At 72.7% G+C, this 115343-nt stretch carries 110 protein-coding genes and 1 pseudogene (2 of these 111 cut by a window edge); 47 read left to right on the top strand and 64 right to left on the bottom strand.

Annotated features, from left to right (window positions below; all coding sequences use genetic code 11):
• Positions 1–248, top strand: the 3' portion of a protein-coding gene (locus EV383_RS03265; protein WP_130288541.1) for a hypothetical protein. It extends 19 nt beyond the left edge of the window; only the last 248 of its 267 coding nucleotides appear in the window; the start codon falls outside the window, past its left edge; it ends in the stop codon at positions 246–248.
• A 39-nt stretch (positions 249–287) separates the two neighbouring features.
• Here the strand turns inward: EV383_RS03265 and murJ are convergent.
• A pseudogene (gene murJ, locus EV383_RS03260) lies at positions 288–1880 on the bottom strand (murein biosynthesis integral membrane protein MurJ).
• Complete coding sequence (locus EV383_RS03250) at positions 1861–3390, bottom strand: Mur ligase family protein (protein ID WP_207223418.1); 1530 nt, start codon at positions 3388–3390, stop codon at positions 1861–1863. Before EV383_RS03250 ends, murJ begins: the two are co-directional and overlap by 20 nt.
• Positions 3391–3625: 235 nt before the next feature.
• On the opposite strand from EV383_RS03250, the gene EV383_RS03245 reads away from it, so the two are divergent.
• Together EV383_RS03245 and EV383_RS03240 are read left to right on the top strand one after the other, a co-directional pair.
• Positions 3626–4690: an NAD-dependent epimerase/dehydratase family protein gene (locus EV383_RS03245; RefSeq protein ID WP_130288538.1), complete on the top strand. Its 1065-nt coding sequence runs from the start codon at positions 3626–3628 to the stop codon at positions 4688–4690.
• Positions 4691–4737: 47 nt separating this feature from the next.
• Entirely contained in the window at positions 4738–5088 is a 351-nt protein-coding gene (locus EV383_RS03240; protein ID WP_130288537.1) for a Rieske (2Fe-2S) protein, read from the top strand.
• Positions 5089–5321: 233 nt separating this feature from the next.
• Here the strand turns inward: EV383_RS03240 and EV383_RS03235 are convergent, their stop codons facing one another.
• Both EV383_RS03235 and EV383_RS03230 read right to left on the bottom strand, forming a co-directional pair.
• Positions 5322–6092, bottom strand: coding sequence for an alpha/beta fold hydrolase (locus tag EV383_RS03235; protein ID WP_207223417.1), 771 nt, complete (start codon positions 6090–6092; stop codon positions 5322–5324).
• Between the two features lie 69 nt (positions 6093–6161).
• On the bottom strand, positions 6162–6545 hold the full coding sequence (locus EV383_RS03230; RefSeq protein ID WP_130288536.1) for a hypothetical protein: 384 nt from the start codon (positions 6543–6545) through the stop codon (positions 6162–6164).
• 241 nt (positions 6546–6786) lie between these two features.
• Here EV383_RS03230 and EV383_RS03225 point away from each other — a divergent pair, with 241 nt between their 5' ends.
• Positions 6787–6987 (top strand): hypothetical protein, encoded by a 201-nt coding sequence (locus EV383_RS03225; protein ID WP_130288535.1) that lies wholly within the window; start codon positions 6787–6789, stop codon positions 6985–6987.
• 85 nt (positions 6988–7072) lie between these two features.
• Here EV383_RS03225 and EV383_RS03220 read toward each other — a convergent pair whose 3' ends face one another.
• From EV383_RS03220 to EV383_RS03210, 3 genes are all read right to left on the bottom strand, one after another.
• Entirely contained in the window at positions 7073–8080 is a 1008-nt protein-coding gene (locus EV383_RS03220; RefSeq protein ID WP_130288534.1) for a hypothetical protein, read from the bottom strand.
• 185 nt (positions 8081–8265) lie between these two features.
• A complete protein-coding gene (locus EV383_RS03215; RefSeq protein WP_130288533.1) occupies positions 8266–9411 on the bottom strand; it encodes a glycoside hydrolase family 16 protein in 1146 nt (381 codons plus the stop codon).
• 242 nt (positions 9412–9653) lie between these two features.
• Positions 9654–12920, bottom strand: coding sequence for an acetyl-CoA carboxylase family protein (locus EV383_RS03210; RefSeq protein WP_130288532.1), 3267 nt, complete (start codon positions 12918–12920; stop codon positions 9654–9656).
• Positions 12921–13117: 197 nt separating this feature from the next.
• On the opposite strand from EV383_RS03210, the gene EV383_RS03205 reads away from it, so the two are divergent.
• Entirely contained in the window at positions 13118–13813 is a 696-nt protein-coding gene (locus tag EV383_RS03205) for a 2OG-Fe(II) oxygenase (RefSeq protein ID WP_130288531.1), read from the top strand.
• Positions 13814–13821: 8 nt separating this feature from the next.
• On the opposite strand, the gene EV383_RS03200 is transcribed toward EV383_RS03205, so the two are convergent.
• From EV383_RS03200 to EV383_RS03185, 4 genes are all read right to left on the bottom strand, one after another.
• Positions 13822–14802 (bottom strand): phytanoyl-CoA dioxygenase family protein, encoded by a 981-nt coding sequence (locus tag EV383_RS03200; protein WP_130288530.1) that lies wholly within the window; start codon positions 14800–14802, stop codon positions 13822–13824.
• A gap of 2 nt (positions 14803–14804) precedes the next feature.
• Complete coding sequence (locus EV383_RS03195) at positions 14805–15671, bottom strand: class I SAM-dependent methyltransferase (RefSeq protein WP_130288529.1); 867 nt, start codon at positions 15669–15671, stop codon at positions 14805–14807.
• Between the two features lie 158 nt (positions 15672–15829).
• Positions 15830–16267 (bottom strand): VOC family protein, encoded by a 438-nt coding sequence (locus tag EV383_RS03190; RefSeq protein ID WP_130288528.1) that lies wholly within the window; start codon positions 16265–16267, stop codon positions 15830–15832.
• A gap of 142 nt (positions 16268–16409) precedes the next feature.
• Positions 16410–16883: a GNAT family N-acetyltransferase gene (locus tag EV383_RS03185; RefSeq protein ID WP_242622869.1), complete on the bottom strand. Its 474-nt coding sequence runs from the start codon at positions 16881–16883 to the stop codon at positions 16410–16412.
• Between the two features lie 66 nt (positions 16884–16949).
• Here EV383_RS03185 and EV383_RS03180 point away from each other — a divergent pair, with 66 nt between their 5' ends.
• The 4 genes from EV383_RS03180 to EV383_RS03165 all read left to right on the top strand — a co-directional run bounded on the left by EV383_RS03180 (position 16950) and on the right by EV383_RS03165 (position 20791).
• Complete coding sequence (locus tag EV383_RS03180) at positions 16950–17987, top strand: NAD(P)-dependent alcohol dehydrogenase (RefSeq protein ID WP_242622868.1); 1038 nt, start codon at positions 16950–16952, stop codon at positions 17985–17987.
• An 88-nt stretch (positions 17988–18075) separates the two neighbouring features.
• On the top strand, positions 18076–18639 hold the full coding sequence (locus tag EV383_RS03175; RefSeq protein ID WP_130288526.1) for a nucleoside/nucleotide kinase family protein: 564 nt from the start codon (positions 18076–18078) through the stop codon (positions 18637–18639).
• A gap of 467 nt (positions 18640–19106) precedes the next feature.
• A complete protein-coding gene (locus EV383_RS03170) occupies positions 19107–20096 on the top strand; it encodes a permease (protein WP_130288525.1) in 990 nt (329 codons plus the stop codon).
• Positions 20093–20791, top strand: a complete 699-nt coding sequence (locus tag EV383_RS03165; protein ID WP_130288524.1) for a TIGR03943 family putative permease subunit — start codon at positions 20093–20095, stop codon at positions 20789–20791. Before EV383_RS03170 ends, EV383_RS03165 begins: the two co-directional genes overlap by 4 nt.
• A gap of 60 nt (positions 20792–20851) precedes the next feature.
• On the opposite strand, the gene EV383_RS03160 is transcribed toward EV383_RS03165, so the two are convergent.
• The 3 genes from EV383_RS03160 to EV383_RS03150 are packed head-to-tail and all read right to left on the bottom strand — an operon-like array spanning position 20852 to position 22862.
• Positions 20852–21556, bottom strand: coding sequence for a hypothetical protein (locus EV383_RS03160; protein ID WP_130288523.1), 705 nt, complete (start codon positions 21554–21556; stop codon positions 20852–20854).
• Positions 21553–22503, bottom strand: a complete 951-nt coding sequence (locus EV383_RS03155) for an ATP-binding cassette domain-containing protein (protein WP_130288522.1) — start codon at positions 22501–22503, stop codon at positions 21553–21555. The genes EV383_RS03160 and EV383_RS03155 overlap by 4 nt, the downstream gene beginning before the upstream one ends.
• Entirely contained in the window at positions 22500–22862 is a 363-nt protein-coding gene (locus EV383_RS03150; protein ID WP_130288521.1) for a GntR family transcriptional regulator, read from the bottom strand. Before EV383_RS03150 ends, EV383_RS03155 begins: the two co-directional genes overlap by 4 nt.
• 133 nt (positions 22863–22995) lie before the next feature.
• Here EV383_RS03150 and EV383_RS03145 point away from each other — a divergent pair, with 133 nt between their 5' ends.
• Genes EV383_RS03145 through EV383_RS03125 form a run of 5 tightly spaced genes read left to right on the top strand, consistent with a single transcriptional unit; the run spans position 22996 to position 26206 of the window.
• A complete protein-coding gene (locus tag EV383_RS03145; protein ID WP_130288520.1) occupies positions 22996–23349 on the top strand; it encodes an ArsR/SmtB family transcription factor in 354 nt (117 codons plus the stop codon).
• Positions 23346–23957, top strand: a complete 612-nt coding sequence (locus EV383_RS03140) for an SRPBCC family protein (RefSeq protein WP_130288519.1) — start codon at positions 23346–23348, stop codon at positions 23955–23957. Before EV383_RS03145 ends, EV383_RS03140 begins: the two co-directional genes overlap by 4 nt.
• Positions 23954–24445 (top strand): SRPBCC family protein, encoded by a 492-nt coding sequence (locus EV383_RS03135; protein WP_242622867.1) that lies wholly within the window; start codon positions 23954–23956, stop codon positions 24443–24445. The genes EV383_RS03140 and EV383_RS03135 overlap by 4 nt, the downstream gene beginning before the upstream one ends.
• Before the next feature lie 49 nt (positions 24446–24494).
• Positions 24495–25496, top strand: a complete 1002-nt coding sequence (locus EV383_RS03130; protein ID WP_130288518.1) for a DMT family transporter — start codon at positions 24495–24497, stop codon at positions 25494–25496.
• Positions 25493–26206 (top strand): ArsR/SmtB family transcription factor, encoded by a 714-nt coding sequence (locus EV383_RS03125; protein WP_130288517.1) that lies wholly within the window; start codon positions 25493–25495, stop codon positions 26204–26206. The genes EV383_RS03130 and EV383_RS03125 overlap by 4 nt, the downstream gene beginning before the upstream one ends.
• A gap of 89 nt (positions 26207–26295) precedes the next feature.
• Here the strand turns inward: EV383_RS03125 and EV383_RS03120 are convergent, their stop codons facing one another.
• The 4 genes from EV383_RS03120 to EV383_RS03105 form a co-directional block, all read right to left on the bottom strand.
• On the bottom strand, positions 26296–27591 hold the full coding sequence (locus EV383_RS03120; protein WP_130288516.1) for an HNH endonuclease: 1296 nt from the start codon (positions 27589–27591) through the stop codon (positions 26296–26298).
• Positions 27592–27669: 78 nt separating this feature from the next.
• Entirely contained in the window at positions 27670–28149 is a 480-nt protein-coding gene (locus EV383_RS03115; protein ID WP_130288515.1) for an ankyrin repeat domain-containing protein, read from the bottom strand.
• Between the two features lie 416 nt (positions 28150–28565).
• Positions 28566–30242, bottom strand: coding sequence for a cytochrome bc1 complex cytochrome b subunit (qcrB, locus tag EV383_RS03110; RefSeq protein ID WP_130288514.1), 1677 nt, complete (start codon positions 30240–30242; stop codon positions 28566–28568).
• Positions 30243–30363: 121 nt separating this feature from the next.
• Positions 30364–31026 carry a hypothetical protein gene (locus tag EV383_RS03105; protein ID WP_130288513.1) on the bottom strand — a complete coding sequence of 221 codons (663 nt, stop codon included), beginning with the start codon at positions 31024–31026 and terminating at the stop codon, positions 30364–30366.
• Between the two features lie 120 nt (positions 31027–31146).
• On the opposite strand from EV383_RS03105, the gene EV383_RS03100 reads away from it, so the two are divergent.
• On the top strand, positions 31147–31842 hold the full coding sequence (locus EV383_RS03100) for a TetR/AcrR family transcriptional regulator (RefSeq protein ID WP_130288512.1): 696 nt from the start codon (positions 31147–31149) through the stop codon (positions 31840–31842).
• A gap of 6 nt (positions 31843–31848) precedes the next feature.
• Here EV383_RS03100 and EV383_RS03095 read toward each other — a convergent pair whose 3' ends face one another.
• From EV383_RS03095 to EV383_RS03065, 7 genes are all read right to left on the bottom strand, one after another.
• Entirely contained in the window at positions 31849–32592 is a 744-nt protein-coding gene (locus tag EV383_RS03095; protein WP_130288511.1) for a hypothetical protein, read from the bottom strand.
• A complete protein-coding gene (locus EV383_RS03090) occupies positions 32589–33404 on the bottom strand; it encodes an ATP-binding cassette domain-containing protein (protein ID WP_130288510.1) in 816 nt (271 codons plus the stop codon). Before EV383_RS03090 ends, EV383_RS03095 begins: the two co-directional genes overlap by 4 nt.
• A gap of 136 nt (positions 33405–33540) precedes the next feature.
• Positions 33541–34161, bottom strand: coding sequence for a DedA family protein (locus EV383_RS03085; protein WP_242622866.1), 621 nt, complete (start codon positions 34159–34161; stop codon positions 33541–33543).
• Positions 34162–34313: 152 nt separating this feature from the next.
• Entirely contained in the window at positions 34314–34607 is a 294-nt protein-coding gene (locus EV383_RS03080) for a Dabb family protein (RefSeq protein ID WP_130288509.1), read from the bottom strand.
• 142 nt (positions 34608–34749) lie between these two features.
• The gene (locus tag EV383_RS03075) at positions 34750–36924 is read right to left on the bottom strand and encodes a 3-hydroxyacyl-CoA dehydrogenase NAD-binding domain-containing protein (protein ID WP_130288508.1); all 2175 of its coding nucleotides are present in this window, start codon (positions 36922–36924) and stop codon (positions 34750–34752) included.
• A 26-nt stretch (positions 36925–36950) separates the two neighbouring features.
• The gene (locus tag EV383_RS03070; protein WP_130288507.1) at positions 36951–38174 is read right to left on the bottom strand and encodes an acetyl-CoA C-acetyltransferase; all 1224 of its coding nucleotides are present in this window, start codon (positions 38172–38174) and stop codon (positions 36951–36953) included.
• 173 nt (positions 38175–38347) lie between these two features.
• Entirely contained in the window at positions 38348–39154 is an 807-nt protein-coding gene (locus EV383_RS03065; protein ID WP_130288506.1) for an alpha/beta fold hydrolase, read from the bottom strand.
• Between the two features lie 62 nt (positions 39155–39216).
• Between EV383_RS03065 and EV383_RS03060 the strand changes: the two genes are divergently transcribed.
• Genes EV383_RS03060 through EV383_RS03050 form a run of 3 tightly spaced genes read left to right on the top strand, consistent with a single transcriptional unit; the run spans position 39217 to position 40869 of the window.
• The gene (locus EV383_RS03060) at positions 39217–39630 is read left to right on the top strand and encodes a cupin domain-containing protein (protein ID WP_130288505.1); all 414 of its coding nucleotides are present in this window, start codon (positions 39217–39219) and stop codon (positions 39628–39630) included.
• A 15-nt stretch (positions 39631–39645) separates the two neighbouring features.
• Positions 39646–40392: a MerR family transcriptional regulator gene (locus tag EV383_RS03055; RefSeq protein ID WP_130288504.1), complete on the top strand. Its 747-nt coding sequence runs from the start codon at positions 39646–39648 to the stop codon at positions 40390–40392.
• A 24-nt stretch (positions 40393–40416) separates the two neighbouring features.
• Positions 40417–40869, top strand: coding sequence for an acyl-CoA thioesterase (locus tag EV383_RS03050; RefSeq protein WP_130288503.1), 453 nt, complete (start codon positions 40417–40419; stop codon positions 40867–40869).
• Here the strand turns inward: EV383_RS03050 and EV383_RS03045 are convergent.
• Positions 40859–42022, bottom strand: coding sequence for a fumarylacetoacetate hydrolase family protein (locus tag EV383_RS03045; RefSeq protein ID WP_130288502.1), 1164 nt, complete (start codon positions 42020–42022; stop codon positions 40859–40861). The two genes, EV383_RS03050 and EV383_RS03045, sit on opposite strands and share 11 nt — an antisense overlap.
• 22 nt (positions 42023–42044) lie before the next feature.
• Entirely contained in the window at positions 42045–42458 is a 414-nt protein-coding gene (locus EV383_RS03040) for a DUF3224 domain-containing protein (RefSeq protein WP_165438216.1), read from the bottom strand.
• 238 nt (positions 42459–42696) lie between these two features.
• Between EV383_RS03040 and EV383_RS03035 the strand changes: the two genes are divergently transcribed.
• From EV383_RS03035 to EV383_RS03020, 4 genes are all read left to right on the top strand, one after another.
• Complete coding sequence (locus EV383_RS03035) at positions 42697–43785, top strand: S-(hydroxymethyl)mycothiol dehydrogenase (protein WP_130288500.1); 1089 nt, start codon at positions 42697–42699, stop codon at positions 43783–43785.
• On the top strand, positions 43785–44414 hold the full coding sequence (locus EV383_RS03030; RefSeq protein WP_130288499.1) for an MBL fold metallo-hydrolase: 630 nt from the start codon (positions 43785–43787) through the stop codon (positions 44412–44414). Before EV383_RS03035 ends, EV383_RS03030 begins: the two co-directional genes overlap by 1 nt.
• Before the next feature lie 114 nt (positions 44415–44528).
• The gene (locus EV383_RS03025; protein ID WP_242622865.1) at positions 44529–44828 is read left to right on the top strand and encodes a type II toxin-antitoxin system Phd/YefM family antitoxin; all 300 of its coding nucleotides are present in this window, start codon (positions 44529–44531) and stop codon (positions 44826–44828) included.
• The gene (locus tag EV383_RS03020) at positions 44825–45220 is read left to right on the top strand and encodes a type II toxin-antitoxin system VapC family toxin (protein ID WP_165438215.1); all 396 of its coding nucleotides are present in this window, start codon (positions 44825–44827) and stop codon (positions 45218–45220) included. Before EV383_RS03025 ends, EV383_RS03020 begins: the two co-directional genes overlap by 4 nt.
• Here EV383_RS03020 and EV383_RS03015 read toward each other — a convergent pair.
• The 8 genes from EV383_RS03015 to EV383_RS02980 form a co-directional block, all read right to left on the bottom strand.
• Positions 45203–46336 (bottom strand): MFS transporter, encoded by a 1134-nt coding sequence (locus EV383_RS03015; protein ID WP_130288496.1) that lies wholly within the window; start codon positions 46334–46336, stop codon positions 45203–45205. The two genes, EV383_RS03020 and EV383_RS03015, sit on opposite strands and share 18 nt — an antisense overlap.
• 47 nt (positions 46337–46383) lie before the next feature.
• Positions 46384–47394, bottom strand: coding sequence for an iron-siderophore ABC transporter substrate-binding protein (locus EV383_RS03010; protein ID WP_165438214.1), 1011 nt, complete (start codon positions 47392–47394; stop codon positions 46384–46386).
• A 49-nt stretch (positions 47395–47443) separates the two neighbouring features.
• Positions 47444–48598: an amidohydrolase family protein gene (locus EV383_RS03005; RefSeq protein WP_165438213.1), complete on the bottom strand. Its 1155-nt coding sequence runs from the start codon at positions 48596–48598 to the stop codon at positions 47444–47446.
• 91 nt (positions 48599–48689) lie between these two features.
• Positions 48690–50375 (bottom strand): chaperonin GroEL, encoded by a 1686-nt coding sequence (gene groL / locus EV383_RS03000; protein ID WP_130288493.1) that lies wholly within the window; start codon positions 50373–50375, stop codon positions 48690–48692.
• Positions 50376–50555: 180 nt separating this feature from the next.
• Positions 50556–50930: a propane 2-monooxygenase effector subunit MimD gene (gene mimD / locus EV383_RS02995; protein WP_130288492.1), complete on the bottom strand. Its 375-nt coding sequence runs from the start codon at positions 50928–50930 to the stop codon at positions 50556–50558.
• On the bottom strand, positions 50927–52111 hold the full coding sequence (locus EV383_RS02990; RefSeq protein WP_130288491.1) for an aromatic/alkene monooxygenase hydroxylase subunit beta: 1185 nt from the start codon (positions 52109–52111) through the stop codon (positions 50927–50929). The genes mimD and EV383_RS02990 overlap by 4 nt, the downstream gene beginning before the upstream one ends.
• Positions 52108–53166, bottom strand: a complete 1059-nt coding sequence (locus EV383_RS02985) for an FAD-binding oxidoreductase (protein WP_130288490.1) — start codon at positions 53164–53166, stop codon at positions 52108–52110. The genes EV383_RS02990 and EV383_RS02985 overlap by 4 nt, the downstream gene beginning before the upstream one ends.
• A 208-nt stretch (positions 53167–53374) precedes the next feature.
• Entirely contained in the window at positions 53375–55015 is a 1641-nt protein-coding gene (locus tag EV383_RS02980; RefSeq protein ID WP_165438560.1) for a ferritin family protein, read from the bottom strand.
• Positions 55016–55453: 438 nt separating this feature from the next.
• Between EV383_RS02980 and EV383_RS02975 the strand changes: the two genes are divergently transcribed.
• A complete protein-coding gene (locus EV383_RS02975) occupies positions 55454–57337 on the top strand; it encodes a sigma-54-dependent Fis family transcriptional regulator (RefSeq protein WP_242622864.1) in 1884 nt (627 codons plus the stop codon).
• Between the two features lie 143 nt (positions 57338–57480).
• Entirely contained in the window at positions 57481–58407 is a 927-nt protein-coding gene (locus tag EV383_RS02970; RefSeq protein WP_242622863.1) for a gamma-glutamylcyclotransferase family protein, read from the top strand.
• A gap of 68 nt (positions 58408–58475) precedes the next feature.
• On the opposite strand, the gene EV383_RS02965 is transcribed toward EV383_RS02970, so the two are convergent.
• Entirely contained in the window at positions 58476–59777 is a 1302-nt protein-coding gene (locus EV383_RS02965; RefSeq protein WP_242622862.1) for an MFS transporter, read from the bottom strand.
• Between the two features lie 255 nt (positions 59778–60032).
• Between EV383_RS02965 and EV383_RS02960 the strand changes: the two genes are divergently transcribed.
• Both EV383_RS02960 and EV383_RS02955 read left to right on the top strand, forming a co-directional pair.
• Positions 60033–60980 carry an ABC transporter ATP-binding protein gene (locus EV383_RS02960; RefSeq protein WP_130288486.1) on the top strand — a complete coding sequence of 316 codons (948 nt, stop codon included), beginning with the start codon at positions 60033–60035 and terminating at the stop codon, positions 60978–60980.
• Entirely contained in the window at positions 60977–62167 is a 1191-nt protein-coding gene (locus EV383_RS02955; protein ID WP_130288485.1) for an ABC transporter permease, read from the top strand. The genes EV383_RS02960 and EV383_RS02955 overlap by 4 nt, the downstream gene beginning before the upstream one ends.
• A gap of 3 nt (positions 62168–62170) precedes the next feature.
• Here EV383_RS02955 and EV383_RS02950 read toward each other — a convergent pair whose 3' ends face one another.
• The 5 genes from EV383_RS02950 to pdxH form a co-directional block, all read right to left on the bottom strand.
• Positions 62171–63562, bottom strand: a complete 1392-nt coding sequence (locus EV383_RS02950) for a cryptochrome/photolyase family protein (protein WP_130288484.1) — start codon at positions 63560–63562, stop codon at positions 62171–62173.
• Positions 63563–63712: 150 nt separating this feature from the next.
• On the bottom strand, positions 63713–65017 hold the full coding sequence (locus tag EV383_RS02945; protein WP_130288483.1) for a citrate synthase: 1305 nt from the start codon (positions 65015–65017) through the stop codon (positions 63713–63715).
• Positions 65018–65106: 89 nt separating this feature from the next.
• Positions 65107–67134 (bottom strand): beta-galactosidase, encoded by a 2028-nt coding sequence (locus EV383_RS02940; protein WP_130288482.1) that lies wholly within the window; start codon positions 67132–67134, stop codon positions 65107–65109.
• Positions 67131–68405 carry an MFS transporter gene (locus tag EV383_RS02935; RefSeq protein WP_242623400.1) on the bottom strand — a complete coding sequence of 425 codons (1275 nt, stop codon included), beginning with the start codon at positions 68403–68405 and terminating at the stop codon, positions 67131–67133. Before EV383_RS02935 ends, EV383_RS02940 begins: the two co-directional genes overlap by 4 nt.
• Positions 68406–68553: 148 nt before the next feature.
• On the bottom strand, positions 68554–69216 hold the full coding sequence (gene pdxH, locus EV383_RS02930; RefSeq protein ID WP_130288481.1) for a pyridoxamine 5'-phosphate oxidase: 663 nt from the start codon (positions 69214–69216) through the stop codon (positions 68554–68556).
• Between the two features lie 276 nt (positions 69217–69492).
• Between pdxH and EV383_RS02925 the strand changes: the two genes are divergently transcribed.
• Positions 69493–70641, top strand: coding sequence for a citrate synthase 2 (locus tag EV383_RS02925; RefSeq protein ID WP_130288480.1), 1149 nt, complete (start codon positions 69493–69495; stop codon positions 70639–70641).
• A gap of 58 nt (positions 70642–70699) precedes the next feature.
• Here EV383_RS02925 and EV383_RS02920 read toward each other — a convergent pair whose 3' ends face one another.
• From EV383_RS02920 to EV383_RS02905, 4 genes are all read right to left on the bottom strand, one after another.
• On the bottom strand, positions 70700–71680 hold the full coding sequence (locus EV383_RS02920) for an SMP-30/gluconolactonase/LRE family protein (RefSeq protein WP_165438212.1): 981 nt from the start codon (positions 71678–71680) through the stop codon (positions 70700–70702).
• 58 nt (positions 71681–71738) lie between these two features.
• Entirely contained in the window at positions 71739–72710 is a 972-nt protein-coding gene (locus EV383_RS02915; RefSeq protein ID WP_130288478.1) for a DUF7847 domain-containing protein, read from the bottom strand.
• A gap of 374 nt (positions 72711–73084) precedes the next feature.
• Positions 73085–73645: a cupredoxin domain-containing protein gene (locus EV383_RS02910; protein WP_130288477.1), complete on the bottom strand. Its 561-nt coding sequence runs from the start codon at positions 73643–73645 to the stop codon at positions 73085–73087.
• Between the two features lie 98 nt (positions 73646–73743).
• Positions 73744–75042: an MFS transporter gene (locus tag EV383_RS02905; RefSeq protein WP_242622861.1), complete on the bottom strand. Its 1299-nt coding sequence runs from the start codon at positions 75040–75042 to the stop codon at positions 73744–73746.
• Positions 75043–75113: 71 nt separating this feature from the next.
• Between EV383_RS02905 and EV383_RS02900 the strand changes: the two genes are divergently transcribed.
• From EV383_RS02900 to sepH, 3 genes are all read left to right on the top strand, one after another.
• Positions 75114–76100, top strand: a complete 987-nt coding sequence (locus tag EV383_RS02900; protein WP_130288476.1) for a GlxA family transcriptional regulator — start codon at positions 75114–75116, stop codon at positions 76098–76100.
• 41 nt (positions 76101–76141) lie between these two features.
• Entirely contained in the window at positions 76142–77299 is a 1158-nt protein-coding gene (gene serC, locus EV383_RS02895) for a phosphoserine transaminase (protein ID WP_130288475.1), read from the top strand.
• Between the two features lie 283 nt (positions 77300–77582).
• Positions 77583–79028 carry a septation protein SepH gene (sepH, locus tag EV383_RS31565; protein WP_207223415.1) on the top strand — a complete coding sequence of 482 codons (1446 nt, stop codon included), beginning with the start codon at positions 77583–77585 and terminating at the stop codon, positions 79026–79028.
• A gap of 566 nt (positions 79029–79594) precedes the next feature.
• On the opposite strand, the gene EV383_RS02885 is transcribed toward sepH, so the two are convergent.
• Positions 79595–80404, bottom strand: coding sequence for a TrmH family RNA methyltransferase (locus tag EV383_RS02885; RefSeq protein WP_130288474.1), 810 nt, complete (start codon positions 80402–80404; stop codon positions 79595–79597).
• Positions 80405–80557: 153 nt separating this feature from the next.
• On the opposite strand from EV383_RS02885, the gene EV383_RS02880 reads away from it, so the two are divergent.
• The 7 genes from EV383_RS02880 (at position 80558) to EV383_RS02850 (ending at position 88429) form a co-directional block, all read left to right on the top strand.
• The gene (locus EV383_RS02880; RefSeq protein ID WP_130288473.1) at positions 80558–82045 is read left to right on the top strand and encodes a glutamate-cysteine ligase family protein; all 1488 of its coding nucleotides are present in this window, start codon (positions 80558–80560) and stop codon (positions 82043–82045) included.
• A 425-nt stretch (positions 82046–82470) separates the two neighbouring features.
• Positions 82471–83505: a hypothetical protein gene (locus EV383_RS02875; RefSeq protein WP_130288472.1), complete on the top strand. Its 1035-nt coding sequence runs from the start codon at positions 82471–82473 to the stop codon at positions 83503–83505.
• A complete protein-coding gene (locus EV383_RS02870) occupies positions 83502–84098 on the top strand; it encodes a hypothetical protein (protein ID WP_130288471.1) in 597 nt (198 codons plus the stop codon). Before EV383_RS02875 ends, EV383_RS02870 begins: the two co-directional genes overlap by 4 nt.
• Before the next feature lie 3 nt (positions 84099–84101).
• Positions 84102–85385 carry a VldE C-terminal domain-containing protein gene (locus tag EV383_RS02865; RefSeq protein ID WP_130288470.1) on the top strand — a complete coding sequence of 428 codons (1284 nt, stop codon included), beginning with the start codon at positions 84102–84104 and terminating at the stop codon, positions 85383–85385.
• A gap of 4 nt (positions 85386–85389) precedes the next feature.
• The gene (locus EV383_RS02860; protein WP_130288469.1) at positions 85390–85983 is read left to right on the top strand and encodes a hypothetical protein; all 594 of its coding nucleotides are present in this window, start codon (positions 85390–85392) and stop codon (positions 85981–85983) included.
• 18 nt (positions 85984–86001) lie between these two features.
• Positions 86002–87426, top strand: coding sequence for a glycoside hydrolase family 16 protein (locus EV383_RS32555; protein ID WP_207223414.1), 1425 nt, complete (start codon positions 86002–86004; stop codon positions 87424–87426).
• A gap of 154 nt (positions 87427–87580) precedes the next feature.
• Positions 87581–88429, top strand: coding sequence for a glycoside hydrolase family 16 protein (locus tag EV383_RS02850; protein WP_130288468.1), 849 nt, complete (start codon positions 87581–87583; stop codon positions 88427–88429).
• 178 nt (positions 88430–88607) lie between these two features.
• Here the strand turns inward: EV383_RS02850 and EV383_RS02845 are convergent, their stop codons facing one another.
• Complete coding sequence (locus EV383_RS02845; protein WP_130288467.1) at positions 88608–90041, bottom strand: NCS2 family permease; 1434 nt, start codon at positions 90039–90041, stop codon at positions 88608–88610.
• 41 nt (positions 90042–90082) lie between these two features.
• On the opposite strand from EV383_RS02845, the gene EV383_RS02840 reads away from it, so the two are divergent.
• Positions 90083–90349: a DUF2530 domain-containing protein gene (locus tag EV383_RS02840; RefSeq protein WP_130288466.1), complete on the top strand. Its 267-nt coding sequence runs from the start codon at positions 90083–90085 to the stop codon at positions 90347–90349.
• 1 nt (position 90350) lies between these two features.
• Here the strand turns inward: EV383_RS02840 and EV383_RS02835 are convergent, their stop codons facing one another.
• Positions 90351–91952, bottom strand: a complete 1602-nt coding sequence (locus tag EV383_RS02835; protein ID WP_130288465.1) for an alkaline phosphatase D family protein — start codon at positions 91950–91952, stop codon at positions 90351–90353.
• 151 nt (positions 91953–92103) lie between these two features.
• On the opposite strand from EV383_RS02835, the gene EV383_RS02830 reads away from it, so the two are divergent.
• Positions 92104–92850, top strand: coding sequence for an SDR family NAD(P)-dependent oxidoreductase (locus EV383_RS02830; RefSeq protein WP_130288464.1), 747 nt, complete (start codon positions 92104–92106; stop codon positions 92848–92850).
• Here the strand turns inward: EV383_RS02830 and EV383_RS02825 are convergent.
• From EV383_RS02825 to EV383_RS02815, 3 genes are all read right to left on the bottom strand, one after another.
• On the bottom strand, positions 92847–93077 hold the full coding sequence (locus tag EV383_RS02825; RefSeq protein ID WP_130288463.1) for a hypothetical protein: 231 nt from the start codon (positions 93075–93077) through the stop codon (positions 92847–92849). The two genes, EV383_RS02830 and EV383_RS02825, sit on opposite strands and share 4 nt — an antisense overlap.
• A 123-nt stretch (positions 93078–93200) precedes the next feature.
• Complete coding sequence (locus EV383_RS02820) at positions 93201–94361, bottom strand: L,D-transpeptidase (RefSeq protein ID WP_130288462.1); 1161 nt, start codon at positions 94359–94361, stop codon at positions 93201–93203.
• A 171-nt stretch (positions 94362–94532) separates the two neighbouring features.
• Entirely contained in the window at positions 94533–95579 is a 1047-nt protein-coding gene (locus tag EV383_RS02815) for a UDP-N-acetylmuramate dehydrogenase (RefSeq protein ID WP_130288461.1), read from the bottom strand.
• Between the two features lie 23 nt (positions 95580–95602).
• On the opposite strand from EV383_RS02815, the gene EV383_RS02810 reads away from it, so the two are divergent.
• The 3 genes from EV383_RS02810 to EV383_RS02800 all read left to right on the top strand — a co-directional run bounded on the left by EV383_RS02810 (position 95603) and on the right by EV383_RS02800 (position 98063).
• Positions 95603–96103 (top strand): DUF2505 domain-containing protein, encoded by a 501-nt coding sequence (locus tag EV383_RS02810; protein WP_130288460.1) that lies wholly within the window; start codon positions 95603–95605, stop codon positions 96101–96103.
• A 3-nt stretch (positions 96104–96106) separates the two neighbouring features.
• Positions 96107–96997, top strand: a complete 891-nt coding sequence (gene purU, locus EV383_RS02805) for a formyltetrahydrofolate deformylase (protein WP_130288459.1) — start codon at positions 96107–96109, stop codon at positions 96995–96997.
• A 172-nt stretch (positions 96998–97169) separates the two neighbouring features.
• Positions 97170–98063 carry an endonuclease domain-containing protein gene (locus EV383_RS02800; protein ID WP_130288458.1) on the top strand — a complete coding sequence of 298 codons (894 nt, stop codon included), beginning with the start codon at positions 97170–97172 and terminating at the stop codon, positions 98061–98063.
• A 126-nt stretch (positions 98064–98189) separates the two neighbouring features.
• Here EV383_RS02800 and lon read toward each other — a convergent pair whose 3' ends face one another.
• The 7 genes from lon to EV383_RS02770 all read right to left on the bottom strand — a co-directional run bounded on the left by lon (position 98190) and on the right by EV383_RS02770 (position 105205).
• A complete protein-coding gene (gene lon, locus EV383_RS02795) occupies positions 98190–100559 on the bottom strand; it encodes an endopeptidase La (RefSeq protein ID WP_207223413.1) in 2370 nt (789 codons plus the stop codon).
• A gap of 86 nt (positions 100560–100645) precedes the next feature.
• Positions 100646–101194 (bottom strand): YbaK/EbsC family protein, encoded by a 549-nt coding sequence (locus EV383_RS02790; protein WP_130288457.1) that lies wholly within the window; start codon positions 101192–101194, stop codon positions 100646–100648.
• A 13-nt stretch (positions 101195–101207) separates the two neighbouring features.
• Positions 101208–101510, bottom strand: a complete 303-nt coding sequence (locus EV383_RS02785; protein ID WP_423213680.1) for a DUF2516 family protein — start codon at positions 101508–101510, stop codon at positions 101208–101210.
• Between the two features lie 165 nt (positions 101511–101675).
• Positions 101676–102422, bottom strand: coding sequence for a hypothetical protein (locus tag EV383_RS30995; protein ID WP_165438210.1), 747 nt, complete (start codon positions 102420–102422; stop codon positions 101676–101678).
• 43 nt (positions 102423–102465) lie between these two features.
• On the bottom strand, positions 102466–102948 hold the full coding sequence (locus EV383_RS02780; RefSeq protein WP_130288455.1) for a helix-turn-helix domain-containing protein: 483 nt from the start codon (positions 102946–102948) through the stop codon (positions 102466–102468).
• A gap of 135 nt (positions 102949–103083) precedes the next feature.
• Positions 103084–104430: a DUF445 domain-containing protein gene (locus EV383_RS02775; protein ID WP_130288454.1), complete on the bottom strand. Its 1347-nt coding sequence runs from the start codon at positions 104428–104430 to the stop codon at positions 103084–103086.
• A 253-nt stretch (positions 104431–104683) separates the two neighbouring features.
• Positions 104684–105205, bottom strand: coding sequence for a bifunctional DNA primase/polymerase (locus EV383_RS02770; protein WP_130288453.1), 522 nt, complete (start codon positions 105203–105205; stop codon positions 104684–104686).
• A 340-nt stretch (positions 105206–105545) separates the two neighbouring features.
• On the opposite strand from EV383_RS02770, the gene EV383_RS02765 reads away from it, so the two are divergent.
• On the top strand, positions 105546–106337 hold the full coding sequence (locus EV383_RS02765) for a tryptophan-rich sensory protein (RefSeq protein ID WP_130288452.1): 792 nt from the start codon (positions 105546–105548) through the stop codon (positions 106335–106337).
• Positions 106338–106442: 105 nt separating this feature from the next.
• Here the strand turns inward: EV383_RS02765 and EV383_RS02760 are convergent, their stop codons facing one another.
• Positions 106443–106646: a cold-shock protein gene (locus EV383_RS02760; protein WP_130288451.1), complete on the bottom strand. Its 204-nt coding sequence runs from the start codon at positions 106644–106646 to the stop codon at positions 106443–106445.
• Positions 106647–107565: 919 nt separating this feature from the next.
• Between EV383_RS02760 and EV383_RS31925 the strand changes: the two genes are divergently transcribed.
• A complete protein-coding gene (locus EV383_RS31925; protein WP_130288450.1) occupies positions 107566–108483 on the top strand; it encodes a hypothetical protein in 918 nt (305 codons plus the stop codon).
• Between the two features lie 100 nt (positions 108484–108583).
• Here EV383_RS31925 and mftR read toward each other — a convergent pair whose 3' ends face one another.
• Complete coding sequence (mftR, locus tag EV383_RS02750; protein ID WP_130288449.1) at positions 108584–109207, bottom strand: mycofactocin system transcriptional regulator; 624 nt, start codon at positions 109205–109207, stop codon at positions 108584–108586.
• Positions 109208–109368: 161 nt separating this feature from the next.
• Between mftR and EV383_RS02745 the strand changes: the two genes are divergently transcribed.
• Both EV383_RS02745 and EV383_RS02740 read left to right on the top strand, forming a co-directional pair.
• The gene (locus EV383_RS02745; RefSeq protein ID WP_130288448.1) at positions 109369–110202 is read left to right on the top strand and encodes a mycofactocin-coupled SDR family oxidoreductase; all 834 of its coding nucleotides are present in this window, start codon (positions 109369–109371) and stop codon (positions 110200–110202) included.
• Positions 110203–110353: 151 nt separating this feature from the next.
• Positions 110354–111394, top strand: coding sequence for a sigma-70 family RNA polymerase sigma factor (locus EV383_RS02740; protein ID WP_130288447.1), 1041 nt, complete (start codon positions 110354–110356; stop codon positions 111392–111394).
• Positions 111395–111435: 41 nt separating this feature from the next.
• Here EV383_RS02740 and EV383_RS02735 read toward each other — a convergent pair whose 3' ends face one another.
• Positions 111436–112170, bottom strand: a complete 735-nt coding sequence (locus EV383_RS02735) for an SAM-dependent methyltransferase (protein WP_242622859.1) — start codon at positions 112168–112170, stop codon at positions 111436–111438.
• A gap of 234 nt (positions 112171–112404) precedes the next feature.
• On the opposite strand from EV383_RS02735, the gene EV383_RS02730 reads away from it, so the two are divergent.
• Positions 112405–113004 (top strand): ATP-dependent Clp protease proteolytic subunit, encoded by a 600-nt coding sequence (locus EV383_RS02730; RefSeq protein WP_130288445.1) that lies wholly within the window; start codon positions 112405–112407, stop codon positions 113002–113004.
• A 16-nt stretch (positions 113005–113020) separates the two neighbouring features.
• On the opposite strand, the gene EV383_RS02725 is transcribed toward EV383_RS02730, so the two are convergent.
• The 3 genes in view from EV383_RS02725 to EV383_RS02715 are tightly spaced (at most 14 nt apart) and all read right to left on the bottom strand, a layout consistent with a single transcriptional unit that may run on beyond the window.
• Entirely contained in the window at positions 113021–114388 is a 1368-nt protein-coding gene (locus tag EV383_RS02725; protein ID WP_130288444.1) for a BPG-independent phosphoglycerate mutase family protein, read from the bottom strand.
• Complete coding sequence (locus tag EV383_RS02720; RefSeq protein ID WP_242622858.1) at positions 114385–114906, bottom strand: cytidyltransferase; 522 nt, start codon at positions 114904–114906, stop codon at positions 114385–114387. Before EV383_RS02720 ends, EV383_RS02725 begins: the two co-directional genes overlap by 4 nt.
• A 14-nt stretch (positions 114907–114920) precedes the next feature.
• Positions 114921–115343: the 3' portion of an acyl-CoA dehydrogenase family protein gene (locus EV383_RS02715; protein ID WP_242622857.1), read on the bottom strand. Its footprint extends 813 nt past the window's final position; the window shows 423 of its 1236 coding nt (coding positions 814–1236); the start codon falls outside the window, past its right edge; the stop codon is at positions 114921–114923.

The raw sequence follows: 115343 nt of genomic DNA, 5'->3' as shown, positions 1-115343 counted from the left end.
CGATCGCCGTCCGGCAGGTCTCGCAGCTGCACGCGCACTGGCGCGACAACGGCGACGGCGTCCCGGGCACGTTCGCGCTCTCGATCCTCCTCGACGACGGTGCGCTGGAGGTCGTGGGCATCGCCCACCCGCGCGACATCCAGGCCCTGATCCCGCTGCTCGCCGTCGTCGGCGGGTCGGCGTTCCTCGACCTCGAGCGCGGGGTCGTCACGATCAGCGGGGTCTCGTTGCCGGTCCGCCGGCTCTGACCCCGTACGACGGGCCCGGTCCCCACACGACCGGGCCCGTCAGCGGAACCGGGTGAGCACGTCGTCCAGCTCGTGGACGCGCAGCAGCCGCATCCCGAGCACTGCCAGCACCAGGGCCAGGGCCGACCCCGCGAGCAGGTCCAGCCACGCCTGACCCAGGGGCGGGATCCCGAGCAGCCGGTCGGCGCCGGTCATGGCGAGCAGCGCCAGCACCGCCCCGGCGACCGACGCGACGCCGGTCCGCCACGACGTCCGGACCACCCGGACGGTGTCGAGCCGGCCGAGCCGGACGCTCAGCCACACCGCGCCGACGACGGCCCCGACGACGAACCCGGCGGCGTTCACCGCGGCGAGCCCGAGCACGACCCGCTCAGGCGGCAGGACCGCCGGGACGGCCAGCAGCAACGGCACCTTGACCACCGTCATCACGACCATGACGAACGTCGGGGTGCGGGCGTCGGCCAGGGCGTAGAACACCCGCAGCTGCAGCATCACCACGGCCAGCGGCAGCAGCCCGAACGCCGACACCGCGAGCGTCTGGCCGAGCAGCGCGGCTCCGTCTCCCCCGGACCGGCCGACCGAGAACAGGGCCGTGCCCAGTGCGGGTCCGAACACCGTCAGCACGGCGCTGATCGGGAGCAGGGCGACCGCGGACAGGCGGCTGCCGAGCGAGAGGTCGGCGACGACCCGGTCGGTCCGGCCGTCCGCCGCGGCGGCACTCATCCGCGGCATCAGCACGGTGAGCAGCGAGACCCCGAGGATGCCGTAGGGGACCTGGATGAGCAGCCAGGCGTTGGCGTAGATCGCGATCGCGGCGTCGTCGGCGGCCGAGGCGACCCGGTTGGTGACCGCGAGCGCGACCTGGCTGATCAGCACGTACCCCACGACCCACGCGGCCAGCCCGCCGAACGCCGTGAGCCGCCGGTCCCAGCCCCACCGCCAGCACCAACGGAACCCGGTGCGGCGCAGGGCCGGGACGATCGCGGCGGCCTGCACGACGATGCCCAGCGTCGTCCCGATCCCCAGCACCAGCAGCTGGGCGGTGCTGATCCCGGACGGCGGCGCGGGAAGGAGCCAGTACACGCCCAGCGCGGCGAGGACGACGACGTTGTTGAGCACCGGCGCCCACGCCGCCGGACCGAACACACCGCGGGCGTTGAGCATCGCCCCGAACACCGCGCCCATCCCGTAGAAGAAGATCTCGGGCAGCAGCAGGTAGGCGAACGCGACGGCGAGACGGGCGCCGGCCGGGTCGTCGGAGGTCAGCTAGAGCCCGACGAGCCACGGCGCGGCGGCCGTCGCGAGCACCGTCGCCACCCCGAGCCCGACCGCGGCGACGGACAGCAGACGGTGGGCGAAGGCCTCGCCGTCGTCGCCGTCCTCGCGTGCGGCGCGGACCAGGACCGGCACCACCACCGACGTCAGGACCCCGCCGAGCAGGAGCTGGTAGATGCTGGTGGGCAGGGTGTTCGCCACCGTGTAGGAGCTGTTGACCAGGCCGAGCCCGATCGTCGCGACGATCGCGAGCGTCCGGACGAATCCGGTCGCGCGGCTGACCAGGGTCGCGACCGCGACCGACCCTCCGGCCCGGAGCAGGGTGGAGTCGGCCGGGTCAGCCGCACGCGGGCACATCGCCGGCGTCCTCCCGGTCCAGCACCGCGGCGCGCAGGGCGACGCGGTCGTCGAACCACCGGACGTCGCCGCCGGTGACCAGCGTCTGGTCGGCGCCGCGTCCGACCACGACCACGACGTCACCGGGCCCGGTCTCGGCCACCGCGACGGCGATCGCCTCGGCCCGGTCGGCGCACTCGACCACCTGCGCGCCGCGGACCGCGCGGGCGCCGTCGGCCACCGCGCGTCGCAGCATCGCCGGGTCGTCGCCGTGGGGGCTCTCGTCGGTGACCACGACGACGTCGGCGCGCTCGGCCACACACCGGCCCAGCGCCGCCCGCTTTCCAGGATCGCGCTGCCCGGTCGCCCCCATCACCACGACCAGGCGGCCCGCGGTGAGCGAGCGGAGGAACGGCAGCAGGCGCCGGTGCCCGCCGGTGTTGTGCGCGAAGTCGACGAGCGCCAGGTACGGCTGCCCGGCATCGACCCGCTCCAGGCGCCCCGGCAGGGCGGGGAACGTCCCGATCCCGGCCAGGACGTCGTCGACGTCGAGGCCGGTCGAGACGAGCGCGGCGACCGCGGCCAGGGCGTTGGACGCCTGGTGCGGGCCGAGCAGGGCGAGCGAGACCTCGCGGTCGACGCCGGGCCCGGTCAGCCGGAACGCGGTGCCGGTGACGGTCGCGCGGACGTCGCGGGCCCGCCAGTCGGCCGCCCCGCCCTCCCCGGACACCGTGACCACGGGACACCGGGTGGTCCGCGCGAGACGCCGCCCGAACGCGTCGTCGACGCCGACGACCGCGAGCTCGCAGCGCTCCGGGGTGAACAGCGCGGCCTTGGCCGCGTAGTAGCCGTCGAGGTCGCCGTGCAGGTCGAGGTGGTCGGGGCTGAGGTTGGTGAACACCGCGGTGCGGAACCGGACGCCGGTGACGCGGTCCAGGGCGATCCCGTGGCTGGAGACCTCCAGCGCGACGTCGGTGGCCCCCGCGGCCCGGCACCCCGCGAGGAAGGCCTGCAGGTCCGGGGCCTCGGCCGTGGTGCGCTCGGCGGGGCGTCCCAGGTCCGGGGCCCGGACCTCGAGCGTGCTGGCCAGCCCGGTGCGCCGTCCGGCCGCGGCGAGACCGGCCGCGATCAGGTGGGTCGTGCTGGTCTTGCCGTTCGTGCCGGTCACCCCGTGCACGGCCAGGGCCCGTGACGGGTGCCCGTGCAGCCAGGCCGCAAGCGGGCCCAGCACCCGTCGCGGGTCGGGGACAACGATGCAGGGCAGCTCGGGCGAGGCGCGGTCGCTGAGCATGACCCCCGCCCCCGCCCCCGCCCGCGCGGCCGCACCGGCGTAGGCAGCGCCGTGGCAGTGCCCGCCCGGTAGCCCGGCGAACAGGTCGCCGGGGCGGACCGCTCCGCTGTCGAGCGTCACCCCGCCGACGACACCCGCCATGGCACCGGCACGGCCCGCCGCCCCGGCGACCAGCCGCACCGACGGCTCGAGGTCGCGGAGGAAGGCGAGCACCTCGGGCACGGCCCGGGGATGCGGCACGGCATGACCTCGATTCCGGACGGCGGCCAGGACAGTTCTGGGCCGGCGTCGGGTTCCGGGACGCCCGCTCCGACCACCGACGGGGACCGTCGACGGGCGGTGAGGCTGCACAGCGTGACCGCCGCCGAGGAACCGCGCAAATCGCGCGCGTCTCCCGACCGGGTTTCCGCGCGCCCGCGCCGGGCATGCTGCCGCCGTCGGAGTCCCCCGGCATCGAGCCCGGAGGAGACCCACCGTGCGGATCGTCATCACCGGAGCCAGCGGCAACGTCGGCACCGCCCTGCTGCGGCGGCTGAGCGGACACGGGCACGAGCTGCTCGGGGTGTGCCGCCGCCCGCCGGGTGACGCCGGGCCCTACGCCGGCGTCGGCTGGACCTCGCTCGACCTCGCGGGACGGGGCGTCCTCGACGCGTTGCGCCCGGTCGTGCGAGGCGCGGACGCCGTCGTGCACCTGGCCTGGGGGTTCCAGCCCTCGCGCGACGTGAACTACCTCGACCGGCTCGGCGTCGGCGGCACCCGTGCGGTGATCGAGGCCGTGCAGGCCGAGGGCGTCCCGCACCTGGTGCACATGTCCTCGGTCGGCGCGTACTCCCCCGGCGGACAGGAGCGGGTCGCCGAGGCGTGGCCCACCGAGGGCATCGACTCGCTGCCCTACAGCCGCGAGAAGGTCGCCGCCGAACGCCTGCTCGACGACCACGAGCGCCGCCGGCCCGACGGCACCGCGGTCGCGCGGATGCGTCCCGGGCTGATCGTGCAGCGCGACGCCGGGAGCGCGCTGCTGCGCTACGGGGTCCCGGCGCTGCTGCCGTCCGCGCTGCTGCGCCACGTCCCCGTGCTGCCGCTGGACGAGGACCTCGTCGTGCCGATCGTGCACACCGACGACGTCGCCGACGCGTTCGCCCGCGTCCTCGACCAGCGCGCGACCGGTGCGTTCAACCTGGCCGCCGACCCGCCCGTCACCCGGGACCTGATCGCCGAGGTCCTCGGCGCCCGCCCGGTGCACGTGCCGAAGGCGGCCCTGCGGGCCGCCGCCGACCTGGCGTGGCGTGCCGGGCTCCAGCCGCTCGACCCGGGCTGGATCGACCTGGCGTTCGCGATCCCGCTGATGGACTGCACCCGCGCCCGCACCGAGCTGGGCTGGGCGCCCACGGTGGACGCCCGCGCCGCGCTCACCCAGGTCGTCGAGGGCATGGCCGACGGCGCGTCCACCTCCAGCCCCGCGCTGCGGCCGCGCACCGTTTTCGCCGAGGTCTCGGCGCTGCTGCGCCGCGGCAACATCGCCACCCGGACCCTGCCCTGACCGTCCTGCCCTTCTCGACACCGCCACCACCACGAACCGAGGACGAGATGACCGAGTCGCTCTCCGAGAACCCCACCACCCCCGCCGACGTCCGCCGTCTCGGCGGCTGGGCGGTCGGCCGCAGCGAGGGTGAGGACTTCGCCGTCGGCCGGCGCTGCCGTCACCAGCTCGCCGATCTCAGCGACGGCCACGTCGACGCCGACGGCTGCCTGGTCTGCCCGTGGCACGGTGCCCGCTACGACGTCACCGACGGCGTGATGGTCGAGGGCCCGCGGGGCCTGTTCGGCTACCACGGCCACATCCCCGGTTACGACATGCTGGTCCGCGCCTACGCCCGGTTCCTGCCGCTGGCCGTCGGGCGGGTCCTGCGCCGTGGCGGCCGGATCACCGTCGAGTAGGAGCTCCGGCACGGCGTCAGACGACGCCGACCGCCCCGGTCGCGACGGCGAACGCGATCCACGCGAGCGAGGCCAGGGCGACCCTGGTCGGTCCGGAACGACGTCGCCGCGCGGGATGCGCTCTACGTCGTTCTCGCGCGCCGGATCGGGGCGACGCTGCTGACCACCGATCTCACGCCGGCCCGAGCAGTCCCCGACCGTCGCACTCGTACCCGATCGGGACGTGTGACCGGTCAACCGGCCCCGCCTCGGGCGAGGAACGGCTCCACCACCGTCATCAGGTCCGGGCGGCGCACGACCTCCATGTGCGTACACCCCGGCAGGACGGCCAGGCGGGCGTCCGGGAGGAGGGCGTGGATCTCCGCCGCGTGCTCGATCCGGACGAAGTCGGTGTCGCCGATGACGAGCAGGACCGGGCCGGTGATCGAGCGCAGCTCGTCGTCGGACCACCCCCGGAAGTCCGAGACCAGCGGCTGGGCCTTCTCCAGGAACGGGAAGAAGCCCTCCGGGTCGGGGGCCACGGCGGCGTAGGCGGCCTGCATCTGCTCGAAGTCGTCGGCGGTGGGCAGGCGCGGTGAGTCCTGGGCCGGGTCCTGGATCTCGGGGTGGTAGCCGTCGGGGCGGAAGTGCACGGCCGCCAGCACCAGACGTCCGACCCGCTCCGGGTACCGCACCGCGACCTCCGTCGCGACGAGCCCGCCGAGGCTGAAACCGAACACGTCGGCGCGCTCGATGCCGAGGTGGTCCAGGAGCGCGACCACGTCGGAGGCCAGCAGGTCGAGCTGCAGCGGCCGGTCGATGTCGGCGGTGTGGCCGTGGCCCTGCAACTCCACCCCGATCACCTGCCGGCGCTCGGCGAGGGCGGGCAGGATCGCCGCGAACGAGAGGTCGAACGTGAGGACCCCGCCGTGCAGCAGGACCAGCGGCCGCCCGGTCCCGTGCACCTCGTAGTACATCTGCAGGCCGTTGACGGCGGCGTACGCGCCCTGGGTCGTGGCGGTCACTGTGGTCTCCTCGTCGCTCGGGTGGTGCACGGTGGACCGGCGGGCCGCGCACAACTCATCGGTCACCCGTCACTTCGAGCGCTTCGTCGTCGTCGACCGGGACGTCGTGGTCTTCTTCGCCGACGTCGTCGCGGGGGCCTTCGAGCTGCTCGTCGCCGGTCGCGGGGCCACGGTCGTCCGGGCACCCGGCTTCGGCGTCCGGTGAGCCTTCGCCGAGGAGATGTGCCCGCCGTCGTCGGCGTCGAGGTCCGAGCCGTAGACCCACAGCGGGCCCGACGCCGCGGCCGGCGCGCCCGCCGGCGGGCAGGACTCGTCGGGGACGCGGACGTAGTCGTCGCCGTCGGACTCGACGACGGCGCAGACCACCTCCTCCGACGCGTCGCCGCAGGCCGCGAGCGGGGCCATCAGGGCGAACGCGGCGAGCGGGGCGACGATCAGGGTGCGGGTACGCATGGTGGGTGCTCCTCGGGGTCGGGTCGCCCCGGTTCCCGGCCACCGTGGCCGGACCCGATCTGACGACGACGCCGATCGTGGAACCACCCACATGCAGCCGACTTGCACCGCCGCTTGCGACGCCCGATCTCGGGCGACCGGCTCGGCGGGGGACCAGCGGGCCCGCGGCGCGGGTGACTCGTTCGGGGTGTGTCGTTGTCGGTCCGGGACATGGATGCCCGCCGGTGGGGTAACCACGCCCATGAGCCAGGGAGACAAGACCGCAGCGAACCCGACCGAGACCACCGAGTCCTCCGAGACCGGCGCGGCCGACCCGGAGAGCGGGCGCGTGCCCACCGCTCAGAGCAACACCGCCGTGGACGTCAGCCCGGACACCGACGGTGTCCACATGTCCGAGGAGGTCGTCGACACCGAGCACGACGACGACCGCTCCGAGGGCTGATCCGGTTCGGGCACCTCCCCGACGACGAAGCCCCGCCGTCGGCACCCGGCACGGGCGTCGACAGCGGGGCTTCGTCCGTGGAGTGTCAGCTGGTGCCGCACTCGCCCTTCGGCTGGTCCTCGTGCGGGTGCTCGCCCTTCGGCCCGTCGTGCTTCGGCGCGTCGCCCTCGGGGTGATCACCCTCGGCGGGTCCACCCTTGCCGTGGTCACCCTTCGCGTGGTCACCCTTCGGGTGCTCGTCGTGGCCCCACTCTCCGGGGTGCTCGCCCTCGGGCGGCTCGCAGTTCGGCGGCTCGCCCGGCGTCGGCGGTGTGACGGGTGCCGTCCGCTCGAAGTTGTAGGTGGTCGTCCCGACCTGCAGCAGATCCACGGCGGAGATCAGGCCGCCGTTACCGCTCCCCTGATTGATCCCGGCGGAGAGCGCGGTGATGCCGGGGTTGGCCGCGATGATCTCGGCCAGCGTCTTCAGCCCGTTGTTGTCGCACCGCGTCTGGTTGGCCTCGAAGCCACCGATCTGGCGGGTGCTGCAGAACAGACCGGCGCCGGTGTCGTACCTGTTCCAGGTTCCCGCCGTCTGGTTCGCATTCGCGCCGGTCTGATAGACGGGCTCGAAGGTCAGGGTCGAGAAATCGCCCGTCTCGAGAGTCGCACCGTTCTTGTCCACCGGGATCTGGAACGACGGGAACTGCACGGGATTGCCCGTCGACGAGACGTCACGCTTGGCGTAGTAGCTGCTGGACGTGAACTTCGCCAGAGGACCGGCCTGCTCCGTCGTGAAGAACGTGATCTTGTCGTCACCGGTCGGAGTGGTCAGCCTCAGAGCGTCCGTGCCGCCGAGCGGAGGCGCCCCCAGCGCGTCGGTGAACTCCCGCGCACCGCCGATGCGATCGTCCGTCCCGGCGAAACCGTGCAGGTCGGTCGGGGTGACGTAGGTCTGCCCGGGCACCGGGAGGGGCAACGACGGGATCGGCACCGGCAGGGACGGAACGGCAGGTGCGGCGGAGGCGGCGGACCAGCCCCCGACGCCCAGGACCAGGACCGCGGCGCCGACGGCGGCCACACGTCCCGCCCGTGATCTCGTCGCCGTGCTCATCCTGTCGTGTACACCCATCCGATTCCCTCCACATGATCACAACGCCGGACAATCGCGCTCTGTGATCGATGCAACGAGCACCCGCACGGTCGAGTTACTCGAAAAAGGAGATCGACTACGACAAGTTCGGGAAAAGACGGGAATGCAACCCGATCGAGTGATGATCGACATTCACGAACCGCAGGTCAGCGCAACGGGTAGGTCCGCACCCAGTCGACCTCGTACCTCGCCGGCTGCATGTTGCCGCCGAAGAAGTTGTCCAGCTGGATCGTCAGGTGCCCGCTCGGCATGTCCTGGATCGCGCGGCGTCCGCCCTGGGCGCCACCGGAGTAGCTGAACCACTGCTTGCCGTCGATGAAGCCACGCACATGGTCCGGGGTCCACTCGAACGCGACGTTGTGCCACTCGGTCAGCGGGGCGCCGCAGTTCTTCTCCTTCGCGAAGATCTGCTGCGTCGGGCCGGGGCTGTGCGGGTAGTGGATGAAGCTCTCGGCGCAGGGCTCTCCGGGTGCACCGTTCTCCAGGAAGTCGTACTCGCCGTCCTGCGGCCACCGGTCCGACTCCGGCCAGATGATCAGCAGCGGGTGGTACTGGCGGCCGTTGTTCCTCCCCGTGGCCTCGGAGCGGACGCGAGCCTCCCAGCGGCCGTACTTCTGGTTCGTCCGGCTCGCGATCCAGCCGGTGTCGCCGTTCGCGGCGCCGGTCTGCACCAGCTTCGAACCGTCCACACGGGACTTGCTGGCGCAGCGCCCGCCGTTGCCGGCGTGCCCGGCCCAGCACTCACCGGCCTGGCTCCACCTGGCCGGGTCGGGAGCGCCGGTGTAGTTGAACTCGTCGCTTCCCGCGCCGGGCGCACCCCACCCGAAGCGCTTCGCCGCCTCGGTCTGCGTCGCGGGCGGCTTCGGCGGGACCGGAGGCTTCGGGGCCGGCGGGGTCGGCGGCTTCGGATCGGCGGGCTGGTCGGGTGCCGGTTCGGCGGCGGGTTCGCCGGCGGCGGGCTCGGTGGCGGCGGGCTCGGGCGTGACCGGCTTCGGAGTGCTCGACTTCGGGGTGCCCGACCGGGGCGCGGCCGGCTTCGGATCGGCGACCGGCGCGGGGACGGGCGGGTCGCCCGCGCGCATCGGGCCGATCTTCGCTTCCGGGTCCGCCGGCTCGACGGCCGGCGGCGTGGGCGAGCGGGTCGGCTCGACCGGCTCGTCGTCCTCGGGCGCTGCAGCGAACGGGGCGACGGCCGCACCCGGAGCGGTGGACGCGAGAGGCGACGCAGCGTCATCGGCATACGCCGGCGCCGGCCCGCTCCCGGCCAGTGACATCACCCCGGTCGTGAGCATCGCGACTCCGGTGACAACTATGCGTCGTGCAACAGTGCGTGACATGGCCGCTCGACCGCCTCGTTCGCGTGAACCACTGGGACACGAGCGACGCTACGTACGGATGTGACTACTGAGGTAGGAGCGCCCACCGTTGGTGGTGGGGTTTAACCCCGTCGTGAGGCAACCTCCCGCGAGACGTCACGTCGAGCGACGACGGACGACCCGGTCCAGCGTTGCGCCGGCCCGACGGGGGTCGACACTCACCAGGTGTCGACGAACGGCCGCACGGCCGGGGCGTGCGCCCCCACCGGCGCGGGCGGGAACGACGAGGCGATCCAGCGACGGGTGTCGGCCGGGTCGATGACGTCGTCGATCTCGAAGACCTGCGCGGTGGACAGGGCCTTGCCCTTCTCGTACTCCGCGGCCAGGAGCTTGTCGAACAGCGCCTGGCGCTCCTCGGGGTCCTCGACCGCCTCGAGCTCCTTGCGATAACCCAGCCGGACGGCACCCTCCAGGCCCATCCCGCCGAGCTCGCCGGTCGGCCAGGACACCGCGAACGCCGCGGCCTTGAGGTCCCCGCCGCACATGCTCTGCCCGCCCAGGCCGTAGCACTTGCGGGTGATGACGAGCCCGATCGGCACCGACAGGTTCGCCCCGACGACGAACATCCGGCTGAAGTGCCGCACCGTCGCCCGCGCCTCGGACTCGGGCCCGACCATGAAGCCGGGGGTGTCGCACAGCGACACGACCGGGAGCCCGAACGCGTCGCAGAGCTGCAGGAACCGGGCGGCCTTGTCGGCGGAGTCGGCGTCGATCGCGCCGCCGAGGTGCGTCGGGTCGTTCGCGATCAGCCCCATCGGGCGGCCCTCGACCCGGATCAGCGCGGTGATCATCCCGGCGCCGAAGGCGCGTCGCAGCTCCAGCACCGAGCCGTCGTCGGCGAGGCCGTGCACGGCGGCGCGCATGTCGTAGACGCGGACCCGGTTCTCGGGGACGACGTGGCGCAGCGCGCGCGGGTCGGGTGCGGTCCAGTCCTCGACCGTGCCCTGGAAGTAGCTCAGGTACGCCCGTGCGACGCGGGTGGCCTCGGCCTCGTCGGGCACCAGGACGTCGACGACGCCGTTGCCGACCTGCACCGACATCGGCCCGACCTCGTCCGGGGTGACGTCGCCGAGCCCGCCGCCGGCGATCATCGCGGGCCCGCCCATGCCGAGGTTCGCGCCCTCGACGGCGATGATCACGTCGCACATCCCGGCGAGCGCGGCGTTGCCGGCGAAGCACCGCCCGGCCACCACCCCGACGAGCGGCACCGACCCGGAGAGCTTCGCGAACAGCTCGAACGCCGGCACGTCCAGCATCGAGGCCCAGCTGCCGTCGGTGTCACCGGGGCGCCCGCCGCCGCCCTCGGCGTAGACGACGACCGGCAGCCGTCGCCGTCGCGCGAGCTCGAAGATCCGGTCCTTCTTCTTGTGGTTGGTGAAGCCCTGGGTGCCGGCGAGCACGGTGTAGTCGTAGGCGACGACGACGGCGCGCGCGTTCTCACTCCCGACCAGCCCCGCGTTGACCGTCGCCGTGCCGGCGAGCATCCCGTCCGCGGGCGTGCGCTCGACCAGGTCGTCGAGGGAGCGGCGCTGGCGCTGCGCGGCGATGGCCAGGGCGCCGTACTCGACGAACGTGCCGTCGTCGCAGAGGTCGTCGACGTTCTCCCGCGCGGTACGCAGGCCGGTGCGGCGACGTTTCTCCACGGCGTCGGCGCGGTGGTCGTCGAGGCCCCGGGCGTGCCGGTCGAGGACCTCGGCGAGGTCGGGACGCAGGTGGTCGAGGTCGACCTCGGCGACGGCCACGGCGTCGTCGGCGGCGCCGTCGGCCGGGTCGAGGACGACGAGGACGTCCCCGGCGGCGACGGTCTCCCCCGCCGCGACCCCGAGCGCCCGCACGGTCCCCGCGACCGGCGCGGCGACGACGTGCTCCATCTTCATCGCCTCGAGCACCAGCAGCGTCGCGCCGGCCCGGACCTCCTCGCCCGGCGCCACCTCGACGGTGACGACGGTGCCGGGCAGCTCGGCGCGCAGCGCGGCGGCGTCCTCCGGGACGTCCGGTGCGGGCCGCTCCGCACCGTCGGGAGCGGCGACCGGCGCCGTATCGACCCAGCGGTGCGGGCGGGTGGTGGCGAGGATCTCGGCGAGGTGGTCGTCGAGGAAGTCGGTGGTGAGCTCCCCCGCCACGAACGCCGGGTGCGTGACGATCCCGGCCAGCACGTCGAGGTTCGTCCCGACGCCCTCGATCCGGGTCCCGGCCAGGGCGCGGGTCGCGCGGGCGGCGAGCGCCGGCAGGTCGGCCGAGCGGTCATGGACGATCAGCTTGGCCAGCAGCGGGTCGTAGCGCAGGCTCGTCCGGTACCCGGGGTAGCCGGCGCCGTCGACCCGGACCCCGCGACCGGACGGCATCGCGTAGGCGGTCAGGGTCCCGGCCGACGGGGTGGTCGTCCCGTCCGGGTTCGTCGTCTCGCAGGTGATCCGCAGCTGCATCGCGGAGCCCGACGGCTTCGGGAACGGGCCCAGCTCGGCCACCGTCGCACCGGCCGCGAGGCGCAGCCCGGTGGCCACGAGGTCGATCCCGGTGACCTCCTCGGTGATCGTGTGCTCGACCTGGATCCTGGGGTTGACCTCCAGGAACGCGATTCTCTCCCCATTGACGAGAAACTCGACGGTGCCGAGCCCGGCGTAGCGCACCGACTCCCCCAGCCGCACCGCCGCAGCCAGCAGCTCGCTGCGGACGGACCCGGGCAGGCCCGGTGCCGGGGCGATCTCGACGATCTTCTGGTGCCGTCGCTGGACCGAGCAGTCCCGCTCGCCGAGCGCGACGACCGCGCCGGTGCCGTCGCCAACAATCTGCACCTCGACGTGCCGGGCGCCGAGGAGCAGCTCCTCGGCGAACACCCGGTCGTCGCCGAACGCGGCACGGGCCTCGGAGGCGCACCGGGCGTGCGCCGCGGCCAGGTCGGCCGGATCGGTGACCCGTCGCATCCCGCGTCCGCCGCCGCCGGCGATCGCCTTGAGCATCACCGCACCCGGGCCGGGGAGGGTCGTGCGGAACGCCTCGGCGCCGTCGGCGTCGACCGGACCGTCGGTGCCGGCGAGCACCGGGAGGCCTGCGTCGCGGGCGAGTGCGCGGGCGCGGGTCTTGTCACCGAACGCGTCGAGGATCTCCGGCGGCGGGCCGACGAACGTCACGCCCTGCTCGGCGCAGGCCCGGGCGAACGCGGCGTTCTCGCTGAGGAACCCGTAGCCGGGATGGACGGCGTCGGCGCCGGACCCGACGGCGGCGCGCAGGACGTCGTCGACGTCGAGGTAGGCGGCGGGTCCGGATCCGGCCAGCGCGACGGCGGTGTCCGCGGCGGCGACGTGCGGGGCGTCGGCGTCGTCGGTGGCGAACACCGCGACGGTGGGTATGCCGAGGTCGGCGGCGGTCTGGGCGACCCGGACGGCGATCTCGCCCCGGTTGGCGATCAGGATGCGGGAGAACACCTGGTCAGGACCCTGTGCGCCGCTGCGGCGCCCTCGCTGCCATGGTCCGCATCCTTCGTCGCACCGGCACCCGGTGTCAACGACCGGCGATGATCGGCGGCCGGGTCCCGATCGACGCCGCCGGTGGCCACGATCGGGACCGCTCCGGTGATCACCGGAGCGCAACCGATCGACGTGAGCCGGTGTTGGGACCCACCATGACCGACCTACCCGACCTGGACTGGGCCGACGTCCGCGAGCAGCTCGACGGCGCGGGCGTGGCGATCACCCCGCCGATCCTGACCCCGGAGCAGTGCGCGGAGACGACCGCGCTGTTCGACGACGACGCGCGGTTCCGGAACACCGTCGTGATGGCGCGGCACTCCTACGGCATCGGCAGCTACCGCTACTTCGCCGACCCGCTCCCGCCGCTGGTCCAGACGTTGCGCGAGCAGGTCTACCCGCACCTGGCGCGGGTCGCGAACGGCTGGGCGGAGATCCTCGGCGAGCGCACGTTCCCGGACACGCTCGACGAGTTCCTGGCCGAGTGCGCCGACGCGGGCCAGCACAAGCCGACCCCGCTGGTGCTGCGCTACGGCCCGACCGGCTTCAACTGCCTGCACCAGGACGTCTACGGCGACCTGGTCTTCCCGCTGCAGTTCCTGGTCATGCTGGGCCGCCCGGACGACGATTTCACCGGCGGCGAGAGCGTGTTCGTCGAGCAACGGCCGCGCATGCAGTCCCGTCCGATGGTGCTGCGCCCGCAGCAGGGCCAGGCGGTCGTGTTCCCGGTCCGGCAGCGCCCGCGCAAGGGCTCGCGTGGGTACCACCGGGTGCAGATGCGCCACGGGGTGAGCGAGGTGCACACCGGCGAGCGCAACGTCCTCGGCGTCATCTTCCACAACGCGCGCTGAACCCAGCCCTACACCGGCGGAGCCAGTACCGGGTTGTTCTCGCTCGCCGCGCGCTCGCCCGGGGAGGTGTCCGGGACGAACAGCCGCCAGTCGCCGCTGACCATCGTCGGGTGGTCGATGATCGACGCGCCGTCGGCGTAGTAGGTCGAGCCGAGCACCATGCGCTGCCGCGTGGTGCGGTTCGCGCCGGCGGTGTGGAAGCACAGCGTCGAGTGGAAGCTGACGTCGCCGGCCGCGAACGGCTCCTCGACGACCTCCACCCCGGCGTCGCGGAACGTCTCGGCGACCCGGCGGTCGTAGGACGTGCCGTGCTTGTCGAACGCCACGTCGGCGACCAGCTTGTAGGCCTGCATGCCGCGGGCGAACGTCAACGGGCCCATCGCGGACGGCACCGGCTGCAGCGGCATCCAGGTGGAGATCACGTCGGTCGAGTCCAGTGGGAAGTGGTGGGCGTCGTAGTGCCACGGCGTGCGGCCGGTCCCGGGCTCCTTGCACAGCGCGCTGTCGTGGTAGAGCCGCAGGTCACGGGCACCGAGCAGGTCCGAGCAGATCCCGCCGACCCGCGGGGACAGCACCGCGGCGCACACCAGCGGGTCCTCCCGCCACATCATCTCCCGGCTGCGCAGCCCCTCTCCCTCGCCACCCTCGCCGAGCAGGCGGGCCAGCCGCCGTCGCAGCACCTCGGCCGCTCCGGGCGAGAGCACGCCGGGCAGCCGGACGAAGCCGTCCTGCGCGAACGCGTCGATCATCTCGTCCGTCACCGGGTAGGCCCGCCCCAGCTCGGCGACGACCTCGTCGTCGGTGGGCAGCGGGCCGGGGTCGTGCGCCTCCGGTTCGACGAGCGGGGAGGTGTCGGGCCCGGAGTCGGCCAGCGACATGTACCAGTCCCACCACCCGGAGTTGTCGCCGTCCCAGGCGGTGCCGACGTCCTCGGCCGGGCCCGCTCCGGTCGCATCGGACAGGTACGGGTTCGGCGGGGAGGTCCGCACGCTCAGGCCTCCCAGGTCAGGACGTGGACGTCCTGGGTGAAGCGGTAGCCCCCGGGTTCGCGGCAGCCGGCCAGGTACTCGCCCAGCGGGCCGTCGGACTCCATCGTCTCCAGCGAGACCGAGTCGTCGAACGCGCACCGCTGCAGGAAGCCCTCGACGACGTCGCGGCTCGGGCTGGACACGGTGTAGCGCAGCATCCCCACCGACGGCGTGACACCGGCCGCCACCAGCGACTCGGCGACCTGCTCGGCGCTGGTGAACGGCGTGCTCGTCGGGGAGTACGCGGCGCGGAACAGCTCGGCGAACCGCAGGTAGTGCGACGTCGTCGTGGCCTGCACGACCGCACCGAACCCACCGGGACGCACCGCCTCGACCATCCGGGCGACGCCGGCGTCGAGCTCGGCGGGCGGGATCGCGTAGAGGGCGTGGGTCGCCCAGGCGACGTCGTAGTCACCGTGGGAGGGGTCGAGGTCCTGCAGCCGGACCTCGTGCTCGGCGGCGGCGACGAACGGCGGGCCGAGCACCGAGCGGGCCTCGGAGATCGAGAACGCCGACGGGTCCAGGAGATCGACCTCGACGGTCGTCCCGGCCAGGGCGTCGTCCAGCCCGCGGCGCATCAGCTCGGCGGGGAACTTGCCACTACCGCACGCCACGTCGAGGGCGCGGACCCGGCCGTCACGCGCGACCCGGCGCAGGTCGGCGGCCCAGTTGCGGGCGGCCACCATCTGCCGGTAGTCCTCCGACGCCAGCGCGTAGAAGGACTCCATCCCGGCCCGGCCCTCCTCGGCCCAGTGGGCGAGGCTGCGCTGGAACGTGTCGGGCCGATCGGCGTCGGGGCGTCCGGTCTCGGATTGTTCGGTCGTACTCACGCGCGGTCACTCCCGGTCTGCTGGTCGTCGTTCCCTGAGCGGGTACGCCACCGTGGTCCGGGGTGGAGTCGCCTGGTCGTGCCTGTGATTCACCGTTGCACGCCGGTCATCGCGCGGCAATTCGGTCCGTGCGCCGGTCGGAGCCCCGTCGCAGCCGGTCAGACGGTCGGGAAGTGGATGAACTCCAGGGCGATGCCGTCCGGGTCGGAGAACTCCAGCGTCGCGTAGGTCGTCGGCTCGGTGCGGTCGGTGACGCCGTCATGGGCGACACCGAGCGTGTCCAGCCAGGCCGCCCAGCCGTCCAGCGTGGCGCGGTCCGCGACGCCGAACGCGAGGTGGTCCAGCGCGTTGCGGGCGCGGTCCGGCGCGCTCCCGGTCACGTCGTGGTGCAGCTCGATCATCACCCCGGTCGCGGTGTCGAGCAGCAGCGCCGCCTTGCCGTCGCCGGAGTCGTCGCCGTGGTGCGGGAACGTCACCGGCAGCCGCTGCAGGCCGAGCACCCGCTGGTACCAGGTCGCGCTGGTCTCCACGTCGGACACGATGGCCGAGACGTGGTGGAAGCCGGTGACCGCCGGCCGTTCGATGCCCGAGCCCATCGGCGCCCTTCTCGTCCTGGTGACGGCCGCCGGAAGCCGTGCGGGGAGCGCCGGCGTCGGCCGATGCGTAGTCAATCACCTCGGCCGGGTGCGGCGCCTCACCTGCCGCCGTCCGGGCGTGCCCCTCTTCCCCGGTCGGCGGTCACCGCGGCGGCAGGCGGGCGTGCACGTCGTCGCCGTCCGTGCTCAGGTCGGCGCCGAGGGTCCGCAGCAGCCCGACCGCGGCGGAGTTGCCGCCCGTCGTCTCCGCGACCAGCGCGCGGCCACCCGCCCGCGCGCCCAGCAGGTGCACCACCTGCGCGCCGATCCCCCGGCCCCGCCACTGCCGGACCAGCCAGATCCCCATCTCGACGCCGCCGTCGACGGGCTCCAGCCGGGCCGCTCCCGCCGCCCGCCCGTCGACGAGCACGACGAACGTGCGCTCGACCGGCGTCTCCGTGTCCAGCGAGCGCCGGCGGTGGAAGGCCCGGAACTCCGCGCGCTGCGCCGCGGTCCAGTCCTCCTCGCCGGGCAGGGGCGCCATCACCTCGGCCGGCTCCGCGCCGTCGACGGCCGCGGCGAGCAGATCGGGCAGGGCGGACTCGTCGAGATCGGCGAGGGCGACGTCCGGGGCCACCGAGGCACGATGGCTCCGGCAACGGGGCCCTGGCGACGGGGATTCCGGGATGGCACTGTCGCCCGGGTGAGTGCTGCGGTCGGAGAGATCCCGGAGTCGATGCGGTGCAGTGTGCTGCGCGCCGCCGGTGAGCTGGAGGTGCAGCAGCGCGCGGTCCCCCGGCCCGCGCCCCGCGAGGTGCTGGTCCGCGTCGGTGCGGTCGGGACCTGCGGGTCGGACGTGCACTACTTCACCCACGGACGGATCGGGCGGTTCGTCGTGCGTGAGCCGCTGGTCCTCGGGCACGAGCCGTCCGGGCGGATCGTCGCCGTCGGGACCGGGGTCGACGCCTCCCGGATCGGGCAGCGGGTGTCGATCGAGCCGGGTGTGCCGTGCCGTCGCTGCCGGTACTGCCACCGCGGCGAGTACAACCTCTGCCCGGACATCGCGTTCTTCGCCACCCCGCCCTTCGACGGCGCGTTCAGCGAGTACGTGACGATCGCCGACGACTTCGCCCACCCCGTCCCGGACTCCGTCTCCGACGACGCCGCGGCGCTGCTGGAACCGCTCTCGGTCGCGATCTGGGCGAACCGCAAGGCCGGTACCGGGCTCGGCTCCCGGGTGCTCGTCGCCGGTGCCGGGCCGATCGGGCTACTGGTCGCGCAGGTGGCACGGGTGCAGGGGGCCGCGCAGGTCGTCGTCACCGACCTCGACGCCGGGCGCCGGGCGACCGCCCTGGACAACGGCGCGACCGACGTCCTCGACCCGCGGGACGGCGACCCGGCCGCCCGCGGAGTGGACGTCGACGTGTTCGTCGACTGCTCCGGCGCGCCGCCCGCGGTGACCGCCGGGATCGGCGCCGTCCGGGCCGGGGGCACGGTGGTGCTGGTCGGGATGGGCGCCGACGAGATGACGCTGCCGGTGTCGTCGCTGCAGTCCCGTGAGATCACGCTGACCGGGACGTTCCGCTACGCCGAGACCTGGCCGACGGCGGTACAGCTCGCCGCGTCCGGGGCGGTGGACCTCGACCGTCTGGTCACCGCGCACGTCGACCTCGACCACGTCGCCGACGCCCTGTCCCCGGACCCCGCCGCGGCGCACGTCAAGATCGTCGTCAGGCCCTGACGCGGGGGTCGCGAACCAGGACGAGCGCCGCGTGACGGTTCACGGTCGGCCCGGTGGTGAGGGTCGGTCCCAGCGGAGGCTCCGGGTCGTGGACGGCGGCGGGTGGGCCGTGGAGCTCGCTCGCCTCGTCCAGGCCGCGGAGGGCGGACCGGCCGGGAACCGGCTCGTCACCGTGGACGGGTTCTCCGGGGCCGGGAAGTCGACGCTGGCCGCACGGCTGGCCCAGGTCCTCGACGCCCCGTTGCTCACGCTCGAGGAGATCTACCCCGGATGGGACGGTCTCGCCGTGTCCCCTGCACTCGCCCGGCGGTGGATCGGGGACCCGCTCGCCGGCGGCTCGACGCTGCGGTGGTGCACCTGGGACTGGGACCGTGACGCCCCCGGCCCGTGGCGCTCCCTGGACCCGGCGCCAGCCGTCGTCCTGGAGGGCTGCGGTGCCGGAGCCCGGGTCCTGACGCCGGTGACGAGCCTGTCCGTCTGGGTCGACACCTCCGCCGAGCAGCGGGAACGACGCCTGCACGCGCGCGAGGACTGGGCCGGGTACGCCCCGTTCCGGGCCCGCTGGTCGGAGCAGGAGCGGGCCCTCGCCGCGACGGAGCACTCCCCCGAGCGCGCCGACGTGGTGCTCGACAACACCGCCGTGCCGATCTGAGACGGGACGCCAGGTCCCGTCCCGTCTCACCGCAGCCCGCACGTCCGCCCGCATCGCGAGCCGGTGGCGCGGGCCGTGCCGCTCCCCGTGCCGCGCGCTCGCCGTCGTGACGCGCTCGCGGCCGCGCGCGCGACGCGAAGACGGGCGCGCCGGGAAAGACGGAACGCGCGGGGGCGGCGAGAACGTCGCCAGGTGATCGATCGTCATGGTCGACCCCGGACCACCGGCGGTCCGGGGTTGACCGCAGTGATCGATCTCCGTGGTCATGTCCGGGCCGCGTGTGGCCCGGACATGACCACAGGTGTCGATCACGAATCGGGCGTCGGGCCGTCGGGCCGTCGGGCCGTCGGGCCGTCGGGCCGTCGGGCCGTCGGGCCGTCGGGCCGTCGGGCCGTCGGGAACACGATCGGGAACCGTTCCGCCGACCGGGCCGTGGAGCCGGGGCGGTCGATGCCAGGATCCCGGCCGTGACGACCGTCGTCCGGCCCCGTCCGCGGGTCACCTCCCTGCACGTGTTCTGCGCCGTGCTGCTGGCCGCCGTCCTGGCCCGCCCACTGATCACCGACGCCTTCGACGCGCCCGCCCTGCGCACGGCCGCGACGGTGTTCGTGGCCGTCTGCCTGCAGGCGTTGCCCTTCCTGGTGCTCGGGGTGCTGCTGTCCGGGCTGATCGCCGGGTTTGTCTCGCCGGTGGTGCTGCGCAGAGTGCTGCCGGCCCGGACCGCGGCCGCGGTGCCGGTCGCCGGTGCCGCCGCGATGGTGCTGCCGGGCTGCGAGTGCGCGTCGGTACCGGTGGCGCGGCGGCTGATCGGACAGGGTGCGCCCGAGGCGGCGGCGTTGACGTTCCTGCTCGCCGCGCCCGCGGTGAACCCGGTGGTGCTGGTCGCGACGGCGACGGCGTTCCCGGACGCGCCGGAGATGGTCGGGGCGCGGTTCCTCGGCTCGATCGTCACCGCCTGCGCGATGGGATGGCTCTGGCAGCGGGCCGGGCGGTCCGAGTGGATCACCCGGCGGCTCGCCCCCACGGTGGATGGGATCGGACGCGGCCGCTGGGCCGTGGTGGCCGAGACGGCGCGGGCGGACCTCGTCGCGGCCGGGGCGTTCCTCGTCGTCGGTGCGCTGGCCGCGGCAACGATGCGGGTGCTGGTGCCGCCGGAGTGGCTCGACGCGCTGGCCGGGCGGATCCTTCTGGGGATCGCGGCGATGGCGGTGCTGGCCGTCGTGCTGTCGTTGTGCAGCGAGGCCGACGCGTTCGTCGCGTCCTCGCTGTCGATGCTCCCGCTGCTGCCCCGGCTGGTGTTCCTCGTCGTCGGACCTGCCGTCGACCTGAAGCTGGTCGCGCTGCAGGCCGGGACGTTCGGGCGGGCGTTCGCGGTCCGGTTCGCGCCGGTGACGTTCGTCGTCGCCGTGGCGGCCGCGGTCGGCGCCAGCCTGCTGGTGTTCGGCGGCGTCCGATGAGGCGCGACACCCAGCACGCCCTGCTCCTGCTGCTCGGCGCGGTGCTGCTGCGCGTCTGCGCCGACGACACGGTGCTGCGCTACGTCCGTCCGGGACACCGCTGGCTGCTGATCGCGGCCGGGGTGGTGGCCGTCGGATTGGCCGTCGCCGGCGGGGTGCGGGACTTCCTCGGGCGCACACCGACCGGGCACGGCGACCACGACCACGACCGCTCGCACGCCCCGTGGCTGCTGCTCCTGCCGGTGCTGGTGATCGCGCTCGTCGCACCACCCGCACTCGGCGCCGACGCGGTGAACCGGACGAGCGGGGGCACCGTCCGCAGCGGCGACCTCTACCCGCCGCTCCCCGGCGGGACGCTCGCCCTCGGACTCGGCGAGACGGTCGACCGCGCCGTCTGGGACGAGCAGCGCTCGGTCGCCGGGCGCGAGGTCGTCGTCACCGGGTTCCTCGCGAGGCGGCACGGCGACACCGTCCTGGCCCGGATGCGGATCAGCTGCTGCGCCGCCGACGCCCGCCCGTCGATGCTGCGCCTGCGCGGCACCGAGGAGCAGGTCCCCGACTCCGGGGAGCGCTGGCTGCGGGTCCGGGGGACGGTCGTCCCCGGGACCGGCAACGCCGCCGACCGCTACGTCCCGGACCTCACGGTCTCCGAGGTCACACCGGTCCCGGCGCCGTCCGACCCGTACGAGAGCTAGGAACGCGACAAGGACCCGGCCACCCCCCGTCGGAGGCCGGGTCCTGGTCGCGCGGGGCTCCTACGGCGTCGCGCGCCGCACCATCAGGAACCCGCCGGCGGCGGCGAGCACGACCAGCACCAGCGGATAGACCCCGACCAGGGCCAGGTCCGGCGTCGCGGAGAAGAACTCGCCGACCGAGCCCCACCACTGCTGCCAGGTGATCAGCACGGCCAGTCCCCCCAGGACCAGCGTCGAGCCGATCGCGGCGGTGTACACCCCGATCTGCCCCCACCGGCGGAACACGGTCCCGGCCAGCAGGCCCAGGAACCCCAGGGCCAGCAGCGGCACGGTGTAGACCACGACCTGCAGCACCGGGTTGCTCTGCACCAGGAACGGGACCCCGAAGAAGTTCAGGTCCATCCCCCAGCCACCGGTCGCCCGCTCGATCGCGAGCGCGACCGTCAGCAGCACCCCGTGCATCAGCGACTCCATCACCACGACCAGGGACACGCCGAGATAGAAGTGCCGGCGGGTGAGCCCGAGGCTGAGCGCGAACGGGAACGTCTGGGTCATGGTCTGGATGTAGGCCGCGGCCATCGAGATGTAGAGCGCCGCGAGAGCCCCGGTGTACTCGGGCCCGGTCTCGCCGACGTTGGACCGGACCAGGACGAAGATCAGCAGGTTGATCAGGAACGCGGCCCCGACCACCAGCCACGGCATCCCCAGCCGCACCTTCGCGTCCACGACGTTGAGCCGGGCCGCGGTCACCACACGGTTGTTCATGACAGCACCTTCCGGTTCGTGGACCCGGCGACGGCCAGGTCGGCGTCGGCCCCGCCGACGTTGTGCTGGGTGGTCCGGACGACGAGCTGCTGCAGCGAGACCGGCTCGAACTCGATCCCCTGCGCGCTGAGCCCGGGTTCGGGCGCGACGCCGGACAGGGTGACCCGCAGGAACCCGCCCAGCCGCTCGCGGTGCAGCTCGGTGTGCCCGGCCGCGAACGACTCGACGGCCTGCGCGGGCCCGGTCACCGTGACCGCCCGGCCGCGCAGCACCTCGGCGTCCTCGTCGATCAGGATGCGGCCCTGGTCGATCAGGACGACGTGCTCGATCAGGTCCGACACCTCGTCGATCAGGTGCGTGGACAGCACGACCGTGCGCGGGTGCTCGGCGTAGTCGGCGAGCAGCCGGTCGTAGAACATCTGCCGGGCGACGGCGTCGAGGCCGAGGTAGGGCTCGTCGAAGAACGTCAGCGGGGCGCGCGAGGCCAGACCGATGATCACGCCGACCGCGGAGAGCTGACCCCGGGAGAGCTTCTTGATCGCCCGCTTGCGCGGGACGGCGAACTCCTCCATCAGCGAGTCGGCGAACGCGGCGTCCCAGTTCGGGTAGACCATCGCGGCGGCCGCCATCGCGTGGTGCGGGCGGAAGTTGTCCGGGTACTTCAGCGCCTCCCGGATGAAGCAGGTACGGCTCAGCACGCCGGCGTTCTCGTAAGGCTCCTCGCCGAAGACCGAGATCTCCCCGGACGTCGCGAAGTTCTGCGCGGTCAGCAGCTGCATCATCGTGGTCTTGCCGGCGCCGTTGCGGCCGAGCAGCCCGTGGATCGTGTTCTCCCGCAGCGCGACGCTCACGTCGTCCAGCGCGGTGAAGCTCCCGTAGCGCTTGGTGACGCCACGCATCTCGACGACTGCGTCGGTGCTCGTTGCGCCTGCGCTTCCCTCGGTCATTCCTCGTCCCCCCAGACGTCGATCATCTTCTTGAGCTGCTCCGGGTCGATGCCGAGCTTCCCGGCCTCGGTGACCAGCGGAGCGATGTACTGCCGGCCGAACTCCTCCCGGCGGCTCTCCAGCAGCCGGGTCCGTGCCCCCTCCGCCACGAACATCCCGATCCCCCGTCTCTTGTAGAGCACCCCGTCGGCCACCAGCTGGTTCACGCCCTTGGCTGCGGTGGCGGGGTTGATGCGATGGAAAGCGGCCAGCTCGTTGGTCGAGGGCACCTGCGACTCCTCGGGATAGGTCCCGTCGACGACCGAGGTCGAGATCTGCTCGGCGATCTGGAGGAAGAGCGGGCGCCCGTCGTCCTTCATGGCGACCGCCTCGCCCGGTCCCAGTCTGTTGGTTCATTACTCATGTAACTAACCATGGAACCAAGGAACCCCCCTGTCAAGTCCCTTCATCTATCGTTATTGACTTATATAAGTTGTTTCTTAAGATAGGAAGGTGCACGCGTTCGACGTCCTCGGCGACCCGGTACGGCGGCGGATCCTGGAGCTGCTGGCCACCGGCGAGCGGAGCTCGGGCGACGTCGTCGGCGTGATCTCGGACGAGTTCGGGATCTCTCAGCCGGCCGTCTCGCAGCATCTGAAAGTACTGCGCGACAACGGCTTCGCCACCGTCCGACCGGAGGGGACGCGGCGCATCTACGCCGTCGACCCGAGCGGGCCGGCCGTCGCCGAGGACTGGCTCGCGGGCCTGCGCGGGTTCTGGTCGCAGCGCCTCGACGCGCTCGGCACGGAGCTCGCCCGGGGCCGCCGGAACGCACCCGGCACGTCACCGAGGGGAGACCGGAAATGATCGACATCATCGCCGAGCTGGACGAGGTGCGCCGCCGCGTGCACGCGGGAGAGCGGGGCGACCAGGTCGCCGTACGGCTCGAGCGGACCTACTCCGCCGGAGTCGAGGACGTCTGGGACGCCCTCACCGACCCGGAGCGGCTCGCCCGCTGGTTCCTCCCCGTCAGCGGCGATCTGGAGGTGGGCGGGAGGTTCGCCACCGAGGGCAACGCCGACGGCGAGATCCTGCGGTGCGACCGGCCGTCGACGCTGGTGCTCACCTGGGGCGGACCGGAGAGCGTGGTGACCGTCGAGCTGGCGGCCCCCGACGCGGACTCGACCGTGCTGACACTGGACCACTCCGTGGCGGCCACGCTGGTGCCCGACTCGGGCGGCGCCCTGTACGTCGGCCCCGGCTGGGACGACGCGTTCCTCGCCCTCGGGCTACACCTGCGCGGGACCGACCTCGGCGACCCGGCGGAGTTCCAGAACTCCCCGGAGGTCCTGTCCTACAACCAGGGCGTGGTCCAGGCCTGGGAGGCGACGCTGCGGGAGTCCGGGATGGCCACCGAGGAGCAGACCCAGGACGCGCTCGTGGTCGCCACCGCCCAGTTCACCGCGCTCCCGTGATCACGACACCCGACGGCGAGGTCACGCGCGAGCCCGACGGCCGCGCCACCCTCCGGTTCCGCCGCGAGTTCCCGGACCCGCCGGAGCAGGTCTGGCCCGCCCTGACCGAGTCCGACCGGCTGGCCCGCTGGTACGGCTCGTTCACCGGCGACGCCCGCCCCGGCGGCACCGTGGCGATCACGATGACCAGTGCCGAGGACTCCGGTGGCCCGCCGGAACCGGCGCGGATCGTGGACTGCGTCCCTCCCCACCGGCTGGAGGTCGCGATCGGGGCCGACGTCCCCTGGGAGATCGTCGTGACGCTGGAGGCCGGTCCCTCCGGCGGCACCGTCCTGCACTTCCACCAGACGCTGCCGCCGGGACTCCCCTCGTCCGACGCCGGGCCGGGCTGGCACTGGTATCTCGACCGGTTCGGCGCGAGCCTGGCCGGCGCGGAGTTCCCGGACTGGGATGACTACTACCCGGCGCTGGCGCCCCGCTACTCCTGAGCCGGTATTTCGGTGCCCGCCGAACGGTCGCGGGCCTACCGTCGCGGCCATGACGACAGGACTGCGGGTGGCTCTCGCCGCCGGGGTGACGGTGACGGCGTGGGCCTCGGCGTTCGTCGCGATCCGCGCGGTGGGGCCGGTGTTCGGGGCCGGGCCACTGGCGCTGGGACGGCTGCTGGTCGGCGGGCTCGCCCTGACCGTCGCGGTGCTGCCCCGGCGGGCGTGGGTCCGCCCGACGCGGCGCGAGTGGCTGCTGCTGGCGGTCTGCGGGGTGAGCTGGTTCGGCGTCTACAACGTCGCCCTCAACGCCGCGGAGGCCCAGCTCGACGCCGGGACCGCGGCCATGCTGGTCAACATCGGCCCGATCCTGATCGCGCTCTCCGCCGGTGCGCTGCTCGGTGAGGGGTTCCCGAAGCCGCTGCTCCTCGGGGCGGGGATCGGGTTCGCCGGCGCGGTCCTGATCGGGTTCTCGACGGCCGGCGCCGGCTCGCGCTTCGACCTCACCGGCGCGGCACTGTGCGTCCTGGCCGCGGTGACCTGGACGATCGGGGTACTCACCCAGAAGCCGGTCCTGCGACGGCTCCCGGCGCTGCAGGTCACCCAGATCGCGTGCGTGATCGGCGCGGTGGCCTGCCTGCCGTGGGCCGGCGGTCTCGTCGACGCGCTCGGCTCCGCCCCCGCCCCGGCCGTCGCCGGGATGGTCTATCTCGGGCTGATCCCGACCGCGCTCGCGTTCGGGACGTGGGCCTACGCCCTGTCCCGGATGGACGCCGGACGCCTGGGGATCACGACGTACCTGGTCCCGACCCTGACCGTCCTGATGGCCTGGCCGCTGCTCGGGGAGCTGCCGCCGGCGCTCGCGCTGCTGGGCGGGGTGTGCGCGCTGACCGGGGTGGCGCTGTCGCGGTGGCGCAGCCGACCGGCCACCGCGTCCCCGGCCGGACCGGACGTCGCACACCCGGATCCCGCTCCGCAGCGGGGGCGTGGACGGACCGGCGGCGGGCCGGACGTGACGGTGCCCGGCCCGCACTCCCCGGAGCGCCGGTCGTGACCCCGTCCGTCGGGCCGGTCGCTCCGGAGTCACTGGCCGAGCTCGCGGGGCTGCTGGCCGACCGCACACGGGCCGCGTTCTGCCTGGCCCTGATCGACGGCAGGGCCTGGACCGCCGGCGAGCTGGCCCGGCACGCCGGTGTCGCGCCGTCGACGGCCAGCGAGCACCTGGACCGCCTGGTCGCGTCCGGCCTGCTGGCGACGGAGAAGCAGGGCCGGCACCGCTACCTGCGCCTGGCCGACGCCCGCGCCGCCGGGCTGATCGAGTCCCTGGCCGAGGCCTCGGGCGCGGAGCCCTCCCGGCCGGACGGCCTGCGCGCGGTCCGGGCCGCCGGACGCCTCGCCGCCGCCCGCACCTGCTATGACCACTTCGCCGGGACGCTCGGCGTCGGCCTGCACGACGCGCTGGTCGAACGGGGCATGGTCAACACCGAGGACGGCCTCGCCCTGACCGCCGACGGACGCCGTTTCCTCGCCGACCTCACCGGCGATCCGCTCGACGGCCCCTCCCGCCGCCCGCTGCTGCGCAGCTGCCTGGACTGGACCGAACGACGCCACCATCTCGCCGGCCGGGTCGGCGCGGCGCTGTGCACGACCATGTTCGAACGGTCGTGGGTCACCCGCGGCCGGGACCGACGCTCGGTCGTGGTCACCGCCACCGGCATGCGCGAACTCCAGGACCGGCTGGGCCTCGAACTGCCCGCGGCCTGAGCTCGGCCTTCGTGTCGGGTACCGACGGTGCCGTTTCGGACACGGCCGGCAGCTGTGGGTCGCGCTTCTCGAGAGCGCGTGCCTGATCGTCATGTGTCGCCGTAGCCGGGCACGCGCCACGCGGGTGCCGTGTACGTGTGTCCGGTCGGTGTCGTCGTCCTGACGCCGTCAGGGCTCTTCTCGACTTTCCATCCGGATGTCTCGCGGAGGTGGTTGTGGAACTCGCAGACACCTCTGCCGTTGTCGAACTCCGTCTGCCCATCGTCTGCAGATCTATGGATATGGTCGATATGTCGGATCGGGGCATCGCAGTAGGGCTCGCTGCACCGATACCCGTCGCGGGCTCGGATCCATTCGGCGAGCACTCCGGTGAACAGGCGTTGCCGGGAGTCGCCGCCGATCACGATGCCCGCCCGGGTCAGCAGCCGGCGCAAAGTCTTACGGCCGGAACTGGTGGCGAGGACGTCGAGCGGGACCGGGCCGTGACCGGGGATGTGCGCGGGGAGCGGGGAGTCGGGGTCGATCAGCGCCTCGACTGGGACCACGACCTGGACCTCGACGGCGACGTCGGGCGCGGTGGCCTGTCCCGTGACGCGCTCGACCAGCGTGTCGGCCATGATCTGTCCCCGCCCACGGGTCACCGGCTCCGGGCTGACCGCGGCCTCGTTGACCGCCTTCGCCAGCGCGGCGTAGCAGGCCACGCCCTGTTCCAACGGAAGGTGCGCGATCAGGTCGGTCATCCCGTCCGGCGCCGGGCGCAGCGAGACACGCCGCTCCTGACGAGCGGCGCGACTGCGCGCCGTGAACTTCTCCGGCGCCACCTCGGCGGCGATCGCCTGTGCCAGGGTCCGGATCCGCCCCACGCCCATGTGGACGATGTCGTGCGCGGCAATGCGCCGGTCGACCTCCGCCCGCTCGTCCGCGTCGAGACCACTCGTGGCCGCGGTGATCGTCGCCGTCTTGTAGGCGCTGATCTCCCCTGCGGTGAACAAGGCGAGGACGTGGTCGTGCCCGTTGCGCAGGTCCCGCGCCATCCGCATCCGCTTCCCGCCCTCGATCGGCGAGACCCGGCACGCGAGGGCGATCTGCCCGGCGACACTGCGTTCGAGCCTCTCCGGGTCCACCACCCCGGCATCGACCCGCGAGGCCACATGACGACGGGCGAACGCATGGATCGCCGCCGACTGCAACGCCGCGACCCGATGTTGCAGCGATTCCAGCTGCGCGATCCGGTCGACGAGCTCGACCTCCGGGCGTGACCCGAGCAGTGGATCGGGGTCGGATTCGTCGAGGAGCCGCAGGAGCGTCAGATCGACGAGCTCGAATGTGGGCGCGACGGGTTCCGGGCGAGTGCCCGGAACGGAGAAGTCGGCGACCGCGGTCATGCCAACCATTCTATTCGAACATCTGATCGAAGAACAGAAACTGTTAGCGATCGCGAATCCGAGTTCTTCTCGCCGGCACTACAGCTCCGGCGATCGTCGGCCCGGCCACCCCTCCAGGAGCGCCGCGATCTCCGGCCGTCCCAGATGCGCCGCGCAGTCGGCGGGGGTGGCCTCGAACCGCTTGTCGCGGACACCGGCGTCCGCACCGCGGTCGAGCAACAGCCGCACCAGATCCGGGACGTCGGCCGACACCGCGGCGCGCAGGGCCGTCTCCGACGCCCCCTCGACCGGTACGTCGGCGCGACCGAGCGCGTCGATGGCGAACCCCAGGTCGAGCAACAGGCGCACCGCCTCCACCCGGCCCTGCCCGGCCGCCCACACCACGAGCCCGGGACGGTCACGGCGGACCCGCTCCCCCGCCGTCGACGCGCGCGCCGCCGCCTCGTCACCGCGCATGACCGCGGCGACGAACTCCTCGGACGGGTCCAGCTCCGGCGGGGCGGCACCGGCGGCGCGCAGCATCCCGACCACCTCGGTCGCGCCCTGCAGCGCGGCCACCGCGATCGGCGCGCGGCCGTCGTCGAACGGGGTGTCGACGTCGACGCCGTGGGCGAGGAGCAGAGCGACCCGCTCGTGTTGGTCGTGTTGGAGCGCCCACCGGATCGCCGGCGCGGACGGCCCGCTCCAGACGTCGGGCCTGCTTGCGCAGGGCGTTCAGGTCGGGGTTCTCGGGTAGGTGTCCGGTCGGCATCGCGACCTCCTTCCGCACGCCCGATGTCCGCGTTCTCGGGCCGGAAAGAGGTGGGCCGGAACTGCTCCTGCGGTGGTGACCGGATGGACTGAGCCCTTCCCGCGGACCGGAGGCGCTCCGCGCGCCTGTACGCCGATGCCAGCGCGGGCCCGGCCGCTGCGGAACAGACGACGAAGGCCCCGCCGGCAGGAGCCGGCGGGGCCTGGTCGTACGGCGCGAGCAGTTACTCGGTCGGGTCCTGCGGACGACCGGCGTCCGGCCGTCCGGCCAGCTCGCGACGCTCGGTGCGCGCCTCGAGCTCGCGCTCGTGCTCCTCCTGCCGGGCGCGGCCGAGGCGGACGGTCTCGTCGCTCGGGTCCGGCTTGAGCAGCGATCCGGACACCGGCGACCCCGCCGACCCCAGCTGGTTCATCCGCTTGGGCACCGGGGCGCCCTGGTACTCCAGCTCGCGCGGGTGACCGTGCGAGTCCAGCCCGGCCAGCGGCTGGTGGACCTCGATGAACTCGCCGTTCGGCAGCCTGCGGATGATGCCGGTCTCGATGCCGTGCGAGAGCACGTCACGGTCGGACTTCTGCAGGCTCAGGCAGGCCCGGTAGCTCAGCCAGTAGACGATCGGCGGCACGGCGAGCAGCAGGATCCGGCCCGCCCACGTGGTCGCGTTCAGCGACAGCTTGCCGTAGTAGGCGATCCAGTCGTTGAAGCTCGACGCCACCAGCACCAGGTAGAACGCGATACCCATCGCGCCCAGCGAGGTGCGGACCGGCACGTCGCGGGGACGCTGCAGCAGGTTGTGCAGCGCGTCGTCGCCGGTGAACCGTCGCTCGATGTACGGGTAGGCACCGGCGATCACGAACAGGACCGGCAGGAACGCCGCGGTCGGCAGGAACACCGACGGGATCGTGTACTCGCCGAACAGGTAGAACTCCCACGGCGGGAAGATCCGCGCCATGCCGTCGGACCACATCATGTAGAAGTCCGGCTGCGAGCCCGCCGAGATGTGCGCGGCGTCGTAGGGGCCCATGTTCCAGATCGGGTTGATCTGCAGCAGGCCGCCCATGATCATCGTGACGCCCAGCGTGACGGCGAAGAACGCGCCGCCCTTGGCGGCGAACATCGGCAGGATCCGCACCCCGACGACGTTGTCCTCCTTGCGCCCCGGACCGGGGAACTGGGTGTGCTTCTGGTACCAGACCAGGCCCACGTGCACGGCGATCAGCGCGAGCAGGATCCCCGGGAAGATCAGCACGTGGATGATGTAGAGCCGCGGGATGATCTCGGTGCCGGGGAACTCGCCGCCGAACAGGGCCCAGTGGACCCAGGTGCCGGCGACCGGGACGGAGAGCGTGATGCCCGAGGCGATCCGCAGGCCCGTGCCGGAGAGCAGGTCGTCGGGCAGCGAATAGCCGGTGAAGCCCTCGAACGTGCCGACGAGGATCAGCACGACGCCGATGACCCAGTTCGCCTCACGCGGCTTGCGGAAGGCGCCGGTGAAGTACGTGCGGAACATGTGCACGAACATCGCGGCCAGGAACAGCAGCGCGGACCAGTGGTGGACCTGCCGCAGGAACAGCCCGCCCCGGTACTCGAACGAGATCTGCAGGGTGGACTCGTAGGCCCGCGAGACGGTGACGCCGCGCAGGTTGTCGTAGGGCCCGTTGTAGACGACCTCGGCCATCGACGGGTCGTAGAACAGCGCCAGGAACGTGCCCGTCGCCAGCAGGATGATGAAGCTGTACAGCGCGACCTCACCGAGCATGAACGACCAGTGCGTCGGGAAGACCTTGTTGAACTGCTTCCGCATTCCCGCGGCCGGGTGGTAGCGCTGGTCGAGCTGGTCGGCGGCGGCTCCCGCGCGCGCCTCGAGTGACGGTGACGATGCTGATGCAGTTGCCGGGCTCATGATGTGCCCCCTCGCGCTCCGACGAGCAGACCACGAACCCGGAGTTCGCGACCTGCTGACCGAAATATCCTTCTACTTCTCGTAGAAGTCAAGCGGACCCAGGTCGGGCCCTCGTTTCCGGTCACCGTCGTCCAGTGTGCGGCCGCGCGGCCGCGAGCGCGCGCCATACCCCCAGGCACCCGAGGAAAACCAGGAGCCCGTGGGCGATGCGCAGCCACGGCGGGCCGAAGAACTGCGGGACGTAGAGCGCGAGGCCGACCGCGAGCGGCACCCCGGCCCAGAACGCGAACCGGCCGCTGCGGGCCAGCGCGACCGCCGTCAGCACCGCGCCGGCGCCGATCCCGAGCAACCCGGCCGCGAACGTCAGCACCGCCGGCAGGGCGTAGTGCAGGTCGTCGGCCATCGCGAGCAGGCCGGGGTCGCGGCGCCGGAGCGACCACTGCCCGATCACGTGCAGCCCGAACACCTCGGCGCCGTAGTAGGGCAGCGTCAGCCCCACCCCGCCACCGGTCACGACCAGCGCGGCGAACCCGGTGCGTTCGGCGCGGGTGTCACGCACCGAGGCCCAGACCGCCCCGGTACCGGCCACCAGCAGCACGAACCCCGCGACGGCGAGCAGGTGCGCCGCCGTCCAGGCGGGCGAGGCCCAGCCCGCGGCGGAGTCCGGGTAGGGCCGCAGCGCCGGGTAGACGGCCAGCGCCACCCCGGCGACGGCGAGTGCCCCCGCGCCCCACCCCACCCGCGCCCCGGTGACGGCCCCGGCCGCCGTCGTCGTCGTACCCATCCGACCCACCCCGATCTCGACTTGCGCTCCGCTGTCGGAGCAATGCTCTCCCCGGGAGAGCATTGCTCCGACAGCAAGAGCGTTGCTCTCTTCTCGAAATGATGCTCTAGAGTGTCCGGCGTGAACGCACCACGGACCGCCCGCGCCCGGGCCCGCGCCGAGCTGACCCGCGAGATCGTCGACGCCGCCCGGCGCCAGCTCGCCGAGGTCGGTGCCGCCGGCCTGTCGCTGCGCGCGGTCTCCCGCGAGCTGGGGATGGTCTCCTCGGCGCTGCACCGCTACTTCCCCACCCGCGACGACCTGCTCACCGCGCTGATCACCGAGGGCTACGACGCGCTCGGCGACGCCGTGCAGGCCGCCGACGCCGCGGCGCCGAGTGACGACTTCCCCGCCCGCTGGCTGGCCGTCGCGACGGCGATCCGGACCTGGGCCCTGGCGCACCCGCACGAGTACGCGCTGATCTACGGCTCGCCGGTGCCCGGCTACAGCGCACCGCAGGACACCGTGCCCTCCGCCGAGCGGACGGTGACGACGCTGGTCTCGATCCTGGCCGCGGCGCACGCCGCCGGACGTCTGGAGTCCACCACCGACCCCGTCCCCGCCCCGCTCGACGCCGACGTCACCCGGGCCCGCGACGCGCTGGGGGTGGACCTGCCGGACGACGCCCTGCTGCGCGGGGTGACGGCGTGGACCGCGCTGTTCGGGCACGTCACGTTCGAGCTGTTCGGCCAGTTCGAGAACGTGCTCTACGAGCGGGACGCCCTGTTCGCCCGGGCCGCCGCCGAGCTCGGCCGCTACGTCGGGCTGCGCTCGTAGGGCGCGCTACTCCGGCCCGAACCGGTCCCGGATCGCCCGCGGGAGCCGGCGGCGCACCGGCGCGAGCCGGTCGCGCCACTCGTCGGGCCAGCCCTGCTCGCAGCGCACCACCAGCGCGCACGCGACCACCACCAGGACGACCGCCAGCAGGACGTCGCCGAACACCCCGATGCCGCCGCGCCCCGACCCCAGCGCGGCGACGGCGGTCCCGACCGGCGGCAGCCACGACCGGGTACCGGTGACGACGACGAACACCAGCCCGGTCAGCAGCCCCCAGCCCAGGCTCCGGATCACCGGGCGGGCGCAGAGAAGGCCCACCGCGACCCCGCTCAGCCCGCAGGCCAGGTGACCGAACAGCCCGTCGAGCAGGAGCCCGGGAGTGGCCGTGGCGAACGCCGCGACCAGTCCCCACAGCACTGCCAGCACCGACAGCGCGACGACCCCGGCCGCTCCGGCCAGCGCGACCCCGGCGACGACCGGTCCCCCGCCCCCGGCCGCGGTCACCGTGACCGTGCGCGCGACGTCGTCCTCGGTCCCGGCCAGCGAGTGGGTCAGCCACGCCCCGACCGGGTAGAGCAGCAGCGCCGACGCCGCCCACGGCTCCGGGAGCGGGCCCGGGTCCCCGCCGAACAGGACGGCGAGCGCGACGCCGAACAGCAGCGCCGGGACCAGGAACCGCTGCGACCGTGCGATGTCCTCCCCGAGCATCCGCGCCACGGCCACCGCCGCCGCGGCGCGCGCCCGGTTCACGCCTGCTCCCGGACGACGTCGTGGACCGAGCAGCCCGCGGCCAGCGCGGCGGCCAGCCAGGCGTCGCTGTGCCGGGACGCGAGCAGGACCACCAGCCGTCCCGGCGCCATCTCCTCCACCCGCGCCGGGGGCAGCCGGTCGAGGACCGCGCGCGGGTCGCCCGGGCACCGCACCTCGACACGCACCCGGACCCGCGACGCCGTCGGTCCCGGTCCGCGGTCGAGGCGGCCGTCCGGGCCGAGCCGGCGGACCTGCGCCCCGGGCAGCGTCTCGGCGGTACCGGTGTGGTCGGTGAGCAGCATCCGGACACGGACATCCGCGAGCCGGTCGTCCAGCGCGGCGATCGCGTCGGCGTCCAGGCCGGACCACGGCTCGTCCAGCACGAGCAGGCCGGCACCGCAGCTCAACGCCTGCGCCAGGCCGACCTTCTGGGTGTTGCCCTTCGACAGCGCGGCCATCGGCTCGTCGTCGGCGCCGGTGAAGCCGAGCTCGGCCAGCACCTCCTCGGCGGTCGCCGCCGCGTCGTCGGCCGGGACCCCGCGGATCGCGGCGAGGTGGCGCAGGTAGCGGCGGGCGGGCAGGCGCAGCAGCGCCGGGAAGCGGTCCGGCAGATACCCGACGACGTCCGGACGCCCGTCGACCCGGCCGGTGGTCGGCGTCTCGCAGCCGGCCGCGATCCGCAGCAGGGTGGACTTGCCGCTGCCGTTGGGTCCGTGCAGGACGGACGGGACACCCGGCTCCAGGACCAGGTCGACCCCGGTGAGGACCGGGCTGCCGGGACGGTAGGACTTGCCGACGTCGACGAGGCGCATCGCCCGTCTCCTCCCGCCGGCCCGTTCTCCGTGAAGATCAGGCTGCCACACCGCGCGGGCGTGGAGATCGGCTGGTCGAACAAAGGATCAGCAGGTAAGCGCAGGGTGACCGGATTCGTACGCTCTGCGTCGGATGTCAGGCGCGGCTGTCGGCCGCGGCGTTGCGGCTGCGCACGCGACGCACGACGAGCCAGCCGATCGCGACCACGGCCACCACGAGGACGGCGGTGCTGATCGGGCCCATGTACTGCTCGATCACCTCCCAGCGGTCCCCGAGGAACCAGCCGAGCCCCACGAACAACGCGTTCCACACCGCACTCCCGAGCGCGCTGAGCGCGGTGAACCGCACCAGCGGCATGCCGGAGATCCCGGCTGGGATGGACACCAGGCTGCGCACCAGCGGGACGCAACGTCCGAACAGGACGATCGGTCCGCCGTGCCGGTCGAACAGCGCGCGGCCGCGGTCGAGGTCCTTCTGGCTGGAGAGCAGGAACCAGCGGTGCCCGGCCAGGCGGTGCACGCGTTCGTAGCCGAGCCAGGCGCCGAGCGCGTAGAGCACCAGCGCGCCGGCCACCGCGCCGATCGTGGCGGCGGCCCAGACGGCGATCGGGTTCATCACGCCGACCTGCGCCCGGAAGCCGCCCAGGGGCAGGATCACCTCGGACGGGATGGGCGGGACCACGTTCTCCAGGAAGATCAGCAGCCCGATCCCGGCCGCGCCGAGACGGTCCACGACCGCGAACACCCACTCCGTCACGGCATCCATGGTGCCCGGACGCGGGCAGTGACGCCCGGATCGTCCGAATCTGCGGGATGGATCACGATCGGGAACTCGTCCCGTCGCAGGTCACGCGTCCGACACGCCGAGCAGTCCGGCCGACCGGCGTGTCCCGGCGCCGACACGCTGAGTCAGGACGGGCGGAACTGGATGCGCTCGATCTTCTCGCTGAACGGCGCGAACAGCTCGGCGCGGATCCGGTTGTGCTCGGCGTCGGCGTCGTAGACCTTGTAGGCCTGCTCGTCGTCGAGGTCGACGGTGATCACGTAGTGCGCGTTGCCCTCGCGCAGGCCCAGGTCCAGCCCGGCCACCAGCCGCAGCTCGACGCCGTCGACGCGCAGGTCGCGCAACGCCTGCAGACCCGGCTCGATCTCCGACGGGTCGACGCCGTCCTTCAGCCGTCCGACCACCACGTTGCGGATCACGTCCACGTCCTCCTCGCTCGCGCGCGGTGCCGACGATCGGCACCCTCGTCGCAACCTATGCGACGACAGTGCCGCTCGTCGGACACACGACACCCCCGCCGGGGCTCCGGCGGGGGTGTCGGGATCGTGCGTGCGGAGAGGGTCAGGCCGCGGCGGTGGCCGACTCGCCCTGGGCGGCCCGCGTACGCAGGCTGTCCGGGACGGCGAAGCGGTCGCCGTACTTCTTGGCGAACTCGTCGGCGCGGGCGACGAAGCCCGCCGGTCCACCGGGGTAGCCCTCGATGAACTGCAGCACCCCGCCGGTCCAGGCCGGGAAGCCGATGCCGAAGATCGAGCCGATGTTGGCGTCCGGCACCGTCGTCAGCACGCCCTCGTCGACGCACTTGACGGTCTCGAGCGACTCCACGAACAGCATCCGCTCGGAGAGCTCGTGCAGGTCCACGTCGTGGTTGGTCGCGCCGAACTCGGTGCGCAGGCCCGGCCACAGGCGGGTGCGCTTGCCGTCGGCGTACTCGTAGAACCCGCCGCCGGTGCTCTTGCCCTTGCGGTCGAACTCGTCGACGAGCCGGTCGATGACCGCGTCCGAGGGGTGTCCGGCCCAGGTGCCGCCGGCCGCCTCGGTCGCCGCCTTCGACTCCTCGCGGATCTTGCGCGGCAGCGTGAGCGTGAGCTCGTCCATCAGCTGCAGCACCGGGGCCGGGTAGCCGGCCTGCGAGGACGCCTGCTCGATCGTCTGCGGGTCGATGCCCTCGGCCAGCATCGCGACGCCCTCGTTGATGAAGGTGCCGATGACGCGGCTGGTGAAGAAGCCGCGGCTGTCGTTGACGACGATCGGGGTCTTCTTGATCCCCAGGGTGAGGTCGAACGCCTTGGCCAGGGCCGCGTCGTTCGTGCGCTCACCGCGGATGATCTCGACCAGCGGCATCTTGTCCACCGGCGAGAAGAAGTGCAGGCCGATGAAGTCGTCCGGGCGGTCGACGCCCTTCGCGAGCTCGGTGATCGGCAGCGTCGAGGTGTTCGAGCACAGCAGGGCGTCGGAGTTGACGACCTTGGCCGCCTCCGCGAACACCTCCTGCTTGAGCTTGACCGACTCGAACACGGCCTCGATCACGACGTCGCAGCCGGCGAGGTCGGCGTAGTCCGCCGTCGCGGTGATCCGCCCGAGCAGGGCGTCACCCTTCTCCTGCGTGGTCTTGCCGCGCTTGACGCCCTTGGCGACCAGGTTCTCGGAGTAGGCCTTCCCCTTGTCGGCGGCCTCCTGCGAGACGTCCTTGAGCACGACGTCCCAGCCGGACAGCGCGCAGACGTAGGCGATGCCCGCGCCCATCATCCCGGCGCCGAGCACCGCGACCTTGGTGGGCGCCCACTTGTCGTGGCCGTCCGGGCGGGACTTGCCGCCGTTGATCGCCTGCAGGTCGAAGAAGAACGCCTTGGTCATGTTCTTCGAGACCTGGCCGCAGACGAGCTCGGCGAAGTAGCGGCCCTCGATGCGCAGCGCGGTGTCGAAGTCCACCTGGGACCCCTCGACGGCCGCGGCGAGGATGTTGCGCGGGGCCGGCATCGGCGCGCCCTTGAGCTGCTTGCGCAGGTTCGCCGGGAACGCGGGCAGGATCGAGGCCAGCGACGGGTTCGACGGCGTTCCGCCGGGGATCTTGTACTTCGGCTGGTCCCAGGGCTGCGACGCCTCCGGGTTGGCCGCGATCCAGGCCTTCGCCTTCTCGAGCATCTCCTCCGGGGTGGAGGCGAGCTCGTCGACGATCCCCAGCTCGACGGCCTTCTCCGGCTTGTGCCGCTGGCCCTGCGCGAGGACGTTCATGAAGCCGTTGGCGATGCCCAGCATGCGGGTGATGCGGGTGACGCCGCCGCCACCGGGCAGCAGGCCCAGGGTGACCTCGGGCAGGCCGTAGATGACGCCCTTGGCGTCGAGCCCGATCCGGTGGTGACAGGCCAGGCCGATCTCCAGGCCGCCGCCGAGCGCGGTGCCGTTCATGGCCGCGACGACGGGCTTGCCCAGCGTCTCCAGCTTGCGCAGCTGGGCCTTGACCTCGGTGACGTTCTCGAACACGGCGGGCGCGTCGTCCGGCCCGGCCGAGGACAGCGACGTCAGGTCGCCGCCGGCGAAGAACGTCTTCTTCGCCGAGGTGATGATGACGCCGGAGATGTCGTCCTTGGCGGCGACGAGCGCGTCGACGACCTCGCCCATCGCCTCCTTGTAGCGGTCGTTCATGGTGTTGGCGCTGCGGCCGGGGTCGTCGAGGGTGACGATCGCGATGCCGTCGGAGCCCTTCTCCCAGCGGACGGCCTTCTGCTCACTCACTGTGGTACTCAGTCCTTCCGGGGGATTCAGGAGACGCGCTCGATGACGGCGGCGATGCCCATGCCGCCACCGACGCACAGCGTGGCCAGGCCGTAGCGCAGGTCGCGGCGCTCCAGCTCGTCGAGCAGGGTGCCGGTGATCATCGCGCCGGTCGCGCCGAGCGGGTGGCCCATCGCGATCGCGCCGCCGTTGACGTTGGTCTTCTCGTGCGAGATCCCCATGTCGCGCATGAAGCGCAGGGCGACCGCGGCGAACGCCTCGTTGATCTCGAACAGGTCGATGTCGTCGACGGTCAGGCCGGCCTTGGCCAGGGCCTTCTTCGACGCCGGCGCGGGGCCGGTGAGCATGATCGTCGGGTCGGCACCGGACAGCGCGGTGGACACGATCCGCCCGCGCGGGGTCATCCCGGCGGCCTTGCCGGCACGCTCGGTGCCGATCAGGGTGAGCGCGGCGCCGTCCACGATGCCGGAGGAGTTACCGGCGTGGTGGACGTGGTCGATCTTCTCGACCCAGTGGTACTTCTGCAGGGCCACGGCGTCGAAGCCGCCCTGCTCGCCCATCATCTCGAACGACGGCTTGAGGCCGGACAGGCTCTCCAGCGTGGCGCCCGCGCGGATGAACTCGTCGTGGTCGAGCACGGTCATGCCGTTGCGGTCCTTGACCGGGACGACCGACTTGGAGAAGTAGCCGTTGGCCCACGCCTTGGCCGCACGCGCCTGGGACTCGACGGCGAACGTGTCGACGTCCTCGCGGCTCCAACCCTCGAGCGTGGCGATCAGGTCGGCGCCGATGCCCTGCGGCACGAATCCGGTCTGGTAGGAGGTGTCCGGGTCCATCGCCCACGCGCCGCCGTCGGAGCCCATCGGCACGCGCGACATCGCCTCGACGCCGCCGGCCAGGACCAGCTCCTCCATCCCGGAGCGGACCTTCTGCGCGGCGGTGTTCACGGCCTCCAGGCCGGACGCGCAGAAGCGGTTGAGCTGCACGCCCGCGACGGTGTCCGGCAGGCCGGCGGCGATCGCGGCGGTCTTGGCGATGTCGCCGCCCTGGTCGCCGATCGGGGACACGACGCCGAGGACGAGGTCGTCGATCGTGGCCGGGTCGAGCTCCGGGAACCGCGACGTCAGCTCGTCGATCAGCCCGATGACCAGGGAGACCGGCTTGACCTCGTGCAGCGAACCGGAGGCCTTGCCCCGGCCGCGAGGTGTGCGGATCGCGTCGTAGATGTACGCCTCGGGGATCTCGCTCATGCGAACCTCTCGTCTGCTCCTGCGTGGATACGGCCCGCAGGCACGCGCGACCGTTGCTACGCCTCGAGGTTCTTTATAACAGCAGCACTGTCACATAGGTCAAGGACCGGCCGTCCGTGGGGTGACGGGACACACGATCGGCGGTGGCGGCGACGATCTCCCCGGCCGGCGGCTCACAGGTCGGCGAGGAACTCCACCATCGCCGCGTTGAACTCGTCGGGCCGGTCGATGTTCGCCGCGTGCCCGCAGTCCTCCAGGACGACGGCGCGGCCCTGCGGGTGGCCGTGGACGGCGGCCGCGGCGTGCTCGCACGGCCAGAGCTGGCTCTCGCGCCCGGCCGTCATGAGGACGGGCACCTCCGTGCGGGCGACGACGTCGCGCCAGTCCTGCTGGGCGTGGTCGCGCAGCAGGGGCACGGTCTCCGGAGCCGGCGCCCGGAACGCGGTCGCCTGCGGTCCGAGGCGCTCCGCGAGACGCCCCATGGACGCGGCCGCCCGCTCCATCGGCAGGCCCCGGCCCGTCGGCGGCACCCCGTCGGCGAAGAACGTTCCGGCGTTGGTGTCGTCGAACCCGTAGTAGCCGTGCGGCCAGTCCGGGCCGTTGAGCATCCTGGGGGTCTGGTCGACGCTGACGATGCCGCGGACGCCGTCGGTGCCGAACAGGTCGGTGTGGGCCCAGATCGTGCTCGCGCCCATCGAGCCGCCGACCAGGACGGCGTCGCGCAGGTCCAGCGCGACGAGCACGTCGTGCAGGTCCTTGCCGTGACGGGCCATCCGCTGCCCGAACGCCGGCGACTCGGACTGCCCGTGCGAGCGCCGGTCCACGCACACCGTCCGGTACCCGGCGGCGGTCAGGGCGTCCACCTGGAACACCCAGCTCGTCGACGGCGCGCCGAACCCCGCGACGAGGACGACGGCCGGACCGGACCCCTCGTCGTCGACGTGCAGTGCCACGTGGTCGCTCGTCATCACCGTTCCCATGGACCTCATCCTGGCCCGTCGAGGAGCTGGCCCGCCGGGCCGGACGCAGTACTCTCGCCGTCGTGCAGATCCTGCGGGCCGCCGGGCACTTCGCCGTTCCCGAGGGGGAACCGAACCAGTACCGCGAGCACCTGCGTACCGCGGACCTGTCGGTCGGGACGTACTGCATCCCGGTCGGCGGCAAGGACGGGCAGGAGCCGCACACCGAGGACGAGATCTACGTCGTGGTGCGCGGGCGGGCCAAGCTGGTCTCCGAGACGGCCGAGGCCGGCGCAGACGGAACGAGGATCAGCACCGAGTACGAGATCGGGCCCGGATCCGTCGTGCATCTCCCCGCCCGCGAGGTCCACCACTTCACCGAGGTCACCGAGGACCTGTCGATCGTGGTGGTGTTCGCCCCGGCGGAGCGCTCCCGGGGTCTCGACCGGGACCGCGACGCATATTACAGCGACACTGTCATATGGGCCGCCGAATGACGTAGCCTTCCGGCCATGGCTGCGCCGACCACCCCCGACGGGGACCTCCTGACGGTCGACCAGCTCGCCGAGCGCACCGGCGTCTCGGTCCGCACGATCCGCTTCTACGCCGGGAAGGGTCTGCTCCCGGCGCCGCGGATGCGCGGCCGGACCGGTCTCTACGACACCACCCACCGCGCTCGACTCGAGCTGATCGGCGAGCTCTCCGCGCTGGGGTTCACCCTGGCCGCGATCGAGCGGCAGCTGGAGCGCGTCCCGCACGAGGCGGGCCCGGAGGAGCTGTCCCTGCAGCTCGCGCTGCTCACCCCGTGGGCGCCCGAGGCACCCGACGACGTCGACCGCGCCGGCCTGCACCGCCGCGCCGGCCGCACCCTGGACGACGACGGCGTCCGCGCGCTGGAGGCGCTCGGCTCCCTGACCGCGCTCGACGGCGACCGGTACCGCCTGCACGGCCCCACGGCGCTGGCCAGCGGCCTCGACACGCTCGACGCCGGGCTCTCGCCGGAGGTGTGGAGCCGCGCGTCCGACATCATCGAACGGCACACCACGGCGCTCGCCGAGGACCTGATGACGCTGTTCCAGGACGAGATACTGCAGCCGTACCGCGACCGCGGACGACCGGCGCACGAGCGGCAGAAGATCGCCGCGGTGATGGCCCGGCTCAAGCCGGTCACCGTGCACGGCGTCGTCACCGCGTTCGGACGGGCGGTGAACCGGAGCATCCGCGACCGGGTCGCCCACCGCGGTGATCCGGCGTCCTGAGCCGTTCCGCCCTATCCTCGCCCGATGGCCCAGCCCTCCGCCGACGGCGCGTTCGAGTTCCCGGTCCGCGTGCGCTACCACGAGGTCGACGCCCAGGGCGTCGTGTTCAACGCCTGGTACCTCGCGTGGTTCGACGAGGCGATGACCGAGTTCCTGGAGCACCGCGAGCTGTCCTACCGGACGATGCTCGACGCCGGCTACGACGTGCAGCTCGTGCACTCCGAACTGGACTGGCGCGGCGGCGTCGGCTGGGGCGACGACACCGTCGTCGCGGTGTCCACGGCGACGATCGGCCGCACCAGCTTCGCACTGGACTTCCAGGTCCGGGTCGAGGGGGAGAACGGCCGCGAGGTCACCTGCGACGCCCGCACCGTCTACGTCGTGATCGCCGTCGACGGCTCCGGCAAGCAGGAGATCCCGCAGCTCATCCGGAACGCCCTCGGTGAGCCGAGGCCGCTCCTGCCGTTCAAGGAGTAGGGGTCACCCTCCCCCGGACCTCACCGAGGGAGAAGCGGGTGCCGTCGGCGCGCGGGGCGGTCGCGGTGAACACGACCTCGTCGCCGTCGGACAGGTAGGTCCGGGTCGCTCCGCCGGAGAGGTGGATCGGCTCCGACCCGCCCCAGGACAGCTCCAGCAACGAGCCGAACTGCTCCCGGGCCGGGCCGGAGATCGTGCCGGAGCCGAGCAGATCCCCGGCGCGCAGTCCCGCGCCGTTGGAGGTCAGGTGCGTGACGAGCTGCGCGGGCGTCCAGTAGAGGTCGCGGGCGGGCGGGGTGGACACGTGGTCGCCGGCCAGGTGCACGCCCAGCTCCACGTCGAGCCCGCGGTCGGCGGCGCCGCTCAGGTACGGCAGCGGTTCCGGGTCGCGGGCGGGAGGGTCGGTCCAGGCCCCGGCCAGCTCGTCGAGCGGGGTCACCCACGCCGAGATCGACGTCGCGAACGACTTGCCCAGGTGCGGGCCGAGCGGGCGGGTCTCCCAGCCCTGGATGTCGCGGGCGGACCAGTCGTTGAGCAGCACCACGCCGAACACGTGGTCCAGCGCGGTGTCCATCCCGACCGGGCCCGGCACCGTGTCGCCGAGGACGAGACCCAGCTCGGCCTCGACGTCGAGGGTGCGGGTCGGGCCGTGGTCGCCACGGCCGCGCTGCCCGGACGGGCGCACGACCGGGGTCCCGCTGACCCGCACCGTCCCGGCCCGCCCGTGGTAGCCGACGGGCAGGTGCTTCCAGTTCGGCGCGAGCGGCTCGGAGTCCGGCCGGAAGATCAGCCCGGCGTTCCGCGCGTGCTGCTCGCAGGCGTAGAAGTCGACGTAGTCGGCCACCGAGAACGGCAGCACCGGCGTCAGTCCCTCGGCGGGCAGCCGGTAGGGGGCGAGCCGCTCCGGGTCGGCCAGCCACCCGGTGAGCCACTCCCACACCTCGCGCCAGACCGGGCGCCCGGCGGCCAGCAGGGCGTCCAGGTTCGGGGCGGTGAGCAGCTCCGGGTGCGGTCCGCGCTGCGCGGTCGCGAGCGACCCGACGTCGAGGACCCCGTCATCGACCGGCGCGGCGATCCGGGAGTGCCCGGGCCGTCCCGCACCGGCCACGGCTCCGAGCGCGACCCCCATCGGGGGCGAGGTGTCCGGCGACATGCCCGCACCGTACCGACCACCCTCAGGGCAGGACGACATCGAACGTGTAGGTGTGCACGCCCTCCGGGGACCGGTCGATCTGCATCTCACCGCGCAGTCCGTCGAGGTCGCCGGTGCCGGATCCGGGCACGACCGTGACGCTCATCGAGCCGCCGGTGCTGTCCCCCGCCGCCGCGTGCATGAGGACGAACGTGCCACGGCGACCGTCCACGGTGGCCTCCACCCGCTCGATCCCGACGTAGGCCGCGGCACCGGAGGGCAGCAGCACCTGCAGCAGGTCCGCGACGCCCGTCCCGGTCAGGCCGCCGGTGAACTCCTTGGTGTTGCGCACCCGCACGTAGCGCTCGGCGCCACCGTCGGCGGGGATCTCGGCGTAGGGGTCCTCGTCCCATGTCGGCAGCGTGAACCCGCCGGTGAGGAGCGTCGTGTCTGTCATGACGGGAGGATGGCCGACCCCGGCCGGGGCGCGCTTGAACTTTCGCGACGCGCGAGGCCACATCGATGACCGGTTCGCCGCCCTGACCGCGCACTCGGGGCAGGGCGTGAACCGGTCGGCGACCGGCTCTGGGACGATCGACCTGGTGGAACCGAACCGGGACTGTCACCGTGGGCAACACATGTCACAGTCGCCATAAGCGCACATATCCCGGTCACGACGAGCGGAGCATGAGGACATGGCACAGCACGTACGCGGCGTCGTCGCGAAGTCGAAGGGCGCACCCGTCACGGTCGAGACGATCGTGATCCCGGACCCCGGGCCCGGTGAGGCCGTGGTGAAGATCGAGGCCTGCGGGGTCTGTCACACCGACCTCTCCTACCGGGAGGGCGGGATCAACGACGAGTTCCCGTTCCTGCTCGGACACGAGGCCGCAGGTCGCGTCGAGTCGATCGGCGAGGGCGTCGTCGATCTCGAGGTGGGCGACTACGTCGTCCTCAACTGGCGGGCCGTCTGCGGCGTCTGCCGGGCCTGCAAGAAGGGCAAGCCCCAGTACTGCTTCGACACCCACAACGCGAAGCAGCCGATGACCCTGGAGGACGGCACCGAGCTCTCGCCCGCCCTGGGCATCGGCGCGTTCGTCGAGAAGACCCTGGTCGCGGCCGGGCAGTGCACCAAGGTCAACCCGGAGGCCCCCGCCAAGGTGGCCGGGCTGCTCGGCTGCGGCGTGATGGCCGGGCTGGGTGCCGCGGTGAACACCGGCCAGGTCGGACGCGGCGACTCGATCGCCGTGATCGGTTGCGGCGGCGTCGGCGACGCGGCCATCGCCGGGGCGAAGCTGGCCGGCGCCACCACGATCATCGCGGTGGACACCGACCCGAAGAAGCTCGAGTGGGCCCAGGAGTTCGGCGCCAACCACACGGTGAACCCCAAGGAGGAGGACACCGTCGAGGCGATCCGCAGCTACACCGACGGCAACGGCGCCGACGTCGTCATCGACGCCGTGGGCCACCCGGAGACCTACAAGCAGGCGTTCTACGCCCGCGACCTGGCCGGCACCGTCGTCCTGGTCGGCGTGCCCTACCCGGACATGATGTCCCCGGAGATCCCGCTGATCGACTACTTCGGACGCGGCGGCGCACTGAAGTCGGCCTGGTACGGCGACTGCCTGCCCAGCCGCGACTTCCCGATGTACGTCGACCTGTACCTGCAGGGCACGTTCCCGCTCGACAAGTTCGTCACAGAGGAGACCACATTGGACGGCGTCGAAGCAGCATTCGACAAGATGCACAAGGGCGAGGTCCTGCGTTCGGTGGTGATCTTCTGATGGCCGGTCCCATCGACCACGTCACCACGTCCGGGACGTTCAACCTCGACGGCGGCAGCTTCGACGTCGACAACAACGTCTGGATCGTCGGCAACGACTCCGAGGTCTTCGTGATCGACGCCGCGCACGACGCGGACGCGATCGCCCAGGCGGTCGGAGACCGCACGGTGAAGGCGATCGTCTGCACGCACGCGCACGACGACCACGTCAACCAGGCCCCGGCGCTGGCGGACCGCTTCTCCGCGCCGATCTGGCTGAACCCGGCCGAGAAGGTCCTCTGGGACATGACCTGGCCGGACCGTCAGCCCGACGCCGAGCTGCACGACGGTGACGTCCTCTCCGCCGGCGGCGTCGACCTGCGGGTGCTGCAGACGCCGGGCCACTCGCCCGGATCGTCCTGCCTGTACTCGCCGGAGCTGAAGGTCGTGTTCTCCGGCGACACCCTGTTCCAGGGCGGCCCCGGCGCGACCGGGCGCTCGTACTCGTCGTTCGACACGATCATCGAGTCGATCCGCACCACGCTGCTCACGCTGCCCGGCGACACCCAGGTGCGCACCGGGCACGGCGACTCGACGAAGATCGGCGACGAGTCCCCGCACCTCGAGGAGTGGATCAAGAACGGCTCGTAGCCGCTCACGCTCCACCCGGGCCCGGTACCGCACGCGCGGTGCCGGGCCCGTCGCGTTCCCCGGCACCGACCGATGCCGGCCCTGAGTAGCACATCAAGTGCTACATTGTCGTTCGTGGAGCCTGCCGAGCACGAAGAGCGCATCGGGATCCGCGAGCTGCGCCAGCACGCCTCGCGGTACGTCGCGCTGGCCAAGGCGGGCAAGCGGGTACCGGTGACCGACCGCGGCAAGCTCGTCGCCTACCTCGTTCCGGCCGAGGAGCCCGACTCGGTCCTGGACCGGCTGGAGGCTGCGGGGCAGCTGCGCCGTGGAGCCGGGAAGCTGACGGACCTGGGGCCGGTCCCGCCGCGCCCGGACGGGGCCCCGTCGTTGTCCGACACCCTCCGCGAGATGCGCGACGAGGAACGCTGGTGATCTATCTCGACACCTCGGCGTTCCTGAAACTGGTGTGGGAGGAGGAGGGCTCGGTCGAGCTCCTCGACCGGGTCGGCCACCGCACCGATGTCGGGTCGAGCGCACTGCTCGCCGTGGAGGCGCGACGAGGTGCTGCACGCAGTGATCCCACGACGATCCCCCGGGTGGATCTGCTCCTCTCGCGACTCACGCTGGTCGCGATCGGCGATGCGGTCGTCGAGTCGGCGAGCAGGCTACCGGCCCGGACGTTGCGCTCCCTCGACGCGATTCATCTGGCGACCGCCCTCCTGCTGGGCACGGACCTTCAGGAGTTCGTCACCTACGACACGCGTCTCGCCGACGCGGCGACGGCGCAGGGGATCCGCACCGTCGTCTCACCCGGGATCGCCTGAACGCCGCCGGACCACCGGTGTGAGGACGAGCAGGAACACCGCCGAGACGCCGAAGGCGGCGGCGAAGCCGAACGGCTCGGCGATCGCGCCGAGGCCGCTCGCCCCGAGCCCGGTGCCGGCGTCGTAGGCGACGTTCCAGGCTGCGCTGGCGGTGCCGTAGCGCTGCGGTCCGGCCGCGGCGAACAGGGCGACCATGGCGTCGTTCTGCACCAGTCCGAACCCCGTCCCGACGACGGTCGCACCCGCCACGAGCAGCACGCTCCCGCCGCCGGAGAGCACGACCAGCGCCATCCCGGCCGCGGCGAGCACCGTCCCGACCGGCAGCAGCGCACCGGCCCGCCCGCGCCGGTCGGTGATCTCCCCGGCCACCCCGCGTCCGGCCAGCGCGCCCAGTGCGGTGAGGAACAGCGCCAGCGGCACCGCGACCGTCGCACCGGGGGCCAGCAGCGGCCCGAACGTGATGATCCCGCCCTGCGCGGTGGAGCAGGCGAGCATCGCCAGCACCGGCGCGGCGGAAAGAGTCCTGCCCGGGACGGACGGGCGGGCGACCCGGGCGGGCGCCCGGCCGGTCCCCGGCCCGCGCACGAACAGCACGACGACCGCCGCCGACACCGGCCCGACACCGGCCGCGACGAAGACCCCGGCGAACCCGAGGACGTCCGCGACGGCCACCCCCGCCGGCAGGAAGACCAGCTGCGGCAGCCCCACCGCGTAGCCGAACCAGGCCGAGGCCCGCCCGTGCTCCGACGGGTCGACGAGCTCGGCGACCAGCGCGCTCCCGGCGACGGTGAGCAGCCCGAACCCGACCCCGCGCACCACCGAGACCGCCAGCACCGGGCCGAGGTCCGCGGACAGGGCCAGCAACGGTGCGGGCGCGCCGAGCAGCACCATCCCCGAGCACAGGACCACCCGGTGCCCGACCCGGCGCAACAGCGCCGGCACCCCGAGCTGGGTGGCCACCGTGACGGCCATCAGCACCCCGGTGCTCAGCCCCGCGCCGAACTCACCGGCCCCGCCGCGCGAGACCCACAGCGGGACGACCGGGAGCAGCAGCGCGTAGCCGCCGAAGCCGAGCGCGGTGGCGAGCAGCAGAAACCGGAACGGCCGCCCCCTCACCGCCCGTCCCCGCCGCCCCGCACCCGTCCACGATACGAAGCGGGCGGTCAGCCCCCGGTCTTCGGGTAGGCCTTCTCCAGCTGCGGGACGATCCCGTCCAGCGCGCTCGGGAGGCTCAGCACGCTGTTCCAGGCGAACGCCAGCTCCGTGGCGCCCTCGATGTAGACGGTGTGCCCGGCCCGGGTCGCGTTCAGCCGTTGCACGAGCGGGTTCGCGGCGATCGTCGCCCTCCCGCCGGGGGTGAAGGAGATCTGGTCCCAGACCAGCAGGTCCTGGTCGAGTTCGGTGGCCCTCTCGAAGCTGAGCTCGGCGTAGAAGCTGGTGCCCGACAGCTCGTCGTAGCGCGGCGGCACGACGAAGCCGAGGCTGGTGAAGAACCGCGAGCGCGGGTCCTGGGAGGCGAAGACGCTCAGCTGGTTCGCCCCGTACGTGGCCACCGCGACGGTCTTCCCCGCGAACTGCGGGTTCGCGTCCCTGACCGCGGCGAACCTCGCGTCCAGGTCGGTGATCAGCTGCTCGGCCCGGTCGGAGCGGCCCAGCGCGGTCCCGATCGTGCGCGTCGCGTCCTGCCAGGGCAGGCCGTAGTCGTTGAAGCCCTTCGGGATGCCGACGGTCGGGGCGATCTTCGACAGCAGGGCGTAGGACTCCTGGGTGAGGTCGGAGTAGGTGCCCAGGATCAGGTCGGGACGCAGCGCGGCGACCTTCTCCGGATCGATCGTGTCCATGTTCAGGATCGCCGGGTTCGCGTTCACCGCCTGCGCCGCCTGCTTCGCCCAGGGGTAGACGACCTCGTTCTCCGGGCCGTACCAGTAGCGGACACCGACCGGTGCGACGCCGAGGGCGAGGACGAAGTCGTGCTCCTGGTAGCCGACCGTCACGACCCGCGTGGGCGCGCGCTCGATCGTCGTCGTCCCGAACTTGTGCTCGATCGTCGCGGGGAAGCCGGCGCCGGCGGCGGCCCCGCCGGACGTCTCGTCACCACCCCCGCATCCGGTCAGCAGCACACCGCCTGCCGCGAGCGACCCGAGCAGCACCTGACGTCGTGTGAACCGTTCCACCAGTGATCATCCCTTTCCCGATCTTGTTCGGGATGATGTTAGGGAAGGCTCACCTCGTTGGCGAGGACTGGCTGGTCACGGTTCGACCCACCGCCGCACCGGACGCCGCGACGCCGGCGGTGGGCAGCCCGTAGACGCGCGCGGCGGTGCCGCCGAGCACCGCACGACGGACGTCGGTGTCGAGCTCGGGGTACCGCCCGCGGAGCTGGTCGGGATAGCGGAAGGTCGCGAGCTCGCGCACGAGACGGCCCGGGCGCACGAGCGGGTACCCGCTGCCGAACATCAGGCGGTCCGGGCCGAACGCGGCGAGCAGGTCGCCCAGGGCCGCGCCGGCCGCCAGCGGGGCCCGGCGCATCGCGACCAGCAGCTCGGTGAGCAGCACGTGGACGTTGGGCAGGCGCGCCATCCGGCAGAGCACCGCGGTCGGCAACGACCCCGCGCCGAGCACGAACCGCACCCGCGGCAGCGCGGCGGCGAGCTCGCTGAGCTCGGTCGCGTCGTAGCCCCCGGCCGGCAGCGGACCGCTGTTGCGCGCCCGGACCGGGAGTGCGGACCCGGCACGCACCGGTTCCGCCCAGCTCGGCCAGCGCGGCCGCGGCAACGACGTCCCCTGCTCGACGACGCCGGCGAACGCCCAGTCCGGAGCGCCCGGAACCGGGTGGGCCAGCGGCCCGACGCCGACGTGCACCACGCCGGCCCCGGCCTGCTCGGCCCGGGACAGGACGCGCCGCAGCCACGCCGCCCCCAGCGGGGTGCGGGCCTCCGGCCGCCGGGCCGGGACGATGGTCAGCCCGCGCAGCCCGTCCCGCCGCACCTGGGCGGCCACCCCGCGCACCTTCGAACGGTCCCCGCCCGGGTCCAGCTCACCACTGAGCACGAACCGTCCGGGCCACTCCTGAGCCAGCTCCGCGTGCCAGGCGAGCGGGGCGAGACCGAGCACGAACAGGTCCGAGAACCCGGCCGGCTGCAGCACGGCCCGGTCGACCCCGGCGTCGAGGACGTCGGCGTGCAGGGACCGGTCGGTCACCTGGTCGAACGCGTCCACCGACAGCGGGCGCGGCGAGTGGTCCAGGGTCCGGTGCCGGTGGTGCAGGTCGGCCAGGAACTGCTCCCCGGCCGGCCCGGCCTGGTTGTGGGGGCGGCCGTCCCAGGCGTGCACCTGCGCGTCGACGACGAGGTACTGCTCTCCGTCCCCGACGTACACCACGTCTCCTCCGTACCTCCTCGGACGTGCACCCCGCCACGCCGGTGGCGGGCGGGGTGCACGGTCTGACCGATCAGTCCTACCAGGACATCTACCCCATCGACGGCCCGAGGCCCATCGACTGCGGGGTGCTCGAGTCCGGGCTGGGCTGCGGGATGCCCTCGTCCAGCGGGCCGTACTCGGTCATCAGCGCCTTGTTCCAGGGCGTGACCTCCTCGGCCACCAGCGAGTTGGTGGTCAGGATCAGACCCGCCACCGAGGCGCCGTTCTGCAGCGCGGAGCGCACGACCCGGAGCGGGTCGATGATCCCCATCTCGAGCATGTTGCCGAACCGGCCCTCGAGGGCGTCGAAGCCCTCGTCGACGGTGAGGTCGCGGACCTGCTTCACGACGTCGACGCCCTCGTACCCGGCGTTCGTCGCGATCAGGAACGCCGGCGCGGACAGCGCGGCCCGGACGATCTCGACACCGGTGCGGTAGTCACCGGTGACCTCCAGGGTGTCCAGCGCGGCCTCGGCGTGCAGCAGCGCCGAGCCACCGCCGGCGACGATGCCCTCGGCCATCGCGGCACGGGTGGCCTGCAGCGAGTCGTCGACGCGGTGCCGGACCTCCTTGAGCTCCGCGTTCGTCGGCGCCCCGACCTCGATGATCGCGGCCTTGCCGGACAGGCGGGCGATCCGGTCGTTGAGCCAGTCCTCGTCGGTGCCGATGCTCGCGCGGTTCATCTCTGCACGGAGCTGGGAGAGCCGGCGCTCCTTGCGCTCCGGCTCGCCGTGCCCGCCGATGATCGCGGTGTGCTCGTTGGTCGCGCGGACCTGGTTCGCCCGGCCGAGGTGCTCGATGCCGACCTGCTCCAGCGAGAACGACGACGCCTTCGACAGCACCTGCCCGCCGCACAGCGCGGCCATGTCCTCGAGGAGGTGCACGCGCTTCTCACCGAAGCCGGGGGCCTGGATGGCGGTGACCTTCAGGTGCCCGTTCACGTGGTTGTGCACGAGCATCTGCAGCGCCGTGCCCTCCACCTTCTCGGCCACGATGACCAGCGGGCGGGGCTCGCGCATGATCTTCTCGAGCATCGGCATCAGAGCGCGGACGTCGGTGATCTTCTCGGCGCAGAACAGCAGGTACGGGTCGTCCAGGATCGCCATCATCGAGCCCGGGTCGGTGACCAGGTACGGCGAGACGTAGCCGTTCTCGAACTCGAAGTCCTCGACGAAGTTGACGGTCAGGCCCAGGGTCGGCCCGTCGTCGACGGTGATCACGCCGTCGTCGCCGACGGTGTGCAGCGTCTGCGCGACGACCCGTCCGATCGAGTCGTCGTCGTTGGCCGAGATCGCGGCGACGCGCGAGAGCGCCTCGACGTCGTTCACCGGGTGCGCGACAGTGGAGAGGTGCTCGACGATCCGCCCGACGGCGACGTCGATGCCGCGCTTGACCAGCACCGGGTTCCCACCGGAGGTGATCGCCTTCATGCCCTCGCGGACGATGGCCTGCGCCATGACGGTCGCGGTGGTCGTGCCGTCACCGACGATGTCGTTCGTCTTGACGGCGGCTTCCTTGAGGATCTGCGCGCCCATGTTCTCGAACGGGTCGCGCAGGTAGATCTCCCGGGCGATCGTCACACCGTCGTTGGTGACCTCCGGCGTGCCGGTGATCTTCTCGAGGATCACGTTGCGGCCCTTGGGTCCCAGTGTGGACTTCACCGCCTCGGCGAGCTGGTCGACACCGGCGGTGAGACGGTCCCGGGCTTCCTGCCCGAACTTGAGTTCCTTGGCCACGATGACCCTCCTGAAGTGCGTGCGCGGGGTTGTAAAGCGAGGGGCGGTAGAAGCTTTTCGTACGAAAGGGGAATCGGCGCCGGAGCCGGCGAGGAATGGACGACGAATCGGCGCCGAACAGCCGGATCGCCGGTCCGCGGGTTGAGCGCGGACCGGCGACCGGCTACCTGAACGGAACGGTCAGCTGACCGTCGGGGGAAGCATGTCGCCGATGTACTCGGCCGCTTCCTCCATGTTGCCGAACATCACGGTCCGGTCGTCCATGTGCACCATCTTGCCGTAGTGCGTGGACATGTTCTCCTCGAACTCGGCGGCGTCGTAGAAGTCCTCCTCCTCGCCGAGAGCCTCGGAGATGTCGGCGTAGACGAAGTCCATCCGGCCGACGCAGTCGACGCGGATCATCGAGGGGAGCTCGGTGATCTCGACGTTCTCCTGGCGGTTCATGACCTCGGCGACGACGGAACCGATCTGGTTGTTCATCAAGGTGACGCCGCACTTACCGGATGCGGTGCTGTCGGCCTTGAACGGGCTCTCGGAAGTCTTGAAACTGGTCACTGGTTGAGCTCCTTCGGGGTCTCGAGGCCGAGGTCGTTCAGAATTCCGACGAAACGGTTCTTCGCCCGGTCGAGGCTGTCCTCGAAACGCGGCGGCTTGGCGTCCGGAAGGGACCAGATGGGCTGCAGGGTGCGGGCGGCCTCGAGGACCTGGGGCACCCACTTGGACAGCCAGCCCTGGAAGAGCTCCTTGTTGTGGTCGGCGAACTCGCGGTCCTGGACCAGCGGTCCGAAGCAGACCTGCGTCCAGCGCAGGTCGCGCTGGGCGAAGTCGTACTCCGCGGCACCCATCACGGTCGGGGTGACGAAGTCGCCGTTGCCGGCGGCGGCCTGCATGACCAGGTTCGAGCGGAACAGCTCACCGATCAGCGGCTCGAAGATGACGTTGGCGGCGAAGATGGACTCGCCCCAGTCGTCGTCGATGGCCGTCAGTGCCTCGGTGACCTTGCGGACGCCCTGCCACTCCGGGTCCTCGTTCCACGCCGTGAGGTGCGCGGTGCCGTCGAAGCCCTCGATCTCCTCGGTCAGCGTGAGGTTGTAGAGCGCCAGGTCCTGGGCGAACCGGATCTTGTGCATGCTGTTCACCGCGAAGGCGGTGTTGTGCATGTTGGTCGGTCCGGAGCGCTGCACGGCGGCGAAGACGTAGAGGCCGAGGATGTGCTCGATGTGCATCCACGCGCCGACGTTGCGCTCGACGAACTGCTGCCAGTTCGGGGTCCAGTTCTCGAACGCCTTCGCGCTACGGGCGTTCTCGATGTTCTGGTTGACCTGCCGGACAACGTTGGCGTTGTACCGGTAGAAGGTGAGCTCCCACTCCTCGTTGGGGTCGCGGAACTCGTGCCAGCCGTGGGCGGGCCACTCGTAGCCCTTGCCGCCGGAGCCGGGGTAGCGCTCGGGCTCGGGCAGGTCCACGCCCCAGGCCTTGAGCTTGGTCCAGTGCAGCGGATAGCCGGCGTCACCGTTGGCGAAGCCGTAGATCCAGCCCTGCGAGAGGTAGTGCCGGGGGTCCGGCTGGACGTCGACCGTCACGTCCTCGTAGTGGGTCTGCTTCCGCTTCGCCGGCTTGTAGTAGTTGTACCGACGGGCGCTGGCTCCGGAGTCGGGGAATGTCTGAGCGCCGGCTTCCGCGTCGGTGAAGACGGGCCTCGGGACATTTCTCTCGGGCCGTTCCGTGGTGGTCATGTACCGTCCTCGCCCTCTGGTTCACCGGTCGTGGTGAACTTGTCGTAGAAGATGTTGTGCTCGGAGACCCCGAGCTGGGTCAGGGTCGCGATCGCCGCGTCGACCATCGGCGGCGGACCGCAGACGTACGCATCTGCTCCCTTCAGGTCGCCCTCCTGTGCGCGCAGCACCTCCGTAATCAATCCGGTCTCCCCCTGCCATTCGCCGTCCGCGTCGCCGGGATCGGAGATGGCCGGGATGTACCGGAAGTCCTTGAGCTGTCCACCGAGCTCGGCGATCTCCTTCTCGAAACAGAGATCCCTCGACGCGCGGCCGCCGTAGTAGAACGTCGCCTTGCGCTCGACACCGCGTTCGGCCATGGATCGCAGGAGCCCGAGCACCGGAGCCATGCCGGCGCCACCACCCACGAACACGAGCCTCGATGTGCGGTTCTCGCGCAGCGTGAACGTCCCGAACGGCGCTTCGACCTCGAGGCGGTCGCCGATGGCGACCTTCTCGTTGAGGAACTCGGAGAACAGGCCGTCGGGGTAGATCTTGATGACGAACTCGAAGAGCCCGTCACGGTTCGGCGTGTTGGCCATCGAGAACGAGCGGGTCTCCTCGGTGCCAGGAATCTTGAAGTCCATGTACTGGCCGGGGAAGAACTTGATCTCGCTCGGCTCGACGAGCTTCACCACCAGGTGTCGCATGTCGTGCGTGACGGACTCGTTGGAGACGACCTCGACCGTGCCCGTGGTCAGTGGCAACCCGGACCGGATGATCTCCTCGTCGTAGTTGAGCAGCTCGATCGTCAGGTCCTCGTAGGCGTGCGCCCGGCAGAGGAGGGTCGACCCCTCCTCCTTCTCGTAGTCGGGCAGGGCGAACGTCGAGTAGGAGTCGTACTCGATGTCCTCGCCCTCGAGCACGAAGGACTTGCAGGCCGCGCACTGACCTTCCTTGCAGCCGTGCATGAGCTGCACGCCTTGCTCGGCCGCGGCCCGAAGGATGTTCTGGTCCTCGTCGACCTCGATCTCGATGCCAACGGGCTCGAATCGAACGACGTGTTTTTCACCCAACGGGGAGGCACCTCTCGGATTTTGAGAAACCGGACAAATCGGGCTATCTGAGCGGAATTTGGGCAGGCGGGGGTGACCCGACCGGGGGATGACCCCCCGGTCGGGTCTGCAGGGAGAGGGGCTCCGTCAGGAACCGTCCGTGGCGGAGCTGGGCTCCGTCATCGGGTGGGTCCCGTCAGGAGACCCCCTCCCCTCGCCTGACCCGCGCTCAGGCGTTCGTCGGTGCCGGACGTCCGGCCGGACCCTGCTTGTTGTAGTCCGCGATGAACGCAGCGCGGCCGGCCTCGTCGAGCTCGTTGAGGACGACGTTCGGGCTGCCGAGCGGAGGACAACGACGCATGTGGTCGAGCGTCCACATCTTCTTCGGGTCGAGGTTCAGGTGCGGCTGCGCCGTCATCGTCTTCCCGTCGTCGCGCACGAAGCCCATGTCGGAGACGACGTCGGCCCAGTTCCAGCCGTGGTAGAGCGTCTCCCACTCGCGCTTGCCGACCAGACGACCCATGTTCGGGGTCTCGCGACCCTGGTAGGTCGGCTGGAAGGCCTCCACGTCGGTCCAGCGGCAGACCTCGTGGCAGTAGGTGCGGATCGAGTTGTCCTCGAACGTGTGCGTGACCATGTCCTCACGCACCAGGCAGGGAACCATGCAGGTCCAGCAGCGCGAGGGGTACACGTAGTCGACGTCCTCGAAGACGATCGGGTTGTGCCCGTTCGGCGTGGCCAGCCGGTTGTAGTTCTCCCACCACTTGCCGTACTTGTCGTACCAGCCCGGGTACTTGTACTCGAACCACTCGAAGTCCTCGTCGGTCATGCCGTCGATGCGCCAGTAGTTGGCGAGCCAACCGGTGGCGAAGAACTGCGCGACCTCGTGGACGTAGCCCTTGTTCCAGATCTGGTTCCACGACTCCTCGATGAGGTCGTGGGGGATCACAAGGCCGTACTTCTCGAGCGGGACGAGGTAGGCACGGTAGTAGTCGTCGTAGATCCAGCGACGCCACATCTCGGCGTAGGACTCGCGGTCCTTACGACGGTCCTTCGTGCCGTACTCGATGAAGGTACCGATCGCGGCGTCCACGACGCGGTGGTTGTTCCACCACGCGTAGCGGAGGTCGCGCTCGAGCAGCTGACGGTTGTCCTCGTCCGACAGCGCCATCAGCAGCGTGGCGTAGCCGTTCGAGATGTGCCGCGACTCGTCGGACTGGACCGAGTGGAACACCGTCGGCAGCAGGTAGTCACCGTTGGCCGCCGCCTCGGCCGGCATGGCCACGAACAGGGTGTTCGTGAACGCCGTCTCGGCGACGATCGTCAGGTAGATCGACGCAGCGGTGATCGCGTCACCGGTGATGAACCCCTCGGCGAACTGACGGCCGATGGTGCCGCAGTAGTCGCTGTGGAAGTTCCGGAGGCTGTTGTTGAAGCCCGCCGGGTCGATGTAGTTGTTCATGTACACGCGCTTCAGGTTCTGCTGGATCGTCGAGTGGCGAACCTCGTCGATCATCTGAATCGCCTGGCCGTTGTGCAGCTCCGGGTTCGGAACGACCGAGAACAGCATCGGCATCGAGCGCGCGGCCGAGACCTCCGGCAACGGGATGATGCTCAGGAACAGCTTCTGCCACTCCAGCCAGCGCTCCTGCACCTGGCGGAACATGTTCCCGCGGATCGCGCCGTCGGTGGCACCGAAGACGCGGTGGTCCTTCTCCTCCTGCATGGGGAAGTAGGACCGGAGAACCTGCTTGAGCGGGTCCTTCTTCGCAGCCTTGCGGAAGGTGTAGTCGGTTCCGTACTTCATGTACGGCTCGTGGTACTGCGGCTCCCAGGAAAGCTCCTGGATCTTCTGATGAGCCTTTGCCAAGCTCTGCCGACTCACGTCGTCTCCTCACGGTGGTGGGTGTGGTCGGATCTTTGCGGTCCGCCCCGGTCGAACGTGGTGCGTGAACGGAGGTCCGTCCTCGACCCCGCGGGCCGCCGGCGTCCTGTTGCCGGCGGGAGCCTCGGTGGCCCTCCGTCACATCGCCCGACCGCCGGACCCTGGAGCGAGCGCGGGCGCCCCGGGTTGTTGATCGAACGCGGGTCCTCCGGCACTTCGGCTGCGAGTGCGTTCCCCGCGGCTTCGGTGCCGGTCTCTCCCGTGCTGCGAATCACACATCGCTGGCCGGGCGGCTGCGGTCTCATTATGAGACGCTGCCCGATCTTCGCTGCTGGTGATCTCTGTCGCGTGCCAGTACCGTCGATGAGGACACCCGGCTGCCGCGCAATTGCGGACCACAGCTGCTCCGAGGAGGGCAACCGGTTGGTCCCACCACCCGAGGACGCGTTCCACCACCACCCGCAGTCGAGCTCGGACGCCGAGCACGACGCGAGCCTCGTCGCGCCCTCGTCCGCCGCCGCGGAGAGGATCGCCCTGGCCAGGGACGCTTTTCTGGACGACGAGGCGGTCAGCCCCGGCACCGTCCGCGGCCCGATTCTCGCCTCCTGGATCCGCTCGCGACAGCTCGCCGTGGCGCCCGACCACCTCGAGCTCCCGCACGAGCACGACGCCGAACCGGACACCCCGTTGCTGCGGGCGGCCCGGCCGATCGTCTCCGAGCTGGCCGACCAGTTCACGACCGAACCCGTCAGCGTCATCCTCTGCGACGCCGACGGCGTCGTCCTGGAACGCCGGACGGGTGACTCGGCGCTGCACCAGCACCTCAACCGCGTGTGGCTGGCCCCGGGCTTCTCCTACGCGGAGCGCTACGTGGGCACCAACGGCATCGGCACCGCACTCGAGGGCCGGCGCGCCACCGAGGTGTTCGGCCACGAGCACTACGTGGAGCACCTGGAGGACCTGGCCTGCGCCGGCGCGCCGATCCGGCACCCGGTGACCGGGAAGGTCCTCGGCGTCATCGACCTGACCTGCTGGCGACGGGAGGCGAACGCGATGATGGTCGCGACGGCGTCGACGATGGCCCGCCGCATCGAGGAGACGCTGCTCGAGCAGTCCGGCCGTCGCGAGCTGACCCTGCTGCACGACTACCTGTCCGCGGCCCAGCGCAGCAGCGGTGCCGTGTTCGCCGTCAGCGACGACCTGGTGATGATGAACGACCGGGCCCGCGAGCTGATCGACCCCGCCGACCAGGTCCCGCTGCTGGCCGACGCCACCGAGGCGTTGCGCTCCGGACGCAGCCGGCAGCTCCTCGTCGACCTGCCCAGCGGCGCGACGGCACGGGTGCACTGCCGTCCGAGCTGGACCGAGGGCGGCTGCTCCGGTGGCGTCCTGCAGGTCAAGCTGACCTCGCGGGAGCCGGCGCCGACGCGCTCGTCGCTGCCGACCATCACCACCGCGCTGCCGGCCGCCGTCGGGTCGGGGGCGCTCTGGGCGAAGTGCTGCCAGGCCGTCGACCGGCTGTTCCGCACCAACGAGTGGCTGGTGCTGGAGGGCGAGGCCGGCTCCGGACGGACGACGCTGGCCCGCGCCACCCACCAGATGCACTCCCCCGCCGGTCACGTCCGGGTGCTCGACGCCGCCGACTACGGCCCGCGCTGGCTCGCCGACGTCGTCGAGGAGCTCTCCACCGGCGGCGGGACGCTCGTGCTGCAGCGGGTGGACCTGCTGTCCGCGGGCGCGGCCCAGTCTCTGACCGACGCGCTGGAGGACGTGCGCGAGTCCACCGACCCGGAACGGCCGTGGGTCGTGGCGACCCGCGGTCCGGCCCCGGACTCGCGGCCGGACCCGCCGGAGCTGACCGAGCTGCTCGGGTCCTTCCCGCGCACGATCGAGGTGCCGCCGCTGCGTCACCACATCGAGGACGTCGCGGAGCTGGTCCCGTACCTGCTGCAGCGGCTCACCCGGGGCGCGGACCTGCGATGTTCGCCGGAGGCCATGCGGGTGCTGATGCGCAACCGGTGGCCGGGCAACGTCGACCAGCTCTACCAGGTGCTGCGCAAGGTGGTGGCCCGCCGGCGGACCGGGACGATCCGCCCGGACGACCTCCCTCCTGAGACGCGCGCGATCACGCGCCGGGTGCTCACGCCGCTGGAGGCGATCGAGTGCGACGCGATCGTGGACGCGCTCCTCGACGCGGACGGCAACAAGGCCGAGGCGGCGCGCCGTCTTGGCATGTCCCGGGCGACGATCTACCGCAAGATCCGGGGCTACGGGATCTCGATGCCGTCGGCGCAGGACTCGGGCTGAGCGCGCCGGGACCCTCTCCCTGGGCGGACCGGGAGTTCCCCGCCGACCCGTATCCGGGGACCCGGCCGCCGGCGTCGTTCGTCCACCTCGACGGGCTGAGCCACGCGCTGCTGCCGGACCGGGGACAGCCGTCGGGATGGCGGGTGGACGGGGCCGGTGACCTGGACGGATGGCTGGTCGCGCACGGTGCGGCGCCGATGGCCGGGCGGGTCCCCGTGCTGACCTACGGGTCCAACCGGAACCCGTCGAAGATCAGCTGGATGCGCGCCGAGCGGGGGCTGACCGGCCCCGTCGTCGTGCTGCGGTGTGCGACGTCCGGTCTGGCCGCGACGTGGGCGGCGGGCCTGCGGGTCGTCGACGACCAGCGTCCCGCCGTGCTCGCGGCCGCACCCGGGCGCGACGAGCGCCACGCCGTCTGGATGGCCGCCCCGGAGCAGTTCGCCGCCCTGGACCGGGTGGAGGGACGGGCCGCCGATCCCCCGCGCTACCGGCTCGCCCGCCTGCGTACCGGCACCGTCGCGACCGAGGACGGTGCCGTCGTCGACCTGCCGTACGCCTACCTGGGCCGGGACGCGATCCGCCGGCCGCTGCTCGTCGACGGGGCACCGGTGTTCTGCGACGACGTCGCGCAGGACGAGGCGCGACACCTGCGTGGACAGCCGGCGCCCGACGACGGGCTGGACGCCGACACCGTCGCCGGGACACCGCACCCGGACGCCTGGCCGGCGCGGGTCTTCGTCTACGGCCTGCTCATGCCGGGCCAGCCGTCGTGGCACCACCTCGCGCCGCACGCGACCGGCACCCCGCGGCCCGCGACACTGCCGGGCACGGTGTCCGACACCGGTTCCGGCTACCCGGCCCTGTCGCTCGGCGACGGCCCGGGCGTACCGGGACACGTCGTCGAGCTGAGCGACCCGGTCGCCGCGTTCCCCGGGCTCGACGCCTACGAGGGCCCGGAGTACACCCGGATCCGGGTCGCGCTCCCGGACGGCACGGTCTGCTGGACCTACCTGTGGACGGCCGACCGGCACGGTCACATCGGGCTGCCCCGGGGCTGGCCGCCGCGCTGAGACGCCCCCGGAACGTCACCGGGCCCGTCCCTCGAGGGAACGGGCCCGGCGTGAACGGGTCGGTCGGGTCAGGAGGCCGCCGCCTTGGCCGCCTTCGCGGACTCGAACTCGGCAAGACCCGGGATGTCCCGTCCCTTGAGCGACATGCCCTTGGTCTCGATCACGAAGATCAGCGCGACCATGCCGACCGCCGACGCGATCATCATCGAGTAGGCGGGCCAGAGGTTGTCCCCGGTCGCCCCGATGAGCGCATCGTTGATCAACGGGGCCGTACCGCCGAACGCGGCCGTCGCCACGTTGTAGGAGATCGCCATGCCGGCGAACCGCACGTGCGCCGGGAACATCGCGGGGAACGTCGCCGAGATCGTTCCCAGCTGCAGGACGTAGACGAGCCCGAGCACGGTGAACCCGACGATCGCCCAGCCCACACCCTGCGCCATCAGCAGATACATCGGGATGGCCAGGACGAAGATGCCGATCAGCGAGATCCACCAGCACGGTTTCCGCCCGATCCGGTCGGACAGTGAACCGGCCAGCGGTATGAAGACCATCATCACGACCTGTCCGACCGTGGCGAGTGTGTCGGTCTCGGCCGAGGACAGTCCGATCGTGTTCTGCAGGTACGTCGGCATGTACGTCAGCAACGTGTAGTTCGTGACGTTCAATGCGATGACCAGGCCGAACAGCGCGAGGATCGGCTTCCAGAACACGACCAGGAGGTTCTTCAGAGCGCCGGTGGCCGCCTCCTCCTTCTCGCCGGTGGCCTCGAGCTCGCGGAACACCGGGGTGTCCTCGAGCTTCGTCCGGATGTAGAGACCGATCAGAGCCAGCGGCAGCGCCAGCATGAACGGGATCCGCCAGCCGTAGTCCTCCATGGCCTGGTCTCCGAGCGCGGTCTGCAGACCGAACACGACCAGCACGGCCAGGGTCAGCCCGGCGAGCGTGCCGAACTCCAGGAAGCTGCCCCAGAAACCGCGCTTCCTGTCGGGGGCGTACTCGGCCATGAACGTCGCGGCGCCGCCGTACTCACCGCCGGTGGAGAAGCCCTGCACGACGCGCAGGAGGATGAGCAGGATCGGCGCCCAGATGCCGATCGTCGCGAAGGACGGCAGCACGCCCAGCAGGAACGTGGCGACACCCATCAGGATGATCGTCAGCGACAGGACCTTCTGCCGGCCGATCCGGTCACCCAGCGGGCCCCAGACGATGCCGCCCAGCGGGCGCAGCACGAACGAGACCGCGAGACCTAGAAGCGTTCCCAGCGTGCCGAATTCACCCGGGAAGAAGTTGGCCGTGATCTCGGTCGTCAGATAGGCGTAGACGCCGTAGTCGAACCATTCGGTGGCGTTACCGATGGCGGACGCCGCCACTGCTCTACGCAGTACCGACGGCGGTGCATCCCCCTCGGAGCCGGTCGTTCCCTCGCCTGCCGGGACCGATGTCATTCGCCAAACCCCCTGTTTCAGAATTGCAATGACGCGACAACGATCGCAATCCGTAACGCGATCGACATATCCCCGGATATGCGGTGGAGAGAGCCTACAAGCCGAAATTGACCCCCGCCACCCCTCCTGACCGGCTGCGACGCAGATCTTCCGGAGTGACAGCGGTGTAGCCTGCGCCACATGTTGGCGATCGGGGGGTTGGCCAAGCGGTTCGGTGCGGTGCAGGCGTTGGACGGTGTCACGTTCGACGTCCGGCCGGGCGAGCTGTTCGGATTCGTCGGGGGCAACGGGGCGGGCAAGACGACCACGATGCGGATCGTGCTCGGCGTGCTCGCGTCCGACTCCGGGACGGTGAGCTGGCAGGGGCGTCCGATCGACGCCGACGTGCGCCGGCGGATCGGGTACATGCCCGAGGAGCGCGGGCTCTATCCGAAGATGAAGGTCGGCGAGCAGCTCGACTACCTCGCCCGCCTGCACGGCATGGACGCCGCCACCGCGCGGAACGCGGTGGAGCGCTGGACCGCCCGCGTCGGCGTCGAGGCCCGGCGCGAGGACGAGGTGCAGAAGCTCTCGCTCGGTAACCAGCAGCGCGTCCAGCTGTGCGCGGCGCTGGTACACGACCCGGACGTCCTGGTGCTCGACGAGCCGTTCTCCGGCCTCGACCCGACCGCGGTGGAGACGATGAGCGGCGTGCTGCGGGAGAAGGCCGACGCCGGCACGCCGGTGATCTTCTCCAGCCACCAGCTGGAGCTCGTCGAGCGGCTCTGCGACCGGGTCGGGATCATCTCCGGCGGGCGGATGGTCGCCGTCGGCACCGTCGACGAGCTGCGCACCGGCGACGTCACGCGCTACGACGTCGTGGGGCCACCGGCCGGTTGGACGGACGCGCTGCCGGGGGTGACCGTGCTCGATTCCCGGCAGGATCGCGCCGGTCTGCGCACCCGCGTCGAGCTCGGCGGGGCCACCGACGACCAGGCGTTGCTGCACGCGGCGACGGCCGCCGGTCCGGTGCGGGAGTTCTCCCCGTACCGGCCGCCGCTGACCGAGCTCTACCGCGACGTCGTCGCCGACGAGGCGACACCGCAGAGTTCCGAGACCGTCGGCATCACCGGAGGGAACGCACGATGACCACATCCCTCGGCGCACGCGAGACGATCACCCTGGTCGCCCGGCGCGAGATCCGGACGCAGCTGCGCTCGCGCTCGTTCGTCTACGGTCTACTGATCATCATCGCGATCTTCGCCATGTACGGGCTGATCTTCGCGTTCATCGGCAGCCAGGGCTCCAGCGCCACGCTCGGGGTGACGCCCCAGGCCCGCCCGGCCGTCGCGGCGGTGCAGGAAGCCGCCCGGTCCGACGGCTTCGACCTGACGACCGTCGACGTGACACCGGCCGCCGGAACCGAGCAGGTGCGCTCCGGCGACCTGGACGCCCTGCTCACCGGCGGCCCGGGATCCTACGAGCTCGTCGGGCGGGACAGCATCGACTCCGACGTGTCACGGCTGGTCACCCAGACCGTCCGGGCGCAGGCCCTCGACCAGGCACTGCGGGCGGCGGGAACCGACCCGGCCGCTCTCGCGCAGGCCTCCACCGTGCGCAGCCAGACCCTGGAGCCGGAGGATCCGCTGCAGGGGCAACGGCTCGGGATCGCGATCGCGGTCGCGGTGCTGCTGTTCTTCTCGCTGAGCAACTACGGCGGCGCGGTCGCCCAAGGCGTGGTCGAGGAGAAGTCCAGCCGGGTCGTCGAGCTGCTCCTGTCCACGATCAAGCCGCTGCACCTGCTGGCCGGCAAGGTCATCGGGCTGGGCCTGGTCGGCCTGTTGCAGCTGCTGATCCTCGGAGCCATCGCCACCACCGGCGCGCTGGCGTTCGGAGTGATCTCGGTGCCCACCACGGTGATCGCCGCGCTGGGGCAGGCGGTGCTCTGGTACCTGCTGGGCTTCTTCCTGTTCGCCACGCTCTACGCCTCGGCGGGCGCGCTGGTGTCACGCCAGGAGGAGCTGCAGTCGGCGATCACGCCGCTCGCGTTCCTGGTGATGATCCCGTTCGTGGTGACGGTCAGCGTGCTGCCCAACGACCCGCGCAACCCGTTGGTCACCGTGCTGTCGTTCATCCCGTTCTTCGCCCCGACCACCATGCCGGCACGGGTCGCGCTGGGGGTCGCGCCGTGGTGGCAGGTCCTCGTCGCCGCCCTGCTCACGCTGGCAGCGATCGTGGGGATGGTGTGGCTCAGCGCGCGGATCTACCAGAACTCGGTGCTGCGTACGGGGGCGAAGGTGAGCTGGCGCGAGGGGCTCACCGGCGCCCGCTCGTGAGCCTCACCGCCGGGCGTTCTTGACCTTCTCGTAGCGTGCGAGGGACTCCTGACGCTCGGCCTTGTGGTCGACCATCGGCTCCGGGTAGCCGTCCGGGATCCCGTCGGGGAGCTTCCAGGGCTGGTGCACGGCCTTGCCCTTCACCCCGGCGAGCTCGGGCACCCAGCGGCGCACGTAGTCGCCGTCGGGGTCGAAGCGCTCCCCCTGGGTGATCGGGTTGAAGATCCGGAAGTAGGGCGAGGCGTCGGTGCCGCTCCCGGCCGTCCACTGCCATCCGTGCTGGTTCGACGCCAGGTCGCCGTCGACGAGAAGCTGCATGAAGTGCCGTGCGCCCCACCACCACGGCAGGTGCAGGTCCTTGGTCAGGAACGACGCGACGATCATCCGCAGCCGGTTGTGCATCCACGCCTCGGCGCGGAGCTGGCGCATGCCGGCGTCGACGATCGGGAAGCCGGTGCGCCCTTCCTGCCAGGCCGCGAACGCCTCGTCCGCCTCCGGCCCGGTCTCGTTGGGCAGGGCGTCGAACTTCTTGTCGTAGTTCTCCCGCGCGGAGTCCGGACGCTGGTAGAGCACGTCGGCGTAGAACTCCCGCCAGGCGATCTCGGTGCGGTAGGTGCCGGCGCCGTCGGACTTCATCGACGCGGTGTCGGCCAGGATCGTCCGCGGGTGGATGCAGCCGTACTTCAGGTACGGCGACATCCCGGACGTGCCCTGGGCCGCGGGGAGGTCGCGCCGGTCGCGGTAGCCGTCCACGCCGCCGTCGAGGAACTCCTTCCACAGGGCGAGCGCCGCGGACTCCCCCGGCTCGGGCAGCTGCGACTCGCACGTCTCGTCGTCGGGGATCTTCACCGCCCGCGGACCGCCGTCCTTGTCCGACGGGTCCATCCACGTGACCGTGGAGGCGTCGGTGTCGGCCGGGGCGCGCCAGCCGTGGTCGGCCCAGGCGCGGCTGAACGGGGTGAACACCTTGAACGGGTCGCCGCTGCCGTTCTTCACGCGGTCCGGCGCGACGGCGTAGGGCGAGCCGGTCCGCACCAGCTCGGCGTCGACGTCGGCGAGGGCCTTCTCGACGTTCTCGTCCCGCTCGCGGCCGTAGGGGCCGTAGTCGGCGGCGATGTGCACGGTGGCGGCACCCACCGCCTTCGCGATGCGCGGGACGACGTCGGCCGGGTCGCCGTGGACGACCAGCAGCTTCCCGCCGAGCGCGGAGTCGAGCTCGCGCAGGGCGCCGTAGAGGAAGTTCTTCCGCGCCGCGCCGGAGGGAGTCAGCAAGGCCGGGTCCAGCACGAACAGGGCCAGGGACCGGTCGGCGGCGTCGGCCGCGGACAGGAACGTGGGCTGATCGTGGACCCGGAGATCACGCCGGAACCAGACGACGGCGGTGGAGGTGGCCATCCGCCGACGCTATCGGCGCCCCACCCACCCCGCCCGCCGGCCTCGACCCGGTTCAGCGAACGGCACCCCCGGCCGGAACCGGGGCGAACGAACGGCACCCTCGTCGGAAAGGTTCCGACGAGGGTGCCGTTGGCTATGTCGAGACGGAGCTCAGCGCTTGTCCAGCGAGACGTAGTTGCGCTCGGCGGAGCCGGTGTAGAGCTGACGCGGGCGACCGATCTTGTTCTGCGGGTCGTCCATCATCTCGCGCCAGTGCGCGATCCAGCCGGGAAGGCGGCCGAGCGCGAACAGCACGGTGAACATCTTCACCGGGAAGCCCATCGCCCGGTAGATCACGCCGGTGTAGAAGTCGACGTTCGGGTACAGCTTGCGCTCGACGAAGTAGTCGTCGGCGAGAGCCTTCTCCTCGAGCGTCATGGCGATGTCGAGCAGCGGGTCGTTGACCCCGAGCTTCTTGAGGATCGTCTCGGCCTGCTGCTTGACGATCTTCGCGCGCGGGTCGTAGTTCTTGTAGACCCGGTGCCCGAAGCCCATCAGGCGGGCGCCGTCCTCGCGGTTCTTGACCCGGTTGACGAACGACTCGACGTTGCCGTCCTCCTGGTCGCGGATCTGCGTGAGCATCTCCAGGACCGCCTGGTTGGCGCCGCCGTGCAGCGGGCCGAACAGGGCGTTGACGCCGGCCGAGATCGAGGCGAACAGGTTGGCCTGGCTGGAGCCGACGAGCCGCACCGTCGAGGTCGAGCAGTTCTGCTCGTGGTCGGCGTGCAGGATCAACAGCGTGTCCAGGGCCTTGGCCATGTCCTGGTCGAGCTCGTAGGGCTCGGCCGGGAACCCGAACGTCATCTGCAGGAAGTTCTCCACCAGCGACAGCGAGTTGTCCGGGTAGAGGAACGGCTGGCCGACCGACTTCTTGTACGCGTACGCCGCGATCGTGAAGACCTTGGCCATCAGGCGGACCGTCGAGAGCTCGACGGCGTCCTCGTCGTGCGGGTCCAGGCTGTCCTGGTAGAAGGTCGACAGCGCGCTGACCGCGGACGACAGCACCGGCATCGGGTGCGCGTCGCGCGGGAAGCCGTCGAAGAACCGCTTGAGGTCCTCATGCAGCAGGGTGTGCCGGCTGATCCGGTTCGTGAACGAGGCGAGCTGGTCCTTGCTGGGCAGCTCGCCGTAGATGAGCAGGTAGCTGACCTCGAGGTAGGAGGAGTTGCCGGCCAGCTCGTCGATCGGGTAGCCGCGGTAACGCAGGATGCCGGCGTCACCGTCGATGTAGGTGATGGCCGAGGAGCAGGCCGCGGTGCTGGTGAAACCGGGGTCGTAGGTCACCAGGCCGGTCTTGCCGAGCAGCTTGCTCACGTCGACGGCCTGTGCACCCTCGGTAGGGGTGTGCACGGTCGTCTCGAACTCGCCGCCGTCGTACTGGAGAACCGCGGAGTCGGCGGCCTTCTCGTCGGACATGTGGAGGTTCCCTCTCACAGCTGGGGATCGTCTGCTTCGCAGGACACGCTAGTCCGCTCGACGGAATCCGCAGAACGCAGCGATCAGTGTCACCGGCGCCGCCCCTCGTCCGGAGGTCGTCGCAGCACGGCCACGCCGCGCGCCGGCAGGGCGACGCCGTCCGCGGTCGCACGGCCGTGCAGGACGTCGCCGTCGAGCGTGACCTCGACCGGGGCGTCGGTGCGGTTGACGAGGAACCGGTACGGCCCCCGCACCACCAGCTCCACCGACCCGGCGACGGCGGCGGGCAGCTCCGGCCCGACACCGGGTGGGAGCAGGGCGGTGACCAGCGACGACAGCCCGTCGCGGCCGAGCTGCGTCGACACCCAGGTGGCCGCACCGGCCCCCACGCGGCGACGGGTGACCGCCGGTCGTCCCTGCTGCTCGCCGCTCGCGTAGGACGCCAGGACCTCGACGCCGGGCCCGACGGCGTCGATCCGGTCGGTCCAGACCGCCCCGGGCCCGAAGGCGTCCAGCTCGACGGTCTCGCCCTCGGCCAGCGGCGCGAACTCGTCGATCCGGATCCCGAGCAGGTCGCGCAGCGCACCCGGGTAGCCGCCGAGGTACACGTGGGCGCGGGAGTCGGCGACCCCCGAGAAGTACGTCGCGACCAGGTGCCCGCCGCCCTCCACCCATCCGGCGAGCCGGCGGGCGTCGGGGAGGTCGAGGACGTGCAGCATCGGGGCGACGGCCAGGCGGTGGCCGGCCAGGTCGGCGCCGGCGGGCAGGACGTCGACGCGCACGCCGGCGTCGAGGAACGCCCGGTACCAGGCCAGCGCCTCACGCCGGTACTCCAGCCGCGAGCTGGGCAGGAAGTCCTGGCGGGTCGCCCACCAGGACGGCCAGTCGAACAGCAGGGCGACCGGGGCCGGCGTCCGCGGCGTCCCGGCGACCGGGGCCAGACGGCGCAGCGTCGCGCCCAGCTCGGTGACCGTGCGGAAGACCGTCGACTCCGCCCCGGCGTGCGGCAGCATCGCCGAGTGGAACCGCTCGGCCCCGGCCGCGGACTGGCGCCACTGGAAGAAGCAGATCGCGTCAGCACCGTGCGCGAGGTGGGTCAGCGAGTCCCGCTCCAGCTCGCCGTCGCGCTTGGCGTGGTTGACCGGCTGCCAGTTCACCGCGCTCGTGGAGTGCTCCATCAGCCACCACGGCCGTCCGCCGGCCAGACCGCCGGTGAGGTTGGCGGAGAACGACAGCTCGTCGCGCCCGAGCGGTTCGGGGTGCACATAGTGGTCGTTGGAGACGATGTCGACCTCACCGGCCCAGGACGCGTAGTCCATCGCACGGGTGTTGTCCATGACCATGAAGTTCGTGGTCACCGGGACGTCCGGGGTGATCGAGCGCAGCAGGTCCCGCTCGGCTCGCAGGTGGTCGCGCAGGGCGTCGGAGGAGAACCGGGCGAAGTCCAGGGACTGGCCCGGGTTCGGCGCGGTGCCCGGTGCGGTCCGCCGGGGCGGCAGGATCTCGTCCCAGTCGCGGTAGCCCTGCGACCAGAACGCGGTGCCCCAGGCCTCGTTCAGGGTCGCGAGGTCGCCGTGGCGCTCGCGCAGCCAGACGCGGAAGGCCGCGGCGGCGTCGTCGGAGTAGTCGTGCACGTTGTGGCAGCCCAGCTCGTTGTTCACGTGCCATGCGACGAGCGCGGGATGGTCGCCGTAGCGCCGGGCGAGGCGCTCGACCAGTGCGAGCGCGTGCCGGCGGAACACCGGCGAGGTGGGACGCCAGTGCTGGCGCCCGCCCGGGGAGATCGTCCGGCCGTCGGCGTCGACCGGGAGGATCTCCGGGTGCGCGGTGGTCAGCCAGGCCGGCGGGGACGCGGTCGCGGTGGCCAGGTCGACGGCGATCCCGCCGTCGTGCAGCAGGTCCATCACCTCGTCGAGCCAGGCGAGGTCCCACTCCTCCGGGCCGGGTTGCAGGCGGGTCCAGGAGAAGACGCCGACCGTCGCGATCGTGACGCCGGCCCGTCGCATCAGCTCGACGTCGTCGCGCCAGACCTCCCGCGGCCACTGCTCGGGGTTGTAGTCGGCGCCGTACTCGATCCGGGTGCCGGGCGGGATCCCGCGCAGCCATCGCGGGCTCATGCGCCCGGCCCCGGGGCGCGGTAGCGCAGGAACTCCGGGAAGCGGGCGACCACCAGCAGCGTCACGACGACGACGGCGACACCACCGATCGTCGCGGTCAGGCCGGGCCCGATCGCGGCCGCGGACGGTCCGTGCCACAGGTCGGCCAGCCGCGGGCCCCCGGCCACGACGACGATGAACACGCCCTGCATCCGCCCGCGCATCTCGTCGGTGGCGACGGTCTGCAGCATCGACGACCGGTAGACCGAGCTCACCAGGTCCCCGGCACCGGCCAGGGCCAGCGCGAACACGGCCAGCCACAGCGAGCCGACGAGCCCGAAGATCGCCACCCCGACGCCCCACACGCAGACCGCGGCGACGACGGCGACGCCCTGACGTTCCACGCGCTGCAGCCAGCCCGACAGCACCCCGCCGGCGACCATCCCGAGCGGGATCGCCGCGAACAGCAGGCCGAGCGCGAAGCCGCCGCCGGGCGGGTCGCCGAACACGGTCTGCGAGATCTCCGGGAACACCACCCGCGGCATCCCGAAGCCCATCGCGACGACGTCGATCAGGAACGACACCAGCAGGATCTTGTGCAGCCCGACGTAGCGGAAGCCGTCGAACACCGCCCGGAGCCCGACCGTCGACCGCGCCCCGGACGCGTCGCGGGTCGCGGGCATCGGCGGCAGCCGCCACGTCGCCCACAGCGTCGCCAGCAGGAACACGGCGTCGACCAGGTACAGCGTCGACAGCCCGACGACCGGGATCAGGACCCCGGCCAGCAACGGGCCGATCACGGCGCCGAGCTGCACGACCGTCATGTTCAGCGCGTTCGCGGCGGGCAGCTGGTCGGCCGGGAGCAGCCGCGGGATCACCGCGCTGCGGGTCGGCTGGTTCATCGCCAGCATCGCCGTCTGGAACGCGAACAGGACCAGGACCAGCCAGACGTTGCCGACCCCGGACGCCGAGACCACCCACAGCGCCAGCGACGTGACCGCGATGCCCGAGCCGGTGAACAGCAGCATCACCCGCCGGTCGACCGCGTCCGCGATCGCGCCGCCCCAGAGCCCGAACACCACGAGCGGGACCAGGCCGAACAGGCCCGTCAGCCCGACGTAGGCCGACGAGCCGGTCATCGCGTAGATCTGCGTCGGCACCGCGACGACCGAGAGCTGCGCGCCGATCACGGTGATCACGCCGGCCGTCCACAGACGCCGGTAGGCCGGCGTCCGCAGCGGTGTGGTGTCGGCGAACGCGCCACGGATCGCGCCGGTCAGGCGCGACGTCACCCCTCCGCCGGCGGTCGGGCGGGTCACCGGTTCGTCGCCGCCCGGGCCGGGGACCGGCTGGGTGGGACCGTTCGGGTCAGAGCTGCTCACGCCGACCACAGTTACACGACGCAAGCCCGACGCCCACGGAGTTCTGCACCACTGCCCCTCAGGGGGCCAGTCGCCGCACCTGCCAGGCGTCGTCGCGGCCCAGCTCGAAACGGAGCCGGTCGTGCATCCGGTCGTGGCGGCCCTGCCAGAACTCGACCTGCCACGGCACGATCCGCCAGCCGCCCCAGTGCGGGGGCCGCGGAATCTCCTCGACGTCGGCGAAGCGCTGCGTGACGGTGCTCAGCGCGTCGTCGAGCACGGTGCGCCGGGCGACCACGGTCGACTGCGCCGAGGCCCAGGCACCCAGCTGCGACCCGCGCGGGCGCTCGGCCCAGTAGGCGTCGGACTCGGCGTCGCTGCAACGCTCCACCCGGCCCATGACCTGGACCTGGCGCTGCATGGCGAACCACGGGAACGTCACCGACGCGACCCGGGTCAGGTTCAGGTCGCGGCTCTTGTGCGAGGTGTAGTTCGTGTAGAGGACGACACCGCGCTCGTCGAGGCCCTTGCAGAGCACCGTGCGCGAGGACGGGACGCCGTGCTCGTCCGCGGTGGCCAGCACCATCGCGTTCGGCTCGGCGACCCCGTACTCCCGGGCGGCGTCCATCCAGGCGGCGAGCTGCTCGTGCCAGGTCGGCGCCAGGTCCTCGACGTCGAAGGGGCGGCTCTCGTAGTCGATCCGCATCCGGGGCAGGGACCGTTCCAGCGTGCTGTCCGACATCGGCGTCTCCTCACGGGGTACCGCCGCGACGGTAGGTGCCCGCGGCGGCGCACGCACCCCGCCGATCGGGGGCCGCATCACCGCATCGGGTGACATCGGAGCAGCTCGTGACGGAGGACACGGCCTGCCGCGTTGCTCGCGCGGTGCCGCCCGGAGGAAGGTGGCGCTGGTTCGGCGCCCGTGCACAGCGGACGTCCGGACCCCGGCACCGTCGTCGGCCGCGGCACCCGCGTCCACCGGTCGCCAGTCAGACCGGACCGAGCCGAAGGAGACCCGGTGTCCGCAGAAACCTCGACCACACAGACCGAGGTACCCCCGCCGCCGCCCGGCTTCAAGTCGGGCCTCGAGGGCCACGTCGCGTTCCGCACCGAGATCGCCGAACCGGACAAGGACGGCGGCGCGCTGCGCTACCGCGGCGTCGACATCGAGGACCTGGCCGGCAAGGTCACGTTCGGCAACGTGTGGGCCCTGCTCGTCGACGGCCGTTTCGGCCACGGCCTGCCGCCCGCCGAGCCGTTCCCGCTGCCGGTGCACACCGGTGACGTCCGGGTCGACGTGCAGGCCGCGCTGGCCATGCTCGCCCCGTACTGGGGCTACCGCCCGCTGCTCGACATCGATCAGGCCGAGGCCCGCGAGAACCTCGCCCGCGCCTCGGTGATGGCGCTGTCCTACGTCGCGCAGTCCGCGCGCGGGATCGGCGTCCCGGCCGTGCCGCAGTCCCGGATCGACGAGTGCTCGACGATCACCGAGCGCTTCATGACGCGCTGGCGCGGCGAGCCCGACCCGGCGCACGTCAAGGCCGTCGACGCCTACTGGGTCTCGGCCGCCGAGCACGGCATGAACGCCTCCACCTTCACCGCACGCGTGATCGCCTCCACCGGCGCCGACGTCGCGGCCTCGCTGTCCGGCGCGATCGGCGCGATGTCCGGCCCCCTGCACGGCGGCGCGCCGGCCCGGGTGCTGCCGATGATCGACGAGACCGAGCGCACCGGGGACGCGGACTCGCTGGTCCGCGGCATCCTGGACCGCAAGGAGAAGCTGATGGGTTTCGGGCACCGGGTCTACCGGGCCGAGGACCCGCGCGCCCGCGTGCTGCGCCGTACCTGCCAGGAGCTCGACGCGCCGCGCTTCGAGGTGGCCGCCGCGCTGGAGAAGGCCGCGCTGACGATCCTGCGGGAGCGCCGTCCGGACCACCCGATCGAGACCAACGTCGAGTTCTGGGCCGCGGTCATCCTGGACTTCGCGAAGGTCCCGCCGCACATGATGCCGGCGATGTTCACCAGCGCCCGGACCGCGGGCTGGTCGGCGCACATCATGGAGCAGAAGCGGGAGAACAAGCTGGTCCGCCCGTCCGCGCAGTACATCGGACCGGGCCCGCGTTCGCCGCAGGACGTCGAGGGCTGGGACCTGGTCGGCACCCCCTGACCCGACGCCGTACGCGGGAGGCCCCTCCGGACACGGTCCGGAGGGGCCTCCCGTCGTCTCAGGCCGTGACGTTCCAGTGCGGCGGCTCCACGCCGGCGACCGGGGCCGGGGCGGAGACCAGGTACGGGTTGCGCAGGGAGCCGAGCACGAGCGTCCGGCGCTTCGGACCGGCGAAGGCCAGCGACGACACCTGGCCGAGCGGGGAGAACCCGCCGCGCCCGCCGATGTGCGCGGCGCGCATCCGCCCGGACAGCCAGGCCTCCTCCACGCCCTCGACGTGCCCGCGGTCGGCGGTGTTCAGCCAGGTCTCCTTCGTGCCGTCGGGGAGGACCCGGATCACCCGGTTGGAGACGACGCACGCCTCCCAGACCCCGCCGTCGACGTCGAGCGCGAGGCCGTCCGGGAACTCGCCGGGCCCGAACTCGGCGAGGACCTCCTTGGGCCCGGGCTCGCCGGACTCCGAGAGCGGGAAGCGGGAGAGCCGCTTGGTGAACGTCTCGTTCACGTAGAGCCAGCGTCCGTCCGGGGACGGGAGGCACTCGTTGGTGTAGCCCAGCCCGTCGGCGACGATCCGCGGGCCGCGGCCGTCGTCGAACACCACGAAGCCGCTCTTCGCGTCCGCGGTGAAGTCGGTGTCGCGCGGGTGCACCGTGGTGGACACGGTGATCCACAGGCGCCCCCGGTGGTCCCGGGTGACGTGGTTGGTCGGGGGCAGTGCGACGCCGTCGACCTCGCGCAGCTCCGGCGTCAGCTGCCCGTCGCGCTGCAGCCGGAACACCCCGCCCTCCCGCTCACCCTGCCCGAGGTGGGCGATCAGGAACGAGCCGTCGGCCTCCAGCGCGATCCCGTTCGGGTGCAGCCCGTCGGGCAGGTCGGCCGTCGTACCGAGGTAGCGGGTCTGGCCGCCGTCGGGGCGGATGTGGCTGACGCCGCCGTCGGCGTTGCTGGTGTAGAGGTCCCCGGCCGCCGTGGCCAAGACGGACTCGGGCCGATTGAGATCGCTCCCGATGCGCTTCAGGTCGTCGGCGGTCACCGTCACGGTCACTCCTCGTCGGTCGTCGGCGATCACTAGAGGTACCCGCTCCGGCGGCCCGCGTCTACGCCCCCGGTGTCCCGGCCTGTGCGGCGAGCTCCTGTGCGAAGCCCTCGGTCCGCATCCGGCGGTCCAGGTAGATCAGACCGGTCACCCCGGCGACGATCGGCATCGAGACGGTGCCGACGATCCACGACCCGATCCCGAGGATGACGAAGTAGGTCCCGAACGCCGCCAGGGACGGCACCTCCCCCGGAGAGGCGGAGATCGCCGACGTCATCGTCCCGGCGCCGAGCAGGCTGGTCGGGATGCTGACCAGGACGCTGAACGCCACCACGACGAGGACGCCCAGCAGCAGGATCCCGAACGTGCGCCACCATGCGCCGCGCACCAGGGCCCGCGACCGCGCCAGCGCCGTGCCGACCCCGCCCCCCTCCACGACCAGGGCCGGCGGCGCGAGCATGAGCGTCACCGCGATCCAGAACCACGCGGCGTAGGCGGCGATCCCGACCAGGACGGCGGCGAGGATCGCGAGCCCGGAGCCGTCGCCGGCGACGCCGATCAGCACCGCCAGTGAGATCCCGACGCCGACCACCACGAGTCCGAGCACGGTGATCACGAGGTAGAGCCCCAGCATCGACGGGACCCTGCGGAGCCCCTCCCTCAGCGCCTGCCCGAACGGCACCGTCCGGCCGAGCACGGCCGGGACCAGCACGCCGTAGAGCATCGACAGCACGAGCGGGTACAGCACGAGCGAGAGCACCACGACGAGGCCGATGGTCCAGAGGAACTCGGCCAGGAAAGCCGCGCCCAGGGCGTCGGCCGAGGCACCGTTCTCCGCCGCGTTGACCAACCCGACGATCCGGAACTGCAGCAGCAGCTGGGCCGCCACCAGCACCAGCATCACCACCGCCGACGGGACGAGCGTGACCACCCAGTGCGAGCGGATGTAGCGCAGCGCGCCGGTCAGCATGTCCGGTCCGCTCAACGGGGCCAGCGGCACGATGCCGGGCCGCGGGGCCTGCCACGGGGGCACGGAGCCGGGCGGTTGTCCCCAACCTGGCTGTTGTCCCCAGGCCCCCTGTGGATATCCGCCCGGTTGTGGATGGCCGCCTGCCTGTGGGTAGCCGCCGGGCTGGGGGTGTCCGGGCTGGGGCGGGCCCGGGTACGGGTACGGGGTCCCATATCCCGGTTGCGGGTACGGCGGGTGCCCCTGCTGCGGGTAGGGCGGGTACCGGCCGGGCCGGTCCTCCGGACCCGGCTCCTCGCCCGATCCCTGCTGGTCCCCCGGTCGGTCGGGTGTGTCGGTCATGTCAGCCCCCCGGCTGCTCTGCTGGTGATCGGCATCCTGGCAGTCCCGCGGGGGACGGTGGGACACGATTCGCCAACGAGTCGGGAGGCCTCGCGGCCTCAGCGCACCTCCAGCACCCCCTCGGCGAGGAACGTGTCGTCGGAGAAGCGGTACCGCCCGGGCGGGGCGTCGACCACGACGCGGACCGAGCTCCCCGGCGCGATGCGGACGTGCACGTCCAGCTCGTCGATGTCGAACGTCGCCCCGACGAGCGGGTCGGTGTTGGTGACCGCGATCGCGACCGGGCCGGGCTCCGCGGTGAGGACGGCGGGGGTCATCACCCGTCCGGCCCGGTCGGTGAACAGTCCCCACCCCGTCCGTTCCCGGGCCACCCGCAGGTCACCGGGCCGGGTCTGGTCGACGGCCGGAGTCAGGTAGAGCGTGCTGCCCACCAGGACCGCGAGCACCGTGACGATCAGGAACGCCTGCCGGATCGCGAGCAGGGCGAGCCCGACCAGCATCGCGAGACCGACGACGACCAGCGACGGGAACCCGACGAAGCGACCCACCGCCTGCAGGGCGGCGGTCGCGACGAGCATCGCGCCGGCGCAGAACATCAGCAGCCCACGCCAGGTCCCGGAGGTGGTGGTGATCGGACTGGTCCAGCTGTCGGCGAGCATCGTCGGCCCCGTCCCGTCGCGGTGGGCGTGCGGGACCGAGTCGACCCCGGGGACCGTCCCGGGCGCATCGGACCGGTGTCCCGGATCGACCGGGACACTCACCCGATGACGGGCGCCGGGCGCGGGGTCTTCCGGATCGCGATCGAGAGGCCCGCGGCCACCACGCACAGCACCGCCCCGCCGAACCAGGCGGCGTCGTAGCTGCCCAGCGCGTCGCGCACCAGCCCGGCGACCAGGGCCGCGAACGCCGCACCGAGCTGGTGCGAGGCGAAGATCCAGCCGAACACCATCGGCGCGGACGGCCCGAAGACCTCCCGGCACAGCGCCAGGGTCGGCGGGACGGTCGCCACCCAGTCCAGGCCGTAGAAGATGACGAAGGCGAACATGCTGGCGTTGAGGTCCGAGCCGAACAGCGGCGGGAGCAGCGCCAGCGAGACCGCGCGCAGTCCGTAGTAGACGGCCAGCAGGATCCGCGGGTCGTAGCGGTCGGTCAGCCACCCGGACGCGACCGTCCCGACCAGGTCGAAGATCCCGACGACGGCGAGCAGGCTCGCGGCCGTCGTCGCCGGCATGCCGTGGTCGTGCGCGGCCGGGACGAAGTGCGACTGGATCAGCCCGGCCGTCGTCGCGCCGCAGACGAAGAACCCGCCGACGAGCAGCCAGAACGTGCGCACCCGGAGCGCGGAGCCCAGCGCCCGGACCGCCATCACCGCGACCCCGCTGCGGGGCGGGGCGGCGACGACGTCCTCGGCGGTGCCCCCGTAGGGCAGCACCCCGACGTCGGACGGGCGGTCGCGCAGCATCAGCAGCACCACCGGGACGACGAGGAGCGCCGCGGCGGAGATCGTGAGCGCGGCCGGGCGCCAGCCGTCGGTCGTGACGATCGCGGCGATCACCGGGAGGAAGATCAGCTGCCCGGTCGCGGTCGCCGCGGTGAGGATCCCGGAGACCAGACCGCGCCGGGCGACGAACCAGCGCCCGACGACGGTCGCCACCAGCGCCATCGCCATCGACCCGGTGCCGAGGCCGACGACGACGCCCCACAGCAGGACGAGCTGCCAGACCGACGTCATGAACACGGTGAGCCCGCTGCCGACCGCGACCATCACGAGCGCGCCGCTCACCACCCGTCGCACACCGAAGCGCTCCATCAGCGCGGCCGCGAACGGCGCGGTCAGCCCGAACAGGGCCAGGTTGACCGACAGCGCGAACGAGATCGCCCCGATCGACCAGCCGAACTCCGCGTTCAACGGCTCGACCATCACCCCCGGCGTCGACCGGAACCCGGCCGCGCCGAGCAGCGCGAGGAACGTCGCGCCCGCCGCCCACCACGCCGGGTGGATCCGCCGGCGGCGGGCGGGCACGTCGGCGGGCGCGGGGTCACGGAGGTCGCTCACCCGGCTCACTGTTCTCCCCCGCGTCACCGCAGGGAAGTGGCCGGACGGCCGATATATGTCAAGATTCAGCCATGGCCGACGACCGGACACGTGCCCATCGGGTCGCCGTGCTGGCCTCGCCGGAGGTCATCGCGTTCGAGCTCGCCATCCCGGGCCGGATCCTCGGCGGTGCCCTGGACGACGACGGACGCGCGCTCTACGACGTGCGGGTGGCCTCGCTCGACGGTGGACCGGTCCGGACCTCCGACGGCTGGGCGGTGCAGCCCGAGCACGGCCCGGAGGCGTTCACCGACGCCGGCACCCTGGTCGTGCCCGCGTCCCGCGGCACCGCGACGATCCGCGACGGCGAGCCGGATCCCGCGGTCGCCGCGCTGCTGCGCGACGCGAACGGACGGGCCCGGGTGATGTCGATCTGCACCGGGGCGTTCGCCCTCGCCGCGGCCGGCCTTCTCGACGGGCGCCCGGCCACCACGCACTGGCTGTTCACCAACCGCTTCCGGCGACTGTTCCCGCAGGTCCGGCTGAACCCCGACGTGCTGTTCGTGGACGACGGCGACGTCCTCACCTCGGCCGGCAACGCAGCCGGTATCGACCTGTGCCTGCACCTGATCCGCCGTGACCACGGGGCCGAGGTGGCCGCGTCGGTGGCGCGGCGCAACGTCGTCGCGCCATGGCGGGAGGGCGGGCAGTCGCAGTTCGTGGAGCGCCCGGTCCCGCACGAGGAGGGCCCGGGGACCGCGGCCGCGCGCGCCTGGGCGTTGCAGAACCTCGACCGGCCCCTGACCCTGGCGGAGCTGGCCGAAGGGGCGTCGATGAGCGAGCGCACGTTCACCCGCCGGTTCCGTGCCGAGACCGGGCTCAGCCCGTCGCGCTGGCTCGCCGCACGACGGGTCGAGCTGGCACGACGGCTGCTGGAGACCACCGATCTCCCCGTGGACCGGCTCGCCGCCCGGGCGGGGTTCGGCAGCCCGGCGTCGATGCGGATGCACCTGGGCGCCGAGATCGGGATGTCGCCGCTGGCCTATCGGCGCGCGCACCGGGCCCCGGCGGACGGCTGATCCCGTCTGTGCTCCCGCGCACCGCGCGGGTGGCGGCGCGGATGCGGGCTGCAACACTGGAGGCCGTGACCTCGATCCCCACCGATCTGAAGATCCCCGCCGATCTCCTGCCGTCGGACGGCCGCTTCGGCTGCGGACCGTCCAAGGTCCGCCCCGAGCAGCTGGCCGCCCTGGCCGCCTCCGGTTCGTCGCTGCTGGGCACCTCGCACCGGCAGAAGCCGGTGAAGTCGCTGGTCGGGCGTGTCCGCTCCGGTCTGTCCGAGCTGTTCTCGCTGCCCGACGGCTACGAGGTCGTGCTGGGCAACGGCGGTTCGACGGCGTTCTGGGACGCCGCCGCCTTCGGTCTCGTCCGCGAGCGCTCGCTGCACCTGACCTACGGCGAGTTCTCCGCCAAGTTCGCCGAGAGCACGAAGGGTGCGCCGTTCCTGGCCGACCCGATCGTGGTCTCCGCGGACGCCGGCAGCGCGCCGGAGCCGGCCACGGACCCCTCGGCCGACGTCCTGGCCTGGGCGCACAACGAGACCTCGACCGGCGTCTCGGTGCCGGTCGTCCGGCCCGAGGGCGCGACCGCGGACCAGCTCGTCACGATCGACGCGACGTCCGGCGCGGGCGGCCTCCCGGTCGACCTGAACCAGGCCGACGTCTACTACTTCGCCCCGCAGAAGGGCTTCGCCTCCGACGGCGGCCTGTGGATCGCGCTGATGAGCCCGGCCGCGCTGGAGCGCGTCGCCGAGCTGGGCGCCTCCGACCGCTGGATCCCGCCGTTCCTGTCGCTGACCACCGCGGTGGACAACTCCGGCAAGGACCAGACCTACAACACCCCGGCGGTGGCCACCCTGTTCCTGCTCGCCGAGCAGGTCGACTGGATGAACGGCCTGGGCGGGCTCGACGGCTGCGTGGCACGCACCCGCGACTCCTCGGACCGGCTCTACGGCTGGGCCGACAAGAGCACCTTCGCCACGCCGTTCGTCTCCGAGCCGGCGCACCGCAGCCAGGTGGTCGGCACCATCGACTTCGACGACGCGGTGGACGCCGCCGCGATCGCGAAGGTCCTCCGCGCGAATGGCGTCGTGGACACCGAGCCGTACCGCAAGCTGGGCCGCAACCAGCTGCGGGTCGGGATGTTCCCGGCCGTCGAGCCGGACGACGTCTCGGCGCTGATCTCCTGCATCGACTGGGTGGTCGAGCAGCTGGGCTGAGCCCTTCACCGACACACGGCCGGGTCATCCTTCGGGAGGCCCGGCCGTCGTGTGTCCAGGGAACCCCTGGTCAACCCGCTGTAGTCACATCAGCCACATGAACCCCAACTGCCCCAGATCTGACGCGACGTGCAATTCTGCGTACGTTCCGTGAGAACAGTGACACCCCGGATCCGGTGACCGTCGTCGACCAGGCAAATCCCGCGTCGGCGCGCCTCACCCGATGCCGGGGTCCGGCCATCTACCGTCACCCGGACGGGGACGAAAGCGGGAGGGCAGATCGATGCGCGCGTTGCGGGTCGTCGGGGTGACCGGGGACGGTGCCGTCGTCCTCGAGGACCCGGGCCGTCGCGAGCGCTACACCGTGCAGGCCGACGAGCAGCTGCGCGCTGCCGCCCGGGGTGACGTGACCCGGCTCGGCCAGATCGCGATCGAGTTGGAGAGTCAGTTGCGCCCACGGGAGATCCAGGCACGCATCCGGGGCGGTGCCTCGGTCGAGCAGGTCGCCGCAGCCGCCGGGGTGCCGGTCCAGAAGATCGAGCGGTTCGCCTACCCGGTGCTGCTGGAACGCTCCCGCACCGCGGAGCTCGCCCAGGGCGCCCACCCGCAGCGCACCGACGGCCCCGACGTCCGGACGCTCGGAGAGACCGTCGCCTACACGTTCGGCCTGCGCGGGCAGGACTACGTCGAGGCCGCCTGGGACTCCTGGAAGGGCGACGACGGCAAGTGGGTCGTCGCGCTGTCCTGGCACGCCGGGCACTCGGACAACGCCGCGCACTGGGCCTTCCAGCCCGGCGCGAACGGCGGGACCGTCGTCGCGCTCGACGAGCACGCCAGCGACCTGGTCGAGGGTCTGCCGGCCCGCCCGCTCCGCCCGCTCGGCCCGGTGATCGACATCGCCCGGGACGAGGAGCCGGAGCCCGCCCCGACGCCCGAGCACGTCCGGGCCGCCGCCGGGGAGGCCCGCGCGTCGGGTGACCCGCGCCCCGCTCGTGGCGGGATCGCCCCGGAGCAGCGCCGGTCCAGCCCGCCGGCCCCGACCCACGGCTCGCGTCAGCGCGAGACCGAGGAGCAGACCGAGCAGACCGCCCGCGGTGCGAGCGCCTACGCCGGGTCGCCGATCCCGTCGCGTCCGGCCGAGACATCCCGCCCGGCCGAGCCGTCGCGTTCGGTCGAGACCTCGCGGCCTGCCGAGCCGCCGCGCCCGACCGAGCCCTCGCGGCCTGCCGAGTCGTCCCGCCCCGCCGAATCGCAGTCCGCCGAGTCGTCGCGTCCGGCTGAGTCGTCGCGTCCCGCCGAGTCGTCGCGTCCCGCGGCGCAGGAACGTCCACCCCGGGCCGACGGCATACCGGTGGCCGACCGGGCGGAGATCCCGGCCGCGTCCGCGGCGCCCGCTCCTGGCGAGTCACCGGCCGAGACGGCGTCCTCATCCGCTCCCGCCGAGCCGGCTGCCCCCGCGACGCCGCCGTGGGAGAAGGAGCCCGCCGCGATCAGGTCCGGCACGACCGAGCCCGGCACGACCGGGTCCACCGCCGTGTCCGAGCCCGCCGCGTCCGTCGCTCCCGCCGACGAGGAGGCCGCCGCCGACACGCCGGGCGAGACCGCCGAGGCCGAGGCCGCCAAGCCTGCGCCGGGCGCGCGCCCGGCCGCCCGGCCGCGGACCAAGAAGGGCAAGCCGGTCATGCCGTCCTGGGACGAGGTCCTGCTCGGGGTCCGCGGACAGCGCTGAGAACTCCTCCGCCCCGGGACGACCCCGGGTCGGTCCGCCGTACGGCCGGACCGCGCACGGTTCGGTGGTCCCGCGCCCGTCGCGGCACGCGGGAGGCCGGTCCGTACGCGACCGGGTTGAGGCCGTGAACCATCCCGGACCGCCGCCGAGATGCGTCCCACGGTCGTCCGGTGATCGACAAGTCGCGATGAGCCGCATCTCGGCGGAGTTCCCGGGAGCGAACCGCCCGAGCGGCCCCGCTGCGCGCCGGCACCGGATCCGTATCCGGTGCCGCCCCCGCCGGACGCGCGCTCCCCACCCCGACGCGCGCTCCCCACGGCAACGCGCACGCGGTGAGGTGCGCGTCGACGTGCTCGGCGCGCGACAACCTCTTCGGCGCGCGTCGACAGGCTCGGCGCGCGAGAACGTGGCGGGCGGGAACGTGGCAGGCGCGCGGGAACGCACTCGGCGCGGGAGCGGGGGCCGGGCGCGGGGCGGCGGCGAGTCGGGCGCGAGGCGGCGGCAGGGCCGGGCGCGGGGCGGCGGCGAGCCGGGCGCGGGGCGGCGGCGGGCCGGGCGCGGACGGTTCAGTCGTCGCCGGTGATCGCGTGGAAGGCGACCGCGGCGGCGGTGGCGACGTTGAGCGAGTCGACACCGGTGGACATCGGGATCCGGACGCGGACGTCCGCGGCGGCGAGGGCCTCGTCGGTCAACCCGGGTCCCTCGGCGCCCAGCAGGAGGGCCGTACGACGCCCGGAGAGGCCCGCTCGGGCCAGCGGGACGGCGCCCGGGTCGGGAGTGAGGGCGGCGACCGTCAGGCCGGCGTCGCGCAGCAGGGACAGCGATGCGGGCCACGGCCCGGGCAGGGGCGCGAACGGCACCCGCAGTACGTGCCCCATCGAGACCCGGACGCTGCGCCGGTAGAGCGGGTCCGAGCAGTAGGGCCCGAGCAGGATCCCGTCGACGCCGAGCGCTGCCGCGTTCCGGAACAGCGATCCCAGGTTCTCGTGGTCACCGACCCCCTCGCAGACGGCCAGCACGCGGGCCCGGGCGGCCAGCTGTGCCGGGTCCGGGACGTCGGCGCGGTCGGCGACGGCCAGTACCCCGCGGTTGAGGTGGAACCCGACGGCCTCGGCCATCACGTCGGCGTCGGTGGCGTAGGCCGGGACGTCGACCCGCTCGAGGTCGCCGGAGAGCTCGTCCAGGCGTCGCGGGACCCCGAGCAGCGACCGGATCGGGTACGGCGAGTCGAGCAGCCGCCGCACCACGACGACACCCTCCGCGATCACGAGACCGCGGCCGCCCGGCCGGTCGGGACGCCGGTCGGCGGTCGTGAGGTCGCGGTAGTCGTCCAGGCGCGGGTCGTCGGCCCGCGCCACGGGGGTGAGAATGGCCACGGGGACCGATGATCCCACTACGTCGACCGTCCGCCGCGTCCAGTCGCCCGGTCAGCCGGTATCGCTCGATCCAGCGATGTGACACGGTGTAGTGCCGCCTGCCGGAGCCGGTCCTGGCCGGGCGCTCCCCCCCTCTTGGAGGTCGGTTCTCGCATGGGTCAGGTCGTCGACCGGACAACGTTCACGCGTCGCGACCGACAGCGATACCGCATCAAGGTCCAGCGCTGCCTGGACACGCTCGAGGAGATGCTGCGGGAGTACCCCTTCGCCGACTCCGAGCCGATGACGGGCGTGGAGATCGAGTTCAACCTCGTCGACGGCGATCTCGCCCCGTCGCTGAACGGCCGCGACGTCCTGGAGACGATCAACGCCGAGGAGTTCCAGACCGAGCTCGGCCGCTGGAACCTGGAGCTGAACCTGCCGCCGCGGCCGCTGCCCGGCGACGAGTGGCGTCTCCTCGAGCACGAGCTCCTGGACCTGCTCGCCGGCGCCGGGGCGAAGGCCGGCGACCTGCGCACCCAGCTGGTCATGATCGGGATTCTGCCGACGCTGCGGACCGACCACATGGTCGCCGAGTCGATCACCCCGGACGACCGCTACCGGGCACTGAACGACCAGATGCTCAACGCCCGCGGCGAGCCGATCCGGATCGACATCACCGGCAACGGCGGCTCCGAACGCGTCGCCGAGGACTTCGAGACGATCATCCCGGAGGCCGCCTGCACGTCGCTGCAGCTGCACCTGCAGGTCGCCCCGGCCGACTTCGGCAAGTACTGGAACGCGGCGCAGTGCCTCGCCGGGGTGCAGCTCGGGCTGGGGGCGAACTCGCCGTTCCTGATGGGGTCGAACCTGTGGGCCGAGACCCGGATCCCGCTGTTCGAGCAGTCCTGCGACGTCCGCACACCGGAACTGCGCAACCAGGGCGTCCGACCGCGGGTGTGGTTCGGCGAGCGGTGGATCGACTCGGTGCTCGACCTGTTCGCCGAGAACGCCCGCTACTTCCCGGCGCTCATGCCGGTGACCAGCGAGATCGACCCGATGACGCAGCTGCGCGAGCACGGCGCCCCGGCGCTGCCCGAGCTGACGCTGCACAACGGCACGATCTGGCGCTGGAACCGGCCGATCTACGACGTCTCGGGCTCCGAGCCGCACGTCCGCCTGGAGAACCGGGTGCTCCCGGCCGGGCCGACGACCGTCGACATGGTCGCGAACGCCCTGTTCTTCTACGGTCTGCTGCGCACCCTGGTCGAGGCCGAACAGCCGCTGTGGAAGACGGTGTCGTTCGAGGCCGCCGCGGAGAACTTCACGACCGCCGCCAAGCACGGCATGAACGCGCCGCTGTACTGGCCGGGCACCGGGTGGATCCGTCCGGACGAGCTCGCGCTGCGCAAGCTGCTGCCGCTCGCGCACGAGGGCCTGGCTCGCTGGGGCGTGAGCGGTGCCGTCTGCGACCGCTATCTGACGGTGCTCGAGCGCCGCTGCGTCACGCGGCAGACGGGCTCGTCGTGGCAGGTCGACACGGTCGCCGCGCTCGAGGAGCGCGGCCTGGACCGGCCGAAGGCGCTCTACGGGATGGTCGAGCGCTACGTCGCCGCGTCCGCGGCCAACGTTCCGGTGCACACGTGGGAGATCCCGGACTGATCCCTGCGGGGTCCGTCCCCACCGCTGTGTTCGCCATCGCCGCGTTCGCCATCGCGAAGCCCTTGTCCGGAGCGCCCACCGGGGCGCGTCCGGCTCCTTAACGTCCTCCTCCGCGCCGCCCGTGACTCCCCCGGCGGCCCCGGACGGAGGATCATGGACCAGCACCCGGGCGCGACGCCGTCGACGGCCGTCGCGCCGTACCCGAGGGCCGCCACTGCACGCGGCCGGGCCCGGTGACCACGATGTCGCGCTTCCGCCGCTCGCGGACCACGCGTTCCGACGGCCCCGACCCCTGGCTCGACGACCCGCCCCCGGCTCCGGCGGCGCGGCCGGGTGCACCCGGGGACGCGTCGCGCCCGGCCCGTCCGTCCGCCGGGCCAGCGCCGGACGGCGGGTCCCCGTCCGGCGCATCCTCGATCACCCGGGTGGCGGGACCCCCGTCCGGCGGGTCCCGGACGGCACCGGCCGACCCGGTTCCCGATCCGGCCACCCGAGCCGCGCTCCCGGCCGTGTGGACGCCGCGCCGTCCCGACCCCGTCGCCGACGAGACGGCCGACGCCGACCCGGTGACGGACCCGTTCGGCTTCCCACCGGTGCCGCCGGTGGTGGGGCCGGTGAGCGAGCCCTCTCCGCCGTCGTCCTGGGCCGGGTGGGGCCCGCCGTCGAGCCCGGACACGTCGGCGGCACCGTCGCCCGACCTCCGGGGTGACGTCGCCGCGGGCTGGGGTGCGTCGATCCAGGCGACCGGGTGGGCCGCCTGGTCCGCCCCGGTCACCGAGGCTCCCGCGTCCCGCCCCGCCACGACGCCGGGGGCCGACGGGCACGGCCCCGCTGCCGCCGCTCCCCCGGTCCCGGTCACCACGAGCCCCTGCGCCGAGACCGCCACACCCACGTCCGACCCGGTTCCCGCAGCGGTGCCCACGACCGCCGCCGCGACTCCCGCACCCGACCCCGCCGAGGCCGCGGCACTGGCCGCCGCGTTCGCCGCCGACTACCTGTCCTGGGACGAGGACGACCCGGAGCGCCGCGGCCGGGCCCTGGCCACTCACCTCCCCGGCCCGCGGGCCGACCGGGCGCTGCTGGGCTGGTCCGGGCAGGGCCGCCAGCGCACGGAGATGGTGCTACCCGGCCGCGTCACCCCCGACGGCGACGGGCGCGTGGTCGTCGACGTCCGGGTGCGCGTCACGCCGTACCGGCGCGTCGACCAGCGCGGACCCGGCCGGCCGGAGACCGACCCCGACGAGCTCCTCGGCGAGCCCGCCGCGGCCCCACCGGCGACCGCGCGGGGCTGGCGTGGCCTGGCGTCGCGCTGGGTCCGTCTCGGCGTCGCGGTCGTCCTCGACGGTGACGAGCTCGTCGTCGACGCGGGTGAGGCGCACCCCGCGGACGCCGACCGGCAGCAGGACGACGGGGCACCGTCGCCACTGTCGATCGCCGCCCTGCGCGGAGGCGCGCGGTGAGCGCGCTGCGGGCCCCGACCGTCGGCGGTCTGGCGGGCGGCGTCGGCACCAGCACCGTCGCGCACGCCCTGCGCGGACGCGACCTCGGCCCGGTCGGCGGGGCGGCGCGGCTGCCGGACGTCGTCGTGTGCCGGGCGAGCGTGTCCGGGCTGGAGCGGGCGGCGCGGATCGCCCCCGCGACGCCGGGTGCCGGCCACCCCGTCCTCGCGGTCACCACGGACGGCGCGGACACATCCGAGGGCCCGCTGGCCGACCGGCTGCGCGACGGCGCCGCCGGGTGGGCCGCGCTCGTACTGCTCCCCCGCGTCCTGCATTGGCCGCTGGTCGGCGACCCGCTCGCCGAGGCGACGTCGCTGCTCACGCTCCCGGCCGACGACCTGCCCGAACCGGTGCGGGACTACGCGCGGGCGCTGACCCGGATCGTCGAGGCCCTGACCGCGGGCGGGCGCCTCGAACGCGCCGACGCCGGGACCGACGGGGTCACCGGTCCGTTGCGGCCGGTCCGTGGCGTCCGGATCGGGCCGCCCGAACCGGAGACCGGCGGGCGACGCCCGGGATGGTCCGTCCCGGTGGCGACCGGGCTCGCGTGGTGAACGATGTCGCCGACCTCGGGGCCGTCCACGACCCGGCCCACCGCCGTCGCGCTCGCGGGCGCGCTGCTGGCGATCCTGGCCGTCCTGCTGTTCGGCGCGGCGCCGGCCCAGGGCGACGAGCCGGAGAGCTCCACCTCCGGCGTCGACACCACGAAGGTCCCGGCGCAGGCGCGGGAGTCGCTGCCCGAGATCGAGGAGCTGACCGCGGGGTACTGCCCGGAGCTGCCGCCGGTGTGGGTCGTCGCGCAGGTGCAGGCGGAGTCGGGCTGGGACCCGGACCTGCGTACCGGCGACGCGCTCGGGCTGTTCCAGCTCGGGGAGCGGACGTGGACGGCCGCCGGAGGCAAGCCGTGGCCGGATCCGGACGTCACCGACCCGTCGGCGCACCTGCGGATCGCGGTGCCGTGGATGTGCTCGACGTTGCGGGCCGTCGCCGGGCACCTGGCCACGCACGCGAAACAGGTGTCGGTGCTCGACGCGATGCTGGTCTGCCACATCGCCGGGTGCCGTCGGGTGACCGGGAGCGACACGGGGGTGCCCGCGGCCGGCGAGGCCGGGTGCTCGCAGGCCTGCAGCACGGCGGTCCGGCGCTACCTGGACGCGGTGCACGCGAACCTGGCCGAGTACGCCACCGGCGGCGCACCGACCGGCGTCACCCCGGCCGACGACCGGGGGACCTCGGCCGACACGGCGCGGCGCGGCGCCCAGCGGCCCGAGTCCGCCCAGAAGCCCGAGTCGGCACAGAAGCCCAAGTCCGCGCAGAAACAGAGCGGCGCAGCGAAGGGGAGCACGGCGCAGAAGCCGTCGCTCTCCGCCCCGGCCGCGGCGTGGACCGGCGGGAAGACGGCCTGCGCACCACCCGACCCGACGCGCGGGGAGGGCTGCCTGACCGGCGCGACCCGGCACGGCCTGGAGGCGGCCGAGGCCGTGTTCGGCGGGCTGGACGGCGGGCCCGTGGTGAAGAAGGCGGGCTGCTGGGACGAGCACGCCTGGAACCCGACCAGCGACCATCCGAAGGGCCGCGCATGCGACCTGTTCCCGGGCACCGCGGGCACCTTCCCGAAGGGTGCCGATCTCGACCACGGCTGGCAGATCGCGCGCTGGTTCGAGGCCAACGCCGCGCCGTTGAAGGTCAAGTACCTGATCTGGCAGGGCCGCTACTGGGACCCCTCGGTGAAGGGCGACGGCAGCGGCTGGGGCCGTCGCTACACCGGGGGCGGGGTCTACGACACGAAGGACCCGACGGGCGGCCACTACGACCACGTGCACGTGAGCTTCGCGGAGTGAACGGATGACCCGCCCCGTGCACCGCCACCTCTCGGTCCTGGTCTCGCTCGTGCTGGTGCTCGCCGCCGTCGGCGGGACGATGTGGCTGCTCGGCGGGGCGGACCCGCCGGACACGGTGCTGAGCTCCGAGGACCGCGCCGCCCTCGGCGGCCCGGACGTCGACCGCGGCGACGAGCCCGCGGCCGTCGGGTACGCGGTGCCGTCCGAGCCGGACGCCGTCGCCCGCGCCTACCTCGTCGCCGCGTACGGGGCGGCGCCCGGCGACGCGGGCCGGACCCGGCGCGACGCCGTCCGCTACGCCGAGCCGGGCAGCCCGCCCGCCGTCGTGGGCGTGCCGGTGCTCGACGCGCCGGCTCCGGGAGCCCGCCGGGTCGCCGTCGTCGAGGGCCTGACGCCGTCGGCGGCCGCACCGGACGGGACCCGCAGGGCCTACCTGGCGAGCGTCGCGACGTCGACCGGCGCACCGGGCGAGTCCGTCCGCACCGCACGCCTGCGCACCCAGATCGTCGTCCACCGCCAGCCCGACGGCCGCTGGCTGGTCGTGGCGGAGACCCCCGACACCGCCGACACCCCCGCGCTCCCCGCGGGCGACGGCTGAGAACCAGGAGCGCGAGAGATGAACGCCGACGAACTCCAGGAACTGATCAAGAAGCTGCTGGCCAAGGGCGTCACCGTCCTGGTCCTGGTGGTCGGCCCGGCCGGGCAGCTGATGGGGGTGGAACCCGGCGACACCGCGACCCCGCCCGCCGTCGGCGGGCAGCCGTCGACCGGGCCGGGGACGACGCCGACCACCCCCGACACCGGGAAGAACCCCGCCCCCTCGACGGGTACCGGGACGACACCGTCCACCGGCACCACCCCGTCCACCGGGACCGGGCAGCAGAGTCCGTCCACCGGGACCGGCACCCCGGCCACGAACGGGACCGCGCCGGGTGCGGGCGGCGTCGCAACGGTTCCCCCGTCCGGCTCGTGGAGCGAGGCGAAGCAGGGCACGGCCCCCGGGACGGGACAGAACGGCGCCGGCAGCGGGACGGGCGGGACAGGGACGGGAGGGACCGGGACGGGGACCGCGCCCGGCGGGACGGGCTCCGGCGAGGGCGACGTCGGCGACACGCGTTCCGGGAGCGGGTCCGGCGGTGGTTCCGGGGGAACCGACGCCGGCGGCTCCACCGGCGACGGCGACGGCGAGGACGCGGGCCCGGCCGGAGACGACGCCGGGAAGAAGAGATCCGGCGACGCGCCCGGCGCCGGGGCCGCGCCGGATGCAGGATCGGGGGATGGCACCACGAACGGAACAGACTCCCCCGCGATTGGCACCGGCGGTGGTGCCGGCGTGAGCACCGGGCAGGGCACGACCGCGGCGGAGTCGCTGGGCTGGGGCAACCCCGTCCGCTCCGACGACTTCACCGGCGGGACCGAGGGCTGGAGCATCTACGACGGCCCCGGGCACGGCGGCAACGGCCGCCGGACCCCGGACGCCGTCAGCATCGCCGACGGGGTCCTGACGATCACCGGGGACTCGGAGGGCAACACCGCAGGCATGGCCTGGAACCCCGGCCAGAAGTACGGCCGCTGGGAGGGGCGGGTGAAGGCGCCGGCGTCGGACCCGTCGTACAACGCCCTGCTGTTGCTCTGGCCGGACGCGGAGAACTTCCCCGAGGGCGGTGAGGTCGACTTCATGGAGATGATGGACCCGACCCGTCAGAAGACGAACATCTTCCTGCACTACGGCGCGGACAACTCCCAGGTCGACGGTGACGTCGAGATCGACGGCACGCAGTGGCACAACTGGGCCGTCGAGTGGACCCCGGACCACATCGCCGCGTTCGTCGACGGCAAGGAGTGGTGGAAGACCACCGACACCTCGATCCTGCCGCCGGGCCCGATGCACCTGTGCATCCAGCTGGACTGGTTTCCCAAGGGGGACAGCGCGAAGGAGTCGACGATGCAGGTCGACTGGGTCAAGCAGTACGCCCTCGACGGCGCGTCCTCGGGCGGCGTCGGGGAACCGGCCGGGAGCGGGGAGCAGGCCGGCGGCTGATCCTCTCAGCGTGGACACAGGCGGATCTGTCTAGTTTGTGCCGGGTCCGCACGAAACGCACCCGAGGGGAGACCGCGTGTCCCAGGCGCCCGAGACGACACGTCCGTCCCCACCGGATCCCGACGAGGAACCGGGACGGCGTCGTCGTCCGCTGATGACCGCACTCACGCTGCTCGCGGTGCTGGCGCTCGGCGCCGTGCTGGGCATCGCGGTCACCCACGACCCGGCCGGCTCCTCGCAGGAGACGCCCGCGGCGGCACCGCCCGCGCCTCCCGCCCCCGGGGGCATGAACGACCAGCTGCGCCCGACCGCCAGCTCCCCGCTCGACCCGTCGAACCGGTCGGACGCCGAGGCGGCGGTCAAGAACAACTGGCCGTTGATCGCCAACGACGAGTTCGACGGCACCTCGCTGAACCGGAACCTGTGGAGCCCCTACACCGGGGAGACCACCGGTGGCGTCGGGCGGCACAAGGCGGAGAACATCTCCGTCGGCGACGGCAAGCTGACGCTGACCAGCCGCGGCAAGACCTCGGCGGGCATGGCCTGGCGCGAGGGCCAGCAGTACGGGCGCTGGGAGGTCCGCGCCAAGACGAACAAGGGCAGCGGCTACGGCGACGTCATCCTGCTCTGGCCGGACGCCGAGGACTGGCCCGAGGGCGGCGAGATCAACTTCATGGAGGTCCCGAAGGGGGACCGCACGGAGTCGCACGTGATCGTGCACTACGGCGAGGACAACAGCCAGGTCGGTAAGACGATCACCGGCGACTTCACGCAGTGGCACAACTACGCCGTCGAGTGGACCCCGGACCACATCGTGGGCTTCATCGACGGCAAGGAGGTCTTCCGGACCACCGACCGGAAGACGATCCCGCCGCGCCCGATGCACCTGGCCATGCAGCAGGACATCGGTCCCTACGGCGACGACTGGATCCCGGCGCTCGACGAGCGCTCCCCGGAGAAGCTGGACTTCCAGGTCGACTGGGTCCGGATCTACGGCCTGTAGGAGACGTACCCGCGCCCGTCTCGGCGGCCGGATGCGGGTCACAGGGAGAAGGCCCCGGCCCGGTGGGGCCGGGGCCTTCTCTGTCCCGAACTGACGCGCCGCTCCCACCACGAAGCGACTCGTTGAAGTTAGCCTAACCTACGCTGTCCGGTCAAGACCGTTCTCGCGACGACCCCGGTCACACGAACAGCGAGCGCAGCGGGCCCACCGCGAAGTAGCCGACGAACGCGACCGCCACGACCCACATCAGCGGGTGCACGGACCTCGCCCGCCCGGTCGCCGCGGCCAGCACGACGTAGCTGATGAACCCGGCTCCGATCCCGTTCGCGATCGAGTACGTGAACGGCATGACCACCACGGTCAGGAACGCCGGGATCGCGATCCGCAGATCGGACAGGTCGATCGCGGTGATCTGGCGGAACATCATCGCGCCGATCACGACCAACGCCGGCGCCGCGGCCTCGACCGGCACGATCGCGTAGAGCGGCGTGAAGAACATCGCGGCCAGGAATAGCACTCCGGTGAGCAGGTTCGCCAGACCCGTCCGGGCGCCCTCGGCGACGCCCGCGGCGGACTCCACGAACAGCGTGTTCGACGACGCCGACCCGACACCACCGGCCACCGCACCCGCACCCTCGACGACCAGCGCCTTCCCGACGTTCGGCAGCTTGCCGTCCTTGTCGGTCAGTCCGGCCTGCTGGCCGAGACCGGTCAGCGTGCCCATCGCGTCGAAGAAGTTCGCCAGCACCAGCGTGAAGATCAGCAGGACGACGGTGATCAGGTCGAGCCGGGAGAACGCCCCGAACGAGACGTTGCCGACCAGCGACAGGTCCGGGACGCCGACGACGGTGTCCGGGATCGCCGGGACCGAGAGCGACCAGCCCTTCGGGTTCGTCCCGGCCGAGGGACCGACCTGGAAGATCGCCTCGACCACGATCGCGATCACGGTGTTGATCACGACGCCGATCAGGATCGCCGCCCGCACGTTGCGCGCCACCAGCACGCCCATGATGAGCAGACCCAGCACGAACACGGCCGTCGGCCAGGACGCGATCGACCCGTCGATGCCCAGCGACACCGGCACCGTCGTGTTCGCCGCGTCCGGCAGCCGGCGCACGAACCCGGCGTCGACCAGCCCGATCATCGCGATGAACGCGCCGATGCCGACCGCGATCGCCGTCTTGAGCTCGGTCGGGACGGCGTTGAACACCGCCGTCCGGAAGCCGGTCACCGCCAGCAGCACGATGATCACGCCGTCGATGACGACCAGGCCCATCGCCTCGGGCCAGCTCATCAGCGGTGCGATGGTGACCGCGAGCAGCGTGTTGATGCCGAGTCCGGTGGCGATCGCGAACGGGTAGTTCGCGAACACGCCGAACAGGATCGTCATCACGCCGGCGACGAGCGCGGTGACGGCCGCGACCTGCGCGATCGGCAGGATCCCGCCGACGGCGTCGACCTTGGCCGAGGGGTCGGTGGGGCTGATCGATCCGAGGATCAGCGGGTTGAGGACGATGATGTAGGCCATCGCCATGAACGTGACCAGTCCCCCGCGCAGCTCTCGGGGAACGGTCGATCCGCGGGCGGTGACACCGAAGAGGCGCTCGATCACGCGCACACCCTAGACACCGATCACTGCCCTAGTCTGCGTTCGTGACCGATCCGCCGTCCCTGCCACCCCGATGGACCTCCTCGCCCCCGGTGATCGGCACGGGGACGGCCCTGTGGGCCCTGGGTGCCGTTGTCGCGCTGGTGGTCTCGCTGACCGCCGGCGCACCGCTGGGCGAGGTCTTCTGGACGTGTGTGGCCGGCGTCGGGGTCGGCCTGTTCGGCGTCTCGGTGTTCACCTGGCAGCGCGCCGCCGCCCGACGCGGCTCGCGCACCGCCCAGACCGGCGTCGAGGGCGGCCGGGCCGACTAGGTCACCCCGGGACGACGCCGGGGCGTCCGTCCTCGACCGCCCAGACCGCCCGGGTGGAGATCGTCCCGCCCGGCTTCTGGACCTGGTCCATCACGCGGAACGAGCTGCGCCACTCGGCCGGGGTGAGGTCGACGCGCACGTAGCCGCGCTGGTCGTTGACGAACTTCAGCGTCGGCGTCGCCTCCTTGTAGCCGCGGATCTGGTCGGTGAGGTCGGCGCCGTCGCCCTTGCTGGAGATCGACGTCCCGACGAACTCGGAGCCGACGACCGGCGAGCCCGGCTGCTCGAACGAGCGCAGCAGATCACCGGCGTAGTTCTGGTGCCGGTCCCCGGTGATCACGACGAGGTTCCGCACGTCGCGGTCGGCGGCCGCGCCGAGGACGCGGTTGCGGTCGGCGACGTAGCCGTCCCACGGGTCGGTGTTGACCTTCGTCGCCGGTCCGGGGTCGGAGTCGGTGAGCCCCATCGGGGCCTGGTTGCCCAGCACCTGCCAGCGGGCCGTCGAGCGGGAGAACCCGTCGAGCAGCCACTTCCGCTGCGGCGCACCGAGGATGGTGCGCTCGGAGTCGAACCGGTCGGTGCAGTCGGCGGTCTCGGTGTCCCCGCAGGCCTGGTCGTCGCGGTACTGGCGGGTGTCGAGCATGGTGAAGTCGGCCAGCGTGCCGTAGGACAGGCGCCGGTAGAGCCGCATGTCCGGGCCCTTCGGGGTCTGTGCGGCACGCAGCGGCAGGTGCTCGTAGTAGGCCTGGAACGCCGCGGCGCGCCGGGCCCGGAACACGGCGCGGTCCTGGTCGGGCTCGGTGTCGATCTGCGAGACGTCGGAGGCCCAGTTGTTCTCGACCTCGTGGTCGTCGAACACGGTGATCCAGGGGAAGCGGGCGTGCGCGGCCCGCAGCGGCGACTCGGACTTGTAGAGCCCGTAGCGGCACCGGTAGCCGGCGAGGTCCGTCGGCTCCTTCGCCGCGCTCGCCGGGGCGGCCTGGCCGCGCTTGGTGGTCTTGATGTCGCCCTCGTAGAGGTAGTCGCCGAGGAACACGACCAGGTCCAGGTCCTCACGCGCCATGTGGTCGTAGGCGGTGTAGTAGCCGTCGGCCCAGTTCTGGCACGACGCGAACGCGAAGGCCAGCGACGACGGCGTGTCCCCCGGCCGCGGGGTGGTGCGGGTCCGCCCGACCGGCGAGAGCGACCCGCCGGGTCCGAGCACCTTGAACCGGTAGAAGTACTCGCGGTCCGGCGCCAGGCCGTTCACCTCGGGGTGCACGGCGTGCCCGAGCGCGGGGGTGGCGAGCACCTGCCCGCGGCGCACGACCCGTCGCATCGACTCGTCGGCGGCGACCTCCCAGGCCACCGGCACCGGACGGTTCGGCATACCGCCCCGCCCGTCGGCGGCCAACGGGTCCGGCGCGAGCCGGGTCCAGAGGACCACCGAGTCCGCGGCCGGGTCGCCGGAGGCCACCCCGAGCGTGAACAAGTCCCCGGCGCGCACCGACCTCGGCGCGGCGCTCGCGGAGTCCGCGTTCCACGCTCCGGTGCCCAGCAGCACGGCCGCCGCGCCCGCACCCGTCCACCCCAGAAAGCCCCGTCGCCCGATCGTGTGCGCCATGGAGGTGACGCTCTGTCGCCGACATGTCCGATCGTCGACATCGCGATGTCCACCACCTGCCCGTGCGCGGAAATCGTCGCTCCGGCAGCGATGTCCGCGCACGAGCCGCGCACGCGCGGCGTCGGGACGGCGGCTCTCCTAGGGTGATCGCATGGCTTCTGCGAACGACCGTCCGACCGCCGTCGTCACCGGCGCGAGCTCCGGGATCGGCGCCTCGACCGCGCGCGCACTGGGCGCGGCCGGGTTCCACGTGGTGCTCGGCGCCCGCCGCGTCGAGAAGTGCGAGGAGATCGCGAAGGAGATCGACGGCACCGCGATCGCTCTCGACGTCACCGACGCCGACTCGGTCGCCGCGTTCACCGGCGCCGTACCCGAGGTCAAGCTCCTGGTCAACAACGCCGGCGGCGCGAAGGGCCTGGCCCCGGTCGCCGAGGCCGACGAGGACGACTGGCGCTGGATGTGGGAGACGAACGTGATGGGCACGCTGCGCCTGACCAAGGCGCTGCTGCCGAAGCTGGACGCGTCCGGCGACGGGCACATCATCACCGTCACCTCGATCGCCGCGCTCGAGCCCTACGACAACGGCGCCGGCTACACCGGGGCCAAGCACGCGCAGGCGATGCTGCACCGCACGCTGCGCGGGGAGCTGCTGGGCCGCCCGATCCGGGTCACCGAGATCCTGCCCGGGATGGTCGAGACCGACTTCTCACTGGTCCGGTTCAAGGGCGACGAGGAGCGCGCGGCGAAGGTCTATCAGGGCATCACCCCGCTGACCCCGGACGACGTCGCGGAGACGATCGCGTTCGCCGCGACCCGTCCCTCGCACGTCAACCTGGACCAGATCGTGCTCAAGCCGCGAGCCCAGGCCTCCGGGTCGCGAGCGCACCGGACGAACTAGAGCGTCTCCTCCGAGCGACGGTTCTGATCGGCGTCGTCACCGGGCTCGTCCCCGGAGACGGCGCCGGCCATCCGTTCCTCGGACTCGCGCAGGATCTCCGCGGCGCTGTCCCGCGGGTCACCGGTGGTCGGCGCGCCGGCGGCCTCCTCGGGCAGCGGCGTCGCGCGGCTGGCCGCGTGCTCGTCGGCGGACTGCCGGTCCTCGGGGCTGACGGTTCGATCGCTCATGCGGACGCGTACCCGTCACACCGACGGGCGAACCGCGGTCCCGGTCACGCCGGGACGAGCGGCTCGATCCCCGCGCCGAGCTTGCGGCTCCGGACTCCCCGCGCACGACTCACAGGTCTCGACTCACAGGGCCGAGAGCTGCTGCCACTTCTCCCAGCTCAGCGTCCAGTCCCAGACGTCGCCGTCCTTCGGCGAGAGCTGAACGGGCGTGCCGGTGACCTCGACCGGGTCGCCGTAGAGCGCGGTGTCGTAGTAGGCCTTCGCGTCGGCGAGGGAGAGGTTGACGCAGCCGTGCGTCACGTTCGACGAGCCCTGCGCTCCCGACGACGCCGGGTTGGCGTGGATGAACTCGCCGTTGTTGCTCATCCGCACGGCCCACTTCTCCATCACGTCGTAGCCGTACTGCGCGCTCACCATCCGCTTGTCGGTGAACTTCTCGGTGACGACGTGGATGCCGGAGCGGGTGTTGCGGTTCGGGTCCGAGCCCAGCCCGTAGCTCGCCGGGTAGCTCCCGACCTGCTTCCCGTCGCGCTCGACCACCATCCGGAACGACCCGGTGTCGGCCTTCACGACCTGCTTGCGCCCGATGGTGAACGCGCTGGTCAGGTCGGACTGACCGAACTTCCCGCCGCCGTAGTCGACGCCGTAGAGCGGTGCGTCGACGGTGACGTCGGTGTTCGCCGGCCAGTACTCCCGCGGCCGCCAGTGCACCCGCGAGCCCCCGTTCTCGTCCGGCAGCCAGCCCCATGCGCCCTCGACCTCGCGGGAGGTGGTGACCGTCAGGCGTCGCTCGACGGCGGCCCGGTCGTCGACGTGGGTGTCGAACTGGATCTCGATCGGTGCGGCGACGCCGACGGTGCGGTCGTCGCCGATGTTCAGCGTGCCGCGGACCTCCTCGGCCGGCGTCAGGGTCGCGACGGTGCCCTGCAGCGGGACCACCTCGCCGTCGCCGCCGGTCGCGCGGCCGGACCAGGTGTAGGTAGTGGCGTAGTCGAGCGGCTCGGACGCCGTCCACGCGGTGCGCTCGGCGTTCAGCCCGCCCTCGACGGGATCGCCGTCCGGATCGCTCAGGGCGACCCGGTCCAGGGTGCCCTCGGCGGCGCGGACCGCCACCGGCGCCGTCGGGTTCAGCCCGGTCGCGCCCGCGGCGGGTTCATAGCTCACCGCTGTGTCCGGGCCGGTCGGAGCGGTGCCGAGCCCGGGTCGTCCGCCCGCCGTCGCGACCGCCGTGACCACGCCCAGGACGCCGATGATCGCCACCGCCACGATCAGCAGCCGTCGCATGTGTCCCCCCGAGATCGTCGCTCCCCCCTGCTCTGACGGCCGGGGCCGACGCAGGTTGCCCACGCGGACGGGGGAACGCGCCGGCCGACCGTACGCGGGCACCGGTTCGTCCGCGCGGCGGATCCCGGAGGCGGCGGACCTCGGGGCCGACGACTCCCAAGCCGGCAGCGCTCAGAGGGAGCAGCCGACCAGCACGGGTTCCGGGTGCAGCGTCACGCCGAACCGCTCGGCGACGCCGTCGCGGACCTCGCGGGCGAGTGCCAGGAGGTCCTCGGTGTGCCCGCCGCCGCGGTGGGTCAGGGCCAGCACGTGCCGGCTCGACAGCGCGACCCGCCCACCCGGCCCGGCGTGCCCGCGCGTGAAACCGGCCTGCTGGATCAACCCGGCCGCGGACAGCTTGACGAACCCCTCCCCCGCCGGCCACGCGGTCAGGCCCTCGACCTGCGGGGCGTCGGCCACCGGCAGGATCGGATTGGTGAAGAACGACCCGGCGCTCCACGTGTCGTGGTCGGCGGCGTCGAGCACCATGCCCTTGCCCCGGCGCAGGTCCAGCACCGCCTCGCGGGCCGCGGCCGGGGACACCCGCTCCCCCGCGGTGACGCCGAGGGTGCGCGCCAGCTCGGCGTAGCGGATCGGTGCGGACAGGCCGTCGGCGCTCAGCGCGAACCGGACCCGCAGCACGATGGCGTCGTCGCGGCCCTTGAGCACCGACGTCCGGTAGCCCAGCCCCAGCTCGGCGGCCGGGACGTGCTCGCGGACGGTGCCCGAGCGGCGGTCGTAGAGGTCGACGTCGACGAGCAGGTCGGAGATCTCGACGCCGTACGCGCCGACGTTCTGCACCGGCGTCGCACCGGTGCGGCCCGGGATGCCGGACAGGCACTCGAACCCGCCCAGGCCCTGCGCGACCGTCGCCGCGACGACGGCGTCCCAGTCCTCGCCCGCCTCGACCGTGACGACGACGGAGCCGTCCGGCCGCGGCTCGGTGTGCACGCCCGTGCTCGCGAGCAGCACGGCGGTGCCGTCGAACCCGGCGTCGGCGACGACCAGGTTCGATCCGCCCCCGAGCAGCAGCACCCGCTCCCCGGCCGCGTCCGCCGCGGCGACGGCGGCCACCACGGCGTCGGCGTCGGCCGCGGTGACCAGACGCGAGGCCGGTCCCCCTAGACGCAACGTCGTGTGCGCGGAGAGCCGGGCGTCGATCGAGGTGGGTGCGCTCACGGACACAACGGTAGCCTCCGCCCATGCCTAGCTCGATCGACTACCGCTCCACCACCGCGCATCCGGCGCAGCGCGTCTACGCGACGATGGTGGACAAAGAGGTCCTGGAGAAGCGGCTGGTCCAGATGGGCGGCCCGGGCGCGGCGCTGCTGGAGTACGAGCCCGACGGCGAGGGCGTCAAGTACACCCTGCGCCACGGCATCGACCAGCAGGACCTCCCCGCCATGGTGACCAAGCTGATCCCCGGTGGCGACGTCGTCATCAAGCGGACCGAGACGTGGGCGCCGTCCGCGCAGGGCGGTTACGACGGCGTCGCGCGCGTCGCGATCGCCGGCACCCCGGCCACCGCGAAGGCCACCATGCGGATCGCCGACGCCGACGGCGGCAGCGAGTTCGCCGTGAACATCGTGGTGACGGTGAAGGTCCCGATCGTCGGCGCGAAGATCGAGGAGGCCGTCGGCGAGCAGATCAAGCAGCTGCTCGCGGCCGAGACCGGTTTCACGCTCGAGCAGATCCAGGCCTGACGCGTGCCGCCACCGCCCGAGGACCGTCGTTACGTCATCACGCTGAGCTGCCCGGACCGGACCGGCATCGTCGCCCGGATCTCCGGGTTCCTGGCCGACCTGGGTGCCTGGATCACCGAGGCCGGCTACCACGCCGACGTCGACGCGAAGGTGTTCTGCACCCGCCAGGTCGTCGACGCGGCGTCGGTGCCGTTCGGGGTCGACGAGCTGCGGGCGCGGTTCGACGCCGTCGCCACCGAGCTCGGCGGCACCTACCGGATCAGCGACACCGGCGAGCGCAAGCGCGTCGTCCTGCTCGCCACCCGCGACGAGCACTGCCTGCACGACCTCCTCGGACGGGCCTGGACCGGCGAGCTCCCGGCCCAGATCACGCGGGTGATCGGCAATCACGAGAGCCTGGAACCGCTGGTCACCGCACACGGCGTGCCGTTCCACCACGTGCCGTTCCCGCGCCCGGGCGACCCGCACCGCGAGGCGGGCAAGGTCACCGCGTTCGAGAAGATCCGCGAGATGGTCGCCGCCGACGACCCGGACGCGGTCGTGATGGCCCGCTTCATGCAGATCCTGCCCGCGCACCTGTGCGAGGAGTGGGCCGGCCGCGCGATCAACATCCACCACAGCTTCCTGCCCTCGTTCGCCGGTGCGCGGCCCTACCACCAGGCGCACACCCGCGGCGTGAAGCTGATCGGCGCGACGTGCCACTACGCCACCGCCGACCTCGACGCCGGCCCGATCATCGAGCAGGACGTCATCCGCGTCGACCACGGCGACACCGCCGCCGACATGGTCCGCCGCGGCCGTGACATCGAACGTCTTGTCCTGGCCCGCGGCCTCCGCTGGCACCTGGAGGACCGCATCCTCGTCCAGGGCAACCGCACGATCGTCTTCCGCTAGCCGGCGCGGGGGCGGGCCCCACCCCGTCTCCGCGCCTGCGCGTGAGATGACGCTGATTGCGCTCCGCCGTGGGCGCAGAGCCATGGACGTCATCTCACGGTGTCGTTCACGCGCGGATCGCGAATCCGCGGAACGACCACGTCCGGTCCGCGCCCCGGTCATGCTCCCCGCCGTGACCGTTCCCGGCTTCCCCATCGCGTTCCGTGGCTCGGACGCGGTCGCAGCCGGACTGGTCGACTGGCGTGTCCTGCACGGGGCCGCGTTCCGGCGGTTACTTCCCGACGTGTACGGCCTCCGCGGAAGGTCCGACCCGGACCTGACGCTGCTCTCCCATGCCGCGTACCGGTGGACCCGTGGCGACGGCGTGCTGTGCGGGTTCTCCGCCGCGGAGCTGCTCGGGGCGTCCTGCGCACCGTTCGGCGCCCCTGCCGAGATCGCGGTCCCGGCAGGCGGACTGCGTTCCCGCGCGGGCGTCGTCGTCCGGCGGGACCGGCTGCACCCGGGTGAGGTCACCGAGGTGGGCGGCCTTCCGGTCACGACGCCACTGCGCACGGCGTTCGATCTCGGGTGCCGGCTCAGCCTGGTCGAGGCGGTCGTGGCGGTGGACGCGCTGGCCCGGGTGCACGGATTCTCGCCGGACCTTCTGCTGAACTTCGCCGTCCGGTACCGGCGGGCCCGCGGCGTCCGGAGGCTGCCCGACGTCCTGGCCCTCGCCGATCCGAAGTCCGGCTCCCCGCCGGAGACCCGCTTGCGGCTGCTGCTGACCCGCTCGGGCCTTCCGGCTCCCCGGGTTCAGCACCCGGTGCTCGACGACGACCGGCTCCGCGCCGTCTGGATCGACCTCGCCTACCCCGCGCACCGGGTCGGCATCGAGTACGAGGGCGCCGACCACACCCGTCCGGAGCGGGTGCTGCGCGATGCCGGTCGCTACACCCGGCTGGTCTCGGCCGGATGGCGGATCTACCGCTACACCCGGTTCGAGATCCGCGACGAGCCGGACCGGATCGTCGCCGACGTCGCCGGCGCGCTGGGCCTGACTCTCGGGAACCACCGCACGGTGAGATGACGTTCATGGCTCTGCGCCGACGGCGGAGAGCAACCAGCGTCATCTCACCGTGCAGTCCGGCACCGGCCCGCGCACGCGAACGGCCCGCCCACCGTGTTCCGGTGGACGGGCCGTGTCGTGTGCGGATCAGGCGGCGGAGGCGTGCTCCTGGGCCGGTTCGAGGGCGATCTCGAGGACGTCGGCGACGTCGGCGACCGGGTGCACCCGCAGCTCGGTGCGGACCGACTCGGGCAGGTCGTCCAGGTCGGGCTCGTTCCGCTTCGGGATGATCACGTCGGTCAGCCCGGCACGGTGTGCGGCCAGCAGCTTCTGCTTGACCCCGCCGATCGGGAGGACCTTGCCCTGCAGGGTGACCTCGCCGGTCATCCCGACACTCGAGCGGACCGGGCGGCCCGACGCGAGCGACGCCAGCGCCGTCGTCATCGTGACGCCGGCCGACGGACCGTCCTTCGGCACCGCACCCGCCGGCACGTGGACGTGCAGCTTCTTCGACGCCAGGTCACCGGCGAGCCCGCGGGACCGCAGGTAGCTCAGCGCGATGGAGACCGACTCGGTCATCACCTCGCCCAGCTGACCGGTGATCATCAGGCCGGGTTCGCCGTCCATCTTCGTGGCCTCGATGAACAGGACGTCGCCACCGGCCCCGGTGACGGCCAGACCGGTCGCCACGCCCGGCACCGAGGTGCGCTCGGCCGACTCCGGCGTGAACTTCGGCCGTCCCAGGTAGGTGACCAGGGCGTCCGCGTCGACGTGCACGGGGCGCTCGGCCGCCTTCTCGTCGGACGAAGCCGAAGCCGAAGACGAGGCGTCGATCTGCACGGCCACCTTGCGCAGGACCTTGGCCAGGCCCCGCTCCAGCTGCCGCACACCGGCCTCACGGGTGTACTCGGCGGCGATCATGCCGAGCGCCACCTCGGAGAACTCGACGTCCGAGCTCTCCAGGCCGGCCTTCTCGATCTGCCGGGGCAGCAGGTGGTCGCGGGCGATCGCGATCTTCTCCGCCTCGGTGTAGCCGTCGAGACCGACGACCTCCATCCGGTCCGCGAGCGGGCCCGGGATCGCCGAGCCGTCGTTCGCCGTCGCCAGGAACAGCACGTTCGACAGGTCGAGGTCGACCTCGAGGTAGTGGTCGCGGAACGTGTGGTTCTGCGCCGGGTCGAGCACCTCGAGCAGGGCCGCGGTCGGGTCGCCGCGGAAGTCGCTGCCCACCTTGTCGATCTCGTCGAGCAGCACGACCGGGTTCATCGCGCCCGCCTCACGGATGGCGCGGACGATCCGGCCCGGCAGTGCGCCGACGTAGGTGCGCCGGTGCCCGCGGATCTCGGCCTCGTCGCGGACGCCACCGAGGGCGACGCGGACGAACTTGCGGCCGAGCGCGTGCGCGACGGACTCACCGAGCGAGGTCTTGCCGACGCCGGGCGGGCCCACCAGGGCCAGCACCGCTCCGGAGCCCCGGCCACCGATCGTGTCCAGGCCCTTCCTGCCCCGCCGCGACCGGACGGCCAGGAACTCGATCAGCCGCTCCTTGACGTCGTCGAGACCGGCGTGGTCGGCGTCCAGGATCCGGCGGGCCTCGATCAGGTCGTCGGTGTCGACCGTCGTCTCGTTCCACGGGATGTCGAGGACGGTGTCGAGCCAGGTGCGGATCCAGCCGCCCTCCGGGCTCTGGTCCGACGAGCGCTCCAGCTTGCCGACCTCGGCCAGCGCGGCCTTGCGGACGTGCTCGGGCAGGTCGGCGTTCTCGACCTTCGTCCGGTAGTCGTCGTCGGCCTCGTCGCCGTCGCCCTCGCCGAGCTCCTTGCGGATGGCGGCGAGCTGCTGGCGCAGCAGGAACTCGCGCTGCTGCTTCTCCATGCCCTCGCGGACGTCACCGGCGATCTTCTCCGAGACCTCCTGCTCGGCGACGTGCGCCGTCGTCCACTCCACGAGCAGCTCGAGACGACGGGTCACGTCGGTCTCGGCGAGCAGCTGCGCCTTCTGCTCGGTCGTCAGGTACGACGCCCAGCCGGCCAGGTCGGACAGCGCACCGGGGTCGGTGGTCTGCTGCACCGAGTCGATGACCTGCCAGGCGCCGCGCTGCTGCAGGATCGAGACGACGAGCACCTTGTACTCCGTCGCCAGCTCCTGGGTCCGGCCGGTGACGGGCGCGTCCTCGACGGGCTCGGCCTCCACCCAGAGGGCGGCGCCGGGGCCGGTCACGCCGGACCCGATCCGGGCGCGACGCTCGCCGCGCAGGACGGCGGCCTTCTCCCCGTTCGGGAGGCGACCGATCTGCTCGAGGACGGCGACCGTGCCGATCGCCGCGTACTTGCCGTCGAGGCGCGGGACCACGAGCACGCGCCGCTGGGTCTTGGCGTCGTCTGCGTCGGCGCCGCTGCCTGCCGCATCGACCGCCGCCTGTGTCTCCGGCTCGTCGAGCCGGACCGGAACCACCATGCCCGGCAGCACCACTGAGTCGGTCAGCGGAAGCACCGGGAGCTTCAGCATTTCTGTCATGTCCGGCTCAACGCTTACACCGTTGAACTCATTCCAGCGTTCAAGTAAATCCGCCCAGAGCGAACGCCCGCCGGACGGGGCGCAGGTCAGCGGGCGAGCGCCTCGACGACCTCGGCGTTCGGGAGCGCGACGAGGATGTCCCCGGGGACGGCGAGCTTCGAGCCGCGGATCCCGCTGCCGAGAACGACGGCCTCGGCCGCCGCGACCTCCGGCGCGATCCAGAGCGGCCAGCCCTCCGGCAGGCCGAGCGGCGTGATGCCGCCGTAGGCCATGCCGGTCAGGTCGACGGCGTCGTCCATCGGCGCGAACGACGCCTTGCGGACGTCGAGACGCTTGCGCACCACGCCGTTGACGTCCGCCCGCGTGGTCGCGAGGACCAGGCAGGCGGCGTAGCGGGTCTCCCCGGCACGCTTGCCGGAGACGACGACGCAGTTCGCGGAGAACTCGGGCGGCGATCCGTAGGCCTGGCAGAACGCGGCGGTGTCGGCCAGGTCCGGGTCGATCTCCGCGACCCCGATCCGGCCGGCCCGCTCCGCGCCCAGTGCGGCCAGGGCCGCAGCCGTCGGGGCGGCCAGCAGATCCGGGCGTTCGGGGGCGGCGATGACGTCGAGGGTCCCCAGGACCGACCGGCTCACGGGACCGACCGGCTCACCAGCGCTGGTCGCCGCGCTGCACCCCGACGACGGCGGGCTTCACGTCGACGAGGTAGACCAGCACGGCAACGATCGCGGCCAGCCAGAAGATGGCGCCGGACCCCAGGGGCCCGTTCGTGATGAAGATCAGCAGCAGGAACGCCACGCCGGTGATGCCCAGCCAGGCGTTCTTGGTCAGCTTGCCCACCGCGGTGAAGGCGTCCGCGCGCTGGCGCAGCGCGTGCAGGAACGCGTACCCGCCCACCGGGATGAGCAGGATCCACAACCCGATCACGATGTAGCTGTCGAGGTTGTACAGGAACTCCACCGGGCCAGCCTACGTGCACGCGGACCTGCGGTCATCCTCGGCCGGGCAATCCGGACAGGCCCGGGTCCCCGCGCACGACGACGCCCCCGGAACCGCGACGGGTTCCGGGGGCGTGTCCGTGATCGACGGCGTCACCTCACGGGTGCGCCGGGGAGATCACTTGGTGGTGCTGGTGCTGCGGCCGTTGGTCGCGGCGCGGCGGGTGGCCGGCTTGCGGGTGGTGACACCCTTCGAGGTGGCCTTGGGGTCGGTGCGGACCGCCGACTTGCGGGCGGCGCTCCGGGTGGTGCCGGCGACCTCGTCACCGGCCTCGTCGATCGCGGCGGCGGCGTCCTTGCCCGCCTCGGCGACGGACTTCGACGCCTCGGCGGTGACCTCGGTGACGACCTCGGCGGCCTGGCCGGCGACCTGCTGCGCGCCGCGGGCGGCACGCTCGCCGAGCGAACGGGTCTCGCGGGTGACGGTGCCCAGCGCCTTCTCGGCGGCGTCGTGGGTGTCGTCCACGACCTCGTCGACCTTCTCGGTCAGCGTCTCGACCGTGCTGATGACCTGCTTGACCTGCGGCTGCTTGCGCAGACGGCCCCAGGCCTTCTCACCGCGGTCGGCGAAGCCGGTGTAGACGTCCTCGGCCTGGTCGCGGAACTCCTCGACCTGCTTGCGCAGGTGCTCCGAGCTCAGGCGGTTGCGCAGCTCGCTGATCTCGTTCGGGAGCTCCGAGACGCGGGTCTGGACCTCCTCGGCGCGCTGGGTGGCACGGGTCCGGGCGTCGGTGACCGCCTTGTTCACGGTGGAGTAGGCGTAGTCGGTGACACCCAGGACCGCCAGGAGCGGGGTGCGGACGACCTCGGCCTGCTGCTCGCGGACCTTGCGGACGTCGGTGCTGGTCGGCAGGGACACGGCCATGATGATCACTCTCTTTCTGGTGGAACCCGTTGTGCGGGGTCGATCAAGCTGTGGTGACGGGAAGGGCGACGACGTCGGCACCGTTCTCCCGCCGGAAGGACTCGTAGACGTCGAGAAGCACGCGTTTCTGCCGCTCGTTCAGAGTGGGGTCGGCGAGCACGGCGTCGGTGACGACGCTCGCCGGTCGCTCGTCCAGGATCCCGGCCTTGACGTAGAGAGCCTCGGCGGAGATCCGCAGCCCCTTCGCGATCTGCTGCAGGATCTCGGCGGACGGCTTGCGCAGCCCGCGTTCGACCTGGCTGAGATAGGGGTTGGAGACGCCGGCGGTGCGGGCGAGCTGGCGCATCGAGACCTGTGCGGACTCACGCTGCGCCCGGATGTAGCTGCCGATGTCGTCGATCGTCTGACCGACGGCCTGACCGGCCTGCTCCACGACGTGCCCGACCTGCTCGACCGCTTGGCCGACGCGCTCAGGGGCACCGTCCTCGGTACCGGTCGCTCGCCTGCTGTGGGGATTCGTGTTCATCCGTTTCTCACCTCCGATCGCTGACATCAACGACCGTACGCGGAGGTGCTAGCTCTTGCAAGCGCTCCGCTAGCGCTGGTCACGTGGCCTGTGCCACGTTCATGACCGCGAGGTGGCGGACGGATGACGCCCGGGTCAGATGATCAGTTCGGACACCGTGTAGATGACCAGGCCGGCCAGCGCGCCGACGACCGTGCCGTTGATCCGGATCCACTGCAGGTCCCGGCCGACCTGGAGCTCGATCTTCTTCGAGGTCTCCTCGGCGTCCCATCGGGCGACCGTCTCGGTGATCAGCGTGGTGATCTCGTGGCGGTAGTGGCGCACCACGTACCCGGCGGCGTCGGCGACCCAGCCGTCGATCTTGCCGCGCAGCTCGTCGTCGCCCTCGATGCGCCGGCCCAGCCCGACGAGCGCGTCGCGCACGCGCAGGCGCAGCTCGTTGGTCGGGTCCTCGGCGGCGTCGAGCACCATCGACTTGACGACGGTCCAGGCGCGGCCGATGAAGTGCTGCACCTCGGGGTGCTCGACGACCTGGCGCTTGACCTGCTCGGCCCGCTCGATCGTCGCCGGGTCGGACTGCAGGTCGGTCGCGAACTCGGACAGGTAGCGGTCCACGGCGTGGCGCAGCGGGTGCTCGGGGTCGTTCTTGACGTTCCAGGCGAAGCCGCGCACCTCGGCGAACAGCTTGTCGGCGACCATCTCGTCGACGAAGCGCGGCGTCCACGACGGCGCGCGTTCGTGCACGACGCGCATCACCATCTCCTCGTTGTCGGCGACCCAGTCGTAGGCGCGGTCGCAGACCAGGTCGACCAGCCGCTTGTGCGCACCGTCGGCCAGCACACCCTCCAGCGCCTTGCCCAGCGGCGGACCCACGGGCACCTCGAGCAGCTTGCGGACGACGACCGTCTCCAGGACGTTCTGGACGTCCTCGTCGCGCAGCACGGTGACGATCCCGCGGGCGGCGGCGGTGAGCTCGGCGGTGACCCGGTCGGCGTTCTCGGTCTGGGCGATCCAGGTGCCGACCCGGGAGCTGATGCCCACCCGGTCCAGCTTGTCCCGGACCACGGCCTCGGACAGGAAGTTCTCGCCGACGAAGTCGCCGAGGCTGTCGCCGATCATGTCCTTCTTGCGCGGGATGATCGCCGTGTGCGGGATCGGGATCCGCAGCGGGTGGCGGAACAGGGCCGTGACGGCGAACCAGTCGGCCAGCGCACCGACCATGCCTGCCTCGGCGGAGGCCCGCACGTAGCCGGCCCAGCCCAGACCCTGGACGTCCTCGAGGTACTTCGCGACGAGGAAGACGATCGTGGCGACGACGAAGAACCCCGTCGCCAGCATCTTCATCTTGCGCAGGTCCCGGCGCTTGGCCTCGTCGCCGGGCCCGAAGTCGCCGAGCGGGACCGTCGAGCGGGCCGGGCTCGGGGTGGGAGAGGCCGACGGACCGGACGGGGCCGGGCGCTCCGGCGCGCGGGAGATGTGCACCCACCCATAGTGCCGCGCCGGTCCGACAGTTCGCCGACGGCTCCCGTCCCGCGCCCCCGCCCTGCACGGTCGCCGACATGGAACTGGCCGGGCCCGGCGGTGTTCCGCCGGGCCCGGCCAAGCCGGTGGTGCGGCTGCGCAGCGAAGGAGAAGTGCCCCCTCGGGCGCCGCAACCGGTGCGTGCTCGATCCGCTCGGAGCCGGCCGACGGCCGGACGTCAACGAACGGGCCCGCACGCCGAGCGGACGACGTGTCAGCGCCGCACGCCTGCGACCTCCCCGCCGGACCGCTGGGCATCCGGGATCGGGTCGCTCGTGGTGGCCGAGCGCTGCCGTACGGCCTCGCTCACGGCCTCGATCAGCATCGCGGCGTCCGGGACGTGGTAGCCGGTGCGTGCGGGCGAGACCCGCCACTGCACCCAGCCGTCCGGGCGCTCGGTCGGCGGGGCGAGCACGCCGATGCCGTCGGTGTGCAGCACGACGTCGGTGTGCAGGCTCAGCTCCGCGGGCAGCGCGTGCCGCGGGCTCATCGGGAACCACCAGGTCCCCTGCGGCGTGGCCGCGACCGGTACGACCTCACCGCTCTCCCGCAGCGTGCGGCAGACCTGCTTGCCGACCTCCGCCGGGACCTCGATCACGTCGAGCACGTCCCCGGTGGCGAGCAGGACATCGGCGCCCGGCCCGGGTACCAGTGACCACCCGTGATCGGCGTACTCGCGCGCTGCCGCCCGCAGCTCCGCGCCGTAGACGGCTCGGTAGCTGTCCCACCAGGACATCTGTCCACTCTCCCTCTCGACAACCGTGGCGCGTCGCATGCTTTCCGGCGTCGCACCCTGTGAAGTTCAACACCGAGGATGCCCCTGCGATCACGCCGATGCGAGCAGTCAGCGGTGATCGACCGACATCGCGAGACGAGCGGGAACTCGATACCGGACACCGCTCGGAGCGCCGTTCACCGGCGGTCGACCGGTTGCACACCGTGGGTCAGCGGGCCACCCGTCCGGGGTCCGTGCGGACGTGCCGGTCGTCGAGGGCGAGCGGCTGCTCCGAGATGCCTCGTTCCACAAGTAGCTTTATCATCGAGATAGTACGACGGACCACGGGACAGGAGCGGGCATGAACGTCATCAGCAGGGCCGGGACACGGGCCACGACGGCGGACCGGGTGCGGGCGGGCGCGGTCGTGCTGGCCGCGCTCGTCCAGACCGTGGCGGGAGGACTCGGCGGCAGCGGCTTCTTCGGCGAGTCCCAGCGCGTGCTGGCCGACCGCTACCCGTCGCCGCTGATGCCGGCGACGGCCGCGTTCTCGATCTGGTCGCTGATCTACCTGGCGCTGCTGGCCCTGGCCGTGCGCCAGGCGCTGCCGTCGCAGCAGGGGCGCCCGGTGCACCGCGCGACCGGCTGGTGGTTCGTCGCCTCGGCCCTGTTCAACGCGGGCTGGATCGTGGCCTTCTCGCAGGAGCTCGTCCCGCTGTCGCAGGTGGTGATCGTGGCGCTGCTGGTGTGCCTGGCGGTGATGCTGCACCGGCTCGGCACGCACCCGGCCGAGGGGATCGCGGACCGGGTCCTGCTGCACGGCCCGATCGGCCTGTACGCGGGCTGGGTGGCCGTCGCGACGGTCGTCGGCGGGGCCACCACCGGCACGTTCCTGGGCCTGGACGTCACCGTCGTCGCCGGGGCGGTCGTCCTGCTGCTGGCCGGGGCGGCGATCGCGTTCGCGGCGTCACGGACCGCGGTGGCGGTGCCGTTCGCAGCGTCGGTGCTGTGGGCGTTGTTCTGGATCGTCGCGGAGGCCGCGACGCCGGTGGTCGTGGTGGCGCTTCTCGCGGGTGTCGCGGTGATCGCGGTCGTCGGGTACCGGGCGTTCGCCGGGGCCTCGGAGCGACGGACCGTCGCCGCGTTCGGCTGAGCGCCCCGTGACATGCCGGTGCCGGCGCCCCCGAGGGGAACGCCGGCACCGGTGGAGTTCAGAACGGGCAGCGCCCGGACGTGTCACTCGGTTGTCACGGATTTCTCAGATGACGCGGACCGAGTCGGCCTGCGGTCCCTTCTGGCCCTGGCTGGACTGGAAGTCGACGCGCTGGTTCTCCTCGAGCGTCCGGAACCCGGTGGCCTCGATGGCCGAGTAGTGCACGAACACGTCCGGTCCGTTGTCGTCGGTGGCGATGAAGCCGAAGCCCTTCTCGGCGTTGAACCACTTGACGGTGCCCTGCGGCATAACTTGTCTCTCCCACACATGGAACGGATCCGACCGACGTCAGAACGGCCGGAGGCTGCGCGGAATCAGGTTGCCGGCAACGCGTGCCGACCACCGGAATCCGGCGTCACACTTTCCACGGACGCTTCACGGCGATCGAGGGAAGACACGACTGCAACCAGCGCGAACGCTACCAGAGAGATCGTTCTCGTCCAGTGTTCCTCCGCGCGCGGGCGCGTACGCGCGAGGCGGGCTCCCCGGCCCGGTGCACGAGAGCTCCGCTCGTCCACTCCCGTCGGACGAGCGGAGCCCTCGTCCGACGACGACGGGGTGGGGCTTTCGCCCAGCGCCGCCGCACGAAAGCCCCGCCCGTCCACTCCGGGCGTACGAGCGGAGTTCTCGTCCGACGAGGGCGGCCCGGCGGGCGCGGCGAGGGCGGCCCCGAGGGCGGGACGGCGGTCGAACGCGCGACGGGGAAGGGCGGCAGTCCGGCGGCGGAATGAGGCGTCCGACGAGGCGTCGGGGCGGGGCCACGCGGTGGGGCGGCGGCGGTCGCTGCGTGTGACGGGTGGGGCACCGGTGTCACACGGGTCCCGTCTCTCCCAGCGTGGTGACCGACCGTCACGTCCGGACGGTCGATCGCTCACCTCCGGTCACGACGTCCCCGAACGGGTGATGACGACAGCGGGTCCACGCCGACGAGTGACGACGGCTGCGCGGGCCACCCCGGTCGGGTGCCGGACCGGGCCGCACTCCCCCGCGCAGGCGGTCGTCCACCCGGACGGGGTCGCCCGATCCGGGCTCGACAACGGGGTGATGTCGCGGTGCGTCGACCGTGCGCGACCGCCGACGAGGGGCTCCCCGAAAGGGGCTCTGGTGCTCCGCCGCAGGTCATCAGCATGCTCTGCGCCGTCCCACCCCGTCGCCACCAGGAGAAATCGTGCGATCCCGAGTCACCACGTCACTCGCTCTGACCCTCATGATCGGCACGCTGGGTGTGTGCGGAGCCGGCGTGGCGAGCGCCGAGCCGACCCACACCCCCGCGAGCGTCGCGAGCCCGTCCGGCGGGCCGCTCGACAACCTGTTCGACATGCTGTTCGGCGACGACGACGAGACGTCCGTCCCGGACCCCGACGACCTCGACGACACCACCCCGGCCGCCCCGGCGGGCGCGCTCACCCCGCAGGCCGGCGTGCAGGGCCAGGTCGCGCAGAACCCGGCCGTTCCCGGCAGCCCGACAGTTCCCGGCAACCCGGCTGTTCCCGCGAGCCCGGCCGCACCGCAGGCCCCGGGTGCGGCCCAGACCCCGCTCACCCCGCAGGCTCCGGTCGCGCCCCAAGCTCCGGTCGCGCCCCAGGCTCCGGTGGCGCCGCAGGCCCCGGCGGCGGCTCAGGTGCCCGCGGCGACGGCCCCGGCGGCGCAGGCGCCCGCCGTCCCGGCGCCCACCGCTCCGGGCGCGCAGGCACCGGCAGCGGCCCAGGCTCCGGCCGCGCAGGCCCCCGCGGCGGCCCCGGCGCCGGGTGCCGCCGTCGCAGGCCAGGCGGGCGCCGTCGCCCAGCCGACGGTCCCGGCACCGGCCGTGCCCACTCCCGGCACCCCGGCCGTCCCGGGACAGCCGGCCGCACCCGCCGCTCCGGCCCAGCCCGGTGTTCCGGCGGCACCCGCCGTCCCCGGACAGCCCGCGGTCCCGGGTCAGGTCGCCGCGCCGGCGGTGCCCGGTCAGCCGGCCGTGCCCGCCGCCCCCGGCCAGGTCGCGGCACCCGCCGTCCCCGGTCAGGTCGCCGCGCCGACCGCACCGGCGGGGCTCGTCCAGCCCGCCACCCCCGCGGCTCCGGCCCAGGTCGCGTCCGCCCGCTGATCCACGACACCGGGCGGCGACGCACTGCCCCGCCCGAACGGCGCTCCGCACGCACGTCGTGCCGGGGCGCCGTTCGTCGTCGTGGGCCACGGAAGGGGGGTCACCCCAGGTCGGCGGCGCCCCAGCCCCGTTCCAGCGAGTCGAAGACCTCGCCCAGCAGGTCGTCGAGGCGGGTTCCGTCGTCGGCCAGCCAGCGCTCGTACGCGGCGATGCAGACCCCGAGGCACGCGTGGCCGACGCTCTGCGGGATCAGGGCGCCGGGCGGCTGCCCCAGCCGCATCGCGACGTAGTCCGCGACGACCTCGCGCCACGTCGCGTAGCGCAGCGTGGAGTGCGCCTGCAGCGCAGGCGTCTGCAGGATCAGCCGCAGGCGTCGCCGGTGCCAGGGCTGCTCCGGCGGGTCGACGTGGTTGAAGTCCAGCACCGCGGAGCGGATGCCCCGCAGCACCGGGATGTCCGGCGGCAGCGCCGCGAACGTGGCCCGCATCCCGAGCAGCTGCTCGTCGAAGGCGCCCCACGCGACGTCGTTCTTCGAGGCGTAGTAGCGGAAGAACGTACGACGGCCGATGCCCGCCGCGTGCGCGATGTCGTCGACGGTGGTGTGGTCGAACCCCTGCTCGCTGAACATCTCCAGCGCGATGTGCTCGATCTCGAACCGGGACGTGACGGGTCGGCGTCCGGCACGCCGCACCCCGGTGGCCTCGTCCTCGGTCGTCGCCGACATCCCCGCCGTCCCCACCGCTCCCGTCCGCCCGCGCGGCGGCTGCGACGAGCATCCCACGTCGGCGAACCGGGTGGTCACGGACCGGAGACAAATCCGGCCTGCCAAACGTACGGTCGGTGGCGGGTTCCAACGGCGGGACCCGTGGACGTGAGGAGACTGCGATGGGCAGGGTCGAGGGCAAGGTCGCCGTGATCACCGGGGCCGCACGGAGCCAGGGACGCAGCCACGCGCTGCGTCTGGCGGCCGAGGGCGCGGACATCATCGCGATCGATCTCTGCGCCCCGATGCGCAGCGTCGGCATGTACCCGCCGGCCACCGAGGAGGACCTCGCCGAGACGGTCCGGCTCGTCGAGGAGCTGGACCGCCGCGTGGTCTCCCGGGTGGCCGACGTCCGGGACTCCACGGCCCTGCGCGCGGCCGTCGACGACGGCGTCGCCGAGCTGGGACGGCTCGACATCGTCAGCGCGAACGCCGGGATCTTCGAGATCCACCCCGCGCTGGAGATCAGCGACGACGACTGGCACGAGATGATCGACACCAACCTCACCGGCGTCTGGAACACGTGCCGGGCCGCGCTGCCGCACCTGATCGACGGTGGCCGCGGCGGCTCGATCGTGATCACCAGCTCGACCGCCGGCATCAAGGGCGTCCCGAACACGGTGCACTACACGGCGGCCAAGCACGGCGTCGTCGGCATCATGCGGACCCTGGCCAACGAGTTCGCCCAGCACTCGATCCGCGTCAACACCGTGCACCCGACCGGCGTGGACACCGTGATGATCCAGAACAAGAAGACGTGGGGACTGTTCCTGGGCGGCGAGGAGGGCGCGACGCGCGAGGCCGCCGAGCCGGCGTTCGCCTCCAGCAACGCGCTGCCGGTCCCGTGGGTGGACCCGGTCGACATCTCGAACGCGATCCTGTGGCTGTCCTCGGACGAGGCGCGCTACGTCACCGGCGTCATGCTGCCGGTGGACGCCGGTTTCACCATCCGGTAGCCCGTCCGGGCGAGAGACCGCGACGACCGGTGACCCTTCGATTCCGGTCGATTCGTCGACAAAGGCCTCCCGTTCTGTCGGTGGTGCACGGCACACTCTCCTCTGCGCCCCCGACGTCCGGTGGCGCGCGACGTTCCGAGGGGGAACCGCCATGAGCGCTCCGACCGTGAACCCGGCCACCGGTGAGGTCGACGAGCGTCCGATGGAGGCGCGGATCGAGGACCACCGGCGCGAGCTGACCGGGTACTGCTACCGGATGGTCGGCTCGGCGTTCGAGGCCGAGGACGCGGTCCAGGAGACGATGATCCGGGCCTGGAAGGGCCTGGCGAAGTTCGACGGGCGGTCGTCGCTGCGGTCCTGGCTCTACCGGATCGCCACCAACGTCTGCATCGACGCGCTCAACGGCCGCAAGCGCCGTGCGGTGCCGATGGACTTCGGTGGCCCGTCGGCGCCGGTCGCCGAGTCGATCCGCGAGCCGCTGCCGGACTCGGACTGGCTGGAGCCGATGCCCGACGCGCGCGTGTCGTCCCCGGCCGGGGACCCGGCGGACAAGGCCGTGGCCAAGGAGACGATCCGGCTCGCGTTCGTCGCCGCGCTGCAGCACCTGCCGGCCCGTCAGCGCGCGGTGCTGATCCTGCGCGAGGTGCTGTGCTGGAAGGCGAGCGAGGTCGCCGACCTGCTGGGGACGTCGGTGGCGTCGGTGAACAGCGCGCTGCAGCGGGCGCGGGCCACGCTGAACGACAGCGGGATCAGCGAGGCCGCGCCCGGCAACGGTGAGATGGACCAGGCGCACACCGAGCTGCTGCTCAAGTACATGGCCGCGTTCGAGGCGTTCGACATGGAGGCGCTGACGGCGCTGCTGCACGAGGACGTGGAGCAGAACATGCCGCCGCTGGACCTGTGGCTCAAGGGCCGCGACGACGTCATGGCCTGGATCACCACCGGCCCCGGCGCCGGGTGCCGCGGCTCGAAGGTCGCCCCGATCGAGCTCAACGGGACCGTCGGGTTCGCGCAGTGGAAGCCGTCCGGCCCGAACGGCGAGTACGAGGCCTGGGCGATCAACGCGCTGCGGATCGAGGGCGACAAGATCGTCGGTCTGACCAACTTCCTGAACACGGACCTGTTCGCACTGTTCGACCTGCCGTTGAAGCTCGCCGACGACCCGTCGGTCCTGGAGCGCACCATCGGCTGACCCGCGCGCGTGCTGCGGCGGCGCGGGTCCCGGCTCATGGGTCAGCGCGGCCGCAGCACGTAGGCGGTGTAGCCGTAGTCGGCGCCGTGCTCGCGACGGACGTCGATCTCCCGTCCGACCTCGGCGAGCAGGGCCGGGTCGGTGCCCGCGCGGCCGAGTTCGTCCAGGCGCGCGGCCAGAGGCCCGTAGTAGCCGTCCCAGTCGTCGTCGGGCAGCAGATAGGTCGCGGCGACGGTCCAGCCCGCGGCCGACGCGGCGGCCACGTTCCCGGCGGTGTCGCGCATCCCCGGGTAGCCCTCGTCCCAGAACGCCCGGGCACCCGGCGCGGGATCCTGTGTCGTCCACTCGGCCTCGGTGAGCACCAGGACACCGCCGGGCGCGAGCAGGCGCCGCCAGGACCGCAGGGCCGCGTCGAAGCCCATGATGTAGGCGGAGCCCTCGGCCCAGACCAGGTCGGCGCCGCCGTCGGGCAGCGGCAGGTCCTGCATCGGGGCGGGAACCGTACGGACACGGTCCCCCAGTCCGGCCGCGTCGGCTGCGTCGCGGAGCCGCGCCAGGAACGGCTCGTGCAGGTCGACCGCGTCGACGGTGCCCCCGGTCGCCTCCGCCAGTGCCAGGGTGGCGGGTCCGGTCCCGCACCCGATGTCGACGATCCGCGGCGCGGCCGGGAGCGGTCCGGCCAGGCGCAGCAGCAGCTCCGTCGTCGCGGCCGAACCGGGTGCCTCCCGGGGCAGACCGTCGTGTGCAGCCCAGAACACGTCCTCGATCGTGGTCACGGGACCGATGGTCCCGGCCGGGCGGCCCGGAGGCAGCCGGATTTCGCCGGAGGCGAGGGGACGGACGGGCGTCGTCCCGGCACCGTCGGGCATGTACCGGCCCTGTGCGCCCGCGCGTTCCGCCCACGGTGAAACGGCTCCTCCCCCGGCGAAACCGCGCCTGGCCGCCGATCGTCGTGCCTAGGGTCGGGATCGCGTCCGCGTTCCGCGGGCGCACGACGAGGAGGGACGTGCATGGACCACCCATCACGCAGCGACGTCCGGTCGATCGGCCCGGCCGGGGGTGCGGGCTCCGGTGACCCGCTCGCCGACCGCCTGCTCGGCCAGCGGATCGTCATGCTCGGCCGGGAGATCGACGACGAGGTCGCGAACACGGTGTGCTCGCAGCTCCTGCTGCTCGCCGGCGAGGACCCGCGTCGCGACATCGGGCTCTACATCAACTCGGCGGGCGGGTCGATCAGCGCCGGGATGGCGATCTACGACACGATGCAGTCGATCGGGCCGGACGTCGCGACCGTCGCGCAGGGGACGGCGGCGTCGATGGGGCAGTTCCTGCTCTGCGCCGGCGCTCCCGGAAAGCGCTCGGCGCTGCCGCACTCCAAGATCATGATGCACCAGCCCAGCGGAGGGCTCGGCGGCACCGCGTCCGACGTGCGGATCCGTTCCGAGCAGATCAGCCGGCAGAAGCGGGAGCTGGCCGAGCTGATCGCGGAGCACACCGGGCAGTCGGTGGAGCAGGTCGTCGCGGACTCCGACCGTGACCGGTGGTTCACCCCCGACGAGGCGATCGGGTACGGCCTGATCGACCGGGTGGTCTCCCGCACCGGGCGCTGACCCCGCGACGGGCCGGTCAGAGCATCGGCTCCGGTATGTCCGGGAGGGCGACGCCGCGCCGCGGGGTGGGCCGGTGCCCGAGGAACGTCGGACGGTTGGCGTGCCCGAGCAGCAGCGGGAGGAGCTCGGAGGCCCGCAACGTGCCGTACCAGCCGGACGCGGCCGGGGCCTCGCCGAACGCGGTCACCGGGTCGGCCCGGACCGTCGGTCCGGCCACCACCAGCGGCGTCGGGTCGCCGGTGTGCAGGACGCCGCCCGTCGACGGGGTGGCGTGGTCCCCGGTGACGGCGACGACCGCGCGTCCGGCGAGCGCGTCGAGCCCGTCCAGGCCCCGGTCCAGCGCCTCCAGCACGTCCCGCTTGGCGTAGGGGTCCTTCGTGTGACCGGCCTCGTCGGTGGCCTTGGTGTGCACGTGTACGAAGCCCGCCCCGTCGGCGATCAGCTCGTCGGCGACGGCGAGGCGGGCCCGGATGTCGGCGGCGAGGTCGGCGACGGGCGCGACGTGGCGCTGCGCCATCCCGAGCACCCCCGCGATCCCCCGGTACAGACGCGTGCTGGTCACCGCCGCGCCGGGGATCCCGACCTGCTCGGTGAACGTCGGCAGCGGCTCGCGGGACCCGGACCACTTGGTGGTGAGCACGTCCAGCGGCGGCAGCCCCCGGTCGGCCCGGGCGGCGTTGACCGGATGGACCTGCAGCACCGCACGGGCCTCGCGCAGCAACGCGGTGAGCATCTCGGCCGTGACGTCGGCGCCGGCCGGATCCGGCAGCGCCAGGACGTCACCGCCCGGCTCGCACGCTCGCACCCGCAGCCACGGGTGGCGGTCCTCGAAGAACGGGTCGGAGTCGGTGACCGCGCCGCTGCGGTGCCCGTCGAGCACGAGCAGCGACTCCCCGCGCCCGCCGAGCGGCAGCAGCCGGGCACCGTGCCGCGCACAGACCGGCGCCAGGGCCGTGAGCAGTGCGGACGCGGCGTCGCCGTCGTCGCGGGCGACCCGGCCGGTGATCCACACCCGGCCGTCGTCACCGACCTGCGACGTCCGCAGCGCCGCGTGCGTCACCGCGGTGGACTCCGGCACCTCGATCCCGGCGCCGGTCGCCTCCAGCACCGCCCGGCCCGGGAACGGCACCGGCGCGAACCCGAACATCGCCCAGTGCGCGAGCTCGGACGCCGGCGCGGCACCCCACCCGAACGGCACGTGCCACCCGGAGCAGCCGCGGGCGGCGAGCGCGTCGAGGTGCGGGGTGTGCGCCGCCTCGGACGGGGTCGCGCCGCCCAGCTCGGGGATCGGGCGGTCGCCCAGGCCGTCGAGGACGACCAGCACGACCGGCAGCCGGTCGTCGTCGAGGCGGGGCTGGCCCTCGCCGTAGCCGGGCGTCCTCATCGCCGGCCCAGGGGGACGGCGTCGAGCAGCTCCCGCAGCACCGGCACGGTCGCGGGCGGCACCAGGCCCTCCCACCCCGTCCCGGACGCGAGCGCGGCACGGATGTCGGTGGCGTCGACCTTCGTCGCGGGATCGCCGTCGAGCACCGTCAGCGGGTAACCGCCCGCGGCCAGGCGGTCGGCCTTCTCCCGCTCCCAGTCCGAGTAGACGCGCACGTACTGCCGGGCGCGCAGCGGCACGTACTCCGTCCACACCTGTGGACGGGTCAGGTCGAACGGGACGACGGTCGTCACCTCCGCCAGTCCCGCCCCGCGCAGCGCGGCGTCGAGCAGCCAGGCGCGCTCGACGTAGGAGAACGGGTTCGCCGCCGGCGTGTGCCGGTGCGCCGACGTCGGTTCGGTGTGCCGGGCACCGGAGTCCGGGTTGGTGACCGCGACGATCACGTGCGCGCACTCCCGCAGGGCCAGCCCGACCAGCTCCAGGTGCTGGTCGTGGACCGGCTGGAAACGGCCGGTCACGCAGCCGAGGGGCGTCATCGACGCAGCAGCCCGCGCGCGATCGCGTTGCGCTGGATCTCCACCGTCCCGGCCGGGATCTTCAGGTTCCGCGCGACCCGGAACAGCTTCTCCTCCGGCGAGTTCTGCAGCAGGCCGGTACCGCCGTGCACCTGCAGCGCGTTGTCGGCGACCCGGAAGAACGCCTCGTCGTTGATCACCTTGATCAGGCTGATCAGGCGCGGCGCGTCGTGGTGCAGCGGGATGGCGTACGGGCCGAGCTCGTCCAGCTCCGCCTGCGCGAGGAGGGACGCCGAGCGCGCCGCGTAGATGTCGGCGTCGATGTCGGCGAGCAGATGCTGCACGGCTTGCAGGTCGGCGATCGGGCGCCCGCCGGACTGCCGGGTGCGCGCCCGGTCCAGCGCGCGGTCGAGCAGCCAGTACCCCCAGCCGGCGCACAT

The sequence above is a fragment of the Pseudonocardia sediminis genome (assembly GCF_004217185.1).
GTDB lineage: Bacteria > Actinomycetota > Actinomycetes > Mycobacteriales > Pseudonocardiaceae > Pseudonocardia > Pseudonocardia sediminis.
The sequence above is the reverse complement of the archived record's forward strand: the minus strand, read 5'-3'. Positions and strand labels throughout refer to the sequence as shown.

Coding starts and splice junctions, on each gene's coding strand:
- EV383_RS02745 (WP_130288448.1), top strand. CDS start 109,369: ATGGGCAGGGTCGAGGGCAAGGTCGCCGTGATCACCGGGGCCGCACGG.
- EV383_RS02725 (WP_130288444.1), bottom strand. CDS start 114,388: ATGAGGACGCCCGGCTACGGCGAGGGCCAGCCCCGCCTCGACGACGAC.
- EV383_RS02955 (WP_130288485.1), top strand. CDS start 60,977: ATGACCACATCCCTCGGCGCACGCGAGACGATCACCCTGGTCGCCCGG.
- pdxH (WP_130288481.1), bottom strand. CDS start 69,216: ATGTCGGACAGCACGCTGGAACGGTCCCTGCCCCGGATGCGGATCGAC.
- EV383_RS03065 (WP_130288506.1), bottom strand. CDS start 39,154: ATGGGAACGGTGATGACGAGCGACCACGTGGCACTGCACGTCGACGAC.
- EV383_RS02830 (WP_130288464.1), top strand. CDS start 92,104: ATGGCTTCTGCGAACGACCGTCCGACCGCCGTCGTCACCGGCGCGAGC.
- EV383_RS02760 (WP_130288451.1), bottom strand. CDS start 106,646: ATGCCGCAGGGCACCGTCAAGTGGTTCAACGCCGAGAAGGGCTTCGGC.
- EV383_RS02825 (WP_130288463.1), bottom strand. CDS start 93,077: ATGAGCGATCGAACCGTCAGCCCCGAGGACCGGCAGTCCGCCGACGAG.
- EV383_RS02765 (WP_130288452.1), top strand. CDS start 105,546: ATGAACGTCATCAGCAGGGCCGGGACACGGGCCACGACGGCGGACCGG.
- serC (WP_130288475.1), top strand. CDS start 76,142: ATGCGGGCTGCAACACTGGAGGCCGTGACCTCGATCCCCACCGATCTG.
- EV383_RS32555 (WP_207223414.1), top strand. CDS start 86,002: ATGAACGCCGACGAACTCCAGGAACTGATCAAGAAGCTGCTGGCCAAG.
- EV383_RS02990 (WP_130288491.1), bottom strand. CDS start 52,111: ATGACCACCACGGAACGGCCCGAGAGAAATGTCCCGAGGCCCGTCTTC.
- EV383_RS03030 (WP_130288499.1), top strand. CDS start 43,785: ATGGCCGGTCCCATCGACCACGTCACCACGTCCGGGACGTTCAACCTC.
- EV383_RS03130 (WP_130288518.1), top strand. CDS start 24,495: ATGACGACAGGACTGCGGGTGGCTCTCGCCGCCGGGGTGACGGTGACG.
- EV383_RS03045 (WP_130288502.1), bottom strand. CDS start 42,022: ATGTCGCCGGACACCTCGCCCCCGATGGGGGTCGCGCTCGGAGCCGTG.
- EV383_RS02780 (WP_130288455.1), bottom strand. CDS start 102,948: ATGAACACGAATCCCCACAGCAGGCGAGCGACCGGTACCGAGGACGGT.
- EV383_RS02730 (WP_130288445.1), top strand. CDS start 112,405: ATGGACCACCCATCACGCAGCGACGTCCGGTCGATCGGCCCGGCCGGG.
- mftR (WP_130288449.1), bottom strand. CDS start 109,207: ATGTCGGCGACGACCGAGGACGAGGCCACCGGGGTGCGGCGTGCCGGA.
- EV383_RS03155 (WP_130288522.1), bottom strand. CDS start 22,503: ATGACCGAGGGAAGCGCAGGCGCAACGAGCACCGACGCAGTCGTCGAG.
- EV383_RS02770 (WP_130288453.1), bottom strand. CDS start 105,205: ATGTCCTGGTGGGACAGCTACCGAGCCGTCTACGGCGCGGAGCTGCGG.
- EV383_RS03050 (WP_130288503.1), top strand. CDS start 40,417: ATGGCCCAGCCCTCCGCCGACGGCGCGTTCGAGTTCCCGGTCCGCGTG.
- EV383_RS03165 (WP_130288524.1), top strand. CDS start 20,093: ATGAGGCGCGACACCCAGCACGCCCTGCTCCTGCTGCTCGGCGCGGTG.
- EV383_RS30995 (WP_165438210.1), bottom strand. CDS start 102,422: ATGGCCGTGTCCCTGCCGACCAGCACCGACGTCCGCAAGGTCCGCGAG.
- EV383_RS02810 (WP_130288460.1), top strand. CDS start 95,603: ATGCCTAGCTCGATCGACTACCGCTCCACCACCGCGCATCCGGCGCAG.
- EV383_RS03240 (WP_130288537.1), top strand. CDS start 4,738: ATGACCGAGTCGCTCTCCGAGAACCCCACCACCCCCGCCGACGTCCGC.
- EV383_RS03230 (WP_130288536.1), bottom strand. CDS start 6,545: ATGCGTACCCGCACCCTGATCGTCGCCCCGCTCGCCGCGTTCGCCCTG.
- lon (WP_207223413.1), bottom strand. CDS start 100,559: ATGACAGAAATGCTGAAGCTCCCGGTGCTTCCGCTGACCGACTCAGTG.
- EV383_RS02740 (WP_130288447.1), top strand. CDS start 110,354: ATGAGCGCTCCGACCGTGAACCCGGCCACCGGTGAGGTCGACGAGCGT.
- sepH (WP_207223415.1), top strand. CDS start 77,583: ATGCGCGCGTTGCGGGTCGTCGGGGTGACCGGGGACGGTGCCGTCGTC.
- EV383_RS02850 (WP_130288468.1), top strand. CDS start 87,581: ATGACCGCACTCACGCTGCTCGCGGTGCTGGCGCTCGGCGCCGTGCTG.
- EV383_RS03160 (WP_130288523.1), bottom strand. CDS start 21,556: ATGAACAACCGTGTGGTGACCGCGGCCCGGCTCAACGTCGTGGACGCG.
- EV383_RS03035 (WP_130288500.1), top strand. CDS start 42,697: ATGGCACAGCACGTACGCGGCGTCGTCGCGAAGTCGAAGGGCGCACCC.
- EV383_RS02835 (WP_130288465.1), bottom strand. CDS start 91,952: ATGGCGCACACGATCGGGCGACGGGGCTTTCTGGGGTGGACGGGTGCG.
- EV383_RS03070 (WP_130288507.1), bottom strand. CDS start 38,174: ATGAGCGAGATCCCCGAGGCGTACATCTACGACGCGATCCGCACACCT.
- EV383_RS03150 (WP_130288521.1), bottom strand. CDS start 22,862: ATGAAGGACGACGGGCGCCCGCTCTTCCTCCAGATCGCCGAGCAGATC.
- EV383_RS03215 (WP_130288533.1), bottom strand. CDS start 9,411: ATGCTCACGACCGGGGTGATGTCACTGGCCGGGAGCGGGCCGGCGCCG.
- EV383_RS03120 (WP_130288516.1), bottom strand. CDS start 27,591: ATGACCGCGGTCGCCGACTTCTCCGTTCCGGGCACTCGCCCGGAACCC.
- EV383_RS02900 (WP_130288476.1), top strand. CDS start 75,114: ATGGCCGACGACCGGACACGTGCCCATCGGGTCGCCGTGCTGGCCTCG.
- EV383_RS02950 (WP_130288484.1), bottom strand. CDS start 63,562: ATGGCCACCTCCACCGCCGTCGTCTGGTTCCGGCGTGATCTCCGGGTC.
- EV383_RS03090 (WP_130288510.1), bottom strand. CDS start 33,404: ATGCGCCTCGTCGACGTCGGCAAGTCCTACCGTCCCGGCAGCCCGGTC.
- EV383_RS02865 (WP_130288470.1), top strand. CDS start 84,102: ATGTCGCCGACCTCGGGGCCGTCCACGACCCGGCCCACCGCCGTCGCG.
- EV383_RS03055 (WP_130288504.1), top strand. CDS start 39,646: ATGGCTGCGCCGACCACCCCCGACGGGGACCTCCTGACGGTCGACCAG.
- EV383_RS03205 (WP_130288531.1), top strand. CDS start 13,118: ATGACCGACCTACCCGACCTGGACTGGGCCGACGTCCGCGAGCAGCTC.
- EV383_RS02940 (WP_130288482.1), bottom strand. CDS start 67,134: ATGAGCCCGCGATGGCTGCGCGGGATCCCGCCCGGCACCCGGATCGAG.
- EV383_RS03190 (WP_130288528.1), bottom strand. CDS start 16,267: ATGGGCTCGGGCATCGAACGGCCGGCGGTCACCGGCTTCCACCACGTC.
- EV383_RS02880 (WP_130288473.1), top strand. CDS start 80,558: ATGGGTCAGGTCGTCGACCGGACAACGTTCACGCGTCGCGACCGACAG.
- EV383_RS03040 (WP_165438216.1), bottom strand. CDS start 42,458: ATGACAGACACGACGCTCCTCACCGGCGGGTTCACGCTGCCGACATGG.
- EV383_RS02960 (WP_130288486.1), top strand. CDS start 60,033: ATGTTGGCGATCGGGGGGTTGGCCAAGCGGTTCGGTGCGGTGCAGGCG.
- EV383_RS02910 (WP_130288477.1), bottom strand. CDS start 73,645: ATGCTCGCCGACAGCTGGACCAGTCCGATCACCACCACCTCCGGGACC.
- EV383_RS03225 (WP_130288535.1), top strand. CDS start 6,787: ATGAGCCAGGGAGACAAGACCGCAGCGAACCCGACCGAGACCACCGAG.
- EV383_RS02860 (WP_130288469.1), top strand. CDS start 85,390: ATGACCCGCCCCGTGCACCGCCACCTCTCGGTCCTGGTCTCGCTCGTG.
- EV383_RS03105 (WP_130288513.1), bottom strand. CDS start 31,026: ATGGGTACGACGACGACGGCGGCCGGGGCCGTCACCGGGGCGCGGGTG.
- EV383_RS03220 (WP_130288534.1), bottom strand. CDS start 8,080: ATGAGCACGGCGACGAGATCACGGGCGGGACGTGTGGCCGCCGTCGGC.
- EV383_RS02945 (WP_130288483.1), bottom strand. CDS start 65,017: ATGTCCGACGAGAAGGCCGCCGACTCCGCGGTTCTCCAGTACGACGGC.
- EV383_RS02820 (WP_130288462.1), bottom strand. CDS start 94,361: ATGCGACGGCTGCTGATCGTGGCGGTGGCGATCATCGGCGTCCTGGGC.
- qcrB (WP_130288514.1), bottom strand. CDS start 30,242: ATGAGCCCGGCAACTGCATCAGCATCGTCACCGTCACTCGAGGCGCGC.
- EV383_RS03140 (WP_130288519.1), top strand. CDS start 23,346: ATGATCGACATCATCGCCGAGCTGGACGAGGTGCGCCGCCGCGTGCAC.